Source organism: Brachybacterium tyrofermentans (assembly GCF_014897585.1).
GTDB lineage: Bacteria > Actinomycetota > Actinomycetes > Actinomycetales > Dermabacteraceae > Brachybacterium > Brachybacterium tyrofermentans.
Genome location: NZ_JABUXW010000015.1, coordinates 1 through 113,378, shown reverse-complemented (window position 1 = coordinate 113,378; position 113,378 = coordinate 1). Strand labels below are relative to the sequence as shown.

General features: G+C 70.4%; 96 protein-coding genes and 3 tRNA genes (1 of these 99 running past the window's edge). 43 read left to right on the top strand and 56 right to left on the bottom strand.

The features are described from left to right. Positions 1 to 963 carry the 3' portion of a serine--tRNA ligase gene (serS, locus tag INT49_RS12605; RefSeq protein WP_193118093.1) on the top strand. The gene continues 300 nt to the left of window position 1, outside the view, so the window shows 963 of its 1,263 coding nt (coding positions 301-1,263); its start codon lies off the left edge, out of view; its stop codon occupies positions 961 to 963. Positions 964 to 1,066: 103 nt separating this feature from the next. Beyond that, positions 1,067 to 1,933: an HAD family hydrolase gene (locus tag INT49_RS12600; protein ID WP_226850434.1), complete on the top strand. Its 867-nt coding sequence runs from the start codon at positions 1,067 to 1,069 to the stop codon at positions 1,931 to 1,933. Between the two features lie 52 nt (positions 1,934 to 1,985). Here INT49_RS12600 and INT49_RS12595 read toward each other — a convergent pair whose 3' ends face one another. Together INT49_RS12595 and INT49_RS12590 are read right to left on the bottom strand one after the other, a co-directional pair. Then, positions 1,986 to 2,933, bottom strand: a complete 948-nt coding sequence (locus INT49_RS12595; RefSeq protein ID WP_193118091.1) for an NAD(P)H-quinone oxidoreductase — start codon at positions 2,931 to 2,933, stop codon at positions 1,986 to 1,988. A gap of 2 nt (positions 2,934 to 2,935) precedes the next feature. Then, the gene (locus tag INT49_RS12590) at positions 2,936 to 3,913 is read right to left on the bottom strand and encodes an MDR family oxidoreductase (protein ID WP_193118090.1); all 978 of its coding nucleotides are present in this window, start codon (positions 3,911 to 3,913) and stop codon (positions 2,936 to 2,938) included. A 77-nt stretch (positions 3,914 to 3,990) separates the two neighbouring features. On the opposite strand from INT49_RS12590, the gene INT49_RS12585 reads away from it, so the two are divergent. Then, positions 3,991 to 4,078: transfer RNA gene (locus tag INT49_RS12585), tRNA-Ser, on the top strand. Positions 4,079 to 4,188: 110 nt separating this feature from the next. On the opposite strand, the gene INT49_RS12580 is transcribed toward INT49_RS12585, so the two are convergent. After that, a complete protein-coding gene (locus tag INT49_RS12580) occupies positions 4,189 to 5,142 on the bottom strand; it encodes an SDR family NAD(P)-dependent oxidoreductase (RefSeq protein ID WP_193118089.1) in 954 nt (317 codons plus the stop codon). Positions 5,143 to 5,285: 143 nt separating this feature from the next. Between INT49_RS12580 and ptsP the strand changes: the two genes are divergently transcribed. Then, a complete protein-coding gene (gene ptsP, locus INT49_RS12575; protein ID WP_193118088.1) occupies positions 5,286 to 7,004 on the top strand; it encodes a phosphoenolpyruvate--protein phosphotransferase in 1,719 nt (572 codons plus the stop codon). A 334-nt stretch (positions 7,005 to 7,338) separates the two neighbouring features. Here ptsP and INT49_RS12570 read toward each other — a convergent pair whose 3' ends face one another. From INT49_RS12570 to INT49_RS12515, 12 genes are all read right to left on the bottom strand, one after another. After that, a complete protein-coding gene (locus INT49_RS12570) occupies positions 7,339 to 7,611 on the bottom strand; it encodes an HPr family phosphocarrier protein (protein WP_193118087.1) in 273 nt (90 codons plus the stop codon). Positions 7,612 to 7,896: 285 nt separating this feature from the next. Further along, a complete protein-coding gene (locus INT49_RS12565; protein WP_193118086.1) occupies positions 7,897 to 9,042 on the bottom strand; it encodes a mannitol-1-phosphate 5-dehydrogenase in 1,146 nt (381 codons plus the stop codon). Positions 9,043 to 9,046: 4 nt separating this feature from the next. Next, positions 9,047 to 11,305, bottom strand: a complete 2,259-nt coding sequence (locus INT49_RS12560; protein WP_193118085.1) for a PTS sugar transporter subunit IIA — start codon at positions 11,303 to 11,305, stop codon at positions 9,047 to 9,049. A 256-nt stretch (positions 11,306 to 11,561) separates the two neighbouring features. Continuing rightward, a complete protein-coding gene (locus INT49_RS12555) occupies positions 11,562 to 12,374 on the bottom strand; it encodes a TVP38/TMEM64 family protein (protein ID WP_226850432.1) in 813 nt (270 codons plus the stop codon). A 54-nt stretch (positions 12,375 to 12,428) separates the two neighbouring features. After that, positions 12,429 to 13,241, bottom strand: coding sequence for a DUF1684 domain-containing protein (locus tag INT49_RS12550; RefSeq protein WP_193118084.1), 813 nt, complete (start codon positions 13,239 to 13,241; stop codon positions 12,429 to 12,431). A gap of 123 nt (positions 13,242 to 13,364) precedes the next feature. After that, complete coding sequence (locus INT49_RS12545) at positions 13,365 to 13,712, bottom strand: GntR family transcriptional regulator (RefSeq protein WP_193118083.1); 348 nt, start codon at positions 13,710 to 13,712, stop codon at positions 13,365 to 13,367. Next, positions 13,709 to 14,605 (bottom strand): hypothetical protein, encoded by an 897-nt coding sequence (locus tag INT49_RS12540; protein ID WP_193118082.1) that lies wholly within the window; start codon positions 14,603 to 14,605, stop codon positions 13,709 to 13,711. Before INT49_RS12540 ends, INT49_RS12545 begins: the two co-directional genes overlap by 4 nt. 262 nt (positions 14,606 to 14,867) lie before the next feature. Then, positions 14,868 to 15,182: a putative quinol monooxygenase gene (locus INT49_RS12535; protein WP_193118081.1), complete on the bottom strand. Its 315-nt coding sequence runs from the start codon at positions 15,180 to 15,182 to the stop codon at positions 14,868 to 14,870. Positions 15,183 to 15,321: 139 nt separating this feature from the next. Further along, the gene (locus tag INT49_RS12530; protein WP_193118080.1) at positions 15,322 to 17,112 is read right to left on the bottom strand and encodes an ABC transporter ATP-binding protein; all 1,791 of its coding nucleotides are present in this window, start codon (positions 17,110 to 17,112) and stop codon (positions 15,322 to 15,324) included. After that, positions 17,109 to 18,836, bottom strand: coding sequence for an ABC transporter transmembrane domain-containing protein (locus tag INT49_RS12525; protein WP_226850429.1), 1,728 nt, complete (start codon positions 18,834 to 18,836; stop codon positions 17,109 to 17,111). The genes INT49_RS12530 and INT49_RS12525 overlap by 4 nt, the downstream gene beginning before the upstream one ends. Before the next feature lie 139 nt (positions 18,837 to 18,975). After that, a complete protein-coding gene (locus INT49_RS12520) occupies positions 18,976 to 19,878 on the bottom strand; it encodes an SDR family NAD(P)-dependent oxidoreductase (RefSeq protein WP_193118079.1) in 903 nt (300 codons plus the stop codon). Between the two features lie 4 nt (positions 19,879 to 19,882). After that, positions 19,883 to 20,401 (bottom strand): MarR family winged helix-turn-helix transcriptional regulator, encoded by a 519-nt coding sequence (locus INT49_RS12515; RefSeq protein ID WP_193118078.1) that lies wholly within the window; start codon positions 20,399 to 20,401, stop codon positions 19,883 to 19,885. Positions 20,402 to 20,471: 70 nt separating this feature from the next. Between INT49_RS12515 and INT49_RS12510 the strand changes: the two genes are divergently transcribed. From INT49_RS12510 to INT49_RS12490, 5 genes are all read left to right on the top strand, one after another. Continuing rightward, entirely contained in the window at positions 20,472 to 21,419 is a 948-nt protein-coding gene (locus INT49_RS12510; RefSeq protein WP_193118077.1) for an EamA family transporter, read from the top strand. Next, entirely contained in the window at positions 21,416 to 22,060 is a 645-nt protein-coding gene (locus tag INT49_RS12505) for an NAD(P)-dependent oxidoreductase (RefSeq protein ID WP_193118076.1), read from the top strand. The genes INT49_RS12510 and INT49_RS12505 overlap by 4 nt, the downstream gene beginning before the upstream one ends. Positions 22,061 to 22,144: 84 nt before the next feature. Further along, entirely contained in the window at positions 22,145 to 23,359 is a 1,215-nt protein-coding gene (locus tag INT49_RS12500; RefSeq protein ID WP_193118075.1) for a M20 metallopeptidase family protein, read from the top strand. Positions 23,360 to 23,471: 112 nt separating this feature from the next. Then, entirely contained in the window at positions 23,472 to 23,975 is a 504-nt protein-coding gene (locus INT49_RS12495) for a DUF2975 domain-containing protein (RefSeq protein WP_193118074.1), read from the top strand. Next, complete coding sequence (locus tag INT49_RS12490; protein ID WP_193118073.1) at positions 23,975 to 24,232, top strand: helix-turn-helix domain-containing protein; 258 nt, start codon at positions 23,975 to 23,977, stop codon at positions 24,230 to 24,232. Before INT49_RS12495 ends, INT49_RS12490 begins: the two co-directional genes overlap by 1 nt. Before the next feature lie 18 nt (positions 24,233 to 24,250). Here INT49_RS12490 and INT49_RS12485 read toward each other — a convergent pair whose 3' ends face one another. Together INT49_RS12485 and ku are read right to left on the bottom strand one after the other, a co-directional pair. Further along, the gene (locus INT49_RS12485) at positions 24,251 to 26,773 is read right to left on the bottom strand and encodes an excinuclease ABC subunit UvrA (protein ID WP_319021607.1); all 2,523 of its coding nucleotides are present in this window, start codon (positions 26,771 to 26,773) and stop codon (positions 24,251 to 24,253) included. Between the two features lie 42 nt (positions 26,774 to 26,815). Further along, on the bottom strand, positions 26,816 to 27,814 hold the full coding sequence (gene ku, locus INT49_RS12480; RefSeq protein ID WP_193118072.1) for a non-homologous end joining protein Ku: 999 nt from the start codon (positions 27,812 to 27,814) through the stop codon (positions 26,816 to 26,818). Positions 27,815 to 27,918: 104 nt separating this feature from the next. On the opposite strand from ku, the gene INT49_RS12475 reads away from it, so the two are divergent. Together INT49_RS12475 and INT49_RS12470 are read left to right on the top strand one after the other, a co-directional pair. Continuing rightward, positions 27,919 to 30,441: an ATP-dependent DNA ligase gene (locus INT49_RS12475; protein WP_193118071.1), complete on the top strand. Its 2,523-nt coding sequence runs from the start codon at positions 27,919 to 27,921 to the stop codon at positions 30,439 to 30,441. A gap of 787 nt (positions 30,442 to 31,228) precedes the next feature. Then, positions 31,229 to 31,432 carry a cold-shock protein gene (locus tag INT49_RS12470; protein ID WP_193118110.1) on the top strand — a complete coding sequence of 68 codons (204 nt, stop codon included), beginning with the start codon at positions 31,229 to 31,231 and terminating at the stop codon, positions 31,430 to 31,432. A 130-nt stretch (positions 31,433 to 31,562) separates the two neighbouring features. On the opposite strand, the gene INT49_RS12465 is transcribed toward INT49_RS12470, so the two are convergent. Then, positions 31,563 to 33,866 (bottom strand): family 78 glycoside hydrolase catalytic domain, encoded by a 2,304-nt coding sequence (locus INT49_RS12465; protein ID WP_193118070.1) that lies wholly within the window; start codon positions 33,864 to 33,866, stop codon positions 31,563 to 31,565. Between the two features lie 203 nt (positions 33,867 to 34,069). Between INT49_RS12465 and INT49_RS12460 the strand changes: the two genes are divergently transcribed. Both INT49_RS12460 and INT49_RS12455 read left to right on the top strand, forming a co-directional pair. Continuing rightward, positions 34,070 to 34,789, top strand: a complete 720-nt coding sequence (locus INT49_RS12460; protein WP_193118069.1) for a M50 family metallopeptidase — start codon at positions 34,070 to 34,072, stop codon at positions 34,787 to 34,789. 95 nt (positions 34,790 to 34,884) lie between these two features. Continuing rightward, positions 34,885 to 35,502 carry a biotin transporter BioY gene (locus INT49_RS12455; protein ID WP_193118068.1) on the top strand — a complete coding sequence of 206 codons (618 nt, stop codon included), beginning with the start codon at positions 34,885 to 34,887 and terminating at the stop codon, positions 35,500 to 35,502. Between the two features lie 56 nt (positions 35,503 to 35,558). On the opposite strand, the gene INT49_RS12450 is transcribed toward INT49_RS12455, so the two are convergent. From INT49_RS12450 to INT49_RS12440, 3 genes are all read right to left on the bottom strand, one after another. Further along, positions 35,559 to 36,581: a YdcF family protein gene (locus INT49_RS12450; protein ID WP_193118067.1), complete on the bottom strand. Its 1,023-nt coding sequence runs from the start codon at positions 36,579 to 36,581 to the stop codon at positions 35,559 to 35,561. 254 nt (positions 36,582 to 36,835) lie between these two features. Next, positions 36,836 to 38,272 (bottom strand): tagaturonate epimerase family protein, encoded by a 1,437-nt coding sequence (locus INT49_RS12445; RefSeq protein WP_193118066.1) that lies wholly within the window; start codon positions 38,270 to 38,272, stop codon positions 36,836 to 36,838. A 130-nt stretch (positions 38,273 to 38,402) separates the two neighbouring features. Beyond that, positions 38,403 to 39,434, bottom strand: a complete 1,032-nt coding sequence (locus INT49_RS12440) for a zinc-binding alcohol dehydrogenase family protein (protein ID WP_193118065.1) — start codon at positions 39,432 to 39,434, stop codon at positions 38,403 to 38,405. A gap of 311 nt (positions 39,435 to 39,745) precedes the next feature. Here INT49_RS12440 and INT49_RS12435 point away from each other — a divergent pair, with 311 nt between their 5' ends. The 5 genes from INT49_RS12435 (at position 39,746) to INT49_RS12415 (ending at position 44,342) form a co-directional block, all read left to right on the top strand. Beyond that, positions 39,746 to 40,795, top strand: coding sequence for a LacI family DNA-binding transcriptional regulator (locus tag INT49_RS12435; RefSeq protein WP_193118064.1), 1,050 nt, complete (start codon positions 39,746 to 39,748; stop codon positions 40,793 to 40,795). A 9-nt stretch (positions 40,796 to 40,804) separates the two neighbouring features. Next, complete coding sequence (locus INT49_RS12430) at positions 40,805 to 41,476, top strand: DUF1801 domain-containing protein (RefSeq protein ID WP_193118063.1); 672 nt, start codon at positions 40,805 to 40,807, stop codon at positions 41,474 to 41,476. A gap of 234 nt (positions 41,477 to 41,710) precedes the next feature. After that, a complete protein-coding gene (locus INT49_RS12425) occupies positions 41,711 to 43,459 on the top strand; it encodes a potassium channel family protein (RefSeq protein WP_193118062.1) in 1,749 nt (582 codons plus the stop codon). 135 nt (positions 43,460 to 43,594) lie between these two features. Further along, positions 43,595 to 44,071 carry a peroxiredoxin gene (locus INT49_RS12420; protein WP_193118061.1) on the top strand — a complete coding sequence of 159 codons (477 nt, stop codon included), beginning with the start codon at positions 43,595 to 43,597 and terminating at the stop codon, positions 44,069 to 44,071. Between the two features lie 182 nt (positions 44,072 to 44,253). Further along, positions 44,254 to 44,342, top strand: a tRNA-Ser gene (locus INT49_RS12415). A 117-nt stretch (positions 44,343 to 44,459) separates the two neighbouring features. On the opposite strand, the gene INT49_RS12410 is transcribed toward INT49_RS12415, so the two are convergent. After that, positions 44,460 to 45,260 (bottom strand): GntR family transcriptional regulator, encoded by an 801-nt coding sequence (locus INT49_RS12410; RefSeq protein WP_193118060.1) that lies wholly within the window; start codon positions 45,258 to 45,260, stop codon positions 44,460 to 44,462. A gap of 364 nt (positions 45,261 to 45,624) precedes the next feature. On the opposite strand from INT49_RS12410, the gene INT49_RS12405 reads away from it, so the two are divergent. The 5 genes from INT49_RS12405 (at position 45,625) to ppc (ending at position 51,898) form a co-directional block, all read left to right on the top strand. Beyond that, on the top strand, positions 45,625 to 46,545 hold the full coding sequence (locus tag INT49_RS12405; RefSeq protein WP_193118059.1) for a transporter substrate-binding domain-containing protein: 921 nt from the start codon (positions 45,625 to 45,627) through the stop codon (positions 46,543 to 46,545). An 85-nt stretch (positions 46,546 to 46,630) separates the two neighbouring features. Then, entirely contained in the window at positions 46,631 to 47,410 is a 780-nt protein-coding gene (locus tag INT49_RS12400) for an amino acid ABC transporter permease (RefSeq protein ID WP_193118058.1), read from the top strand. Next, the gene (gene ehuD, locus INT49_RS12395) at positions 47,407 to 48,060 is read left to right on the top strand and encodes an ectoine/hydroxyectoine ABC transporter permease subunit EhuD (protein ID WP_193118057.1); all 654 of its coding nucleotides are present in this window, start codon (positions 47,407 to 47,409) and stop codon (positions 48,058 to 48,060) included. The genes INT49_RS12400 and ehuD overlap by 4 nt, the downstream gene beginning before the upstream one ends. Continuing rightward, positions 48,053 to 48,856 (top strand): ectoine/hydroxyectoine ABC transporter ATP-binding protein EhuA, encoded by an 804-nt coding sequence (gene ehuA, locus INT49_RS12390; protein ID WP_193118056.1) that lies wholly within the window; start codon positions 48,053 to 48,055, stop codon positions 48,854 to 48,856. The genes ehuD and ehuA overlap by 8 nt, the downstream gene beginning before the upstream one ends. 213 nt (positions 48,857 to 49,069) lie before the next feature. After that, a complete protein-coding gene (ppc, locus tag INT49_RS12385; protein WP_193118055.1) occupies positions 49,070 to 51,898 on the top strand; it encodes a phosphoenolpyruvate carboxylase in 2,829 nt (942 codons plus the stop codon). A 78-nt stretch (positions 51,899 to 51,976) separates the two neighbouring features. Here the strand turns inward: ppc and INT49_RS12380 are convergent, their stop codons facing one another. From INT49_RS12380 to INT49_RS12365, 4 genes are all read right to left on the bottom strand, one after another. Beyond that, the gene (locus INT49_RS12380) at positions 51,977 to 52,993 is read right to left on the bottom strand and encodes an aldo/keto reductase (RefSeq protein ID WP_193118054.1); all 1,017 of its coding nucleotides are present in this window, start codon (positions 52,991 to 52,993) and stop codon (positions 51,977 to 51,979) included. A gap of 48 nt (positions 52,994 to 53,041) precedes the next feature. Next, positions 53,042 to 53,782 (bottom strand): GNAT family N-acetyltransferase, encoded by a 741-nt coding sequence (locus INT49_RS12375; protein WP_226850427.1) that lies wholly within the window; start codon positions 53,780 to 53,782, stop codon positions 53,042 to 53,044. Beyond that, a complete protein-coding gene (locus tag INT49_RS12370) occupies positions 53,779 to 54,765 on the bottom strand; it encodes an App1 family protein (protein ID WP_319021606.1) in 987 nt (328 codons plus the stop codon). Before INT49_RS12370 ends, INT49_RS12375 begins: the two co-directional genes overlap by 4 nt. A 135-nt stretch (positions 54,766 to 54,900) precedes the next feature. Beyond that, positions 54,901 to 55,386 carry a GNAT family N-acetyltransferase gene (locus INT49_RS12365; RefSeq protein ID WP_193118053.1) on the bottom strand — a complete coding sequence of 162 codons (486 nt, stop codon included), beginning with the start codon at positions 55,384 to 55,386 and terminating at the stop codon, positions 54,901 to 54,903. Positions 55,387 to 55,557: 171 nt separating this feature from the next. Between INT49_RS12365 and INT49_RS12360 the strand changes: the two genes are divergently transcribed. Beyond that, a complete protein-coding gene (locus tag INT49_RS12360; RefSeq protein ID WP_193118052.1) occupies positions 55,558 to 56,076 on the top strand; it encodes an arsenate reductase/protein-tyrosine-phosphatase family protein in 519 nt (172 codons plus the stop codon). A 96-nt stretch (positions 56,077 to 56,172) separates the two neighbouring features. Here INT49_RS12360 and INT49_RS12355 read toward each other — a convergent pair whose 3' ends face one another. From INT49_RS12355 to INT49_RS12330, 6 genes are all read right to left on the bottom strand, one after another. Continuing rightward, on the bottom strand, positions 56,173 to 57,693 hold the full coding sequence (locus INT49_RS12355) for a midas domain-containing protein (RefSeq protein WP_193118051.1): 1,521 nt from the start codon (positions 57,691 to 57,693) through the stop codon (positions 56,173 to 56,175). A gap of 952 nt (positions 57,694 to 58,645) precedes the next feature. After that, on the bottom strand, positions 58,646 to 60,283 hold the full coding sequence (pgm, locus tag INT49_RS12350) for a phosphoglucomutase (alpha-D-glucose-1,6-bisphosphate-dependent) (RefSeq protein ID WP_193118107.1): 1,638 nt from the start codon (positions 60,281 to 60,283) through the stop codon (positions 58,646 to 58,648). Between the two features lie 193 nt (positions 60,284 to 60,476). Beyond that, entirely contained in the window at positions 60,477 to 61,274 is a 798-nt protein-coding gene (locus tag INT49_RS12345) for a hypothetical protein (protein WP_193118050.1), read from the bottom strand. 126 nt (positions 61,275 to 61,400) lie between these two features. Next, positions 61,401 to 62,411, bottom strand: coding sequence for an inorganic phosphate transporter (locus INT49_RS12340; RefSeq protein ID WP_193118049.1), 1,011 nt, complete (start codon positions 62,409 to 62,411; stop codon positions 61,401 to 61,403). Next, complete coding sequence (locus tag INT49_RS12335) at positions 62,412 to 63,035, bottom strand: DUF47 domain-containing protein (protein ID WP_193118048.1); 624 nt, start codon at positions 63,033 to 63,035, stop codon at positions 62,412 to 62,414. 276 nt (positions 63,036 to 63,311) lie between these two features. Continuing rightward, positions 63,312 to 63,938 (bottom strand): hypothetical protein, encoded by a 627-nt coding sequence (locus INT49_RS12330; protein ID WP_193118047.1) that lies wholly within the window; start codon positions 63,936 to 63,938, stop codon positions 63,312 to 63,314. A gap of 142 nt (positions 63,939 to 64,080) precedes the next feature. On the opposite strand from INT49_RS12330, the gene INT49_RS12325 reads away from it, so the two are divergent. Both INT49_RS12325 and INT49_RS12320 read left to right on the top strand, forming a co-directional pair. After that, on the top strand, positions 64,081 to 64,740 hold the full coding sequence (locus INT49_RS12325; RefSeq protein WP_193118046.1) for a PH domain-containing protein: 660 nt from the start codon (positions 64,081 to 64,083) through the stop codon (positions 64,738 to 64,740). A 31-nt stretch (positions 64,741 to 64,771) separates the two neighbouring features. Then, a complete protein-coding gene (locus INT49_RS12320; RefSeq protein ID WP_193118045.1) occupies positions 64,772 to 65,377 on the top strand; it encodes a DUF4126 domain-containing protein in 606 nt (201 codons plus the stop codon). Positions 65,378 to 65,470: 93 nt separating this feature from the next. Here INT49_RS12320 and INT49_RS12315 read toward each other — a convergent pair whose 3' ends face one another. After that, on the bottom strand, positions 65,471 to 66,163 hold the full coding sequence (locus tag INT49_RS12315) for a hypothetical protein (protein WP_193118044.1): 693 nt from the start codon (positions 66,161 to 66,163) through the stop codon (positions 65,471 to 65,473). A gap of 167 nt (positions 66,164 to 66,330) precedes the next feature. On the opposite strand from INT49_RS12315, the gene INT49_RS12310 reads away from it, so the two are divergent. Beyond that, complete coding sequence (locus tag INT49_RS12310) at positions 66,331 to 67,494, top strand: ROK family transcriptional regulator (protein ID WP_193118043.1); 1,164 nt, start codon at positions 66,331 to 66,333, stop codon at positions 67,492 to 67,494. Positions 67,495 to 67,669: 175 nt separating this feature from the next. On the opposite strand, the gene INT49_RS12305 is transcribed toward INT49_RS12310, so the two are convergent. The 4 genes from INT49_RS12305 to INT49_RS12290 form a co-directional block, all read right to left on the bottom strand. Then, the gene (locus tag INT49_RS12305; RefSeq protein ID WP_193118042.1) at positions 67,670 to 69,130 is read right to left on the bottom strand and encodes an ABC transporter substrate-binding protein; all 1,461 of its coding nucleotides are present in this window, start codon (positions 69,128 to 69,130) and stop codon (positions 67,670 to 67,672) included. Positions 69,131 to 69,140: 10 nt separating this feature from the next. Then, complete coding sequence (locus INT49_RS12300) at positions 69,141 to 70,112, bottom strand: carbohydrate ABC transporter permease (protein ID WP_193118041.1); 972 nt, start codon at positions 70,110 to 70,112, stop codon at positions 69,141 to 69,143. A 14-nt stretch (positions 70,113 to 70,126) separates the two neighbouring features. Further along, a complete protein-coding gene (locus tag INT49_RS12295) occupies positions 70,127 to 71,038 on the bottom strand; it encodes a carbohydrate ABC transporter permease (protein ID WP_193118040.1) in 912 nt (303 codons plus the stop codon). A gap of 62 nt (positions 71,039 to 71,100) precedes the next feature. Continuing rightward, on the bottom strand, positions 71,101 to 73,344 hold the full coding sequence (locus tag INT49_RS12290; RefSeq protein ID WP_193118039.1) for an alpha-galactosidase: 2,244 nt from the start codon (positions 73,342 to 73,344) through the stop codon (positions 71,101 to 71,103). A 348-nt stretch (positions 73,345 to 73,692) separates the two neighbouring features. On the opposite strand from INT49_RS12290, the gene INT49_RS12285 reads away from it, so the two are divergent. Continuing rightward, entirely contained in the window at positions 73,693 to 74,904 is a 1,212-nt protein-coding gene (locus INT49_RS12285) for a pyridoxal phosphate-dependent aminotransferase (protein ID WP_193118038.1), read from the top strand. 516 nt (positions 74,905 to 75,420) lie between these two features. Beyond that, on the top strand, positions 75,421 to 76,377 hold the full coding sequence (locus tag INT49_RS12280) for a DUF559 domain-containing protein (protein ID WP_193118037.1): 957 nt from the start codon (positions 75,421 to 75,423) through the stop codon (positions 76,375 to 76,377). 314 nt (positions 76,378 to 76,691) lie between these two features. On the opposite strand, the gene INT49_RS12275 is transcribed toward INT49_RS12280, so the two are convergent. From INT49_RS12275 to INT49_RS12255, 5 genes are all read right to left on the bottom strand, one after another. Continuing rightward, positions 76,692 to 77,081: a DUF1304 domain-containing protein gene (locus INT49_RS12275; RefSeq protein WP_193118036.1), complete on the bottom strand. Its 390-nt coding sequence runs from the start codon at positions 77,079 to 77,081 to the stop codon at positions 76,692 to 76,694. 165 nt (positions 77,082 to 77,246) lie between these two features. After that, positions 77,247 to 78,713, bottom strand: a complete 1,467-nt coding sequence (locus INT49_RS12270; RefSeq protein ID WP_193118035.1) for an FAD-dependent oxidoreductase — start codon at positions 78,711 to 78,713, stop codon at positions 77,247 to 77,249. 250 nt (positions 78,714 to 78,963) lie between these two features. Further along, positions 78,964 to 79,953, bottom strand: a complete 990-nt coding sequence (locus INT49_RS12265; RefSeq protein WP_193118034.1) for a transglutaminase family protein — start codon at positions 79,951 to 79,953, stop codon at positions 78,964 to 78,966. Then, entirely contained in the window at positions 79,943 to 82,363 is a 2,421-nt protein-coding gene (locus INT49_RS12260; protein ID WP_319021605.1) for a circularly permuted type 2 ATP-grasp protein, read from the bottom strand. The genes INT49_RS12265 and INT49_RS12260 overlap by 11 nt, the downstream gene beginning before the upstream one ends. Before the next feature lie 46 nt (positions 82,364 to 82,409). Further along, entirely contained in the window at positions 82,410 to 83,087 is a 678-nt protein-coding gene (locus INT49_RS12255; protein WP_193118033.1) for an AIM24 family protein, read from the bottom strand. A gap of 220 nt (positions 83,088 to 83,307) precedes the next feature. Between INT49_RS12255 and INT49_RS12250 the strand changes: the two genes are divergently transcribed. The 3 genes from INT49_RS12250 (at position 83,308) to INT49_RS12240 (ending at position 86,696) form a co-directional block, all read left to right on the top strand. Further along, positions 83,308 to 85,545 (top strand): serine/threonine-protein kinase, encoded by a 2,238-nt coding sequence (locus INT49_RS12250; protein ID WP_193118032.1) that lies wholly within the window; start codon positions 83,308 to 83,310, stop codon positions 85,543 to 85,545. A 172-nt stretch (positions 85,546 to 85,717) separates the two neighbouring features. After that, positions 85,718 to 86,551, top strand: a complete 834-nt coding sequence (locus INT49_RS12245) for a DsbA family protein (protein WP_193118031.1) — start codon at positions 85,718 to 85,720, stop codon at positions 86,549 to 86,551. Between the two features lie 73 nt (positions 86,552 to 86,624). Then, a tRNA-Thr gene (locus INT49_RS12240) sits at positions 86,625 to 86,696 on the top strand. Positions 86,697 to 86,831: 135 nt separating this feature from the next. Here the strand turns inward: INT49_RS12240 and INT49_RS12235 are convergent. Together INT49_RS12235 and treS are read right to left on the bottom strand one after the other, a co-directional pair. Continuing rightward, positions 86,832 to 88,469: a variant leucine-rich repeat-containing protein gene (locus INT49_RS12235; RefSeq protein ID WP_193118030.1), complete on the bottom strand. Its 1,638-nt coding sequence runs from the start codon at positions 88,467 to 88,469 to the stop codon at positions 86,832 to 86,834. Positions 88,470 to 88,789: 320 nt separating this feature from the next. Then, the gene (gene treS, locus INT49_RS12230; protein ID WP_193118029.1) at positions 88,790 to 90,589 is read right to left on the bottom strand and encodes a maltose alpha-D-glucosyltransferase; all 1,800 of its coding nucleotides are present in this window, start codon (positions 90,587 to 90,589) and stop codon (positions 88,790 to 88,792) included. Positions 90,590 to 90,792: 203 nt separating this feature from the next. Between treS and INT49_RS12225 the strand changes: the two genes are divergently transcribed. After that, entirely contained in the window at positions 90,793 to 91,482 is a 690-nt protein-coding gene (locus INT49_RS12225) for a hypothetical protein (protein WP_193118028.1), read from the top strand. 73 nt (positions 91,483 to 91,555) lie between these two features. After that, positions 91,556 to 92,173, top strand: a complete 618-nt coding sequence (locus INT49_RS12220) for a hypothetical protein (protein WP_193118027.1) — start codon at positions 91,556 to 91,558, stop codon at positions 92,171 to 92,173. A gap of 4 nt (positions 92,174 to 92,177) precedes the next feature. Here the strand turns inward: INT49_RS12220 and INT49_RS12215 are convergent, their stop codons facing one another. Then, the gene (locus tag INT49_RS12215) at positions 92,178 to 92,846 is read right to left on the bottom strand and encodes a hypothetical protein (protein ID WP_193118026.1); all 669 of its coding nucleotides are present in this window, start codon (positions 92,844 to 92,846) and stop codon (positions 92,178 to 92,180) included. Continuing rightward, on the bottom strand, positions 92,843 to 93,520 hold the full coding sequence (locus INT49_RS12210; RefSeq protein WP_193118025.1) for a uracil-DNA glycosylase: 678 nt from the start codon (positions 93,518 to 93,520) through the stop codon (positions 92,843 to 92,845). Before INT49_RS12210 ends, INT49_RS12215 begins: the two co-directional genes overlap by 4 nt. A 77-nt stretch (positions 93,521 to 93,597) precedes the next feature. On the opposite strand from INT49_RS12210, the gene INT49_RS12205 reads away from it, so the two are divergent. From INT49_RS12205 to INT49_RS12190, 4 genes are all read left to right on the top strand, one after another. After that, a complete protein-coding gene (locus INT49_RS12205; RefSeq protein ID WP_226850424.1) occupies positions 93,598 to 94,062 on the top strand; it encodes a DUF3263 domain-containing protein in 465 nt (154 codons plus the stop codon). 83 nt (positions 94,063 to 94,145) lie between these two features. After that, a complete protein-coding gene (locus INT49_RS12200; protein ID WP_193118024.1) occupies positions 94,146 to 94,739 on the top strand; it encodes a LytR C-terminal domain-containing protein in 594 nt (197 codons plus the stop codon). Positions 94,740 to 95,111: 372 nt separating this feature from the next. After that, positions 95,112 to 96,749, top strand: coding sequence for a chaperonin GroEL (gene groL / locus INT49_RS12195; protein ID WP_193118023.1), 1,638 nt, complete (start codon positions 95,112 to 95,114; stop codon positions 96,747 to 96,749). A gap of 569 nt (positions 96,750 to 97,318) precedes the next feature. Next, the gene (locus INT49_RS12190) at positions 97,319 to 97,780 is read left to right on the top strand and encodes an SRPBCC family protein (RefSeq protein ID WP_193118022.1); all 462 of its coding nucleotides are present in this window, start codon (positions 97,319 to 97,321) and stop codon (positions 97,778 to 97,780) included. An 89-nt stretch (positions 97,781 to 97,869) separates the two neighbouring features. Here INT49_RS12190 and INT49_RS12185 read toward each other — a convergent pair whose 3' ends face one another. After that, complete coding sequence (locus tag INT49_RS12185; protein ID WP_193118021.1) at positions 97,870 to 98,700, bottom strand: CPBP family intramembrane glutamic endopeptidase; 831 nt, start codon at positions 98,698 to 98,700, stop codon at positions 97,870 to 97,872. A 483-nt stretch (positions 98,701 to 99,183) separates the two neighbouring features. Here INT49_RS12185 and INT49_RS12180 point away from each other — a divergent pair, with 483 nt between their 5' ends. Genes INT49_RS12180 through INT49_RS12170 form a run of 3 tightly spaced genes read left to right on the top strand, consistent with a single transcriptional unit; the run spans position 99,184 to position 102,094 of the window. Further along, positions 99,184 to 100,122, top strand: a complete 939-nt coding sequence (locus INT49_RS12180) for a TRAP transporter substrate-binding protein (protein ID WP_319021604.1) — start codon at positions 99,184 to 99,186, stop codon at positions 100,120 to 100,122. Beyond that, positions 100,122 to 100,763 carry a TRAP transporter small permease gene (locus INT49_RS12175; RefSeq protein ID WP_193118019.1) on the top strand — a complete coding sequence of 214 codons (642 nt, stop codon included), beginning with the start codon at positions 100,122 to 100,124 and terminating at the stop codon, positions 100,761 to 100,763. Before INT49_RS12180 ends, INT49_RS12175 begins: the two co-directional genes overlap by 1 nt. Before the next feature lie 2 nt (positions 100,764 to 100,765). Then, positions 100,766 to 102,094: a TRAP transporter large permease gene (locus INT49_RS12170; RefSeq protein WP_193118018.1), complete on the top strand. Its 1,329-nt coding sequence runs from the start codon at positions 100,766 to 100,768 to the stop codon at positions 102,092 to 102,094. Positions 102,095 to 102,211: 117 nt separating this feature from the next. Here the strand turns inward: INT49_RS12170 and INT49_RS12165 are convergent, their stop codons facing one another. The 4 genes from INT49_RS12165 to INT49_RS12150 are packed head-to-tail and all read right to left on the bottom strand — an operon-like array spanning position 102,212 to position 106,225. After that, positions 102,212 to 103,042, bottom strand: coding sequence for an energy-coupling factor transporter transmembrane component T family protein (locus tag INT49_RS12165; protein ID WP_193118017.1), 831 nt, complete (start codon positions 103,040 to 103,042; stop codon positions 102,212 to 102,214). Next, on the bottom strand, positions 103,039 to 104,808 hold the full coding sequence (locus tag INT49_RS12160; RefSeq protein ID WP_193118016.1) for an ABC transporter ATP-binding protein: 1,770 nt from the start codon (positions 104,806 to 104,808) through the stop codon (positions 103,039 to 103,041). The genes INT49_RS12165 and INT49_RS12160 overlap by 4 nt, the downstream gene beginning before the upstream one ends. Continuing rightward, complete coding sequence (locus INT49_RS12155; protein ID WP_193118015.1) at positions 104,805 to 105,359, bottom strand: ECF-type riboflavin transporter substrate-binding protein; 555 nt, start codon at positions 105,357 to 105,359, stop codon at positions 104,805 to 104,807. Before INT49_RS12155 ends, INT49_RS12160 begins: the two co-directional genes overlap by 4 nt. Before the next feature lie 26 nt (positions 105,360 to 105,385). After that, positions 105,386 to 106,225: an SAM hydrolase/SAM-dependent halogenase family protein gene (locus INT49_RS12150; RefSeq protein ID WP_193118014.1), complete on the bottom strand. Its 840-nt coding sequence runs from the start codon at positions 106,223 to 106,225 to the stop codon at positions 105,386 to 105,388. A 120-nt stretch (positions 106,226 to 106,345) separates the two neighbouring features. On the opposite strand from INT49_RS12150, the gene INT49_RS12145 reads away from it, so the two are divergent. Next, complete coding sequence (locus tag INT49_RS12145) at positions 106,346 to 107,164, top strand: endonuclease/exonuclease/phosphatase family protein (RefSeq protein WP_193118013.1); 819 nt, start codon at positions 106,346 to 106,348, stop codon at positions 107,162 to 107,164. 16 nt (positions 107,165 to 107,180) lie between these two features. Here the strand turns inward: INT49_RS12145 and INT49_RS12140 are convergent, their stop codons facing one another. Further along, complete coding sequence (locus tag INT49_RS12140) at positions 107,181 to 107,822, bottom strand: hypothetical protein (protein ID WP_193118012.1); 642 nt, start codon at positions 107,820 to 107,822, stop codon at positions 107,181 to 107,183. Positions 107,823 to 107,922: 100 nt separating this feature from the next. Then, positions 107,923 to 108,954, bottom strand: a complete 1,032-nt coding sequence (locus tag INT49_RS12135) for an LLM class flavin-dependent oxidoreductase (RefSeq protein WP_193118011.1) — start codon at positions 108,952 to 108,954, stop codon at positions 107,923 to 107,925. A 105-nt stretch (positions 108,955 to 109,059) separates the two neighbouring features. Here INT49_RS12135 and INT49_RS12130 point away from each other — a divergent pair, with 105 nt between their 5' ends. Further along, complete coding sequence (locus tag INT49_RS12130) at positions 109,060 to 110,031, top strand: MsnO8 family LLM class oxidoreductase (RefSeq protein ID WP_193118010.1); 972 nt, start codon at positions 109,060 to 109,062, stop codon at positions 110,029 to 110,031. A gap of 127 nt (positions 110,032 to 110,158) precedes the next feature. On the opposite strand, the gene INT49_RS12125 is transcribed toward INT49_RS12130, so the two are convergent. The 3 genes from INT49_RS12125 to INT49_RS12115 form a co-directional block, all read right to left on the bottom strand. Then, positions 110,159 to 110,983 carry a hypothetical protein gene (locus tag INT49_RS12125; RefSeq protein WP_193118009.1) on the bottom strand — a complete coding sequence of 275 codons (825 nt, stop codon included), beginning with the start codon at positions 110,981 to 110,983 and terminating at the stop codon, positions 110,159 to 110,161. Positions 110,984 to 111,156: 173 nt separating this feature from the next. Next, on the bottom strand, positions 111,157 to 112,557 hold the full coding sequence (locus INT49_RS12120; protein ID WP_319021603.1) for an FAD-binding oxidoreductase: 1,401 nt from the start codon (positions 112,555 to 112,557) through the stop codon (positions 111,157 to 111,159). An 88-nt stretch (positions 112,558 to 112,645) separates the two neighbouring features. Next, on the bottom strand, positions 112,646 to 113,233 hold the full coding sequence (locus tag INT49_RS12115; protein WP_193118116.1) for a hypothetical protein: 588 nt from the start codon (positions 113,231 to 113,233) through the stop codon (positions 112,646 to 112,648). Between the last annotated feature and the right edge of the window lie 145 nt (positions 113,234 to 113,378).

Genomic DNA, 113,378 nt, shown 5'->3' with positions numbered 1-113,378 from the left:
GCCATCCCCAACCTCGCCGAGGGCGCCCCCGAGGGCCTCGAGGAGGACTTCGCCCTCCGCGAGACCGTCGGCGAGAACCCCCGTTTCGACCACCCGGTCAAGGATCACCTGGAGATCGCCGAGGGTCTGCGGGCGATCGACATGGCCCGCGGCGCGAAGGTCTCCGGCTCACGCTTCTACTTCCTGCGCGGCGTCGGCGCCCAGCTCGAGCTCGCGATCCTGAACTCCGCGATCGACCAGGCCACGAACGCCGGCTTCACCCCGATGATCACCCCCACCCTGGTGCTCCCGGAGTCGATGGAGGGCACGGGCTTCCTCGGCGAGCACGCCGACGAGGTCTACCACCTCGACAAGGACGACGACCTCTACCTCGTCGGCACCAGCGAGGTGGCCCTGGCCAGCTATCACAAGGACGAGATCCTCGACCTGTCCGGCGGCCCGATCCGCTACGCCGGCTGGAGCGCCTGCTACCGCCGCGAGGCCGGCAGCTACGGCAAGGACACCCGCGGCATCATCCGCGTCCACCAGTTCCACAAGGTCGAGATGTTCAGCTACTGCCGCATCGAGGACTCCTACGCGGAGCACGAGCGCCTGCTGGACCTCGAGCGGGAGATGATGGCGCGCATCGACGTGCCCTACCGCATCATCGACACCGCCGCCGGTGACCTGGGCACCTCCGCCGCCCGCAAGTTCGACTGCGAGGCGTGGATGCCCAGCCAGAACACCTACCGCGAGCTCACCTCCACCTCGAACACCACCCAGTTCCAGGCTCGGCGGCTGAACATCCGTGAGCGCACCGACGACGGGCTGCGCCCGGTCGCGACGCTCAACGGAACCCTCGGCACCACGCGCTTCATCGCCGCGATCCTCGAGAACCACCAGCAGCCCGACGGTTCTGTCGTGGTCCCCGAGGGCCTGCGCCCCTACCTCGGCGGGCGCGAGACCTTCGAGGTCGTGGCCTGACATGCCCAGCCTGTCCGGACGCGGAGCCCTGCGACGCCTGCGTGATGCTGTCCGTCACCGCCGGTTCACCCGGGTGTCAGACGGCGCTGAGACACTCGGGGGCATGGATGCTGCCACGGCGATCACCGACCGCGATGCCACCCGGACCCGTCTGAAGGAGCATCTCGGTGCCCTGCCCGGCGAGCGACTGCTGATCGGGCTCGACGTCGACGGCACGCTCGTCGACCACGACGGCGTCATGTCCCCGCCGATGCGCCGCGTGCTGCAGCGTGCCGCCACGGAGCACACCGTCGTCATCTCGACCGGTCGTTCCCTCGGAGCGACCCTCCCGATCGTCGAGGCCGCGGGTATCACCCGCGGGTACGCGGTCTGCTCCAACGGGGCGGTCACCCTGGAGCTGGATCCGTCGGCCGACGGCGGGTACCGCATCATCGACACCCGTGCCTTCCGGCCCGGCCACGCCCTGCGCACCCTGCGCGAGGTCGCGCCCGACGCGCACTACGCGGTCGAGATGGTCGACGGCTCCTTCCAGGCCACCACCGGCTTCCAGGACGCCAGCTTCGGCGTGCAGGCCCAGGAGAAGCCGCTGGAGGACCTCCTCGAGCTCGAGGCGGTGCGCGTGGTGGTGCACGTGCCGGACCTCAGCCCGCAGGAGTTCAGCAAGGTCATCGCCGAATCCGGCGTGCACGGCGTGGAGTACTCGATCGGCTGGACGGCCTGGCTCGACATGGCCGCCCCCGGCGTCTCCAAGGCCACCGCCCTGGAGACGGTGCGCGCGGATCTGGGCATCGAGCCGGCGCACACCGTGGCCGTCGGGGACGGCTTCAACGACACCGAGATGCTCCAGTGGGCCGGCGTCGGGGTGGCCATGGGGCAGGCGCCCCAGGGCGTGAAGGACGTGGCGGACACCGTCACGGACTCCGTCTACGAGGACGGCACCGTGCTGGTGCTGGAGACCCTGCTGGGCTGAGCGGGCTGCAGGGCTGATCAGACTGCTGGGTCGAGCCCTCAGCCCTCAGCCCTCAGTCTTCGGGCGAAGCGATCTCGAGGACGACCTTGCCGAGATGGCCGCCCTCGCGGAGCACCGTGTGGGCGTCGGCGGCCCGCTCGAAGGGGAAGCGGGCGTGGATCGGGATCCGCAGGGAGCCGTCCGTGAGCAGCGGCCAGGCCAGGGCCTGGGTGGCCTCGAGGATCTCGCGCTTGGCCTCGGTGCGGCGGGAGCGCAGCGTGGTGCCGATGACGCGGCCGCGCTTGCCCATGAGCAGGCCGATCGGCAGCTCGCCGCTCGCCCCGCCGAGGGTGCCGATGATGACCAGGCGCCCGTGCTCGTGGAGCATCCCGACGTTGTCCGCGAGCGTGGGCCCGCCCACGACATCGAGGATGACGTCGGCCCCGCCGGTCTCGCGCACCGCCTCGAGCAGATCGGTGGTGTGGCGGTTCCAGGACATGTCGGCGCCCAGACCGCGGGTGGTGGCGATCGCCTCGTCGGAGCCGACGGTGGTGAGCACGCGGGCACCGAGGTGCCGTGCCAGCTGGATCGCGACGGTGCCGATGCCTCCGGTGCCGCCGTGGATCAGCACGGTCTCGCCCTCGACGAGTCCGGCCTCGAGCACGAGGTTTGAGACCACGGTCGCGCACACCTCGACCACGCCGGCGGCGTCGACCAGGTCCATCCCCTCGGGGACGGGGAGCAGCTGCCCCTCGGGCACGGCGACGACCTCGGCGTAGCCACCGCCGGCCAGCAGCGCCACCACGGCCTCACCGGTGTCACGGCGGTGGCCGGAGACCTCGAGCCCCGGCAGCTCCGACGCATCCGGCGGCGGGGGATACATGCCGGCGACCTGGGCGAGGTCCGCACGGTTCACCCCGGCGGCGATGACGTCGACCAGCACCTCGCCGGGCGCCGTGACGGGTTCGGGGAGATCGACCAGCTCGAGCTGGTGATCCTCGGTGATGGAGAGCGCGCGCATGGTCACTGGGTCACATCCACGATCGTGCGGCCACGGGTCTCGCCGGCCAGGATCAGCGGGGCGAACGCGATCGCCTCCGACAGGCCGATGCCGGTGGTCAGCGAATCGAGCAGGTCGAGGTCCAGCTCCCGGGTGAGGGCCTCCCAGGCGCGCTCGCGCAGCGTGAGCGGGGCCTCCACCGAGTTCACGCCCGCCAGGGTCACGCCGCGCAGGATGAACGGCAGCACGGTGGTCGGGAGGTCCGTGCCCTGGGCGAGCCCGTAGGCCGCGACCGTGCCGCCCCAGGCGGTCTGGGCGAGGACGTTCGCGAGCGTGGTGCTGCCCAGGCCGTCGATCGCTCCTGCCCAGCGCTGCGACTGCATCGGCTTGCCGGGCTCCTCGGAGAGCTCGGAGCGGTGGATGACATCGGCCGCGCCGAGATCACGCAGGTACTCCCCGTTCTCCTCATCCCGTCCGGAGGACGCCACCACGCGGTGGCCGCGACCGGCGAGCAGCGCGACCGCGATCGAGCCGACTCCGCCGGAGGCGCCGGTGACAAGCACATCGCCGCTGCCGGGCTCGATCCCGGTGTCCTCGAGCCGCAGCACCGAGAGCATCGCGGTGAACCCGGCGGTGCCGATCGCCGCGGCGCGGTCGGGGGAGATCTCCGCCGGGAGGCGCACCAGCGCGTCGGGCCGCACCCGGGCTCGGGTCGCGAAGCCGCCGTGGAGGGACTCGCCGATGCCGTCGCCGTTGAGGATCACGAGGTCGCCGGCCGAGTACTGCTCGGCCTCCGAGGCCGTCACCCGCCCCACCAGGTCGATGCCGGGGACCAGCGGGAAGGAGCGGGCGATACCCGTGCCCGCGATCGCCATCGCGTCCTTGTAGTTGTAGCTCGAGAAGAGCACGTCCAGCTCCACGGGCCCGGTGAGCAGGGACTCACCGGCATCCTCCACGAAGCGGGCGTCGGAGTCCTTCGAGTCGATCAGTACGGCGCGCATGCGGGGTGAACCTCTCCCTCGGGTGCAGATCCCGCCACCCTAGTCCCGGTACACTTCTCGAGGGCCTCCGGGCCCGGGGAGGGTTGTCAGAGCGGCCGAATGAGTTGGTCTTGAAAACCAATGTGCGGTCACCCCGTACCGCGGGTTCGAATCCCGCACCCTCCGCTGATCGACGACCGGCCCCGGGCATCTCGTGCAGATGCTCCGGGGCCGGTCGTGGTCCGAGGGCCGCCGGCGGCAGGTCGCGGTCAGAGGGATGCCGACAGCAGGCCGGCTCACGGCCGGGTGTCGGCGCCCCGCGGTGTGCTGGGCAGGCCCACCTCGGACCGCGCCCAGCCCGCGACCTCGCGGGCCAGGTCGCGGTCCTGGGCCGCAGCCGAACGCCGCAGGAACGTCGGCCGGCCCCGCAGCGCTCCCCGCCCGTCCGGACCGATGTAGGAACCCGGCGGCAGCGGCTGGGTGGCGGCGAACAGGACTGAGGCGGCGCCGCGCTGCGCCGACATCGCGATCGGCCGGGTGACCTCGGTGACCAGTCGGTCCAGCCGTGCGGACCCGGTCGCGTTCTGCAGGTTGGTGAGCACCCAGCCCGGATGCACGAGCTGCAGGTCCACGCCTGAGCCATCCGTTCCTGAGCCCTCCGCCCGGAGCCGGTCGGAGAGCTCACGGGCCCACAGCATCGTCGTGAGCTTCGAGCGTCCGTAGCCGGCGCGCAGCGACCAGCCGCCGCGTCGGAAGTGCGGATCATCCAGGTCGATCGACCCGAAGGTGTGCGCATCGGAGGCGACCACCACCACCCGCTCCCGCACCAGCGGCAGCAGCGTCTCGGTCAGGAGCAGGGGAGCGAGGGCGTTCACCCCCAGCATCCGCTCGGAGCCGTCAGCGGTCTCCTCGCGACGCCGGGTGACGGCCCCGGCGACATGGATCAGCAGGCCGATCCCGCTCGGGCCGACGAGACGCTCGATCTCCTCGGCACCCGTGCGCACCGCCGACAGATCGGCGAGATCCAGAGACGTCAGGCGCACGGCTCCTCGTCGGCCGGTCTCCCGAATGATCCGCTGCGCGACCACCTCGCCCTTGGCGCGCGTGCGCACCGGCAGCACGAGGTCAGCGCCCCAGTGGGCCAGCTGCAGCGCCGCCTCCCGGCCCAGTCCGTCGCTGGCGCCCGTCATGACGACGGTGCGACCGGTGAGATCGGGCTCGGGCAGGTGCTCCCATTCCATGACGTTCATCGCGTCATCGTAGGGACGCCGGCTGGACGGGCGCCGGGCCCCGCACTCCGGAGGGCACGACACTCCGCGTAGCATGGAGGGGTCGCCTGGCAGGCCGTCCGGCTCCTGCGGCGCAGCCCCCGGATCCGCAAGGAGAATCAGCGATGGCCCAGTACACAGGTGTTGCAGTCAGCCCCGGCCGCGTAGTCGGCACGATCCGCACCATGGCGCCGCCGGTCGCCGAGCCGCCCGTGACCGAGAAGCTGCCCGAGGGTGCCGATCCCGCCGTCGAGGCCGAGCGCATCCCGGCCGCGGCCGCCGCCGTGCAGGCCGCGCTGGTCCGCCTGGCCGAGCGCGCCAGCGGGGACGGGAAGAAGATCCTCGAGGCCACCGCGCAGATGGCCGCAGACCCCTCGCTCACGCAGACCGCGCAGGGCTTCGTGCTCTCCGGCGGCAAGTCTCCGGCCCGCGCCGTGTGGGAGGCTGGAGACCAGGTCGCCACGATGCTCGAGGGCCTCGGCGGCTACATGGCCGAGCGAGCCACCGACGTGCGTGACGTGCGCGCCCGCATCGCCGCCGAGCTGCGCGGTGAGCAGGCCCCCGGGATCCCCGGCCTCGAGGAGCCCTTCATCCTCACCGCTATCGACCTCGCCCCGGCGGATACCGCCACTCTCGACCCGCAGCGCGTGATCGCCCTGGTCACGTCAGACGGCGGCCCCCAGTCGCACACCGCGATCCTGGCCCGTCAGCTGGGCCTGCCCGCGATCGTCGCCGCCAAGAGCATCCATGAGTTCGCCGACGGCACCGAGGTGTTCGTCGACGCCGGCCTGGGCACCATCACCGACGAGGTCACCGAGGAGCATCACCGTTTCGCCGAAGCCTGGACCGAGCTGCAGAAGAATCCCCTGACCTATGAGGGCGGCGGCGGTGTGCTGGAGGATGGCACCCGCGTGCAGCTGCTGGCCAACATCGGCAACGCGGCCGACGCCGAGAAGGCCGCCGCTGCGAACGCCGACGGCGTGGGCCTGTTCCGCACCGAGTTCCTGTTCCTGGACCGCGAGGACGAGCCGTCCGTCGAGGAGCAGACGGCCGCCTACTCCGCCGCCTTCGCGCACATGGCCGGCAAGAAGGTCGTGGTGCGCACGATCGACGCCGGAGCCGACAAGCCGCTGCCCTTCCTCACCGATGCCGACGAGCCCAACCCGGCGCTCGGCGTGCGCGCCTACCGCACCTCCTGGGAGAAGCGCTCGGTGCTGACCAACCAGCTCGACGCGATCGCAGCCGCCGCGAAGCAGTCCGAGGCCACGCCCTGGGTGATGGCCCCGATGATCTCGACGGTCACCGAGACCGAGGACTTCGCAGCGCTGTGCCGCGAGCGGGGCCTGGAGCCCGCCGGGATCATGGTCGAGACGCCCTCGGCCGCGATCACCGCGGACCGTCAGCTGGCCGCCTGCGACTTCGCGTCCATCGGCACCAACGACCTCACCCAGTACACGATGGCCGCGGACCGCCAGCTGGGCTCCCTCGCTCACCTGAACAACCCGTGGCAGCCGGCCGTGCTCGCGCTGGTGGGGGCCACCTGCGCCGGCGCCCGCGTCGCCGGGGGAGACCCCGAGGCGTTCGGCGAGAAGGCCAACAAGCCCGTCGGCGTGTGCGGCGAGGCCGCCGGCGACCCGGGCCTCGCGGTCGTGCTCGTGGGCCTCGGCGTGAACAGCCTGTCGATGACCCCGCGCTCGCTGCCGGCCGTCGCCAAGGTGCTCTCGACCGTGACGCTCGAGCAGGCCAAGGAGCTCGCCGCGAAGGCCGTCGCCGCCCGCACCGCGGAGGACGCCAACCACGTCGTGCGCGCCGGCCTGCCGATCCTCGGCCAGCTGGGCCTCTGAGCGCCTGACCCCGGAGACGCGCGGGTGCCTCTCGCGCGTGCTCGCCGAATCCCCGAGAGCATGTCCGTAGCGGCACGGTCTCGGGGATTCGGTGCTTCCATAGTGGCCCGACTCGCGTCGACACGGCCCCGGAGCGCCGAAACCCTCGATATACACCATCCACGGTGCATATCGAGGGTTTCGACGAGCCAGACCGGTGTGGCGGCCGCGGTGCGGGCGTCATCGGGCGGACTGTGGCCGGGGCAGAGCCCTGAGGCCTGCAGAATCCTGTCGCCGAGGAAGAACCCGGGACCAGGGCACAACCCCGGGACCGGGTCGGTGCCCGGGGGAGGGCTCAGTCCTCGGCGTCGAGGTCCTTCTCGAGGAGATCGGCCAGGGCGTTGACCGACTCGTCGGCCCCATCACCCTCGGCACGCAGTGTGACCTCGTCGCCGTGACCGGCGCCCAGGGTCATGAGCATGAGCATGCTGGAGGCCTGCACGGCATTGCCGCCGGACTTCTCGATGGTGACGGTCGCGCTCTGCTCGGCGGCGGCCTGCGCGAAGATGCCCGCGGGGCGCGCGTGGAGCCCGGAGGCGCTGGCGATCTTGACGGTGCGCTCTGCCATGGTGTGTGCCTTTCGACGGGCCGCCGCGCGGTTCGCGACGGTGGGGCGGCGCGGTCTCCGCGCCGAGTTCTTACAGTGTCCTCTGGAAATATACCGGTCTGTCCCGTGAGCCTGGGGCCCAGCGGGCAGACCATCGCTCGGGAGTGGGAAGAGTCCCCACTGTGCGTCGATCGCGCCCTCGCGGGACGGCGCGCTGCACCCCTCGCCGCACTCCGAGCCGGGACGGCCTGAGGGCGGTGTGGGGAGGGTCGACGCGAGCCGAGTGCGGCGCCCGTCGACCCACTTTCACAGGGTCGACTGCCTCGCGGCGACGGCGTCGCGCACGGCGGCGAACAGCGGGTGCGAAGGCTCCAGGCCAGTGATCTCGGCCGTGGCGGCGTCGGCGTCCTGCGAGCGTAGGATCTCCTGCAGCCGGTCCACCTCGTCGTCACCCTCTGGGGTGAAGGCGAGCGCCGCCGAGAAGGAGGCGAGCAGGCCCTGATATCCCAGCCCGTGCTCGGCGAGCTCGGCGGCCGGGCTGATGATCCGCTCGTTCCGGGAGAGCTTGCGCAGGGGCGCGCGCCCCACCCGCTCGACCGGGTCCGGCAGGGCGGTGTTCGCGAAGCGGCCCAGCACCTTCGTGCGGTACGAGGCCATGTCCTCCTCGGAGAAGCCGTGCTTGGCGACCAGCAGCGCGGAGGTCTCCGTGAGCACCGAGGTGACTCGGCCGTGCACCGCGGCATCGGAGATCGCGTCGGCGATCGTCGTATGGCCGGCGGCCCAGCCGTGCCAGGCGGTGGTGGCGTGGCCGGTGTTCACCGTGAACAGCTTGCGCTCGATGTACGGGCCGAGGTCGTCCACCCAGGTGATGCCCGGGACGTCGAGCTCCTGGCCGGCGAAGGGCGTGCGGTCCACGGCCCACTCGTAGAAGTCCTCCACGGTGACGTCCAGGCCTGCGCCCTCGGCCTGCACCGGCACGATGCGGTCTACCGCGGTGTTGGAGAACAGCGCCTTGTCGTCGAGATCTTCGCCCTGGTAGTTGGCGCGGATCTCCTGCTCCAGCAGATCGGTCGCATTGATCGCGTTCTCGCAGGCCATGACGGCCAGGCGAGGGGCCCCGGCAGGGCGGGCCGCGATGCCGGCGGCGATGTTCGGTGCGACGAAGCGCAGGATGTGCGCGCCGACGGCGGTGGTGACGACGTCGGCCGACGCGATCTGCTCGGTCAGGCCCTCGGGGTCCTTCGTTGAGTTGATCGCGCTGAACCCGTCGACGACAGTCCGGGTCGGGTTCTGGCCGACGGTGCGGACCTCGTAGGAGTCCGCCTCCTGCAGCTGGGTGATCAGGGCGTCGGCGACGTCCGCGAACACCAGCTCGTAGCCGGCCTCGTGGAGCAGCAGTCCCACGAAGCCGCGGCCGATGTTCCCTGCGCCGAAATGCACTGCCTTGGTCATACGATCACTCCTTCTCGTCGCCGAAGATCGCCAGGATCTCCTCGGCGCTGGTGGCCTGCTCGAGGCGCTCGACCTGGGCGGGATCGGAGAAGGTCATGGCGACCTTCTGGAGCAGCTCGAGGTGTTCGTTGCCGACCCCGGCGATCCCGATCACGAACTTCGTGGGGTTGCCGTTCCACTCGATGCCGTCGGGGAAGCGCACGAACGACATCGCCGAACGCTTGATGGTGGACTTCGCATCGTTGGTGCCGTGGGGGATGGCCAGGCCGTTGCCCATGAACGTCGAGACCGTGGCCTCGCGGGCGTGCATCGCGTCGACGTACCCCTGGTCCACGGCGCCGGCGCCCACCAGCAGGGCCCCGGCCTCGTCGATGCCGGAGGCGGAATCGGTCGCGGTGCCGGTCAGGACGATGCTCTCGGGGGAGAGGATCTCCGGAGAGGCATTCGTGGCATCGGGCGTGCCGGTTGCGGCGCTTCCGTCGGACGAAGCGCCGGCGGCTCCTGCCTGCTCCTCCCGCGACTGCTCCGCCGCTCGACGGCCGTGGCCCTCGGTGGCTGCAGCTCCGGCGGCTCCCGCCCCGGCACCGACTGCTCCTGCCCCCGCAGCCGCAGCCGTGGCTCCGGCTCCGGTTCCCGCTCCGGCCGTGCCGGCGCCAGCGGCGTCGGCGGTGGTCTCTGCGGGGGCCGACTCGGCGGCATCGTCGGCCTTCGGATCGTTGCGCTCGTGCACGAGCTCCACGACCTCGTCATAGCGCGGGGAGTTCATGAACTGGTCCACGCTGACGTGCACGGCGGAGCCGGTGCGCTGGCGGGCCCGGTCGGTGAGCTCCTTCTGGGTGACGACGACGTCCCACTCGTCGTTCAGCGAGGAGATCGCCTTGTTGGTGACCTCGACGTCGTCGAAGCCGGCCGCGCGCACCTTCTTGCGCAGCACGGTCGCGCCCATGGCGGAGGAGCCCATGCCGGCGTCGCAGGCGAAGACGATCTTGTCGATGCGCCCGGTGTGGCCGGAGCCGTCGGCGGCGGCCGCCGCTCCGGCCCCGGCACCCGCGCCGGTGAGGGCGCCGGCGACGGAGGACTTCTTGCCCTTCATCTCCTCCATCTTGGCGGTGGCGGCGGCGATGTCGCCGTCGTCCTGCTTGCCGATCTTCAGGAACAGCGTGGAGAGCAGGAAGCTCACCCCGGCCGCGGCGAGCACGGCGAGGGTGATGCCCAGGTAGGAGTCGCGGGCGGCGACCCCGTAGATCGCGAGGATGGATCCCGGGGAGGCGGGTGCCTTGAGCCCCGTGTTGAAGAGGACGTTCACGAACACGCCGGACATGCCGCCGCCGACCGCGGCGAGGATGAGGATCGGCTTCATGAGCACGTAGGGGAAGTATATCTCGTGGATGCCGCCGAAGAACTGGATGATCGCGGCGCCCGGTGCGGAGGCGCGTGCCGCGCCGCGACCGAAGATCGTGTAGGCGAGCAGGATGCCGACCCCCGGTCCAGGGTTCGACTCGAGCAGGAACAGCACCGACTTGCCGTTGGTGGCGGCGTCGGCGATGCCCAGCGGGGTCAGCACACCGTGGTTGATGGCGTTGTTGAGGAAGAAGACCTTCGCGGGCTCGATGAGGATCGAGACCAGCGGCAGGAGGTGCGCATTGATCAGCGCGGCGACCCCGTTGGCCAGCAGAGTCATCAGGGCGTTCACCAACGGGGCGAGACCGAAGAAGCCCGCCGCCAGCATGATGAAGCCGAAGATCCCGGCGGAGAACATGTTCACGAGCATCTCGAAACCGGCGGGGATGTGGTCCTGCCACAGGCGATCGAGCTTCTTCATGATCCAGGCCGCGAGCGGCGCCATGATCATCGCGCCGATGAACATGTGCACCTCGGGCAGCGCCGCGAAGTCGGCTTCGGCCTTTCCGCTGGCGAGCCATTCCTCGAGAGCTGCGGCGTTGTCCTGGGCGATCAGCCAGTCGGAACCGGCGATCACACCCATGGTCGCGATCACGCCGACCACGGCGCCCCGCGCCTCGTAGATCATGCGGCCGCCGGTGTTCGCGATCAGCAGCGGCAGCAGGTAATGGATCATCGGGCCGACGGCGCTCTCGAGTGGAGCGTTCGGCGTCCAGCCGTCCTCGATGAAGAAGGCGGTGAGGATGCCCCAGGCGATCAGGGCCGGGATGTTCGGCATCACCATGTTCGACAGCGAGGTGCCGACCTTCTGCAGGGCCACGCGCGGGCTGAACCCGCGCTTGGCCTCGGTCTTTGTAGTCATGACACGTCCTCAGGGATGGCCGGGGACCACGGGCCGGGGTCTCCGGAGGGCGACGGCGTGCGCCGACTGGCGCACTGCGGCCGGGCGGGGCGATCTCCGAGCATGGATCTGAGGAGGGGCTCCGGCGGCGTGAGAGCAGTCTAGTCCTGGCGACGGCCCGGAACAGGCACCCCGGGACTCGGCATCCGTCGAGGTGGCGCCGAGGAGTCCGTGCCGAGGAATCGGAGTGGGGGATCGGCCGACGGGGACGGGGCGCTCAGGCGTCGGCGGTGCGGGTGGCCCGCCAGCGGCGGTAGGACATCAGGGTCAGGATGATCACGATGATCCAGGAGATCACCACGGCGATGCCGTGGCCGATGCCGGGATTGGCGAGGAAGGAGCCGATCGCGATGAGGGAGATCTGGCCGGGCAGGGCGGACAGGGCGGTGGCGATGAGGAAGTCGCGGCTCGTGATGCCCAGTGCGCCGCTGCCGTAGTTCACCGGCCAGTACGGGATGCCGGGCATGAGGCGCAGCGTGCACACGGCGTAGAAGCCGCCGTTCTCCAGCTGGTCCTCGACCATGTCCGCATGCGAGCCGAGACCCTTCATCACCGTCTCGCGCCCCAGGCCGCGGGCGATCCAGTAGCCGCCCCAGCAGCCCAGCACCACGCCGATCATCGACAGGACTGTGCCCAGCGGCAGCCCGAAGAGCATCCCGCCGGCCACGGCCATGATCGTCACCGGGATCGGGGTGAGCGCGACGACGGCGTAGAGGCCGATGAACGCGAGCGGACCCCAGGCGCCGAGCTCGGCGAACTCGGCGCGCAGCTCGTCGAGCGATGGCAGGCGCACGTTCAGCGCGAGCCAGATCATGGCCAGCACGGCGACGACGAGGGCCACGTTGCGCAGCACGGACCCCCACGGCACGCCGCCCCGTCGGCCCCGGCCCGACGAACGGTCATCGGCGGATCCGGTTGCTGCAGTTCCAGTCGGAGCGGCCTCTGCCGCAGCAGTTCCGGTCGCATCGGCTCCGGGCTCAGCGGGGCCGGATGCGGGCTGCGCGGGTCGCGCGGAGGAGTTCTCGAGCATCCCGCGATCCTAAGGTGCTGGCGCTGTTCGTGCAGTTCCCGCCGTTTCCGCCGTTCAGCGCTCCGTGGGCTCCACCCGGGACTCCCCGGCCCGCACCGCGAGCGGCAGGTGATTGCCCACCGGCGGCCGGGGGCAGGTGCCCCAGGCACTGAAGGCCGAGGGGAAGTTCAGGGAATAGTTGAGATCCACCCGCACCTTGTCGTCGTCGAGCTGTGCGCTCACCTGGCGCCAGTCGGCGGTGTCTGTCCCGGAGGTCTCGTCGGTGAACAGGATGCTCGACTCCCCGGTCAGCACGAGGTCCACGGCCGTGCCGTCGATCTCGAGGGTGGCCACACCGGGGGAGGGCAGTTCCTGCTGCAGCCACGGCATCGCGGAGTCGACCGTCACGGTGGTGGTCTCGCGCCGCCAGGTGCCGGTCAGCACGAGGGCCGGGTCGTAGTCGAAGGTGGGCACGCCGTCGAAGGCGGTCAGGCGCGGGGCCGACGGGTCGAGCAGACGCAGGCCGATCCGGCCACCGCGACGGATCACGTCGATCCTCACGTCCTCGCCGTAGCTCGCCAGGCGCACATCGCCGGTGCCGGTCACGGTCACGGTGGTGCGGTCGGCGTCCTCGTGGACCTCGACGTCAGGGGCCTCGGCGAGCACCGTCAGATCCGTGCCGTCGAGGTGGACGACAGCGCGATCGTCCACGATCTCCCAGCTGCCGGGCACGCCCTCGAGGCGCTGAGGACCGGCCGAAGGATCGATCCACCGGATCCCCACCTGGGCGAGGATGCCGTGGGGAGCGGCCAGGGACTCGTCGCGACGGCGGCGGAAGCCCTGCCAGGTGGTCGTGGCGCTGTCAGGGGTCTGGGCGGTGGTGCTCATGGGCGTCTCCTCGCTCGGTGCGTGTGCCTCGAGTCTGCCTCTGGAGGGGGCTGCCGTGCACGGGGCGCGTGATCTGCGGACACAAAGCAGTCGGCAGGGAGCTCGCGGTGTCACCACGCGGTGTCACCACACGGCGCGGAGCACCCGGATGGCGGCGTCCAGGTCGAGACCGTCCTCGCGCGAGCTCGAGGCGAGGCGTCGCGCGGCGCGGGCGACGGCGGGGGAGACGGGGGAGGCCTGGTCGCTCACCCGGGACCCGGAGCCGGCGCGGGAGACGATCAGCCCGCTGGCCTCCAGCGCCCGGTAGGCCTTCGCCACGGTGCCCGGGGCGACCTGCAGATCGGTGGCGAGCTGCCGGACGGAGGGCAGGCGGTCCCCACGGGCGAGGGCGCCGGTCGTGATCAGCCCGGCGATCTGGTCGTGGATCTGCTCGGCCGGGCTCCCACCGGCCGGGGTGATCTCGATGATCATGCCGACTCCCGAGAGGTCCTCGCGGACCGAGGGAGAGCCGTCAGCGCGGTGTAGACCCAGAGCCCCAGGCCGATCGCCGCGAGGAGCGGGGCACCGTATTCCAGGAAGGGTGCCAGGTCGGAGAACGCCGAACCCGTGGAGAAGTGCTCTCCCGATTCGGCACCGACGGTGAGACTCATCGTGGACGTCGACTTCAGGAGACGGAGGACCGACGCGAGGTGGAGCAGCAGCGCTCCGGTCGTGATGCGGGCGACGTTCGTGCTCCGCAGGCGGCGCTGCGCGATGTCCTGCTCGACGTCCTCCGGATGCGGCGGCCGGGCGATGCCCGCCCATGCCATCACTGTGGCCGCGAGCAGGATGACCAGGGTGATCATCGGCGCCAGGGAGTAGTGCCAACCGTAGAAGTCGGTCTCTGCGCCCCCGCTGCCCAGCTCGATGACATAACGCGTGAAGTGGCCGGCCTCATCACGCTCCGAGACCAGGCCGGTGGCCACGGTGATGGTGACGACGAGCGCGAGCACGATCCCGAGGGTCACCATCCATGGCCCGCTCAGGAACGAGGTCCAGGTGCGCCGCGTCAGCTGGGCCCCGTTGGAGCGACGGTCGCGCGCAGGGAGTCCGAGCAGGAGCACCGTGAGGACCCCGAGCGCCAGCGGCAGCACGAAGCGCACGGCGGCGTACACGTCCCAGGGGAAGGACTGGAGGTCGGTGACATACATCGGGATCAACGGGGACGTCGAGAACACGATCATGATCAGCGACGAGGCGCCGGCAGCCAGAGCGGTCACGAGGCCGACCGGCCGAGCGAGGCGGGGGAGCCTCCTCCGCAGGACGAGTCTCAGCAGCGCCGCGCCGAGCACGCCCACGACGAGGGGGATGTACAGGAACCACATCGGAAGAAACCTCGATCCGTATCAGTCAGGTGACACAAACCGTATCAGCTGATTAGTACGTTATCGAGGGTGAGCAAGTCAGCGCCACCGGCCCGCGGCGGTCTCGATGGTGGCCTCGATGGGGTGCCGGCGTGGTGGCTGTGCTGGCTGTAGCGGCACCGATGGTCACCCTGGTGGCGGCCGCTGAAAAACAGAAGCGGCCGACGGGATGGTCCCGTCGGCCGCCGCGCTGTCGAGCTGGTCGTGCAGCAGCTCTGTCCGCTCAGAGCAGGCCCTGGGCCTCCGTGCCGGCGGGGATGGGGGTCATGCGGGTGACCAGGCCCGGCTTCTCGACGAGGTCGGCGACGTCGGCGCGGAAGATCTTCACCTGGTCGCTGTTACCGTGGGCGTCGAGCGCCTCGACGGAGGACCACTTCTCGATCATGGTGATCGTGCCGTCCTCGGCGTCGTGGATGGAGTAGAGCTCGCAGCCCTCCTCGGTGTGCACGGCGGCGATGCCGCGCTGCATGGCGTCCGCGAGCTTCTGCTTCTTGCCGGGCTTGGGGTAGAAGATGGCGGTGACGACGACAGCGGTCATGGGGGCTCCTGGTGCTGATCGGGGTGGGGTCCTGAGCATCCATCCTGCCTGGTCGAGCCGCTCGACTCCACCCCGTCCCAGCAAGGCGACCTCCGCGACGGCGACGGTTGTGGGGCCGACGCCTCGCGGCGGATCGCCCTCACCGTGCGGTCCAGGCCTCCCAGAGCGTCGCGTAGAGGCCGTCGCCGTGGCTGAGCTCCTCGTGGGTTCCTGATTCGACGATCCTGCCGCCCTTCATCACCAGCACGCGGTCGGCGGTGACGGCCTGGGACAGGCGATGGGCGACCACGAGCCCGCCCCGGCCCGTGAGCACCCCGCGTGCCGCGGTCTCGAGATCTCGGGCGCCGGAGGAGCCGGCCTCCGCCGTCGCCTCGTCGAGGACCACGAACTCCGGATCCGCCAGGACGATGCGGGCGAGAGCCAGCATCTGCTCCTGCATGGCGGTCAGCGGCTGCCCGCCGTCGCCCACCACGGTGTCGGTGCCGTCGGGCAGACTGCTCACCCAGCGGTGCGCCCCGACGGTGCTCAGGGCGGCGAGGACGGCACCGTCGTCGGCCTCCGGGGCGGGCACGCGCACGTTCTCCGCGATGGTGCCGGCGAAGACGTGCACCTCCTGGCTGACCATCGAGATCCGTCGTCGCAGTGCAGGGGCGGAGAGGTCGCGAACGGCGTCGGCTCCCAGACGGACGGTCCCGGTCGTGGGCGGCACGGTGCCGGCGGCGATCTGGGCGAGCGTCGATTTGCCGGCGCCGGTGGCACCTACGACGGCGACCACCTCGCCCGGCGCGATCCGCAGATCGACCGCGGCGAGCACGGGGTGGTCGACCTCGTAGGAGTGCCCGACGTCGTCCAGCAGCAGCGAGCCGTCCTCCGGCGGCAGCGTCTCGAGGGCCGGGGCGCCCGCCGTCGCCGCGATGCCGACTGGTTCTGCCGCACGTGCTGATCGTGTCGACGACGACGGCAGGTCGATCACGCCGACCATCCGTGCGAGCGAGGCGCCGGCGGACTGGATCTCGTCGAACATGCCGACCAGTGCGCCGATCGGATTGAACAGGCGGTGGAACAGCAGCGCTGCGGTCGCGACGCCGCCGGCCGTCAGCCCACCGGACTCGACCAGGAGGAACCCGGCCACCAGGAGGGCGGCGAGGACCACCGCCTCGGCCCGGTTGTTGCGCGAGAAGGCGCGGGTGAGGAAGCGGAACACGTCGATCGACAGGGTGCGCGCATGGGCCGACGCGGCGTCGATGCGCTCGAGCTCGACCCGTTCGGCCTCGTACGCCCGCAGGGTGGTGGCGCCGCCGATGCCGCCGAGCATGCGCTGCGAGCGCACACCGAACGCGATCCGCTCCTGGGCGTAGATCGGCCCGGAGCGGGGCAGGTACCAGCGCAGCGTCAACGCGTACATGGGGACGGCGACGAGGCCGACGAGACCCAGCCTCCAATCCACCACCGTCATGCCCGCGGCGGAGACCACCACCACGAAGAGCGACTGCAGGAACATCGGCAGGATGGCCGAGGCGGCCTCGGTGACCACGCGGGAATCCTCCGCGACACGGGAGACGAGATCTCCGCGCCCTCCGCTCTCGACCACGGAGGAGTCGACGGCGAGGGCTGCGTCCAGGACGTCCTCCCGGAGCGATGCGACGGCCGGCTCCGCGAGCGCGCCCATCCACCAGCGGCTCAACCAGGTGCCCAGACCGCCCACGATGCCGGCGACAAGGATCCAGACGGCGCCCTGGACCACCGGGCGCATCGAGGTCTCGACGCGCAGCGCGTCCACGAGCCCGCCCACGACCCAGGGGCCGACGAGGCCGGCCAGCGCGGTCACGAACCCGGCGACGGCGATCAGGAGCAGCAGGAGGAGGCGGCCGGACAGGAGGGGGCGAAGAGCCGCGAGGACTCGCCGCCGGGAGGCGGTGGGCAGGATCATCGCTCACCCCCGGCGGTCTCGTGGTCCTGCTCGCCGGCCTGCTCGCGGTCAGGGCCCGTCAGGGTCGGGACGCGAGTCACGGCCGAGGCCGCCGCCGCTGGATCCGGGTCCGGATCGGCGGATCCCTCGGCGTGGATCTCGTGGATCTCGTCGGCCAGAGCACGGAAGGCCGGGGAGGAGGTGAGCACGAGGGTGGTGCGGCCGGCGCGCTCCCGCTGCACGCCCCGCGCGATCTGCCACTCGGTCACCGAGTCGACGGCACTGGTGGGGTCCTCGAGCACCAGCACCTCCGGGTCCGCGTACAGGGCACGGGCCAGGGCGATCCGCTGGCGCTGGCCGCCGGAGAGGTTGCTGCCCGCCTCACGCACCTCGTGGTCCAGGCCGCCGGAGACCACCCCGAGCACCTCCGCTGTACCTGAGGCAGCGAGCACCGACCCGGGCACCGGGGTGCCCGGGTCGTGGAGCATCGTGATGTTCGAACGGATCGTGCCGGCGAAGAGATCCGCCGCATGCGGCGCGCTGATCATCGCCCCGGCCAAGGGGCGGGCGATCTCGTCGCGGCGGGAGTCGCCCACGAGGATTCGATCCGCGCCCGCACCGCCCGAGAGGGCCCGGGCGAGCCGGAGGGCCACCGCGGGCTCCGAGACGTCCAGGACGCACAGCGCCCCGTCGCTGATCCGCAGGTCCACCATGTGGTGGATCCCGAGGTCCAGGGAGTCGACGGCGACCGCGGAGCCGGTGGGCAGCGGCCCCGTCGGCTCGACGGATCGACCGCCGCCCAGAAAGTCCGCGATCTTCCCGGCCGCGCCATGGGAGCGGGCGAACACGGTCATCGTCATGGTGAGGGTCTGGATCGGCTCGGAGAAGAACACGGCCACGCCGATCACCGAGACCAGCTGGCCCACGCTGAGGTCGCCCGTGGTCACGCGCCAGCCCGCCATGAGCACCACCCCTGCGAGGATCACGCCGACGCCGAGGGCGCCGAGGCCGGAGACCCGACCGGAGACATCGGCCGTGCGGACCCCGGCGGCGGCCGCGTCGGCGGAAGCGCGATGGTAGCGCTGGGAGGCCCAGCGCTCACCACCGATGGCCTTGAGGATCCGCAGGCCGCCCATGGTGTCGCTCGCGACCGCGCCGGCCTCGGCGACCGCCGCCTGCTGATCACCGCTGCGCCGGGAGATCGCCCGGGAGGGGCCGGCGACGACCAGGAGCGCGAGGGGGACCCCGAGGATCACGACCAGGCCCACCGGCAGATCGACCCACAGCAGGTATGCGGAAGCGCCGGCGATACCGATGAGCGCGGAGCCGCCGGAGGCGAGCTGTCGGAAGATCATCGCGGCGACGTCGGCGTCCGCCGAGGAGAGCGACAGGACCGCGCCCGGCCGGCGCCCATCGAGCGCGCCGCGGCTCAGCAGTGCGTGGCGTGCCACCTCGACCCGCAGGTCGTGGGCCTCCAGCTGCAGTGCCGTGTTCATCCGTCGAGCCCCGAAGCGATAGGCGAAGGAGAGCACCGTGAACAGCAGCAGGAGGCCGGCGATCGAGAGCAGCAGGGCGGCGCGGTCCCGGGGCACGATCGCGTGGTCCACGATCAGCCCGATGGAGATCGGCACGAGAGCCTCGCAGAGCTGCCAGGTGGCCATCAGCAGCAGGCCCGGGACGACGAATCGCAGGCGGCGGCAGATGGCCCGCCGGAGCAGGGAGCCGCTGGTGGGTGAGGTGGGCATGGGGCCTTCGAGAGGAAGAGTCGTCGCAGCCGGGTCCGGCGCTATGAAGGCAACCCTAACCTGAGGTGGAGGGGGGGGGGCGAGGGCGGTCACCGGCGCCGAGAGGGGCGCGGCACTGGGTGCCGTGCGCGGCTCGCGCTCAGGCGGTGTGCGGCAGCCCCACCAGCTCGGCGCTGCGCTGCCACAGCGCCTCGGCGAGCTCGAGATCGTCGGCCTGTGGGTTCACGGCCATGGTGGGCCGGTCCTGGTCGTAGTAGCGCCCCGAGGTCCAGGTCGAGCCCGGAGTGCCGGTGAGGAACCAGGCCAGGGTCGCTCCGCCCCGCTCGGGGCTGATCATCGGCGCGAGGCGTGCCAGCGGTGACTGGTAGAGCCAGCGCATCGGGCTGCGAGAACCTGCGGAGAAGCTCGTGCGCACCAGCCCGGGGTGGAACGCCGCGGAGGAGATCCCCTGGTCGTGGAACTTCGCATGCAGGCTGCGGGTGAACAGCACGTTCGCGAGCTTCGCGTCCCCGTAGGCCTTGCGCGGGCTGTAGCGCTTCATGTTGTCGAGGTCCTCGACGTCGAGGTGCCCGAAGAGCCGGTTCGCCACGCTCGAGGTGTTCACGACCGCGGCGCTCCCGGCCAGCAGGCGCGGCAGCAGGAGGTTGGTGAGCAGGAACGGGGCGAGATGGTTGACCTGCATGGTCTTCTCGAAGCCGTCGACGGTGGGGGTGCGGTCACCGAAGATCCCGCCTGCATTGTTGGCGAGCGCGTCGATGCCGTGCCCGGCCGTCGCCTCCGAGAGCTCCTCCGCGAGGCGGCGCACGTCGTCGAGGCGGGCGAAATCGGCGACGAAGTGCTCGGCGCTGACGTCTCGCGCGACGGCCGCGGTCTTCTCCGGCGAGCGGCCCACGAGGAGCAGTCGGATGCCCGGGCCTGCGAGCTGACGGGCCGCGGCGGCGCCGATACCGTCGGACGCACCGGTGAGGACGATGGTCCTGAGGCTCGGGCTCGGGCTCGGGCTCGGGGTGGGGGCGGGGGAGTTCGTCGTGCTCTGCTCCATGGGGTCAGTCCTTGCTCGTGTCGTGGGCGGAGACGTCGCCCGAGTTCTCCAGGAACCGCTCCAGCAGCTCCGCCAGCGCAGTCTGCTCCTCGCGGCTGAGGCGGGCGTCCAGCAGCTCCTGTTCGCCGTGCGCGTGCGGGACCACGACCTCGTCCACCAGCTCCCGGCCGGCGTCGGTCAGGCGCACGAGCACGCGACGGCGGTTGGAGGGGTCCATCGTGCGTTCGAGCAGGCCCTTGTCCTCCAGGCGCTGCAGGCGGTTGGTCATCGCAGCGCCGGTGACCATGCTCGATGCGGCCAGCTCGCCGGGCGTGAGCGTGAACGGCGTCCCGGAGCGGCGCAGGGTGGCGAGGGTGTCGAACTCCCCGCGATGCAGGCCGTATTCCTGGAACGTCGCCTGCAGGGTGCGGCTGACGATCTCCCCGACGCGGGAGAGGCGGCCGATCACCCCCATCGGGGTCGCGTCGATGTCCGGGCGCTCCCAGGCCCACTGGGCGAGGAAGTCGCTCACGCGGTCGGCCATGTCATCGCCTCCAGAATATTCGATGCCTAACTGTTTGACGCAAGCCTACCGGGCGTCTAGATTCTCAACCATGAAACAGTTAGAGGTCGAAGGATTCAAGGTCGACGGTTCGCCTCCGCGCGGTCACGGGGTCCCGCCGGTTCCGTTGCCCGGCTCGCCTGCGGCACTCACCGTCGCCCTGACCGCGATCGCCCCGATCACGTGGGGCACCACCTATGTCGTCACCACCGAGCTGCTGCCCCCGGACCATCCCCTGTGGTCCGGGGTCCTGCGGGCGCTGCCCGCCGGGCTGCTCGCCCTCGCCCTCGGCCGCGCTCTCCCGCACGGTCACTGGTGGTGGCGCTCCCTGCTCCTGGGGACGCTCAACATCGGCGCCTTCTTCCCGCTGCTGTTCCTCGCCGCCTACCTGCTGCCCGGGGGAGTGGCGGGAGTGTTCGGTGCCACCGGGCCGCTGCTGGTCGCGGTGCTCGCCGCCGTCCTGCTCCGGGAACGACCGACCGCACGACGGCTGACCTGGGGAATCATGGCCGTCCTCGGGGTCGCAGCCATGGTGCTCGGGCCCGACGCCGCGCTCGATCCGCTCGGGGTCCTCGCCGGCCTGGGCGGCGTGACGTCCATGGCGGTGGGCACCGTGCTGTCCAAGAAGTGGCGCCCACCCGTCGGCCCGATCGCCTTCGCGGGCTGGCAGCTCACGGCCGGTGGTCTGGTGATCCTCCCGCTCGCCGTGGCCGTCGAAGGTGCGCCGCCGGCGCTCGACGCGCAGGCCGTGGCGGGTTACGCCTGGCTGACGCTCGTGGGCGGGCTGCTCGCCTATGCGCTGTGGTTCCGGGGGCTGGGTCGGATGCCGGCCGGGAGCGCCGCCTTCCTGCCGGTGCTCTCGCCCCTGGTCGCCGCCGTGCTCGGATACCTCGTGCTCGGCGAGCAGCTCACCGCCGTCCAGCTGGGTGGCTTCGCCCTCGCGCTGATCGCGGTGGTCGCCGCCCAGAGGACGTCGCGCCGACGGGAGGGGTCGGCATGAGGATCCTGATCATCGGGGGGACCGGCGCGGCAGGCTCGCGCATCGCGGCCGAGGCGCAACGGCGGGGCCACGCGATCACCATCGCGTCTCGGACGACGGGGATGAGGGTGGATGCCTCCGACACCGAAGCGGTGGCCGCGGCCGCGGCGCGCATGGACGTCGTCATCGCGGCGACACGGCCGGCGCTTGGGCGAGAGGCCGACGTGGTCGCGGTGACCGCGGGTCTCACCACCGGAACGGCCCGGGCAGGCGCGCGCCTGCTGGTCGTGGGCGGCGCCTCGCCGCTGCGCGTGCCCGGCACCGGACGGACGGCGATCGAGGACCCGCGCTGGGTGCCCCCGACGATCCGGCCGATCGCCGCCGCGAGCACCCGCCAGCTCGAGATCCTGCAGTCGGCCGGTCGGGAGAGTGCCTGGACCTACCTGGCGCCAGCGGCGGACTTCGCGCCTGCCGCGGACCGCACGCCGGGCCTCGGCCAGGGCTCCTATCGCCTCCACCTCGGGCGTGACGGGTCCGTCCCCGACCTCGTGATCGCTGCGGACGGCACCTCCCGCATCTCGATGGAGGACTTCGCGCTCGCCGTGCTCGACGAGGTCGAGGAGCCGCGCATGCTCCGCGGGGTCATCGCCGTCGGCACCTGAGGTGCGGCGCGCGGGACGCGGTGGCGGCAGGTCCGTGAGCGGGCCAGGATGGGGCAACCCCTGATCACGTGGAAGGACCCTCGCATGGCAGACCTCGCCCCCGGTGACGACCGCTTCCTCGAGCAGCTGATCGATCTGCGACGTCGGCTGCACACCACCCCCGAGATCGGGCTGCAGCTGCCCGTGACCCAGCAGCTCGTGCTCGACGCGCTCGCCGATCTCGACCTCGAGATCACGCTGGGAACCGAGACCACCTCGGTGATCGCAGTGCTCCGCGGCGGCCGTCCCGGACCGGTGGTGCTGCTGCGGGGCGATATGGATGGCCTGCCCCTCGTGGAGGACACCGGCCTCCCGTTCGGCTCGACCAACGGGGCGATGCACGCCTGCGGCCACGACCTGCACGTCGCCGGGCTGGTGGGCGCGGCGCGACTGCTCGCCGCTCGGCGCGCGGAGCTCCCCGGGACCGTCCTGTTCATGTTCCAGCCGGGGGAGGAGGGGTACGACGGGGCGAGCGTCATGCTGCGCGAAGGCGTGCTCGAGGCGGCGGGGGAGCGGCCGATCGCCGCCTACGGGATCCATGTCGCCGCGGACGTCGCCAGCGGCATGATCGCCAGCCGGCCCGGCACGCTGATGGCCGCCTACTCCGTGCTCGATGTGCGCGTGGTGGGGCGCGGAGGCCACGGCTCCCGCCCTCACGAGGCGCTGGACCCGGTGCCGGCCACCGCCGAGATGATCTCCGCGCTGTACACGCACATCACCCGCCGGTACAGCGCCTTCGACCCCGTGGTGCTCACCGTCGGCGAGATCCACGCCGGAAGCGCGCCGAACATCATCCCCGATCAGACCCATTTCCGAGTGGGTGTGCGCTCGTTCAGCAACGCCACTACCGAGTCGCTGGTCGCCGAGCTTCCCCGCTTCGTCACCGACATCGGCCGCGCCCACGGCCTCACGGTGCACGCGACCATGCGCACGGTCCTCCCCGCCACGATCAACGACGACGTCGAGGCGGCGACCTTCGGGGAGACCGCCCGCGCCCTGTTCGGTGCGGAGCGCTACCAGGAGCTGGCGAACCCGCGCACGGGGTCCGAGGACTTCTCCCGGGTGCTCGCGGAGATCCCCGGGGCGTACGGATACGTGGGAGCGGCGAAGGATCTCGACCCCGAGCATCTGCCCGCCTCGAACCATTCCCCGCAGGCCCGTTTCGACGACTCCGTGCTCGCGGACCAGGCGCTGCTGCTGGCAACCCTGGCCTGGAACCGACTGCAGGCAGAGGTGGGGGAGGGTGACCCCGTGATCTGAGCACACACCCACGGCGCACATCGATAATCGATGAATTATTGCTGTTGAACGATGTCCTCCCCGTGAGCTCCGTCGACCGGGCGGATCACGACGGACCTGAGGGAGCGATGCCATGAGCGCGGTGGGTGTGACGATTCTTCGGGTGATCATCTGGATCTCGTTGCTGGGCGCCCTCGTGCTGCAGGGCGTGATCGTGATGGCGGGGCTGCTCGACCAGGCCGGGATACCCACGTTCGCCATCGTGATCCTCTCGCTCGGCGTCCTCGGGATCCTGGCCCTGCAGGTGATCGGAGTCTGCATCCTGCGTCTGCTCGGCCTTGTGCGGCACGGTCGGGTGTTCTCGCAGCGCTCCTTCCGCTATGTCGACGTGATCATCGGAGCGATCGGAGCCTGCTCCGTGCTGGTCCTGGCGTTCGCGCTGGTCGGCGTCTGGGCGAATCGCACCACCCCCGGGGACGAGATGGCGCCGGGGATGGTCGGCGCGCTGTGCGGATGCGCCCTGGTCATCGCCGGTGTCGCCCTCGTCGTGTACGTGCAGCGCCAGCTGCTGGTCCAGGCCACGCTCACCGCAGAGCAGGCCCGCTCCCTCCGAGCAGAGCTCGACGAGGTGATCTGATGGCGGTCGTCGTCGACCTCGACGTGATGCTCGCCCGGCGGAAGATGCCGGTGGGCGTGCTCGCCGAGCGGGTCGGCATCACCGCGGCGAACCTCTCCGTGCTCAAGAACGGCCGTGCCAGGGCGGTGCGCTTCTCGACGCTCGCTGCACTGTGCGAGGTGCTGGACTGCCAGCCCGGCGATCTGCTCCGCTGGGAGCCCGACGTCGCCGACTCTGCCGGCTCCGCCGACGCTGGCGGGTCAGAGCTCGCTTCGTGACCTGGTCCCGGGTTCTCCTCAGCGCGCCCTGTCGGTGAGGAGGTGCTCGCGCAGGTAGCGACCCGTCACCGACGCGTCGATCGCGGCGACGTCCGACGGGCTGCCCGTCGCGACGATCCGGCCGCCGGCCTCGCCGCCGCCCGGCCCCATGTCGATCACGTGGTCGGCGTTGGCGACCATGTCCAGATCATGCTCGATGACCACGACGGTCGCGCCGCGGGTGACGAGGCGATCCAGCACGGACAGCAGGGTGCGCACGTCCCGCGGGTGCAGGCCCACGCTCGGCTCGTCGAACACGAACAGGGCGTCGTCCTGGCGGCGATCGATCTGCCCGGCGAGCTTGAGCCGCTGCGCCTCCCCGCCGGACAGCGCCGGGGTGTCCTCGCCGAGCGTGAGATAGCCCAGCCCCAGATCGACCAGGGCCTGCAGCTTCTTGCGCACCGCCGGCAGATCACCGACCGCGTCGAGCGCCTCGCGCGCCGTGAGCGACATCAGATGGGGCAGAGACACACCGACGGGTGAATCCGGGCGCGGTCGCAGGATCTCGTCGGCCTCCGGGGCGTAGCGGTGCCCGCCGCATTCAGGGCAGTCGATATCGATGTCCGGGAGGAACTGGACGTCCAGCGAGACCCGCCCGGTGCCCTCGCAGCGCGGGCAGCGCAGCGAGCCGGTGTTGTAGGAGAAGTCCCCGAGCGTGAGCCCCTGCTCGCGGGCCGCGTCGGTGCGGGCGAAAGCACGGCGCAGATCGTCCTGCACCCCGCTGTAGGTCGCGACGGTGGAGCGCACGTTCACCCCGATCGGCGTGGCATCGATCTGGTGGACCCGCAGGATCCCCTCGTCCTCGAGCTCCGTCACATGCGCCGGGAGCCGACGGTTCTCGAGCCGTGCCCGCAGCGCCGGCACCAAGGACTCGAGCACCATCGTCGTCTTGCCGGAGCCCGAGACGCCGGTGACCGCGGTGAAACGGCCGCGAGGGATCTCCACCTCGAGCGCATGGACCGTGTGCACGGGATCGGTGCGCAGGCTCAGGCAACCGTCGGCGAAGACGTCGCCTCCTGCCTGCTCGCGCACGACGACCGGCTTCCGACCGGTCAGGAACCCGCTCAACAGGGAATCCGCGGAGTCCTCGATATCGGCCACGGAGCCCGCGGCGACGACGGTGCCGCCGTCCTTGCCCGACCCGGGACCGATCTCGATCAGGTGGTCCACCGCCCGCAGCACCTGCACGTCGTGGTCCACGAGCACCACGGAGTTCCCGTCGGCCAGCAGGTCGCCGACCAGGGTGAGGAGCCCGTCGATGTTCGAGGGATGCAGGCCGATGCTGGGTTCGTCGAGCACGTAGAGCACGCCGGTGGTGCGGTTGCGCACCGCGCGGGCGAGCTGGACCCGCTGCAGCTCCCCGGTCGAGAGCGAGGACCCTGCCCGATCCAGGGCCAGGTAGCCCAGTCCGAGCTGGACCAGACGATCGGCCATGGACAGCAGCGTCTCCACGAGCGCCCGGGCCATCTGGCGCATCTCGCCCGGCAGCGGATCCACGACCGTCGGTGCCCAGGCGATCAGCTCGTCGAGCGTCTTCGCCGAGGCCTCGGCCAGGTCGATCCCGTCGAGCCGGGGGAGGAGCGCAGCGGGGCTCAGACGGGTGCCGTCACAGTCGGGGCAGGTGCTCACGGCGAGGAACCGGGAGACCCTCGACAGGCGCTTCTCGGTATCGGCCCGGGCCAGCTCGGCGGTGACGGTCAGGCGGGCGTTGCGGAACGTGAAGTCGAGGTCGTGGATGCCCTTCTTGCTGGTGACCGTGATGTGCTTCTTCTCCTCGGGCCCGTCGAGGACGATCTCGCGCTCCCAGTCCTCGAGGTCCTGCCAGGGCACATCCGTGCGCACCCCGAACTCCCGGGCGATGTCCGGCTGCACGTTGAAGCCGAACATCGACCAGGGCACCACAGCGCCCCCGTCGAGGGTCTTCGACGGATCCGGGACGAGAGTCGCATCGTCGACCGTGCGCACTACCCCGATGCCCTCGCAGCGCGGGCAGGCCCCCTCGGCGTTGAAGGCGAGTGCTTCCGCGCCGGGAGCGACGACCTGCTCGCCGCACTCGGGGCAGGCGATCGGCACCTCGGCGGCGACGTCGATTGTGGGGCCGATGCGATGGCCGTTGGGACACACGTGCGAGGCCAGGCGCGAGACCATCAGCCTCAGCACGTTCAGCAGCTCGGTCGAGGTGCCGAAGGTGGAGCGCACCCCGGGCACTCCGGGCCGCTGGCGCAGGGCGAGCGAGGCGGGCACGTGGGTGACCTCGTCGACGTCCGCCCGCGGGGCCTGGGACATGCGGCGGCGCGTGTAGGTGGACAGCGCCTCGAGATATCGGCGCGAGCCCTCGGCGTAGAGCACGCCCATCGCGAGCGAGGACTTCCCGGAGCCGGAGACCCCGGCGATGCCCACCACGCGGTGCAGCGGCACGTCCACGTCCAGATCGCGGAGGTTGTGGACGCGGGCGCCCCGGACCTCGATGGCTGTGGGCTGGGGGCCTGCGTGATCGATCACGAGCGCCAGGCTACTCGCGGGGGCCGACGCACGGGCCGACGACTATGCGGACTTCTTCGTGCTGCCGGACTTCGTCGAAGCACCGGACTTCTTGGAGCCACCGGACTTCTTCGCTCCGCTGGCTTGCTTCGAACCGCTGGACTTCTTCGCTCCGTCGGCTTTCTTCGAGCTGTTCGAGCTCTTCGAGGCCTTCGAACCCTTCGTCGCCTGCGCTGCCTTCGCATCCCCGGAGGACGATCCCGATCCGCGGCGCTTCTGCACGCTGCGCTCGAGCGCGTCCATCAGGCTGATGACCTTCCCGCCCCCATCGCCGTCGTCTCCGTCATCGGCCGACCCGTCCTTGCCGAACGTCGCCTCCGTATCGACCGAGTCGCCCTCGTCGAGCTTGGCCTCGACCAGCTCGCGCAGCTGCTCCTGGTACTCATCGGTGAACTGCTCGGGATCGAAGTCGCCGCTGAACTGCTCGACCAGCGAGGCCGACATCGTCAGCTCCTTGGCGCTGATCGTCGTCTTCGACGGGCCGAAGTCGACGTCCTTCAGGTCGGTCGGCCAGCGCAGGGTCTGCAGGGCGAGGAGGTCCTCATGGACCCGCAGCACGCCGAGGCGGGTCTTGGTGCGCAGCGTGAAGGTGACGATGGCTGTGCGCTCGGTGTCCTCGAGCGTCCGGCGCAGCAGCACATAGGCCTTGGAGGACCGGCCGACCGGTTCGAGGAAGTAGGACGTGCCCAGCAGGATCGGATCCACCTGCTCGTCGGGCACGAACTGCACGACGTCGATCTCGTCGTTGTCCTCGGCGGGCAGCTCCTCGAGCTCCTCGTCGGTGAGGACGACCGTCTTGTCGCCGTCGTCGTACGCCTTGTCGATGTGCTCGTAGTCGATCTCGCGGCCGCACACCTCGCAGGTGCGCTGGTACCGGATGCGTCCCTGGTCCTCGTCGTGGACCTGGTGGAAGGAGAGGTCGTGCGACCTGGTGGCCCCGTAGAGCTTCACCGGGACGTTGACGAGCCCGAACGTGATCTCACCGCTCCATATCGCGCGCATGCCCCCATGACACCACGCGCGGTCGGCGCACGCCAGGAACGATCGGTAGGCCGATTTCCTGCTCGGGCCGTGACGATCCCCGTGACGCAGGGCACAGTGTGGTCATGGCTACCGGAGAGCAGAAGGTCAGGATCGACGACCGCACGCTGAAGGTCTCGAACCTCGAGAAGATCTACTACCCCTCGACGGGGACCACGAAGGGAGAGGTGCTGGACTACTACCGGCGCATCGCTCCGGTGATGATCCCGCAGGCCACGCGGCGACCTGCGACCCGCAAGCGCTGGGTCGACGGGGTGGGCACGGCCGAGCATCCCGGCTCGGTGTTCTTCCGCAAGGACCTCGAGGATCACGCACCGGACTGGGTGCCGCGCGCGGACATCGAGCACAAGGACGGCACCTCGACCTACCCCCTAGTCGACGAGACCGCCGTGCTGGTGTGGCTCGCGCAGCTGGCCACCCTCGAGATCCACACCCCGCAATGGCGCTTCGACGAGGACCTCGCACCGTCGAACCCCGATCGGCTGGTCCTGGATCTCGATCCTGGGGAGGGAGCGGGCCTTCCTGACTGCGCCCGCGTCGCCCAGTGGTGCCGCGAGATCCTGGAGGGGATGGGGATGGAGTCCTACCCCGTCACCTCGGGATCCACAGGCATCCACCTCTACGCGCCCCTGGACGGCGACGCCACAGCCGAGGAGATCGCCCAGGTCGCCCATGAGCTGGCGAAGGCCCTCGAGGACGACCACCCCGATCACGTCGTCAGCGACATGAAGAAGTCGTTGCGAGCGGGCAAGGTGCTCGTGGACTGGTCGCAGAACAACGGGCATAAGACCACCGTGTGCCCGTACTCCCTGCGAGGCCGGCTGCGCCCCACGGTGGCGGCGCCTCGCACCTGGGAGGAGATCGAGGATCCCGAGCTCGACCAGCTCGAGTTCGAGGAGGTCCTGCAACGGATCGAGGACGGCACGGACCCGATCGCGGCCCTGGGCATGAACGGCAGCGCGGGGAGCGGGTCGGCCGGCTCGTCGCGTGACCGGCTGGAGGCCTACCGCTCCAAGCGTGATGCCACGAAGACCCCCGAACCGGTTCCGACAGCAGGCTCCGACTCCGATTCCGACGCCGCGCAGGAAGCGCTCGAGGCCCTGCGCTCCGAGGCGCCGATGTTCGTGATCCAGGAGCATCACGCCTCCAGTCTGCACTGGGACTTCCGCCTCGAGCACGACGGCGTGCTGGTCTCCTGGGCCGTGCCCAAGGGGCCCCCGCTCGACGTCGACGTGAACCGGCTCGCCGTGCAGACGGAGGACCATCCGCTCGAGTACGGCACCTTCGAGGGGACGATCCCGACGGGCGAGTACGGCGGCGGCGACGTCACCCTCTGGGACTCCGGCACGATCGAGATCGAGAAGTGGCGCGAGGGCAAGGAGGCCATCGTCGTCTGTCACGGTCGCGGGGACGGCGGACTCGGCGGGGCACCGCGCCGTTTCGCCTTCCTCCACACCGGAGGCATGGGCGGGACGACGAAGTCCGCGGCGGCAGAGAAGAAGGCCGACGCGAACTGGCTGCTGCATCTCATGAAGGACCAGCCGACGGCAGGGGACGGGGCGCCCTCTGCGTCATCCTCCTCCGGAGCCCGATCCGCGCCGGCCGGGATGAGCGACCCGATCTCCCCGATGCTCGCCACCCTCGGCCGCCACGAGGACATCCGGGACCAGGACGACTGGGCCTTCGAGATGAAATGGGACGGGGTGCGCGTCATCGCCACCGTCACCGCCGACGCCGTGCGCCTGACCAGCCGTGGCGGCAAGGACCTCACCGCCACCTTCCCCGAGCTCGCCGAGCTCCAGGACGCTCTCGATCCGGAGATCCTCGCGGCGGGCGAGAGCGTCCTGGACGGGGAGATCGTCGCGCTCGACGCCCACGACCGTCCCTCCTTCTCCCGGCTCCAGCAACGCCTGGGCCTCACCCGCGAGCGCGACGTCCAGCGGGCGCGGGAGGAGGTCGAGGTGCACGTGATGCTCTTCGATCTTCTGGTGCGCGGCGGCGACTCCCTGTTGCGCACCCCGTACCGGGCACGACGCGACGCCCTGTTCGCCGCGGTGGAGGCAGCCGAGCACGTCCATCTGCCGCACGCCGATCACGGCGACGTCGACCATGCGATCGAGCTCTCGCAGGAGCTCCAGCTCGAAGGGGTCATGGCGAAGACGGAAACCGGCATCTACCGGCCCGGCAAGCGCGGCCGCACCTGGATCAAGCTCAAGAACGCCCGCCATCAGGAGGTGGTCGTCATCGGCTGGAGGCACGGCAAGGGCGGGCGCTCCGGGAGCATCGGATCCCTGCTCGTCGCCGTGCCCGACGCCCAGGGACGCTTGAGCTATGCCGGTCGCGTCGGCACCGGATTCAGCGACCGCGACCTCGAGCAGATCGCGAGCACGCTCGGATCCCGCACCCGGAAGACCCCGCCGGTGGACGACGTGCCCGCGGCGGACCGTCGGGACGCGGACTGGGTGCGCGCGGACCTCGTCGGCGAGGTCCAGCACACCGAGCGCACCGAGGACGGCCGGCTGCGCCACCCCGTCTGGCGCGGGTGGCGACCCGACAAGGAGGCGGCGGAGGTCCGATGGGAGGAGTGAGCCCGCTGCCTGCTCCCGGAGGGGGTCGGCGTCGGCTGCTGACCACGTGGTCGTCCGGTCCGATGGCGCTGCACCGCGTCCGTCGCCACGCTCCCCACAGGATCATCGTGCAGGTCATCACCGATATCGATGGCCCGGCTGCCACGCGGATCCACGGTTGCCGCGTCCGGTGGATCACATGTGGTCACACGCGGTCCCGCGGATGCCGTAGTCTCCTCGGAGTCGTTCGAACGATCTCGCCTCGGCGGGACAGCACGCACCACCTCCTCCGGGTCGTGGATCCGGGTGCTGAGAGCGGATGGCCGCACGGCGCTGGATGCCTCTTTCGGAGGCGACCGACGACGGTCGCGCAGAACACCTACGAAATTGAGTATTCATCACCTCCTCCGCACTTCTCAGTACGTACGACGACGTCTCGACGTCACCCCTCTCGTCCGCGCCGATGGCCGCCTCCCTGGTCGTTGCAGCGCACCCCACCCTCTCCTGGCTCCGAGCCGATGACGACGTCCACGTCGCCACGCTCGCCGGAGAGTTCGCCGGCCACGTCGTCAGCCCTGCCGCTGACGCGCCGGTCCACACGGCCTTCGGGCCCCAGTTCGGCCGCATCGGCGACTTCATGTCGCTGGCCGCGGCTCAGGCGGCCCTCGAGGCCGCACACGCACCCCGTCCTGGCAGCACCGACCGCATCGGTCGGCGCAACGCCTGGGGTGCACCACATCCGCGGCGGCGCCGTCGCCACGGATACCCGGGCCACGAACGTGGTTCACGACAACGAAGGAATATCGCCATGGCTACTGGCATCGTCACCTGGTTCAACTCCGACAAGGGCTACGGCTTCATCGCCCCCGAGGACGGCTCCGCCGATGTGTTCGCGCACTTCAGCGCGATCGCCGGCACCGGCCGTCGCGATCTCGAGGAGAACCAGCGCGTGGAGTTCGAGACCGAGCAGGGCCCCAAGGGCATGCAGGCAGTGAACATCCGCGCCATCTGAGCGCCCCGGTCGATCACTGATCGGCCCTGAAGACCGGTGGGTCCGCCTCGCGGATCCCGGTCAAGACCACGACGCCCGTCGGGTCCGGCATCACGCCGGAACCGGCGGGCGCCGTTCTATGTCCCGGGTGTCACCAGGACACGGAGTGGAGCCCCGGCTCCAGATGCTGCTCGAGGCCGGGAAGCATCACGCGGGCGCGGGTGCCCTCGGGCACCTCGAGCGTCACGATCCGGGCGTCGCGGTCCACGTCGACCACGATCTCGCCGTGGATCGTGCGGCGCGACAGCTCGATCCGGCCGACGGGGACGTCCGGGTCCGGGACGACGTCGAACTCCCGCCACCCGTCCGGGCCACGGCGCAGCCCGGCGACGTTCTCGTGGATCCACGTCGCGGGGGTCCCCATGAAGTAGTGGGAGCAGGAGCGGGGCTCGTGCCACATCTCCATGAACGTGGAGTTCCCGGCGTCCAGCCACCCCTTCCACCCCGGCGCCGTCGGGTTCGACAGCACGCGGAGTGCGAGCTCACCGTGCCCGTGGGCCGAGAGCACGGGCAGCAGGAAGCGCACCCCGATGTGCCCGCAGTCGTGGTGGGCGTCGCGCTCCTCGAGGTCCGCGACCAGGTGTGAGACCACCGTGGCGACCCGGCTCGGGGGAACGACCCCGAAGGCCAGGGGCACCAGGTTGCTGGTCTGGCGGTACTCAGTGGAGCCCGGGTCGCGGTACACCCCGCGCCGAGGGTCGAGGAAGACGGTGTTCACGGCGGCCTCGAGGGTGGTGGCGTCGTCGAGCAGCTGCGCCGGGGTGGGAACTCCCGTGATCTGGTCGCCGCGGGAGGTCCAGGGGTTGCCGTCCGTCGGGCTGCCCTCGATGCTCGCGAGCTCGACCGCATGGGCGAGGGCGCGCAGGCCGTGTGCGAGGAACAGCGTCGCCGTGAGGCGCTTGTCCTCCGGGGCAGGGCCGGGGCTGCCGGGTGTCAGGTAGTCGCCGAGGACTCCCGAGACGAGGCCGTCCTCGTCGCGGCGGCCGAGCTCGTAGGACAGGTAGGCCGCGGCGGCGGGGCCCAGTTCGTGCACGATGTCCACCTCGCCGTATTCGGTGGCGAGTTCGTCGAGCAGCTCGGGAAGCAGCGAGGTCCACTCCGGGGCGGGGGAGAGCTCCTCATATCCCCAACCGGGATTCGGGGCGATCACGGAGAGGGAGCCGTCCGGGCGCTGGCCGTCGGCCTGATCGAGCGCCCACTTCCGCAGCATCCGGCGCATGTCGAAGCTCGCCACCATCGCGCTCAACCCCGTCAGGGCATCCCCGGTCCACCCGTTCTTCTCGTGCATCGGGGTGTCGGTGGGGACATGGTGCATGTTGTTCGCGAGCGACGCCCTCATCGCGGCATCGAAGCGCACGAGGTACTCGTCCGAGCTGGACAGGGCACTGGCGACGGAGAGATCTGCATGGGCGAGAAGTCCCGTGACCTCGAGGTCCTCGAGGGTTCCCAGCCGGGCCTGGAGCTCCACATACCGGAAGCCCTTATAGCTGAACTGCGGTTCGAAGGTGGGGGAGTCCCGTCCGAGCCGCACCAGATCCTCCTGGAAGCGGTCGGCGTGGATGTGCTCGTTGTCCGCGTCGACGCTGCCGTCGGCCCGGAGCTTCTCGCCGTGGACGGCGGAGAACTCCAGCGGCTCCTGCCCGCGGAGCGTGTACCGGCACCAGCCGGCGATCACGCGACCCATGTCGAGCACCACGCGCGCATCCCCGGAGTTCGTGGGGCCCGGTCCGGCGACCTCCACCGGGACGATCTCCTCCTGGACGATGACGGGCTCCTGGACCTGCAGCTGCATCCGTGGGGCGGCGATCGGTGCCGCGCGGCGGGATCCCGATCCCGGGCGGTCCACGAGCACACCCTCCCAGTCAGAGTCGTCGAAGCCGGCCTGCAGCCAGGCGTCGGGGTTCTGGCCACCCTCGAAGACCTCACCCTCGTACATCGAATCCGCGGAGATCGGCCCGGGCGCCGTGCGCCACCCCTCGCCGGTGGCGATCGCCCGGGAGGTGCCGTCGGCCAGCTCGACGCGGAGGTGCGCCCAGGCGCGCACCGGACCGCGCCAGGGCGCCTGCTCCCACCGCCATACGTTCGGGGTGGACATGTCGTGGAACCCGCGCCCCAGCGAGATGCCCAGCACGTTCGTGCCCCGCGTGAGCAGCTCGGAGACGTCCGCCTCGCACACCTGCACCCGATGTCGCGGGTCGGTCAGGCCCGGGTCCAGCCGCGAGGGCCGGTAGGGGGAGCCGTTGACGAAGGCTCGGAAGGCGCCCAGGCCGGTCACGAGCAGCCGGGCGGACGTCGGCGGGGCGCTGAGCTCGAACGTCGTGCGGAGCAGGGGGTTCTGCGGATCCGTGCCCGGGGCGGCGATCCACCGGGCAAGGGAGGGGTTGACGTCCGCCATCGGCAGTTTCCACCTGGTTCTTCGTATCCGCGTCGACAAGTGCCGACAGTCTGGCATGCGGCCGGTCGCCGTTCCCGCAGGAGCGGGTGGACAGGCGGTCGCGGACGGATGGGACGGCCGCGGATGCGTGGGGCGTGTGTGGGTCGTGCGTGGGCCTGGCTCTGCCTCCGTGGTTCCCGGGGGAGCACTGCGACGATGGGGGGATGGATCTGCAGACTGTCGGCCGCGCGGTGTGGGAGCGCATCGTGCCCGCGCCCGTCCCCGAGGCGGGATGGTGGGTGCTGCTGGCCCTCGCCGTGGCGCTCGTGGTCGTCGCCCTCGCACCGCTGTGGCGCCTTGCGCGGCCCGCCGTGACGATCGTGCATGAGCTCGGCCACGCGATCATCGGCATGCTCTGCGGCCGGCGTTTCACCGGCTTCGTGGTCAGCGCCGACATGTCAGGCCACGCGGTGACCGTCGGCCCTCGGCGCGGCGCCGGACGCATCATCTCGACCTGGGCCGGCTATCCCGCCCCTGCCGTCCTGGGAGCCGTGCTGATCCAGATAGCGCTGCAGGGCTGGTCCCGCACGGCGCTGTTCGCAGCGCTCGTGATCCTCCTGCTCTCGCTGGTGTTCACCCGCTCCGCGCACACCCTGCTGGTGGTGCTCGCGAGCATCGTCGGGATCGGCGCCGTGTGGTGGTGGGGGAGTCCCGGTGTCAGTGCCCTGCTCACCCTCGCGGCCGGGGTGTTCCTCCTGCTCGGCGCCTGGCGGCACCTCGGGGCCGTCATGCGCGGGGGCGGGAGGTCCGACGACCCGGGCCAGCTCGCACAGCTCACACCGCTGCCCGCATGGACCTGGAACCTCGGCTATGTCGTCGTGCTCGCCGCCTGCACGTGGTGGGCCGGGACGGCGCTCGTCCCGCAGGGGCTCGGCGGGGGCTGAGCGCGTGGGGTGCTCACCGTGTGACGCCGACGGACCGAGGATGCGTAGTCTGGCCTACGCTGATCCCTTCCCCGCCCGACCCTCCGAGGAGCTCCATGTCCGCGATCGCCGTTCCGGCCCGCCGTCCCGTCCTGGCCGATGCCCTGGCCCCGCACCGTTCCCGCCTGCAGGATGCCGGACTGGTCCTCGCCGGGACCGCCGTGGTCGCGCTGCTCGCCCAGATCACGATCCCGCTGCCGCTCGTGCCGATCACCGGCCAGACCCTCGGCGTGATCCTGGTCGGCGCCGCACTCGGCTCCCGCCGCGGCGCGATGGCGATGCTCACCTACCTGCTCGTCGGCCTCGCCGGCGCCCCGATCTTCGCCGAGTTCACCGGCGGGCCCGCCGCGGCCCTGTCCCCGAGCTTCGGCTTCATCCTCGGCTTCATCCCCGCAGCCTTCGTGGCCGGCTGGTTCGCCGAGCGCGCCTGGGATCGCAAGCCCGTCCTGGCCATGGTCGGCTTCGTCGCCGCGAGCGTGGTGCCCTTCCTGGTCGGCGTGCCCTACCTCGCCATGATCCTCAACGCCGTGATGGGCGCCGAGATGGGCATCGGGGGGATCCTCGCCGCCGGCGTGTGGCCCTTCCTCGCCGGTGGCCTGGTCAAGGCCGCGATCGCTGCCGTGCTGATCCCTGCCGCCTGGAAGGGTGTGCGCGCGCTCGACGAGCGCCGCTGAGCCCACGCGTCCGCTGCTGAGCCCACGCGCTCGCTGCGTGGTCCGGGCGCCCGCCCTTACGCAGGGGCGAGCAGGCGGACCAGCAGGATCGTGAGCGCAACGGTCACGGGGAGTGCCGCGAGCACCCAGCGCACGCGGTAGGCCATCGTGATGACGAACTCCCGCAGCGTCGCAGTGGGCAGGTAGGACAGGGCGGTCCGAGCGCCGATCACCTCGTCGTCGAGCCCGAGCCCACGGGCCAGCAGCGCGGCACGGAAGGCGTGGTACCTGCTCGTGGAGACGATGTAGGGGCCCTGGAGCCCGGCCTCGTCGAGGATCCGGTGGGAGAGGATCAGGTTCTCCTCGGTGGTCCGTGCCTCGGTCTCCGCGTGCACCCGGTCCGCCGGCACCCCGGCGACCTCGATCAGGTAGGCGGCCATCGCCTCGCTCTCGGCCGGCGTGAACCCATCGCCCTTGCCGCCGGAGGGCACCAGCAGCGGATCGACCCCGAGGCTGAGGAGCCGCTCCCGTTCGGTGACCGCCCGGTCCAGCCGGCGCCGCAGCAGGGGCGGGACGCGGCCGTCGTACAGGACGGAGCCGAGGATGATGATCCCCGTGCTCTCGCGGTGCGGCGGGAACAGCTGGTACGGGACGGTCGCCCCGAGGAACACCAGGTAGGCGACGCCCATGTGGCCGGCGACGACGCAGGCGGCGATCGCGATGCCGAGGCCCGGCGGCGTCCCCGTCGCCACCAGCATCACAGCGGCACCGGGCGCGACCAGCAGCGCGATCCCCCCGAGAGCGGAGGAGAGGCGTCCGAGAAGGCCGCTCTCCCAGCGGGACACCGCGACCGAACCCACGACGACGGTGAGACCCAGGGCGAGCGCACCGATCAGGCCGAGGGCGCCGGCGACGAGGAGGAGCAGCTCGCCCAGCGGATGCCCCCGGAAGACCAGCACGGCGAGCAAGGTGCTGCTCGCGTGGACTGCCATCAGCAGGGCGAACCCGCTGCGCACCCGACGGCGGTCGTGCCGGACCAGCAGCAGGTGGGCGAACCACCAGAGGGCGACGACGGTCAGCGCGCCCAGCACATCCAGCACTGCTGTCCCCTTTCGTCGCTCGTCAGGGACATCCTGGCATCCGCAGTGCAGGTCACGAGCCGGGCAGTGGCGCGCCCGACATTCCGGCATCGCCCTGCCCGTCAGCGCGCGGAGGCAGAGCCCGTCGGCCCCCGCACAGATCGGCGGACGCAGCCGTGCACGGGCCTGCCCGCCGGTTCGCCCGCGCTGGACTGCGGACCGGCCGACGGGCAGGCGATGGGGGAGTCGTGCCCCGAAGCTGGATCAGCGCCCGGTCAGCGTCCCGTCGGGGCCGCCGCGAAGGGTGCGAGGTGCTGGCCGATGTGGGCGGCGAGGACGTCGGTGTGCTGTGCCTGGTTCTCGGCGACCACGGCGAGGAAGCGGTCGTGGATCGAGGCGCCCGAGGCGTCGGTCCCGTTGAGCGAGTCGCCGTAGCCCACGTGCAGGATCTGGCGGGCGTCGGCCGACCTGATCAGCTCGGGCAGGTCCACGCCGGTCAGCGAGGTCGGGGTGCGGTCCTCGTGGGCGGAGACCTGGTAGCTCGCGCGGGCCTTCACGTAGGAGGCGCGGGAGATGTCCCAGATCGCGGCGAACAGCTCCGGATCGTGGGCGGCCACGACCTCGACGCCGCACAGGTAGCTGGTGCCCGAGGTCTTCAGGTGCACCAGGCCCTGGGTGGCCTCGACGCACAGCGGGTAGATCGAGAACTTGTCCGACCCGGAGTGCAGGGAGATCTTGTAGCCGCCGAACTGCTGCGAGATCGCGTGGTGCGCCTCGAGGTTCAGGCGCAGCTCCTCCGTATCGCCGAGGAAGTCCAGACCCTTCTCGAAGCCGTCCACGTAGCGCGGGGCGAAGCTGAACCAGGAGGCGCCCAGGCGCGTGAGCTCGGTGGCCATGTAGAAGTGCTCGAAGAAGGTGGTCAGCCACGTCGTCTCGTCGACGGCGAACTCGACCTCGACCTCCTGCTGCGCGTTCTCCGTGACGTGGCGGTACAGCCGCATCGACTCCACGACCGCGCGGCCGTACTTCACGACGGCGGTGAGCACGTCCTGCTCGGTGACCTCGATCTGCGAGTGGCCGACGTCCAGCGTCATCCCCACGTAGCGCTTCTTCGTGTCCTCGAGGGTGTCCTGGAGCTGGTCCCAGGGCAGCGCCGCGGCGTCGGCCTCGTTGACCCCGCCGGTGACGTCGGCGACCAGATCGCCCGGATCCAGGGTGAACATGACGAAGCCGGCCTCGAGGCCGCGGTCGATGCCCTCGGTGGTCTTGATGTGGTCGCAGTCGGCGCCGAAGCCGCTGTCCCAGCCGGCCTCGACGAGCCCGAAGACCGCGTCGTCCATGACGGACTGGGCGCTGCGGCCCAGGCGGTCCATCTCGCGGATCGACTGCTGCGCGAGGACCGGCATGACGTTCCCGCCCTGCGCGCCGAAGGCACGGGCCTGGCCGGGGGTCGCGAGGCCGGTGCGGTCGCCGGTGCCGACGGAGGTGCGGTGGCCGCCGATCAGCTGGGGACGCAGGGCCGGGAAGGCGGCCTGCAGGGCCTTCGCGTTCGCCGTGGTCAGGGAACCGGTCAGCACGTGGCCGTCGCCGGCCGCAGAGGCCTCGCCCTCGAAGGCGGTCAGGGCCTCGGCGGTGGAGGCCTCCAGCTGGAGTGAGCGGACGGAGCCGTCGTAGCGGATGCTCGCCGAGAGGGAGTCGGTGCGCAGAGTCATGGGGTTCTCCGATCAGAGAGGTGGGTGGGGGCGCAGTCGTGGTGGTCGAGAGATCTCGGGTCAGCAGGGGAGCCGCGCGGGGTCACGGGCCGGGGAACGGGCGAGATCGCGGGCCGGGTCATGGGCAGGATCACGGGTTCGCCGCGACGTCGAGGAGCACCTTGACCTCGTGCGTGGAGCCGGCTGCGGCGGCCTCGAGAGCGCCGCGCGCCTCGGCGAACGGGACGATGAGGGTGCGGATCGGCGAGACGTCCACCGCGCCGGACCGCAGCAGCTCGATGAGGGTGGGGAAGACGCCGCGGCTGTTGCGCGAGCCGAGCACGGTCAGCTCCTTCTTGATCAGCAGGGACTGGTTGAAAGTGACCTCGGCGGTGCCGTTGCCGATCAGCACCAGGCGGGCGCCGATGGCCGCGGCCTCGATCGCACCCAGGAAGGAGACCGGCAGTCCGGTCGCCTCGCAGACCACGTCGAAGCCGTCGCCGTCGGTCGCCAAGTCGACGACATCTGTCAGCGCCGTCCTGCGGAGGTCGATGGTGCCGGCGGCGCCGAGCTGCTCCGCGAGCTCCAGGCGCGAGGGGACCACGTCCGCGATCCACACCTGCGCGCCGCGGGTGAGGGCGGAGAGCATCGTGAGCAGGCCGATCGCCCCGGCCCCGAGCACGAGCACACGGTCCGACGGGCCGACGTCCGCCCGCAGCACCGCGTGGTAGCCGATGGAGAAGGGCTCGACGAGGGCGAGATCGCGGGGGTCCACCCCGTCGGCCCGATGCAGACGGTCCAGGGGCATCACGAGCAGCTCCTGGAAGGCGCCGTCGCGGTGCACGCCCATGGTCTCGTTGTGCTCGCAGGCGTTGATCAGCCCGCGGCGGCAGGAATAGCAGGTGCCGTCCTGGAAGTACGGGACGCCGGTGACCACATCGCCCATCTGAAATCCGGCGCTGTCCCCGCCCGCCGCGTGGATCTCGATGATCTCGGCCGAGAACTCGTGGCCCGGGACGCGGGGGTAGGTGGTGAAGGGCTGGGTGCCGCGGAAGGTCTGGATGTCCGAGCCGCAGATCCCGGCGTAGCGCACGCGCAGCAGCGCCTCGCCGGGCGCGGGGACGGGATCGTCGATCTCGGCGACCACCGCGGTGCCGGGGGTCGTCACCTGCAGTGCTCTCATGGCGCTCCTGTCCGGGGTGGGCGTGGTGCTCAGCCGTGGTGTCCAGCGATGCACGCGCCGACCCATCAGGGTTCCGGCGCCGGGTTGCTCACCTGATCACGGAGAACCATCGTAAACGATTGCACACCAGGGGCCAGCAGGGAAGGGCAGTTCATGACGTAGGATTCTCTTCCACTGCAAAAGTTGCAGTCGATGATCCGCCGTCGCACGGCGCACCGGCCGGGTGCGGCACCGGGCGCACCAGGCGCGCGCACCAGCCGGGCGCGGCACACCAGGCGGACACGACACGGAACACGACACGGAGGCGGCGCATGGCCACGACCCTCAAGGACGTCGCGGCGCTCGCGGGCGTCTCCGTCGCGACCGCCTCTCGCGCCTTCCAGCGGCCGGAGCTCGTGGGGGCGACCTCGCGGGAGAAGGTCCTCGCCGCAGCCGCCGATCTCGGCTACAGCCCCAATCGCAGCGCCCGCGCGCTCATCACCGGCCGCTCGGGGGTCTACGGCGTGATCGTGCCGGACCTCGAGAACCCCTTCTTCCCGGCAGTGCTCAAGGGGGCGCAGGCTCGTGCCCACCAGCTCGGCTCCCAGCTGCTGATCACGGATGCGGGGGAGGCCCCGGAGGGCGAACTGCCGCTCGTGCGCACGCTCGCCGCCCAGGTCGACGGCATCGTGCTGTGCTCGAGCCGGATGACCGAGGACTCCCTGCGCGAGGCCGCGGACATCACCCCGCTCAGCCTCGTCAACCGGGTGTCCCCGGTGCTGCCCGGCGTCTTCGCCGATCCGGTTCCCGGGATCCCCTCGGCCGTGCGCCATCTGCACCGCATGGGGCACCGCCGCGTCGGCTACGTCGGCGGGCCCAGTGTGAGCCGATCCGATGCCGTGCGCCGCACCGTGATCGAGCGGATCTGCACCGAGGCCGGCATGGAGTGGACGGACATCGGCTCCTTCCCGCCCACCGTCGACGGCGGCCGCAGCGGCGCTGAGGCGGTGCTGCTCACCGACGTCACCGCGGTGCTCGTCTACAACGACTTCATGGCGCTCGCCCTCATGGAGCGGCTGCGCAGCTTCGGTGTCGACGTGCCGGAGGAGATCAGCGTGGTGGGCTGGGACGACATCGAGTTCTCCTCTCTCGTGACGCCGGGGCTCAGCACGGTGCGGGTGCCGCGCTACGACATGGGCGTCACCGCGATCGACCTGCTCCACGACGGCGGCCGACGACGGAACGGAGAGAGCCATCTCGAGTGCCTGGGCAGCAGCGGTGACGAGGATGCTCAGGGCCGGAGCCCGAGACATGCCCGGATCGGCCTGCCCTCCCAGTTCGTCCCCCGCGGATCGACCGCGAAGGTCACCGCTCGCGAGTAGCCTGCGGCCATGAGCGACCTGAGCACATCGATCGATGCGGTTCCCGGTGTCGGCGGCCCGGCCGCCCGCGCCCTGGCCGAGCAGGGCCTGGCCACCGTCGGCGATCTCGTCGGCGCGGACTGGACGCAGCTCGCGCAGCTGCACGGCGTCGGCCCCGCAGCCGGGCGCCGCCTCCAGCAGATCCTCGAAGAGCACGGCGAGTCCCTGACGGACCCGCCCGCTCCGCGAAGCGGCGGGACGACGGTGACCCGCGGCAGCACCGGGCGGAGTGCGAAGGACATCACGACCCATGCGACGACGGTCGACCCGGCCGAGTACGTCGCGGGCCTGAGTGCCCGGCGCAGCCATGAGGGTCAGCAGCTCCTGGAGCTGTTCGGGGAGGCGACTGGGGAGCGGGCAGTCATGTGGGGCCCGAGCATGATCGGGTACGGGGAGAGCCACTACGTGTACGCCTCCGGCCGGGAGGGGGACACCTTCCATCTCGGCTTCAGCCCGCGCACGGCGGACATCGCCCTCTACGGGCTCTCGAGCGCCCCGCGCTCCGAGGAGCTGCTCGACCGGCTCGGAAAGCACCGCCGCGGCGCCGCCTGCGTGTGGATCAGGAAGCTCGAGGACGTGGACCGTGACGTCCTGCGCGAACTCGTCGAGCACGCCTGGGCGTCGGACCCCACTGCCTGCTGAACCTGCAGAACCTGCAGAACCTGCAGGGCCGTGCGCGGAGAGTCGGCCGACGAGATGGTCCTCACCGCTGTGATCCGCCGTCGAATCTGCAGTCCGATCTGCCGGCGATGGTGCCCTGGGCCGCACCTGGTGGTCGATCGTTAGGCATGTGCCGGGCAACAGGCCTACGCTTCCGCGAGGTGCCTGGAAAGATCTGCGTCCGGGCACCCCGGACCGACGTCGAGAGGATCACCCATGGAGCTGCCGGGACGCATGCCCCGACGCGCTGATCGGGTGCCGATGGCGCGACGGAAGTCGCGTGCCGGGATCCTGATCGTGGCGATCGGTGCCGTCATGGTGATCGTCTATGCCGCGGTGTTCAAGACCCTGATGGGCGTGGACGCCCAGGATCATTCCTGGATCGGGGCGATCTACTGGACGATCACCACGATGTCGACCCTCGGGTACGGCGACATCACCTTCACCTCGGGCGCAGGCCGGCTGTTCTCCCTGCTCGTGCTCCTCAGCGGCGTGGTCTACATGCTGGTGCTGCTCCCGTTCTTCGTCATCCAGTACGTCGTCACCCCCTGGCTGGACCGCAGGCGCACGGCCCGGACGCCCCGCAAGGTGCCGGCCCAGATGCGTGACCATGTCCTGCTGGTCGGCTCGGACGCGGTCACCCAGGCGTTCGCCGCGCGGGCGGAGCGCTGCCAGGTCCCCGCGGTGCTCGTCGTGGAGGACCCGGTCGAAGCAGGGCTGCTGCATGACCAGGGACGCCAGGTCGTCGTCGGCCCCCTGGACTCCGCGCAGACCTATCGCAGCGCGGGCGCGGATCGGGCGCGCATGGTCGCCTCGATGCTCTCCGACACGGCGAACACGAACGTCGCCTTCACAGTCCGTCAGGTCTGCGGGGATGTCCCGGTCGCGGTCACCGCGAGCAAGCCGGTCTCGGTGGACGTGCTCTCCCTCGCCGGGTCGGACCACGTGCTGGAGCTGGGCGCGGTGCTGGGCCGGGAGATGGCCGGTCGCGTGCTGGGCACCACGGGCAGGGTCCACCGCATCGGCAGCTTCGGGGACACGCTCATCGCGGAGGCCGCCGTGCGCGGCACCTCGCTCGTGGGGAAGTCGTTGGGTGAGGCCACCATGGGTCTGCGCTCCTGCGTGCGGATCCTGGCCATCATGCGCAAGGGGCGTCTGCGCCCGCTGAAGCCCGAGCTGCCGATCACCGAGCAGACCGTGCTGATCCTCGCGGGGGAGGCCGCCGAGCTCGCCGCCTACGACGAGCAGTTCCAGGTCCTGGAGCAGTCCGAGGATCCGGTGATCATCCTCGGTGGCGGCCGCGTGGGGCGTTCCGCCTCCCGCGAGCTCACCGCCCAGGGCGTGCCCAACACGATCGTCGAGCTGCTGTCGGACCGGGTCGAGAACTCGTACTCCGCGCTCGAGGGGACCGCCAGCTACACGGTGGTCGCCGGTGACGCGGCGGACCAGCGGATCCTGCGCCGGGCCGGGCTCGAGAACGCGTCCGCCGTGCTGGTCACGCCGCGCGACGACGATCTGAACGTGTACCTCACCCTGTTCTGCCGGCGCCTGCGCCCCGAGCTCCAGGTGGTCTCGCGCGCGACCTACGAGCGCAATGTCGCCACGCTGTACCGCGCCGGGGCCGACGGGGTCCTCTCGTACGCGACCATCGGCGCCACCGATCTGTGGAACCACGCCGGCCTCAGCCATCGCGTGCTGGTGGCCGAGGGCAATGAGCTGTTCCTGGTGCCGCGGCCCAACTCCCTGGTGCGGCGCTCCGTGCGGGACACCGAGGTGCATCGCCGCACCGGCTGCCACATCGTCGCCGTGGCGGGGGACGACGGCACGCTCAGCTATGACACCGAATCGATCCCCTCGGCGCCGGGCAAGCTGCTGCTGCTCGGTGATCGCCACGCCGAACGACGTTTCCGCGAGACCTATCTGCGGCGCAGGCGCCGAGGCCGACGGGTCACCACCTCCCGCTAGCCTGGGAGGACGGCGTCGGCCACCGCCTGCGGACAGGTCCGTCGCCGTCCCCACCACCGCCTGACCTGCATCACCTCCATCCCGGATCACCACCGCCCCGCACCACCTCCACCCCGCACCACCTCCAGGAGAGACATGCCTGCCGCACCCGTGAAGCTCGCCGTCGGCGACATCGCCCCTGATCTCGATCTGCCCACCGCCGGCGGAGGCCGGATCAGCCTGTCCGAGCTGCGCGGCGCCCCGGCGCTGCTGTGGTTCTACCCGGCCGCGAACACCTCGTTGTGCACCAAGCAGGCCTGCGATCTGCGCGACAACCACCAGATGTTCCTCGATGCGGGATACCGGATCGTGGGGATCTCGCCGGACCCGGTGGCGGAGCTCGATCGTTTCGTGGCGGAGCAGGAGCTGCCCTACACCCTCGCCGGCGACGAAACGCACCAGGTGATGGAGACCTACGGCGCCTGGGGCGAGAAGAACATGTACGGCAAGAAGGTCCAGGGCACGATCCGCTCCACCTTCGCGATCGACGCCGAGGGCGTGCTGACCTTCGTGAAGTACCGCGTGGGCACCCCGAAGCACATCGCTCTGCTGCAGGAGAAGCTCGGGCTCTGACCGGAGCTTCCGAGCACGCCGCCGGGGGAGAGATCCTGATGCGGGACCGTGCGGGACCGTGCGAGATCGTCCGCCAGACGGTGGCAGTCCGCACATGTGACGTGATCTGTGCACTCCCGCTTTGGCGCACCCCGCGCGCTCCCGTATGCTGTTCCGGCATGCCCTGCTCGTTCAGGGCATCAGGAGACGTGGCAGAGCGGCCGAATGCGCTCCCCTGCTAAGGGAGTAGGCGACAAAAATCGCCTCGGAGGTTCAAATCCTCTCGTCTCCGCCGACGACAAGGCCCCTGGCCTGCGAGAACATCGCAGACCAGGGGCCTTGTCCATGCCCGGGTGTTCGGGCCGACGAGCCGATGCGGTGATGCGGTGATCGGTCGACGGGCCGACGCTCAGACGCTCTCGCCGGTGTCCTCGCCGATCGTCGTCCACTCGGGGCCGGAGGTCTCCAGCAGATCGGGATCGCGCACCACGTCGGACTCGACTCCGGCGCGCAGGCGACCCGCGAGCTCCTGCAGCGACTCCCGCAGCAGAGCGCGCGCCCGGGAGCCGTCGCCCTCCGCGAGCGCCGCGATCAGGGCTTCATGGGTGGTGGTGATGTCGGCACGCACGCCGAAGCCGAGCGGGTCGGAGAAGCTGCCCATCCTCGTGAGGATCACGATGGTGTTCATCGCGGTGCTGAGGAAGCGGTTCGTGGTGATCTCCGCGAGCTGCTGGTGCAGGTCGAGGTCGGCGTTGCCGGCTTCGATGAGCTGCTCAGCTGCGAGAGCGGCGCGGCTGCGCTCGAGCGAGGCACGCAACGGGGCCAGCAGAGCGTCGATCTTCGCCGTCTCACCACGGCGGTGCAGGGTGCTGATCGTGTCCGCCACGATCGTGGCGGACTGCATCTCGATCCCGAGGCGGTAGTCGATGAAGTCCGACATCGTCCCGGCATCCATACGGGTGACGTACAGGCCACGACCGGGGATCTGGGTGAGCAGGCCGTCGCGCACCAGGCGCTGGCAGGCCTCGCGCAGGGAAGAGCGCGAGATCCCCATCTGTCGGGACACCTGCACCTCGGGGATCCCGTCGCTGGGGCGGAGGTCGCCGTAGTAGATGGCGTTACGCAGCTCGAGCTCGGCCTGATCGATGATCGAGGGCCGACGCAGCGGCTGCATCATGGGCAGCTGCACTCGTTCCGGACGAGAGGTCATCGCCGTTCTCCTTGCTCCTGCGCGGTCCACTCCGCGTCGCGTCATCGTAGAACGCGGGAGACCTCCCGTCAGCACGCGAGGGCCGGTGCAGTCGCTCGGCTCACTCGTGGGCCCGCTCATCGGCTCACCCATGGGCCCGCTCAAGGGCTCGGCCGAACCTGACTCCGGGAGTCGACGAGATGAGCTCCGGACGGCGACGAGAACGGCTCCGAGCGGGTCACGACCCCATCACGAAACGTGGACCGGGCGCGGCCCACACCGCCAACACCGATACCGTGGTTCGGAATCCGATATCCAGAGATCAGATTGTCCGACAGTGCAACGACCGTCGGCCCGTCGATCGCTCAGCGAGAGGGAACACCCCATGCACAACCGCCGTACATTCTTCCGAGGGACCGGCCTCGTGCTGTCCGCCGCGGCCCTGGGCGGCAGCCTGGCCGCCTGCAGCCAGACGAGCACCGGCGGAGGTGGCGGCGATTCCAGCGACGGCGGCGGGGGCGATCTCCTGTCCAAGCTCCAGGAGGCCGGGAAGATCACCGTCGGCTTCGCCGGTGAGGCGCCCTACAGCTTCGATGACAACGGCGACCTGACCGGAGCCACCGTCGCCATGCACCGCGAGATCTTCGGCGAGCTCGGGATCGACACGGTCGAAGGCAAGGTCACCGACTGGAACTCGCTGATCCCCGGGCTGAACGCCGGACAGTTCGACGCGGTCAGCGCCGGCATGTCGATCCTGCCCGAGCGCTGCGCCGAGGCCGCCTTCAGCGAGCCGGAGTTCCAGTACACGACGGCTCTCATGGTGCCCAAGGGCAACCCCGAGAAGCTCGAGAACATGGACTCCTTCGTCGACTCGGGCCTCAAGGTCGCCACCATGAGCGGCGCGATCGAGAGCACCTACGCGAAGGACCTCGGTCTCGAGAGCATCGAGGTCGGCGGCCCGCAGGACGGGGTCGATGCGGTCACCAGCGGCAACGCCGATGCCTTCGCGCTCACCGCGATCTCGCTGAACTGGCTGGCGGACAACTCCAACACCGACCTCGAGGTGACTCCGAGCTTCGTCGCGGAGATCGACGGGGTGAAGCAGGTCGGCGCCGGCGGCACCGTCTTCCGCAAGGAGGACACCTCCGTGCTCGACGCCTACAACGAGAAGCTCGCCGAGATCATCTCGGACCCGGAGCGGTACCTCTCGATCGTCGGCGAGTTCGGCTTCTCCGAGGAGGAGCTCCCCCCCGAGGACATGACCGCTGAGATCCTGTGCTCCGGCGATCTGTCGTCCCTGCAGTGACCTCTGACCTTCTTGTCCGTCCCGCTCCGGCGCGTCCCCTTCCGGGACGCGCCGGAGCGGCGCGAGCCGAGGTGGTGAGCCCCCGATGGACGGTGTGATCGGTTTCTTCGAGCAGCTCGGTCCCAATATCGAGATCCTCGGCGCGCGGATGCCGCAGATCCTCGAAGGCGTCCAGGTAACCGTGCTGGCCGCCGCGTTCGGCGGACTGCTGGCCCTGGTGATCTCCTTCGTCTTCGGCATCGCCCAGACGGTGAAGCTCGGCGCCGTGCGCATCATCGCGCGCATCTTCGTGGAGTTCTTCCGGGGCACCTCGCTCGTGGTCCAGCTGTTCTGGCTGGCCTTCGTGCTGCCGCAGCTGCCGTACCCGTTCGGCTGGCAGCTCGCGCCGCTCGCGATCGGCGTGCTGGCCCTGGGGCTGAACTACGGGGCCTACGGCGCCGAGGTGGTGCGCGGCTCGATCGGCTCGGTCCCCAAGGGCCAGTACGAGGCTCTCAGCGCGCTGAGCCTCTCCCCGGTGCGCGGCATGTTCCGCGTGATCATCCCGCAGGCCTGGGCCCTGATGATCCCCTCGCTGTCGAACCTGTGGATCCAGCTGCTCAAGGGCAGCGCGATCGTCAGCACTGTGCTGCTGTACGACCTCTACTTCCGGGTGGAGCAGGTTCGTGACCAGACGGGCACGTGGTTCGCGTTCCTGTTCGCCCTGGTCGCGTACTACCTCGTCGCCTGGGTGATCGTGATCATCATGAACGCGCTCGAGGTGCGGGCCAAGCACAAGATCGGCCGCGGTCCGGCCCTGTCGGACTCCCTGGGGACGCTGCTGCGGCCCCCGGGTGGCAAGAACGTGGCGAGGGGGGCAATGGTATGAACGAGTCCTGGTGGTCCTGGGACCACGCCGCCGCCGTCCTGCCCATGCTGCTGGAGGGCTTCTTCAAGTACACCCTGGTGGCGACCGTGCTCGGCACGCTCATCGCCGTGGTGCTGGGCCTGATCGTGGCGATGACCCGGCGCGTCGCGCCGGGCTTCATCAGCACTCCGGTGACCTGGGTCGTGGAGTTCATCCGGATGACGCCCCTCGTGGTGCAGCTGGTGTTCGCGAACCTGGTGCTGTCGCCGTACATCGACTCGACGCTCGCGATCGGCATCTGGGTGCTCGGCATCCACTACACGACCTATATGGCCGAGGTGTACCGCGCGGGGATCGACTCCGTGCCCAAGGGGCAATGGGAGGCGGCCACCGCGCTCTCGCTCCCGTTGCTGCGCACCTGGCGGGCGGTCGTCATCCCGCAGGCGATCCGCAGCACGCTGCCGGCGCTGGGCAACTACGCGATCTCGATGTTCAAGGAGACGCCGTTCCTCGTGGTCATCTACATCCCGGAGATGGTCCGAGTCGCTCAGACCTACGGTGGCGACACCTTCCGATACACCGAGTCGATCACGCTGGCCGGCCTGATCTTCCTGGTCGCGAGCTATCCGACGTCCGTTCTGATCCGACGACTGGAGAAGAGACTTGCCTGAGAACACCGCCCCCGACGGGGCCACCAGCATCGGTGCTCCGCACATCGAGTTCCGTGACGTGGTCAAGAGGTTCGGCGACAACACCGTGCTGAACGACCTCAACTTCACCGTCGCGAAGGGAGAACGCGTCACCCTGATCGGGCCCTCGGGCTCCGGCAAGACGACGATCCTGCGCCTGGTGATGACCCTCGAGGAGCTCACCGGCGGGTACATCCACGTCGGCGGGGCTCCGCTGCAGTACGAGGACCAGGGCGGCAAGCGCGTTCGCGTCTCGGACAAGACGCGACGGCGCACCACCACCCAGATCGGGATGGTGTTCCAGCACTTCAACCTGTTCCCGAACATGACGGTGCTGGAGAACATCACCGAGGCGCCCATCCACGTCATGGGCCTGTCCAAGGCCGAGGCGATCTCGAAGGCCGAGGGCCTGCTGGAGAAGGTCGGCATGAGCGACAAGCGGGACTTCAACCCCTCGCAGCTCTCCGGCGGTCAGCAGCAGCGCGTGGCGATCGCCCGCGCCCTCGCGATGGACCCCGAGATCCTGCTGCTGGACGAGGTCACCTCGGCGCTGGATCCCGAGCTGGTGGGAGAGGTGCTCGCGGTGCTGAAGGACATCGCCGCCGAGACGGACATCTCCATGCTGATCGTGACCCACGAGATGCAGTTCGCGCGGGATGTCTCGGACCGGGTGATGATGTTCGATCAGGGATCGATCGTCGAGGAAGGGTCGCCGGAGAAGATCTTCAGTGACCCCGGCCACCAGCGCACCAGGGACTTCCTGCACGCCGTCCTCTGAGCTCGAGCGACGGGGTCGCGAGGTCGGGCGGCAGTGGTGCATACCAGATGATCCCGATGTCGCGACCCGGTCGCGTCCCGTTCCGTCCGCAGGCCGGTCCACGGCCGGGCCTCCAGGCCTGTCGCGGTAGTCTGTGCCCGTTCGTTCCGCGCCGAGGCGGTCGCCCCAGCTGTCGGCGGCCGCTGTGTGGCGCCGCCGACCCCAGGAGGCCCCGTGCCAGAATCTGACGCCATCGCTGTCCCGACCTTGACGAGCGAGTTCCCCGTCGTCGGCGATGATCCCCATATCGATGCACCGCTGCGAGCGACAGTCCGTCGCCTCTCGACGCTGCTCGGTCGCACCCTCGCTGACCAGCACGGTCAGGAGATGCTGGATCTCGTCGAGCAAGTCCGCAAGCTGACCAAGGACGCGAAGTCCTCGGACTCCGAGGCTGAGGCCCGTGACGTCCAGGAACGACTCGCCGAGCTCCCGCTCGAGCAGGCGACGGCACTGACCCGTGCCTTCGCCCAGTACTTCCTGCTGGCCAATGCGGCCGAGCAGGTCTACCGGGTCCGCTCCCTGCAGGAGCGCCCCGCCTCGGAGTCGTGGGTCCCGCGCACCGTCGCGGCCGTGCACGAGTCCGTGGGGCCCGAGGGCCTGCAGGAGGCCGTCGACTCGCTCGACGTGCGACTGATCTTCACCGCGCACCCCACCGAGGCCTCCCGTCGGGCGGTGCTGACCAAGCTCCGCAAGATCTCGGACATCCTCGAGAACGACACCGAGGACGGCACGACGGAGCGGCGCCGGCAGGATCACCTGCTCTCCGAGCTCATCGAGTCCCTGTGGCAGACGGATGAGCTGCGCCGCCAGCGTCCCACCCCTCAGGACGAGTCGCGCAACGTGCTCTACTACCTGACCCAGCTGTACCGCCAGACCATGCCGGGCTTCCTCGACGATCTGCGCGAGGAGCTGCGCGCCCACGGCGCCGATCTGCGCGAGCGTCAGGTGCCGCTGCGCTTCGGCTCCTGGATCGGCGGCGACCGCGACGGCAACCCCTACGTCACCGCGGAGGTCACCCGAGAGGTGCTCCAGCTCCAGGCCGAGACCGCAGTCGAGCTCGCGATCGACGTGATCTCCGAGCTCATCGGCGACCTGTCGATCTCCAGCGAGATGACCGGCGATGACGAGGAGCTGCGCGCGAGCATCGAGGCGGACCTCGCCTTCGAGTCCGAGGTCGACGAGGTGCAGCAGCGGATGTTCGAGCAGGAGCCCTACCGGCTCAAGCTCGGCACGATGCGCGGCAAGCTCAAGGCCACCGGCGAGCGGATCCGCACCGGCGAGCCGCATGTGCACGGCAAGGACTACTACGACTCCGAGGAGCTGCAGGACGACTTCGCCGTCCTGCGCGGCGCCCTGGCCCGCCACGGCGGCCGTCGGGCGGCCGACGGGGCGATCGCGGTCGCCCAGCAGGTCCTCGCCGGCTCCGGCCTGAACCTCGCCATCCTCGACGTGCGCGAGCACTCCGAGAAGCACCACGAGGTGCTGGCCCGTCTCTTCGACCGCGTCGGCGAGCTGGACCGCCCCTACGCGGAGCTCAGCCGCGCCGAGCGCACCAAGGTGCTGGCCGCGGAGCTCGCGAGCCGTCGTCCGCTGGTCGGCACGGCGCTCGCCGAGGACGAGACGATCCTCGATGACGCCACCCGCACCACCTACAAGGTGTTCGGCGAGATCCGGGACGCCCACCGGCAGTACGGCCAGTCCTCGATCGAGACCTACATCGTCTCGATGACGCATGGCGCCGACGACATCCTCGCGGTCGCCCTGCTGGCCCGCGAGGCCGGCCTGGTCACCCTTCCCGGTGGCGATCAGAACCGTTCGGACATCAGCTTCGCGCCGCTGCTCGAGGAGGTCGCCGAGCTGCGTCACGCCGGGGAGATCCTCGACGAGATGCTCAGCGATCCGTCCTACCGGGAGATCGTGCGCCTGCGCGGCGACCTCCAGGAGGTCATGCTCGGCTACTCCGACGGCAACAAGGACTCCGGCGTCATCACGAGCCAGTGGGAGATCCACCAGGCCCAGCGTCTGCTGCGCGATGTCGCCGCCCGCCACGGGGTGACGCTGCGTCTGTTCCATGGCCGCGGCGGGTCCGTCGGCCGTGGTGGCGGCCCGACGTACGATGCGATCCTGGCCCAGCCGTACGGCGTGCTCGAGGGCGAGATCAAGTTCACCGAGCAGGGCGAGGTCATCTCCGACAAGTACACGCTGCCCACGCTGGCCCGGGAGAACCTGGACCTGTCGCTGGCCGCGGTGCTCGAGGGCTCCGCGCTGCACACCTCTCCGCGCTCGACGCCCGAGCAGCTGGACCGCTTCGGCGAGGTCATGCAGCAGGTCTCCGACGCCTCCTATGCGCGCTATCGCACGCTGGCGGACGATCCGGACCTGCCGGAGTACTTCGTGACCTCGACCCCGGTCGAGCAGCTCGGCGACCTGAACATCGGCTCGCGACCCTCCAAGCGCGCGACCTCGGAGAAGGGCCTGGACGGCCTGCGAGCCATCCCGTGGGTGTTCGGCTGGACCCAGTCGCGGCAGATCGTGCCGGGCTGGTTCGGTGCAGGCTCCGGTCTGAAGGCGGCGCGTGAGGCCGGCCTCGAGCCGGACCTCCACGACATGCTGCGCAACTGGCACTTCTTCCGCACCGTGATCAGCAACGTCGAGATGACGCTGGCGAAGACGGACATGGCGATCGCCGCGCACTACGTGCACTCGCTGGTGCCCGAGCGGCTGTGGCCGCTGTTCGACCGCATCAAGGCGGAGTACGAGCTCTCGGTCGCCGAGATCGAGCGCCTCACCGGGGTCCTGGGCCTGCTGGACAACCAGCCGGTGCTCAAGCGCACGCTCGCCGTGCGCGACCGCTACCTGGATCCGATCTCGTACATGCAGGTCGCGATGCTGCAGCGTGCACGGGCCGCCACGGACCGCGGCGAGGAGCTCTCCCCGGAGCTGCAGCGTGCGCTGCTGACCACCATCAACGGTGTGGCCGCCGGTCTGAAGAACACCGGCTGAGCCGTCCCGCGCCATAGGGAAGGGCCCCGACGATCCTCAGGATCATCGGGGCCCTTCCCTATGGCCACGTGCTGCTGGTCAGCGGCCGGTGCCGTCGACCGCGAACTCATCGAGGGCGGCGAGCTCCGCCGGGGTAAAGGAGAGGTTCTCGGTGGCACCGACGTTCTGCTCGAGCTGACGCACCGAGGAGGCGCCGACCAGCGCGGTCGCCACGGCCTGGTGGCGCAGCACCCAGGACAGGGCCAGCTGGGCGAGGCTCTGGCCGCGCTGGTGGGCGATCTCCGACAGGGCGCGCATACGGGTCTGATACGCGGTGTCGTGGACCTGACGCGAGGTGAGCGAGCCGCCCGTCCCGCTGGCCCGCGATCCGTGGGGAACCTCGGACATGTACTTGTTGGTCAGCAGGCCCTGCTGCAGCGGGGAGAAGACGGCCAGGCCGATCTCCAGATCCTCCACCGTCTCCAGCAGCCCGTTCTCGATGTGCCGGTTGAACATCGAGTAGGAGGGCTGGTGGATGAGCAGCGGGGTGCCGAGGTCGGCGAGGATCTCCGCGGCCTCCCGGGTCTTCTCGGGGGAGTAGTTCGAGATCCCGGCGTACAGGGCTCTGCCGCTGCGCACCGCGTGGTCGAGCGCCCCCATCGTCTCCTCGAGCGGGGTCTCGGGATCTTCGCGGTGGTGGTAGAAGATGTCGACGTGTCCCAGGCTCATCCGTCGCAGGGACTGGTCCAGGGAGTTGAGCAGATACTTCCGCGAGCCGCCGTCGCCGTACGGGCCGTCCCACATCCCGTAGCCGGCCTTGGTGGAGATCACGAGCTCGTCGCGATGGTGGCGGAAGTCCTGCTCGAGGATCCGGCCCACATGGGTCTCGGCACTGCCGGGAGGCGGGCCGTAGTTGTTGGCCAGGTCGAAGTGGGTGACGCCGAGGTCGAAGGCGCGGCGGACGATGTCGCGGAGGACCTGCAGGTCGCGACCCTCACCGAAGTTCTGCCAGAAGCCCAGCGAGACCGGGGGCAGGCGCAGCCCGGACCCACCGACCCGCCGATAGGGGACGTTCTCGTAGCGATGGGGGGACGGGGCGAAGGCGTCGGTGCTCATGCCGGTAGTTTAGTCGCCTCAGTCACATCCTGCGTCGACGAGTGCAGGTCAGAGCGCGTGGAGCGGACGCTCCATGACGTCCATGCCCAGACCCTCGACTTGGAGCCCTGCGGGGTCGCCCGCGAAGGGCACGGCCACGCCCGTGCGCACGAAGCCGTTCCGCTCGTACCAGGCGTGCAGCTCCGGCCGGGACTGCAGGACCCGGATCATCAGCAGGTCGACCCCGGCGCGCTGCAGGTGGTCGCTCTGCGCCGTGAGGAGACGGCGCCCGAGCCCGCGGGACTGGGCCGACGGATGCACGGCGAACAGTCCCAGCTCGGCGCGCGCGAGCCCGTCGGCGTCGGCCGGTTCGCGGCGCGTGTAGCAGCATCCGACGATCGTGCTGTCAGTGCTGTCAGTGCTGTCAGTGCCGTCAGTGCTGTCAGCGCCGTCGTCGCTGGAGTTGCGGTCGTTGCTGTGGTCGTGACTAGCGGTGGCGTCGTCGCCATGGTCGTGACCCACGGTGCCGTCGGCGGGACGCTCGGACTCGGCGTCGTCGCGTGCCGTCTCGGACGGCGTGAGCACGGCGACCAGCAGCGTGACGGCCGGATCGGCGATCATGGCGCGCACTTCGGAGGAGTCGGTCCGGGTTCCGCTGACCAGGTGTGCCTCCGTGGTCCAGCCGCCGGTGCCGCGATAGGCGGCCTGTGCCAGCTCGACGATGCTGTCGACCTCGTCCTCCTGGGCGGGCCGGATCGCGATCGTGGACGCGGTGGTAGCCGTAGTGGGGGCAGGTGCGGGGAGGATCATCGGATCACCTCGGCGTGCTGGAGGGCGGAGAGCAGGGTGTGGCCATCGGGCGCGGTCACGACCAGCGGGGTGAGGTCGCCATGGTTCCGCCGCTCGAGGGGCCGCAGCGTGCCGTGGGCGAGCAGCTGCTCGGATTCTGTCAGCTGACGGATGACGATCGCCTCGACGAGCTCGGGACGCTCGGCGGCGAAGTCGGCGTAGGTCGACGGGTCGTGCTGTCCGTCATCGCCCACCAGGAGCCAGCGATGCTCCGGGAAGGTCTCGGCCAGGTGCCGCAGGGCCCGCTCCTTGTGCTCCCGGCCGGAGCGGAAGAACCCGGTGTTCGTGGGCCCCCAATCGGTCAGGAGCAGCGGGCCGTCGGGGTACCCGTTCTTGTAGAGGAACCGCTTGAGCACCGGGAACACGTTCCAGGCGCCCGTGGACAGGTACAGCACCGGCATCTCGGGAAACTGCCGCGCGAGACGCTGGTAGAGCATCGGCATGCCCGGCACGACCTGGCGGGAGGACTGGTGGACCACGAAGGCGTTCCAGAAGGCGAGCAGCGGCCGCGGCAGCCACGTCACCATCACCGTGTCATCGATATCGCTGACCAGCCCCACGGTGGCGTCGGGGGCGAAGACGGTGATGTCGGCGGACACCTCGTTGCCGGGGACCGTCCACAGCAGCGCCTCGTGCCGACCGGGTTCGAGGTCGACATCGAGCTGGACGTCGACGATCCCTGTGCGGTCCGCGCGCACGCTGAACTGCTGCTCACCGATCCGGATGTGGACGGTGCGGTACGGCGCGACCTGGCTCGCGAAGTTGCGCCAGCCCCGCACGGCCATGGTGCGCATGTCGTGGACCGGCTGGTCATGGAAGTCGGCCGGAGCACCGGGGGAGGCATAGAGGACTTTCGCCAGCACCCTGACCGTCGTCGGAGAGCCGTATCCGTGGAACGGCTGGAGGCGCAGATCCCAGTGCAGTCGTCGCAGCGCGCTGCCCACCGTGGCGTTCTTGACGTCCTCGAAGCGGGCTGACCAATGAGGACGCCTCCGGCCTGAGCCTCCACCGGTCGCGCGGGATGCGGATCGGGAGGAGGTCAGGCCGGAGGCGGCTCGACGGGAGGAGGGCACCTGGCCTCAGAGGCCTCGGGCCATCTTCAGCCAGGCGCCGTCGGGGTCATCCTCGATGATCTCCCAGCGGCTCCCGGTGTCCTCGAATCCGAGGGCCTGGTAGAGCGACTGCGCTGCCTCGTTCTTGGGGCCGACGTACAGCGTGACGGTGTCCGCCTCGTCCTCGCGGCACCAGTCGAAGACCGCGTCGGCGAGCTTGACGGCGATGCCGCCCTTACGTGCGCTCGGCAGCACCCACATCGCCTGGAGCTCGCGCTCGTTGGCGGGGGAGTCGCCCTCGTGGCGAACTGCCACGACAGCCACCGGCTGGCCGGATTCGATCGCAAGGAACCACGCGGCCTCACGGACGCGCTTCTTCCAGATGGAGTCCTCGTAGGTCGACTCCTTCTCCCAGCTCTGCCCGAAGGCCGAGGGGTCGGTGCTGAGAGACCGGAGACGGATCTCGCGCACGAGCGACCAGTCGTCGTCGTGAGCGCGGATGATTTCGGCCATGGCTGTCCTCCTGAGCCGTCGTGGCATGGTCACTTCCATCTTGTGCTCGTGACCATACCCTGGCGAATATGCGCGGACGGCACGGTGGGCACCGCTCGCGCTTCCCTCAGTATTGTACGGGGCGTGGCGATTCTGCGCTCACCGCCTCCGCTTCATTGACACAATGGGGGGATGTCGCCCTTCCGTGTCCTCACCGTCTGCACCGGCAACGTCTGCCGGTCCCCCGCAGCAGCGGTGATGCTGCGCGAGGCGATCCTGGAGGCGGGGCTCGCTGACCGGATCGAAGTCGGTTCGGCCGGCACGAGCTGGGAGGCCGAGGGGATGCCGATGGATGAACGCACCGAGCTCGCGCTCATCCGTGCGGGATACACGCGGCCCTTCGAGCACACTGCCCAGACCATCCATCTCACGGAGCTGCTCACCTGGGACCTCGTGCTGCCGATGACGATCGAGCACGCGCAGCTGCTGCGTCGCATGGCCGAGCAGGCACCCGAGGGGAAGGATGCCCCGGAGATCGCCCTCTGGCGCCGGTTCGATCCGAAGACGTCCGCGGAGACCCCGGAGACCGAGATCGCGGTGGACGACCCCTGGTACGAGGGTCAGGGCGCCTTCAACCGCACCGTCGTGCAGATGCAGCGGAGCCTGCCCGCGATCATCGCCCATGTGCAGGACGCGCTGAGCGCCCGCTGACGACATCTCGCCCCGGCTCGGGACCTCGACTCGGCCCGACACGCTGACTCGACCCTCGAGCTGACTCGGTCTGGCGTATCGACCCGGACGAGGGGCTTACTTCTTCGGCGAGATCGAGCCAGAGGCACGCCGGCTGTGCCAGGTGGCACCGGCGAAGCCTGCTGTGGTGAGGAAGCCGATGCCGAGCGCGACAGCGAGCACCTGCTGCATGCGGCCGAACGCGGAGTCGGGATCCTGCGAGGACAACGCGTTGAGGAGCTGGACGATCGGGCCGTCCTCCTGCGTGCTCGCGACCGGTCGTGGCTGCGGAGCCGGGCTCTGGTCGTCGGGGCTCGGTGCCGGCGCTTCCGACGTGGTCTCCTCGGGCGAGCTGCTCGTCCCGGGCGACGTCCGCTCGGTGTCCCTGCTGGCCTGCTCGGTCTCATCGACCTGGGCGTCCGAGTGCTCGTCGGTGGCAGGTGCTTGCGACGCTTCGTCCCGGGTCTCACGCTCAGGCTCGGCCTCGGGAGCGGTCTCAGGGGTGCTCTCCGGCTTCACCTGCGGCGCGATGGGGCGCGGCGCCTCGGACTGCTCGGGAGTATCGGTCTTCTCCGGTGCCTCGGTCGTTTCCGGAGACTCTGTCTCGTCTGGCGTCTCAGTCGTCTCGGGAGATTCCGTCTTCGCCGGGGTCTCGGTCTTGTCCGGCGTCTCTGTCTTCTCCGGTGTCTCTGACTGGTCGGGTGCCGTCGACGGCGCCTCGGACTCCGGCGTGGTCGGTGCAGGAGACTCCTCCTCCTCGGGGGTGTCGTCCTCGGTCGGCGTCTCCGGGGCGCCAGTCGTCTCGTCATCGTCGGGCGCCGTGGACGGAGTTTCTGTCGGTGTCGGTGTGCCCGTGCCAGTGGCGTCGTCGGTCGGCTTCTCGGCTGACGGCTGCGTTGTCGCTGAGGCCGGGGTCGTGGTCGGCGGCAAGAGAGCCGGATCCGAGTCGTCATTCTGCGACTCGTCCGTGGAGGCGCACTCCTCGCCCTCGACAGGCGCGGACGGCGTAGTGGTGTCGTCACTCTGCGCCGATGATGCGTCGGAATCGGCGTCATCGTCGTCCGAGGCCGACTCAGCGTCGGAGCCGTCCTGCGGGTCGGCATCCTCGGAGTCGTCGAGGCAGGTGTCCTCCGGAGCTTCTGCCTCGTCGTCCTCGCCCGCTGTCTGGTCACCGGTCTCGGTGCCCTCAGAGTCTTCAGTGGTCTCGGTGCCGTCAGCAGACTCTGTGTCCTGGCTGGGCTCGCTGTCGTCGGTGGACTCAGGGTCCTCAGTCTCCTCGGCCCCCTCAGCGAACTCGGTGTCCTCAGGGTCCTCAGCGGACTCGGTGGGCTCGCTGCCGTCGGTGGACTCCGTGCCCTCGGCGGACTCAGTGGAGTCCGCTGGAGTCGGGGACTCCTCGTCCGCGGGATCGTCCTTCTCCTGATCGGCACCGGGGGTGGCAGCAGCGTCGCCATCCGCGGGTTGCTGCGTGTTCGACGAGTCTTCCTGCGGCTTCTCGGTCTCCTCGGCGTCCTGCTGGTCGGCGCCCGAACCGATGGTGATCGTGACGGGGGCCGGGTCCTTCTCGGGGTGATCGTCAGCCGAGTCGGTGGCCGTCACCTCAACGGATGCGGTGGGCCCGGAGGCGGATCCTGCGTCATCGGCGGATTGCGTGGAATCGGGCGCGTCGACGGAATCGGCGGGTGCGCTCGCTCCGGAGGGCTCAGTGGCCTCAGGGGAGGAGGTGGTCTCGGGGGAAGCGGTGGCCTCTTCAGGAGCGTCGGTGTCTGCGGAGTCGGCGGGCTCAGCGCCTGCGCCGTCGCCGGGCTCGGTGGCAGTGTCGTCGGCAGATTCGACGGCCGACTGGTCGGCCTGATCGGGAGGTTCAGGTGGCGTCGCGAGGGCGGGTGCGGCGGCCGCGGGAAGGGAGAGTGTGAGGGCAGCGGAGCAGGCATACAGACGTGTTCGTAGCCGCATAGGCGCTAATCCCCCTCTCCGGGATGTGCTTCCGACGGGTGCGGTCGGCGTCATCATTGGTGGCCCGACGGAGCATATTACCCTACCGACCCTTTACCTTCGGGCTCCATGCTCCTGCGCGGAAGAGGGGTGACGCAAGGGGATGTGGACGGAGACACCCCGGCGTGACGCACGCTATGTTGACCGCTGCTTGGCAATTCCTTGACCATCGACCTGGCGCGTTGTCCAGATTGTCGCAGTGGGGCCGCTGCGCCGAGCTGAGCGCGAGCAATGGGGAGGAAGCGTGAATGCGCAGATGACCCAGGGGTCATATAGCCCTCCGGGCACTGCGGAGGGCACCCTCCCTCACGGGGCGAGCGCCGCCGGGACGACCGATGGCTCGGAGTGTCGACGGCGTCGCTCCCGATCGATCTCGGCCGCTCCAGCGCGACAGGACACCTCGCCCGCAGCGTGACGGGCGGCACGATCCGCGGCGGTTCTGTACGTCGTGCGGGAACTCTGTCGTCGCACGGTGACTCTTCACTGCGCGCAGTGGCTCCGTGCTGCGCCCCGCCCTCCGGAGCCGTGGCAGCCGGAGCGCGGGGCGCAGAGGTGGTCAGTCGGCCAGGGCGCCGTCGACCAGAGACTTCGCGGCCTCCTGGACCTGCGCGAGATGCTCCTCGCCGCGGAACGACTCGGCGTAGATCTTGTAGACGTCCTCGGTGCCTGAGGGGCGTGCGGCGAACCAGGCGGACTCGGTGGAGACTTTCAGGCCGCCGATCGCGCCGCCCGAGGGAGCCTCCGTGATCGCCGAGGTGATCGTCTCTCCGGCCAGCTCGGTGGCGGTCACCTGCGAGGGGTTCAGGGCCTTGAGCTTCGCCTTCTGGGCGCGGTCGGCCGGGGCATCGATGCGGGCATAGGCGCTCGAGCCGAACTCCTCGACCAGCTCCGCATGCAGCGCGCTGGGGGAGCGGCCGGTGACCGCGAGCATCTCGGAGGCCAGGAGCGCCATGATGATGCCGTCCTTGTCCGTGGTCCAGGCAGAACCGTCCTGACGCAGGAACGACGCCCCGGCGCTCTCCTCACCGCCGAAGCCGACGGAGGAGTCGATCAGGCCGGGCACGAACCACTTGAAGCCGACGGGGACCTCGTACAGCTCGCGGCCCAGGGAGCCCACGACCCGGTCGATGAGGCTCGAGGAGACGACGGTCTTGCCGACCTTCGCCCCGGCAGGCCACTCCGGACGGTGCGCGAAGAGGTACTGGATCGCCGTGGCCAGGTAGTGGTTGGGGTTCATCAGCCCGCCATCGGGCGTGACGATGCCGTGGCGGTCGGAGTCCGGATCATTGCCGGTGGCGATGTCGAACTCGTGGCGCTTCTCGAGGAGGGAGGCCATCGCCCACGGGCTCGAGCAGTCCATGCGGATCTTGCCGTCGCGGTCCAGGGTCATGAACGACCACTGCGGGTCCACGTCGGGATTGACCACGGTGAGGTCCAGGTCGTGCATCTCGCCGATCTCGGCCCAATAGTCCACCGCCGCCCCGCCCAGCGGGTCGGCGCCGATCCGGATGCCGGCGCGACGGATCGCGTCGATGTCCACGACATTGGCCAGATCCTTCACGTAGGTGTGGAGGTAGTCGTAGCGGCCGGCATCCTGCAGGGCTTTCTGACGGCCGTGGCGGCGCACGCCGTTCAGGCCCGCGGCCAGCAGCTCGTTGGCGCGGTCCGCGATCCAGGTGGTGGCGTCGGAATCGGCCGGTCCGCCATGGGGCGGGTTGTACTTGAAACCGCCGTCACGTGGCGGATTGTGGCTGGGCGTGACGACGATGCCGTCGGCCCGGCCGGGATCGTTCGTGGCGCGACCGCGGTTGTGCACGAGGATCGCGTGCGAGACCGCCGGGGTCGGCGTGAAGCTGTCCAGGGAGTCGACCTGCGCGGCGACGTCGTTCGCGGCGAGCACCTCGAGGGCGGTGTCGAAGGCGGGCCGGGACAGGGCGTGGGTGTCGCGGCCGATGAACAGCGGGCCGCGGATGCCCTGGCCGGCGCGGTATTCGACGATCGCCTGGGTGGTCGCGGCGATGTGGTCCTCGTTGAAGGCGGTATCCAAGGAGGAGCCGCGATGGCCTGAGGTGCCGAAGGCGACGGCCTGGTCCGGGTCCGACGGGTCTGGATGAAGGTCGTAATAGGCGTCAAGGAGAGCGTCGACGTCGACGAGGTCCTCCGGAAGGGCCTTCTGGCCTGCACGGGGGTGCATGATCATCACTCCATCCTGAGCTGTGGGTATGGCGCCACTCTAGGTCAGGGGTGCCGCGCGCATGTGCGGAAGGGCCGATCCCTGAGACGCAGCGTTCTCGACGGAGGATGCTCGCCGGCGCGTCGGTCCCGAGGGCAGTCCGTACGCAGGGGCGACGTCAGGCGCAAGGACGACGGCAGACACAGGGGCGACGTCAGGCGCGACGGCTCCGCACCAGGCGGACGATGCCGATGATCGTGAGGATCAGACCGATCAGGCCGGCGATGATGCCGATGATCGGGCCGATCAGCATCGGGGCCGCCATCTTCGTCACGCTGTACGGCCCGAGATAGGCAGGGGCCTCCGTGCCCGTGCAGGCGATCGTCACCGTGGTGTCCTCCATCGCGGCGACGCCGAGAGCCTGCTCGTACGACGTCCCGTTGCCGAAGGTGACCGATCCGGAGGTCGGGAACTCGGTGACTGCACCGGAGGACGATCCCTCGGCGGTGCACTGCGCCTCGGCGGCGTCCTCAGCGGGGACATAGAGGATGAGCATCTCGTTCTTGCCGACCTCGAGCTCGCCGGTTCCGCCCTCGAGCACGGTGGGCCCGGTCGAGGCGTCGCCCACCAGGGAGCTGAACGACCACACGAGCCCGCCGATGGTCGCCGCCGGGCCGATGATCAGCAGCAGAGCGAGCCCGATGATGAGCGGCAGCAGCCCGCGACGCTTGGACGGCGCGGACCCGCCCGATGACCGGGGCGGCTGGGCCGGCAGAGGCCCGGTGGCCGGCCCGTCGGGGTACGGCGCCTGAGCGGGCGACCCGTGGGCGAACGGTGCCTCGGCGGAGGGCTCCTGGGCGAACCCTCCCTGCGTGAACTGCCCCTCGGCGTACGGGACCGTCGGGCTCCCGGGAGCCGGCGACCCGGAGGCGGCTCCGGGGGACGTCGGTGCAGGGCGTCCGTAGACGGGACGTCTCCTCGGGGCGGGAGTGGTGGACTCGCCGTCGGACATCGGGTCTCCTTCGCGATCGGGCCTGCACAGGATAGCCGTCGACCCTCCGAGAACCCTCCGGGTCCAGCCCCGTCAATCCAGTCCGGTCTAGTCCGGTGAGGTGAGGTGAGGTGAGGTGAGGGGAGGTCAGCCCAGTTCGAGCAGCACGCCGGCCAGCGCCGCCGCGAGCAGAGCCGTCACGATCGGCGTCAGCAGCCACACCGCGACCATCGTGCGTGCCACGCGCCAGCGCACCTGACGCGGCCCCACCGCGACCCCGGCGCCGACGACGCCCGACGCGAGGCCGTGCGAGGTGGAGACGGGGGACTCCAGTCCGAAGATCGCCACCGACATCGACAGCACCGAGGAGCCCTCCGCGGCCAGGCCCTGGGCGACGGAGAGATCGGTGAGGCGGCGGCCGATGGTGCGGATGATGCGATGCCCGCCCAGGAAGGTGCCGGCCGCGACGGCGACCGCCACGGCCACCATCATCGGCAGGGCGGCGCCGAAGGACAGGTCGGAGACGGAGGCCGCGACGACGATCACGGCGAGGGGGAGACGGGCATCGCTGAGGCCGTGCCCGGTGGCGACCGCGCCGGCGGTGACCGTCTGGGCGAATCGCAGGTGCGCGACGCGAAGGCGCTCGTCGCGCGCCAGGGCGAGGATCCCCTGCATCACCAGATAGGATACGAGCACCGCGGTCAGCGGACCGACGATCGAGCCGATGACGATCACCACCAGTCGATCCCAGGCGGCGGCCGCCCCGATGGCCAGGGACGCCCCGATCACGCTCCCGTAGAAGGCGTGCCAGGTGGAGGAGGGCATCCCGATCCACCAGGTCAGCAGCTCCCAGCACAGGGTGGCGAGCAGGATCGCCACCAGGCCGGCGCCCAGCACGTCGGGCGTTCCGGCGGTCGAGGCGGCGAGCTCGCCCAGCCCCAGAAGGTGCAGCGCCCATGGAGCGGTCACGGCCAGCAGGAGCATCCCCAGCAGCGCTCCGAGCAGGTTCAGGATCGCCGCCATCCCCAGGGCCGTGGACTCTCGCAGGGACCGGGTGGTGATGGCGGTGGAGACCGCGTTGGAGGCGTCATGGAATCCGTTGACGAACGCCATCGCGAGCGCGAGGAGGACCACCAGGGCGAGAAGTGCCGGGGTCACTCAGGCGTCCTTGACGCGCAGCAGATCGGCCAGGCGCCCTGTGTGCTCCTGCAGCTCGATCGTGCGCCCCATGGACGCGGTGATGTCGCGCAGGGGGAGCAGGTCGGTGGACGCTCCGCCGCGCTGGTAGAGCTCGCCCAGGGCCTGGCGGACCAGCCGGTCCCCCTGCCGTTTGAGCTTGCGGATCTGCGGGTAGTAGTCGCCCATGTCCCGCACGCGGTTCAGCGTCCAGGTCGCGACGACCGTGAGCTCGGCCGCCCGTTCGATGCCCTTGGCCGCTTCGAGCAGGGGTGTGGGCAGGGCGCCGACCCGGGAGACGACCAGCAGCTCAGCCGTGTTCTCCATGGCCGCGACGGTGTCGGCCAGGGTGAGGGCGAGGTCGTAGAGCAGCTCCGCCTCGTACGGCGTGATCAGCGACTGCGCCAGGCGCTGCGCGATCCTCAGGCACAGCTCCTCGGCGCGGGACGCCTGGTCGTGCAGCACGGGCGCGATGCGGGTGCGCTCGCGGTATCCGTGGCCGAGCAGCCGGGAATGGGTGTCGGTGGCTTGGACCAGGAGCTCGGCGAGTTCGCTGAACAGGTCCGTCATCGAGCGTTCGACGCGACGCGGGAAGAGCTGCACCACCTCAGGTCTCCTCCTTGCGCCGTGGGGCGCGGTACCCGGTGCCGATCGCCGCTGGCGTAGGGCGTCGGCATGCTCGCGATGCTGGAGCGCCGGACCGGGGTGCGCCTGTCGGCGCGAAGGCCGCTCGAAGCGGCAAATGTTGGAGCCCGGGGCAACCGCGGCCCGACGCCCGTTCATCGTAGGGCACTCACGGGCCGGGCATCCACCCGTCACCCGGGCTGGAATGGCATGTGCCACGTCTGCGGCGATGCACAGCCCGGACGCATGGCTCCGGGTTCAGTCCAGTCGGCCGGCCTCGGCGTGACGGCCGGCCATCGCGAGCTCCTCGCCCGTGCTCAGCAGCCGCTCCGCCTGCCGGGTGCGCTGGGGGCCGGGATCCTCATCGGCCAGCTGGGCGGTGCCATGGGCGACGATCGTGGCGACCGCCCCGGCGCGGGTCAGCGCGAGGGCGAGGTCGCCGGTGAACGCCCCGCGCAGGATGTCGTCCATCGTGCGCTGGACCTGCTGAACGTCCGGCGGCTCGGCGAATCCGGAGAGATAGCGCAACCCCGGGATGGTGCGCGAGCCGGCCCGGTAGCGGTGCACGACATCCTCGCCGCTGTGCTGGACCCAGGTATGCAGCACGTAGAGCCGCCACAGGGCACCGGGCAGGGTGCTCGCGGGCGATCCGGACCAGAGGGCGGCCAGGTCCGAGAGACCATCCTGCGCGGCCAGCCGCAGGACCCGTTCGACGACCTCGGGGTCCGAGCTGTGGAACACCCCGTCCAGGAGGGCCTGCGCCGAGTCATGGGCGAGATCCGTCGAGGTCGAGGGATCCGGGTCGCCGGGGATGGCTTCCGCGGTCGAGGGGAACAGGGAGGCCGGACGACGGAATCGGGGAGAGCTGGATCCAGGGGAGGACATGCTGTGAACTCTACGGCGAGCGACCGGACGCTGGCACCGGACCGGTGGCGCACCGCACGGCTCCGAGGCCCGTTCCGTCCGGTGCATGAGGTGGGGAGTTCAGCCCATCGACCCTGCGCAGAGGCCGGAATAGCCTGCGAGAATGACTATTCCGCGGCACCTCGACCCCGAGCCGGGGGTCCGTACTCTCCTGCCCGACTACTCGCGCAGCGCGGCGACGGTGGAACGGATGGTCGGCACCCTCCAGCAGGAGCCGACAGCACGGGGGAGGACCAGCCGCCGCATCGCCAGGACGGTGCGCCCGGCAGACGCGATGCGGGACACGCTGCTGCGGTCCGTGGTCTCCGCGCTCGCCCTCGGCAGCGCGCTGGTGATGGGGGTGGCGGCCGTGCTCCTGTGGACGACGACGGAGGACGGCCACGCTCCGGGCATCGGCCTGCTGCTGGTGCTGCTCGCGCTCCTCGGAGCGGCGACGCTCAGCGGCCTGCTGGGGATCCGGTTCGGACTGGTCGCCCTCGCGACCGCGAGGTCGCGCCTGCAGATCTCCGAGGAGGGTCTGCGGGTGGTCGGGGCGCTGCGGACCCGGGACGTGCCGTGGAGCAGGATCGTCGCGGTCGAGTCACGGGTGATCCATCCGGTGCACTGGCTGACCGTCGGCCTGCGGCTGCGCGACGGCGCCCGCATCGTCGTTCCCGCCCTGGACCGCCACATCTGGTCCTACACTCGGCCTTCCGGACAGGTCGTCCGTGCACTGCGTGCGGAGCTGCGCCGGCGGGAACGGGCAGCACGGGGCAGGCTCTGAGGGGCTGACACGAAGGGGCGGGGAGACGGCGATGGAAGCACTGCTGATGACGCTGGGATCCGGATGGGTGAGCGGGATCAGGCCCTACTTCATGGCCTTCCTGCTCGGGCTCGCCGGGCGCCTCTTCGACCTCGAGCAGGTCCCTGACGTCCTGCAGCGCACCGACCTGCTGGTCATCACCGCGATCCTGCTGCTGGTCGACTTCGCGGCCGACAAGATCGCCTTCTTCGACTCCTTCTGGGATCAGCTGCATACGGTGATCCGCCCGATCGCCGGTGGCGCGATCGGGTTCCTGCTGGGCGGCGAGACGGACACGACGACAGCGATCGTCATGGCCGTGATCGGTGCGGCGGCCGCCTTCGGTGCGCATGCGGCGAAGTCCACCGCGCGAGCCGCGGTCAACGTGTCCCCGGAGCCGGTCTCCAACGCCGTGGTCTCGACCGGTGAGGACGTCGCGGCGCTGGTCGTCGGAGGCCTGACGATCCTGCTGCCCGCGGTCGCCGCCGTGCTGGCACTCGTCCTGCTCGCCGCGGGGATCTACCTCATCTACCGGGTGCACAAGCTCTACCGGAACCTGCGCGGCAGGCTGCGCACCGCTCGCGCCGAGCGCACGACGGGGCTCGATCCCGCGCCCTGACCCGCGGGTTCAGGGGGAATCAGGCTGGCTCCCCGTCGGGCTCAGGCTGGCTATCAGCCGGGCTCAGCCGGGCTCAGCCGGGCTCAGCCGGGCTCAGGCGGTCGGAGCGGCCGGTGCTGAGCTGGCGCCGTCGGCCCACAGCTGGCGCACGGCGTCGGCGACTGCGTCCCGGGAGATGTCCGAGACGGTGAGGATCCCCTCGTCGTCGAGCGGGAGATGCCCGGACCGCCAGGTGCCGTCGGCCTCGGCGTGGAGCATCATCGGGGTCTCGTCCTCGGGCGTCGCGATGTCCTTGCGGCGCAGCGAGACGGTGCGCTCGCGCCCATCGTCGAGGAAGGCGGTGACGATGTCCGCCACGGAGGTCGGCACATGCTCCGGATCGGGCAGGGCGGAGACCACGAAGGAGTCCAGCTCGTCCTGGGTGAGCATGAGGACGGCGTCATCCGCCTTGATGACGAAGGCCATCCGCATGGCCTCGCCCTCGGCCAGGGCGAGCCCCAGCCAGCGATCGGCGGAGGTCAGCGCACTGGCCACGATCTGGCCCTCCTCACCGAGCAGCCACTGGCCGTCGTCCGAGCGCTCCACCTTCCCGCGAGCCCGCAGCCCGGAGGTGACCGCCGCGGTGACGAACTCCTGGGCGTCCTCGGGAGCGCGGCGCAGCCCCACCTGCTCGCGGGTGATCGCCCCGCTCTGCGTGGGACGCAGGGCCAGCATGAAGTCGATCTCGTAGGCCGTGTAGATCGTGGGCTGATCGTCCGTCGCGGTGTCCGTCGGCATCTCGCTCATGGGGTCCCCTGCTGCAGGTTGTGGAGTCGTCCCGGCGCCTCGGGAGAGGGTCCGGTGGTCTGGGAGGAAGCATGTCAGATGGCGAGGACATGATCCACAGGGTCCCGATCCCCGGGGGACGGCAGGACCGCACGCGGGAAGCGGTCCACGCCGGATAAGCTCGCGCCATGCAGGGCAGTCACGCGGAGCACAGCGCAGGGTCGGACGTCGTCGCCGACCTCGGCAGCGAGAGCATGCGCGCCGTCTACCGCGACCTGCTGCGCTTCGGTCCCCGTTCCCGCAGCGAGCTCACCAAGCGGCTGGGTCTGTCGGCGCCCACCGTCACCCGGGTCACCCGCGACCTGCTGGACCGCGATCGCCTGCACCCGCTCACCGCCGTGGTGCGCCCCAAGGGCCGCCCTCATGAGCCCCTGGACATCGTGGAGAACCGCGGCCCGCGCTTCATCGGGGTCAAGGTCACGGCGCAGGAGGTCCACGCCGTGGTCACCACCGTGCGCGGCAACGTGCTCGAGGAGCTCGTGATCCCGCTCGAGGACAGCTCCCCGGACGAGCTCGTCGAGGCGATCCTCACCCCGGTCGAGGCCCTCCTCGAGGCGCATCCGCACGTCGCCGGGATCGGGGTGAGCCTGGGCGGCCTGGTGGCCGGACGACGCACCGTCGTCTCCGCGCACCTCCTGGGATGGCAGAGCCCGGTCGAGCTCGCCGCCGTGCTCGAAGCCCGGGTGCAGCTGCCCGTCGTGGTCGAGAACGACCTGGTCGCGATGATCAACGGCCTGCACTGGTTCGGCATCGGGCGTGCCTACAGCTCCTTCGTCGTGCTCACGATCGGTGCCGGCGTGGGCTTCGGCACCGTGATCGACGGGCGGGTCGTCGAGGGTCGGAATCACATGGCGGGCCTCACCGGCCGGCTCGCTGTGAGCCATGACGCCCACGGTGAGCCGCTCGCGATCCGCGACGTGGCCAGCACCGAGGCCGTCGTGCGCGCGGCCCGGGCACGAGGCGTGCTCGCCGCCGACGAGGGGATCGACGAGCTGCGCGCCCTGGTCCTCGCCGGGGATCGGGCCGCGCGGGAGATCGCCGAGGACCTGGCCCGCGCCGTCGCGCTCGCCGCGGGCAGCCTGGTCGCCGTGATCGATCCCCAGGCGATCGTGCTCGGCGGCGAGAACGTGGACCTGGTCAGGGCGGTGTTCCCGATCTTCGAGGAGGCCCTGGAGCGGGCCCTCGCCCGCGGGCAGCAGGGCCTCGTGGTGCGCACCCTCAGCGGGGACTTCGACGAGTGGGCCCGGGGCGCGGCCGTGATCGGCATCCAGGAGTTCGTCGGCGTCCCCTGAGCGCCGTCCGACCCGCCGGCTCCGGCGCGACCGCCGGGGACCCGCCGGCGCGCGAGCTGCTGGCACCCGGACCTCGGACGACGGAACGGCCGACGCCCTCGCCGGCGTCGGCCGTTCCGTCACGCGGTCAATGCATCACCAGATCACCAGATCACCAGATCACCAGATCACCCGATCACTCGAACAGGGCGTTGACCCGGTCGTTGTAGGAGGCGAAGTCCGCCCCGTCGAGCTGCCGCATCCAGCACTGGTCGAAGGCCGCCTGCATGGTCTGCATGATCGCGGCGGAGTTCTCCACCAGCGGGTACAGGCCGGTCTCACCATTGGCCACCCGGTCCGTGAACGGGGTGACGTCCAGTCCCTCCTCGGCGAAGGCCTCGATCGCCGCCTCGGTGCCGACATCGGTCGACGGGAAGAACGGGGCGCGCTCGCCGATGACCTGCTGGGCGTCGTCGGAGGCCAGGAAGGCGATCAGGCGGGCGGCCTCCTCCTTGTTGTCGGACTGGGAGGAGATCGAGTCCCCGAGCCCGTTGAACATCGACATCGGCGTGCCGACGGGGCCCGAGGGGAGCGGGGCGATGCCCAGCTCCATGCCCTCCATGTTGTTGAAGGTCGTGATCATCCACGAGCCGGCCAGTGACAGCGCCGCCTTGCCGGTCTGCACCTGGGTCTGCGTGGGGCTGGAGTCGCCGAACACGCCGAAGGGCGGGAAGAGCCCCTTGTCGACGAGACCGAAGTACCAGTCCATGGTGGCCGCGAAGCGCTCGTCGTCGTAGTTGAAATGCGTTCCCCAGGTGTCCGCATCCGTGAACGTCCACCCGGTCGAGTAGGCGAAGGGGGACCAGCTGGTCTGGCCCGTGTAGTCGATCCCGGGGGCGGCCATGCCGTAGCGGGCCACGTTCTTCGGGTCGAAGCCGTCCTCGTCGCCGCGCACGCCGTTCGCGTCCAGGGTGAGCCGGGCCAGCATCTTCTCGAAGCTGCCGCCGTCCTCGGGATTCCAGTCCAGATCCTCGAGGTCCTCCGGGGTGAGCCCCTCCTTTTCGAGCATCGTCCTGTCGTACATGACCGCGATCGTGTCGTAGTCCTTGGGCATCCCGTACCGCTTGCCGTCCTGGCCGGTCCACAGCTCCTGCAGACCGTCCTGGAACTGCGTGGCCGGGATGTCGTCGAGCGGTCCCAGGCCATCCAGCGGAGCGATCACCCCGAGCTTGAGGAACTCCGGGTAGCGGGCGAGGTGATCGGCGAAGGCGTCGGGACCGGCCTCCGCCACGAAGCTCGCCGTTAGCTTCGTCCAGTAGTCGTGCCAGCCCAGCTGGGTGACGCGCACGAAGACGTCGGGATTCTTCTCCATGAAGAGATCGATCGCGGCGGAGTAGGCGGGGAGCTGGTTCGCATCCCACAGCCAGTAGTCGATCTGGGTGGCTCCCGCCGGGGCGGAGGTTCCTCCGCAGGCGGACAGCGCCCCGGCCGCCGTGGTGCCGGCGGCGAGGACGGCTGAGCCCTGCAGCAGGCGCCGACGGGACAGGGATGGCCCGTCGGCCCGGTGCGGTGCTGGTGACGATGTCGGAGCCGTCGGCGAAGTGGCAGGGGACGGAGTGGTGCGAGCAGCGCGTGCTCGGTGGATCGGGGAGTTCATCTGGGGCACCTCACTTGATCCCGCTGAAACCGATGGAGTTGACGATCTTCTTCGCGAAGAGCGCGAAGAGGATCAGCATGGGGGCGGCGGCGACCAGCGTCGCGGCCATCAGGCCCGACCAGTCGGGGCCGGTGCCGGGCGCCTGGGCCCGGAAGACGCCGAGCGCGACGGTGAGCACGCGGGACTGATCGGTGTAGGACACCATCAGCGACCAGAAGTACTCGTTCCACGCGGACATGTAGGTCAGCAGGGCGAGGGTGGCCAGCGGGGCGCTGGACATCGGCAGGATGAGCATGAAGAACACGCGCGCCTTGCTCGCCCCGTCGATCAGGGCGGCCTCCTCGACCTCGCGGGAGATGTTGTTGAAGAACTGGCGCAGGAAGAAGATCGCGAAGCTCGAGATGAACAGCGTGGGCAGCATGATGCCGAGCAGCGTGTCGACCAGGCCGAGGTTCTTGATCAGGATGAAGTTGGGCAGCAGGGTGAAGATCTGCGGGATCATCAGCGAGCCCAGGAAGATCATGAACACCGTCTCGCGGCCGCGCCAGCGCAGTCGCGAGAACGCGTAGGCCGCCATCGCGCAGGAGAAGGTCTGCACGACGGTCACGGCGGTCGCGACGATGACGGAGTTCAGCAGGTAGCGCCAGAAGTTGATCGAGGCGCCGCTGCCGCCCTGGGAGATCGCGGTCTCGACGTCCTGCAGGCCGAAGACGCGCTCGAAGCCGCCGGCGTTCATCCCGACCGGCAGCAGGCTGCCGGGATCGGTGGCCAGGGCGTTGTTGCTGGACAGCGCCGTGCGGAGCATCCAGTAGAAGGGGAACAGGGTGATCAGCAGGAAGATCACCATCACGGCCCAGGCCGCGATCTTCCCCCAGGGGATCGGCTTCTTCGGCCGCTGGATGGTGCGACCGGTGGGGTCGCTGGAGTTCGTGGGGCCGGCGGTGCCGGGGCTGCCCGTGACGGGGTGCGATGTGGTGGTCATGGTGTCCTCTCCCGTCAGTCCAGGTCCGACTGTCCGGCCTTGGTCAGCCAGTACTGCGTGAACGTGATGACCATGAGGATCACCAGGAGCGCGACGGACAGGGCCGAGGCGTAGCCGAACTCGTACTGGGCGAAGGCGTTCTCATAGATGTACATCTGCAGCACCTTCGAGGCGTCGGCCGGACCGCCCTGGGTGGTCACGGAGATCGTGTCGAACACCTGGAACGAGCCGATGATCGTCATGATCAGCACCAGCGCCAGGATCGGGCGCAGCAGCGGCAGGGTGATGCGACGGAACTGGGTGATCTCGCCGGCCCCCTCGGTGCGCGCCGCCTCGTAGAGATGGGTGGGGATGGACTGCAGGCCCGCGAACAGCAGCAGCGCCGTATAGCCCATGTGGCGCCACACGTTGACCAGCGCGACGGTCGGGATCACCCAGGTCTCGCTGGACCAGAAGGAGACCGGGTCGAAGCCGATCCAGGTCAGGAAGATGTTGAAGATGCCCAGCTGGGTGTCGAGGATCCACAGGAACGTGATCGCCGCGACCACGTTGGAGACCAGGTACGGGGTCAGCACGAGGGAGCGCAGGATCGTGGACTGGGTCAGGCGCTGCATGAGCACCGCGATCAGCAGGGCCACGACCGTCTGCACGCCGATGTTGATCAGCACGTACAGCACCGTGACCTTGAGGGACTTCCAGAAGATCGGGTCGGCGATCAGCCGCTGATAGTTCTCGAGCCCGATCCACTGGGGCGGGGTGAGGGTCGTGTACTCCGTGAAGGAGTAGTACAGGCCGGTCAGCAGCGGCCACACGAGGAACACCAGGAGGCCGACGGTCGCTGGCGCGATGAACAGCAGCGCCAGCTTCGTGTCGTCCTTCCGTCGGCGTCTCGGGGCCGACCGCGTCGACGTCGTCGCGGTGGACATGGCTACCTTCTTTCGTCGGACGGAGCCGGACGTCCCGGCTCCGTGCGTACAGCGCGTGGAGGTCAGGAGGCCTCTGCGCGGGTGATGTCGATCAGGAGCGCCTGCTCGGGATCGAGGAGCGGGGTGGCGAGGCCGGAGACCATGAGGGCCGCGCCGGGGAGGAGGAGGCCGCCGTCCTCGGCGGACTCCCGGGCCAGCTGCATCCAGCGCGGCGGGATGAGGCTGCTGGTGCGGGCGTCGGTCGCCAGCGGCAGGACGCGGTAGATGGCCTCGGGGTCGAGCCCGGGGAGGCGGAGCCGGTCGTGCTGCGAACGGTCGGAGCGGCCGACGGCGGCCAGGGTGAACAGGGCGCGGTCGCGCTGCGGGGAGACCACGCCGTGCAGCCACAGCGGGCTGTCGCCGCGATCGGCGCGCACCAGGTCACCGGTGAACAGCAGGTCGCGCCGGTCCTTGTAGAGCGTGATCCAGGAGCGCAGCGCGGCCGTCTCCTCCGTGCTCGCCTGCGTGAGGTCCCATTCGATGCCGAGGTGGCCGAACAGGGCGCTCGCGGCGCGGAAGTCGAGGGTGTGCAGGCGACCCGTGGTGTGCGAGCGGCCCGAGGCGATGTGGCTGCCCATGAGCTCGAGCGGGACGAGCTGCGAGGTCCAGCGGTTCATCTGGTGGCGGTCCAGGGGGTCGATGCAGTCCGAGACCCACACCCTGTCGGTGCGCTCGAGCACCTCGAGGTCCACGCGGGCGCCACCGGAGGAGCAGGACTCGATCTCGAGCCCGGGGTGGGCGGCCTTCAGCTCGTCCATCAGCCGGTAGGTGGCCAGGGTCTGGGCGTGGACGGCGGCGCGGCCGGTGCCGCGGGTGGCGGCTTCGAGCAGATCGCGGTTGTGGTCCCACTTGATGTAGCCGATGTCGTACGCGTCCAGCACCGCGCCCATCTGCTCGCGCACGTGGGCGAAGGCCTCGGGGATCGACAGGTTCAGCACCTGCTGGTGGCGGGACTCCAGCGGGATCCGGTCGGGGGAGGGGGCCATGACCCACTCCGGGTGCGCCCGGGCCACGTCGGAGTCCTCGTTGACCATCTCGGGCTCGAACCAGAGGCCGAACTCCATGCCGCGGCCGGTGACGTGGTCGACCAGCGGGCCCAGTCCGCCCGGCCAGGCCTCGGCCGAGACGGTCCAGTCGCCGAGCCCGGAGGTGTCATCGCGACGGGATCCGAACCAGCCGTCGTCCAGCACGAACCGCTCCACGCCGAGATCGGCGGCGCGGTCGGCGAGGTCGGTGAGGCGGGCGAGGTCGTGGTCGAAGTAGACGGCCTCCCACACGTTCAGGGTGACGGGGCGGTCGGTGTCCACATGGTGCGGTCGCGAGCGCAGGTGCCGGTGGAAGCGGGAGGCGACCGCGTCGAGGCCCTCCCCGTAGGAGGCGTAGAGCCACGGACCCGCGTAGGACCCGCCGGGATCCAGCACCGCCTCACCCGGCAGCAGGAGCTCGCCGCCGCCGAGGATCCGGCTGCCGGTGTTGACCTGCTCCGCGAGATGGCGGTGGTTGCCCGAGAACGCGGTGTGCACGCCCCAGACCTCGCCGTGGCGGAAGCCGAATCCGGGCCGCCCGGCGTGCAGCACATGGGCGGCGTCGGCCCCGGTGCGGCCCCGACGGTTCTCGCGCAGGTGGGTGCCGACGGTGAAGGCGCTGCGCTGCGGGGTGCGCTCCTTGGACCAGCGGCCGGCGAAGTCCAGCAGCTCATCGGCGTCGCCGGGCACGGGGACGGAGACGGTGAGCTCCTCCAGCGCGTACGGAACGTCTGCGGTGTTCGTGCAGGTGGCGCGCTGGCGCAGGAGGCCCGACGGGAGCAGCTCGATCTCGAGGGCGATCTCGAGCCCGAGCTCCTCGTCGGCCAGATCGGCGCGCACGAGCGCTGCACCGGCCTCGGCATGCGGGGTGGTCAGCAGGTCGCCGTCGAGGGAGATCGCGTGCGTGACCAGGCGCGGCGCCCATCCGGAGCCGTCGGGCCGTGAACCGGTCAGTCCCGGCCGGCCGATCCAGCCGTCGCACTGCTGAGGGATGATCGCGATGCGCAGCGGCACGTCGACGGCGTTGTGGGGGACCGGCTCGACGGCCGTCGCGCACACAGCCTCCAGACCCTCCGGACCGAGCGGCCCCAGGGCGGCGCCCCAGTGGGCGATGGCGGGTGAGCGGCCGTCGGTCACGTCCAGCACCACGGACACCCCGGACGCCGTCAGGTGGATCCGCTGCGTGGAGCCCGGGCTGGGTGCGGTGACAGCTGTGCTGACAGGGGTCCTGCGTGGGGACATCGATGACCTCCGGGACGGGACTTGATGGGGGACGGGACGGGACTGGGTGGGAGGCGGGACCGGCGGGGATGGACCGGGACAGGCGGGATCGGACGGGACGAGCGGGGAGCAGACGGGGCGGCGGACGACGGATGGTGCCGCCGATCGGGGCGGATCGACCGGGTGGCGGTTGCTCATGAGTCCGTTCTCGAGCATTCCGTCGGCCTGCGTGCCGCCTTAACTGAAACCATGAAACTAAACCCTTGGGCTGACGTCAAGGGCATCTCGGTGTTGCGGTGCGGTCACGGGATCGGCGGTCGGTCGTGCGGCGATATCCTGTGCCCACCCGACCAGGCCAGGAGTCCCCGAATGATCTTCACCCAGTCCTCCAAGCTGCGCGACGTGTGCTACGAGATCCGCGGACCGGTGCCCGCAGAGGCTGCGCGCATGGAGGCCGAGGGCCACGCGATCCTCAAGCTGAACATCGGCAACCCCGCACCGTTCGGCTTCGAGGCGCCCGACGAGATCCTCGTCGACATGATCAAGAACCTGCCCACTGCGCAGGGCTACTCGGACTCCAAGGGCATCCCCGCGGCCCGTCGTGCCGTCGCGCAGTACTACCAGATGCGTGACATGCCCGGCATCGACCTCGACGACGTCTACCTCGGCAACGGTGTCTCCGAGCTGATCCAGATGGTGTGCCAGGGACTCGTCGACGACGGCGACGAGGTGCTCGTGCCGCAGCCGGACTACCCGCTGTGGACCGCCTCGGTGTCGCTCGCCGGCGGTCGCGCCGTGCACTACCGCTGCGATGAGGAGCAGCAGTGGTGGCCCGACGTCGAGGACATCGCCTCGAAGGTCACCGATCGCACCAAGGCCATCGTGGTCATCAACCCCAACAACCCCACCGGCGCCGTGTACCCCGAGCACGTGCTGCGCGACATCGTCGAGGTGGCCCGGACCCACGGTCTGATGATCCTGGCCGACGAGATCTACGACAAGATCCTCTACGACGACGCGGTCCACACCTCGATCGCCTCGCTCGCCCCGGATCTGCTGTCGATCACCTTCAACGGGCTCTCCAAGGCCTACCGTGTCGCCGGCTTCCGCGCCGGCTGGATGGCGCTGTACGGGCCGAAGGACGACGCGACCAGCTTCATCGAGGGCCTGGACGTGCTCTCGAACATGCGCCTGTGCCCGAACGTCCCGGCCCAGCACGTCGTCGCGACGGCGCTCGGCGGGCACCAGTCGATCAATCAGCTGCTGCTTCCCGGCGGGCGGCTGCGCGAGCAGCGCGACGTCGCCTACGAGGGTCTCAGTGCGATCGACGGTGTCAGCGTGATCAAGGCGCAGGGGGCGCTGTACATGTTCCCCAAGCTGGACCGCGAGATGTACGCCATCGAGGACGACGAGCAGTTCGCCTACGACCTGCTGCGTCAGCAGAAGCTGCTGGTCACCCACGGCACCGGCTTCAACCTCGACACCCCGGACCACTTCCGCCTGGTCACGCTGCCGTCCGCGGAGATGCTCGCGAACGCCGTGGATCGCATCGGCGACTACCTCGCGAGCATCCGCCGCTGAGCGTCGTGCCCCGTGAGTGCTGGGTCGTTGAGCGTCGTGCCCCGTGAGTGCTGGGTCGTTGAGCGTCGTGCCCCGTGAGCGCTGGGTCGCAGAGCTGCTGCCCTGCTGCCCTGCTAACCCGTCCCCAGGGTCCCTTTCCGCCTCGCCCGTTGACCGATTCCCCTGATTCGTGACGCAGGCGGGACGTTCTCGTGGATTCGTTCGGCGCGTCGGCCCTGACCTGGCGCGTGACGGCAGGGTGTCGCGTGTCGCGTGTCCCGTGCGGTGCCCGTGCGGTGCCCGTTCCGGGTGCCCCGTTCCTCGTGCCCCGTTCCGGTCTCCGGGTGCCGATTCCCCTGATTCGTGACACTGGCGGGACGTTCTCGTGGATTCGTTCGGCGCGTCGGCTCAGACCTGACCTGACCTGCCTCTTGGCGACCGGGCGTGCTCGACTCTCGTCTCTCCTCCCCAGCGGACCTTGTCCACTGTGGGGGCCGAAGCCGTCTCTGCGACCCACCGCGCTCCTACTGTCGAGGGATGAGCAGCGGTAAGGGCAGTACTGGAGGAACCATTCCGCCGGGTCGGGTGTTCACGCGCGCGGGGATGCTCAAGATGGGCGTGAGCACCCGACGGTTGTCGAGCCCCGAGTTCTTGCGGGTGCTTCCCGGGTGCTACACCGTGACCGCGCAGCCGGCCGGGGTCGCTGCGGTGGCGCGGATCCTCCAGAGGAGAGTGATCCCGGGCAGTCTCATCTGCCACGTCACGGCGGCAGAGATACTCGGACTCCCGCTGCCGGAGAAGCTCACCTGGGAGGGAGGCGCGGCCATCCACTGCACGGTGCAGCCCGAGCAGAAACGAGGCTCGGCGCGGAAGCTCACGGTCCACGTGCGCAGGGATCGGCCGTCATTCGTCATCGACGGAGTCACGGTGGAGCATCCGTTCTCCGTACTGCTGGACCTTGCGCCCCTGCTCAGCTATGACGAGCTCGTGGCCTGCATCGATTCTCTGGGATCACGAATTCGAGTGTCGGGCGGGCTCACGGTGGACGCGGTGCGGACAGCATGCCGGGGGAGACGCGCGCACGGGATACGTGCCCTGCGGGCAGCTGTCCGTGATGCCCGGGACTGGGTCGACTCTCCCCGCGAGACCGCCACGCGGCTGATGGTGATCCGAGCCGGGTATCCCGAGCCTGAGACGAACCGTCCTCTCCGGGACCCGGTGACCGGCAAGGAGTACTGGATCGATCTCGCGTACCCCGCGTGGAGGATCGCGATCGAATACGACGGCAAGGACCACTTCACTCTGAAGCAGGCGCAGAAGGACCACGCGAAGGACGAGCTGCTGCACCGCGAAGGGTGGGCTGTCCTGCGGATCACCGTGGAGGACCACAAGGACTCCAAGAGCTTCTTCGCCCTGCTGGACGAAGCCATCAGATCTGCCGAACAGCGGATCAGAGCCCACACCGAAGCCGTCGCCCAACGGCCAGCGGCGTGATCCGAGCGGTACCTGAGGCAGTGTGCCTGTGCGTGTGCGTGTGCGTGTGCGTGTGCGTGTGCGTGTGCCTGTGCCTGTGCCTGTGCCCGTGCTCTGCGGTCGTGGGGTGTCGTCCGGTGCGGGTTCGGTTCACCGAGCGGATGCCCCGATTCCCTTGATTCGCTTCATGAGTGGAACGGATCAAGGGAATCGATCAGGCGGGCGGGGCGTGTCGGCTTTTCGGCCAGGGGTGCGGGGGTATGTCTGCTGCTGAGCGAGCGTGCGAGTGGGGTCTGCTGACTCGCCGGTAAACGGGTGGGCCTGCGCGTCTCCGGTCAGAGCGCGAGGGAGATCAGCAGCGTGATCACGGCGAGCAAGGGGAGCGTTCCCTGCTTCACCGCGGCTCCCCGATGCTCGGGAGAGCTGAGCAGCAGCACGGTCGCCGCGGCGAGCATGCACCCGGTGCCGGCGAGCATGAGCGTGATGCCCACCGTGGTCACCCCTGCCAGGGCGAGGACTGCGCCGAGCGCCGCGAGCACCGCGAGGAACAGGTTGTAGAACCCCTGGTTGAACGCCAGGTCGTGAGTCGTGGAGACCTCGGCAGCGCTCTGTTTCCCGAACACCTTCTGGGCGCGGGGCGTGCCCCACAGGAGCGACTCCAGGGCGAAGATGAACCCATGGAGCAGTGCCGCGGCCAGAGCCAAGATCGATCCGAGAACGAGCACAGCAACCTCCGGGAGTATGGGTCAACGAACTGCGACAACGAACTGCGTCCTGCGTCCTGCGACCTGCAAAGTGAGCCCTGAGCCCTGAGCCCTGAGCCCTGAGCCCTGAGCCCTGAGCCCTGAGGAAGCGCTGAGCGCTGCGGAATGCGCCCCGCGCCCAGCGGATCAGGTGTGCGAGGGCTCGGGCATCCCGGCGCGGGAGACGGAGACCATCTCGTCGCGCTCGACGACCTTGACGCGGGCACGGGGCTCGCCGTCGGCATCCACCGCGGCGGCACCGAGGGCCTTCTCGTGCTCGTCCAGCGCCGTCCACCCGTCCCAGGTCGTGTACTGCACGCCCCGGTCCTCGAGCAGGCGCAGGATCGCATCGTTGTCGCGTTCGGGCGCGGCAGTCAGGCGACCGGCGTCGATGTCCTCGAGCAGGCTCGCGATGGTCTCGATCGCGTCGGACTTCGTGGCACCGATCAGGCCCACCGGACCACGCTTGATCCAGCCGTTGGCGTAGACGCCCGGCACGAGCGTGCCATCGGCCTCGGTGACGCGGCCGGCGACGTTGCAGATCACGCCGCGCTTCGCGTCGTAGGGCATGCCAGGGAGCTCGGAGCCGTGGTAGCCGACGGCGCGGTAGACGGCGCCCAGCTCGTAGTCGATGAACTCGCCGGTGCCCGCGACGCGGCCCTCGTCGTCGAGGCGGGTGCGCTCGAAGCGCATGCCGGTGACCTTCCCGTCCTCGCCGATGACCTCGACGGGACGGTGCCAGAAGTGCATGTGCAGGCGACGCTGCACGGGGCCGCCGTTCCTGTCCGTCGGCTCCTCGCCGGCTGCTTCGCGGCGCTGCTGCTCCTCGAGCCAGCCCACGAACGTCTGGGTGACCTGGTCGGTGCGCTTGTCCGCCTTGATGGCCGCCCACTGGGCGTCGGTGATCTGCTCGACGTCACGGGGGTCCATGACGACCTGCAGCCCCTGGGGGTGGGCGAGCTCGCGGGCCTCGAGCGGCGAGAACTTCGTCTGGGCGGGGCCGCGGCGGCCGAAGACGTGCACATCGGTGGTCGCTGCGGACTGCAGGCCCTCGTGGACGTTCGCGGGGATCTCGGTGCGCAGCAGCTCGTCGGCGCTCTTGGAGAGCACGCGCGCCACATCGAGGGCGACGTTGCCGTTGCCGATCACGGCGACGGACTCGGCGTCGAGATTCCAGGTGCGGGCGTAGTCGGGGTTGCCGTCGTACCAGGCCACGAAGTCGGCGGCGCCGTAGGAGCCGTCCAGGTCGATGCCGGGGATGTCGAGATCGGCGTCCTTGAGGGCCCCGGTGGCGACGATGACCGCGTCGTAGTGGGTGCGGAGATCCTCGGCCGTGAGGTCGGTGCCGAATTCGACGTCGCCGAGGAAGCGGATGTCGCCGCGGCCGAGGATCCGGTGCAGGGCGGTGATGATGCCCTTGATGCGCGGATGGTCGGGGGCGACCCCATAGCGGATCAGGCCGAACGGTGCCGGAAGGCGGTCGAAGAGGTCGATCGCGACCTCGAGGTCACCGTTCTTGGCGCGCTCGGTGCGCAGAAGGGTCTCGGCGGCGTACACGCCGGCGGGGCCGGAGCCGATCACGGCCAGACGGAAGGGCTGCTGGGAGAAGGACATCTCACCTCGGTCTCGTGGCGCGGGGCGCCTGGTCCGGTGCGCCGTCGGACGCACGCTGATTTCCGCATAACCATATACGCGAAATTCATCTCGACCGCGGTCCGTGTGAGCGGGCTGACCCCGTCAGCGCCGCCGCCGGCCGCCATCCAGCGCAGCGCCCGTGCTGATCAGGGAGATGCCCGAGCTGATGAGCGCCGAACGCCGAACAGCGAGGGCTGGACGCTGAGCGCTGACCCTCGGCCGAACGTCGTCAGGGAGTCCCTGGCGCCACCGGCACCACGCCGACGGCGACGTCGAGGGTGCTGGTCGCTCCGGGCGGCCCGACGACGATGCCCTTGAGCGGCGGGACGTCCGCGTAGTCGCGCCCCCAGGCGGTGGTGACGAAACGCTGGTCCACGAAGGTGCGGTTGGTGGGATCGATGTCCACCCAGCCGATGCCGGGCACGAGCACGCTGAGCCAGGCGTGGGAGGCGGCTGAGCCGATCATCTCGTCGGCCGGCTCGGTGACCAGGGCGCCCTCGGAGGACGGCGCCGTGCGCAGGTAGCCGGAGACGTACCGGGCGGCGAGGCCCGCCGCCCGCACCGCGGCGACCCCCACGTGCGCGAAGTCCTGGCACACCCCGTGCCGTTCCGCGAGGACCTCCTCCAGGGTCGAGGTCACCGTGGTCGCGCGGGAGTCGTAGGTGAAGTTCGCGTGGATCCACCCGGTGAGATCCGCGAGGCATTCCCCGATGGGGCGCTCCGGCGTGAACACGCGCGCCGAGATCTCGTGGGCCTCGCCCTGGTCGGGGATCCGCGGCGACGGATGCACGAAATCGATGCTCTCCGCGGGCAGGAGCGGACCCCAATGATCCGGTCCGCACTGCTCCCAGGGACGCGACATCGCCTCGGCGGGGTAGCGCCGTTCGGAGACGGTCACCCGGGCATGGGAGTGCACGTCGAGCTGGGAGTGCGGGCCGTCGACCAGCAGATAGGTCGAGGAGTTGCCGTAGAAGTCGGTGTGGGCCGTGAGCCGGGTGGGGACCGGGTCCACGACCACCTCATGGGAGAGCACCCGCTGGTGCGGGGTGGCGCGGGGCTCGACGTGGGCGCGCCCGTAGTTCCGCGAGACCGGCTTCGCATAGCGGTAGCTGGTCAGGTGGTGCACGAGGTAGTCGACGGCGTCGGCCGACGGATCGCCCTCGCTGCGCAGCGGGATCTCGGGCGCCTGCGGGCGGAGGTGCTGGTGATCAGACATCATCGATCCCCCATCGGGAGGTGGACTCCGAGGGCCGGAAGAATCGGTTCTCCAGAGCTGTGGCGAGCTCGCGCAGGGAGCCGATCGCGGCGTCGGCCTCCTCGAGCATCGAGGTCGGGGCGCCACCGCGTGCCGCCGGTGTGGGGGCCGACGCAACGGCCGAGGTGGAGCCCGGCGCCGTTCCCGATGCCGGCCTCAGCAGCTCCTGCGGCTCCCAGGAGCCGATGCGTGAGCGCAGCGCGGTCAGCGGCGCCCGCAGCTCGGGCGAGGGCGTCACCTCCGGCAGCCGGTCCAGGGTGGAGTTCAACCGGTCCAGCTGGAAGGCGATCGAGCGGGGCAGCGTGGTGTCGTGCAGCAGCAGCTCGAGCAGGAGCTCGGGCTGCACCGCGGCATGGAACGTGCGCCGGTAGGAGGCCCCGGATTCTGTGATCAGGGCGACCGCCCCGGCGATGCGGGCCTCCGCGGCACGGGTGCGGCGGTGTCCCAGGGTGGCGCGCAGCAGGGACAGCAGCCCCATGGTCCTCTCGAGCTTCCGGCCCACCTCGGTGAGATCCCAGCCGAGGTTGCGGGGCATCGAGTCGGCGACCGCCCCGGACAGGGTCAGGCAGCCGTCGACGATGTCCGTCAGGCCCTGCTCGAGCGGTCGGTTGTCGCTGCCGGCCAGCAGGTGGAAGCTGCCTCGCATGCGGGCGATGACGGGCCAGACGTCGTCGGAGATGAGGTCACGCAGGGTGCGGGTGGTGTGCGCGAGGGAGGCATAGGACTGGGCGAGCGACCCGGGCCGGCCGCTGTCCGTGAGCAGGCTGGAGATCTCGCTGCGCACCGACTCCGGATCCTGCGGGTCCAGGTCCAGGAATCCCGGGTACGTGGTGGTCACGTCGGTGACCGCGCCGAGCAGGACGGCCTGCGCGGTGCCGGCGGAGGCGCTTCGTTCCGAGCCCAGATCGTTCGACGTGTCCAGCACCGTGCGCAGCAGCCTCGCGGTGGAGTCCACCCGCTCGAGGTAGCGGCCGAACCAGAACAGGTCCGAGCCGATGGACCGGGTCATCGCCGGATACGCGGTGAGCACCCCGAGGTCCACTCCGGCCCCGTTCGCCGGTGCCGCCCCGGAGTCGACGGCGTCTGCCCGCCCGGGTGCGGAGCCCTCGCTGGTCGCTCCCCCGCTCGTCGACCCCGTGCCGGGTGACCGCTCGCCGCCCGGCTCCTCGTCGGCACCCTCGGGCAGGGCGAAGGTCTCCGGGACCGTGACCCAGATGTCCTTGAGCGCCTCGGGGGCCTCGTCATCGGTGTGGGCGACGCCGCCGGGCAGCACCTCGTAGCCGTCCTCGGAGGCGATCACCATCAGGCGCAGCCGCACCGGACGCTCCACCAGGTCGTCGCCACCGGCAGGATCGGACGACAGCCAGCGGGCCGGTTCTGCGCCGGTGGACGCGCCGACGGTCGGGGCTGCGGGACGCAGCTGGAGGTCCTCGTGGAGGATCTGGCGGCAGAGGTCCGGGAGGGCGGCGCGCAGGGCGGGGTTCTCCAGCAGTCCGGCACCGAAGGGATTGAGCATCTCGACGTCACCGCAGCGCGCGGCCTCGACCAGTCCGGTGACCCCGCCGTACGGCGTGGGGCCCAGGTCCAGCGGATCCAGCTGGGCGGAGGGGAGCAGCCGGACCAGCGCATCGACCGTGTCGCCGGGATCGGAATCCACGCCGGGCAGGCGCAGCGTCAACGAACCCGACCCCGTCTGCAGGTCGCCGACCGAGACCACGGGGGAGCCCAGGAGGTTGGCGAGCCAGCTCTGATCGAACGCACGCAGGGGATCGTCCGGGTCGCCGGCGGTGAGCACGACGGTTCTCCCGGCGCGACCGTCGGTGCGGGTGCGCCGGTGCAGCGCCGTGCGCACCGTGTCGAAGAAGGGATGCAGCCGGCGAAGCTCCGTGGACCGGTACAGCGACGGCGCGCACCGCGAGAGGACCCGCCGCAGCTCGAGGGCGAAGCCCGCCCCGTCGGGGACGTCCACGCTGTCCTCGAGCACGACCCAGCTGCCGTCGGCCTGGCGGGCGACGGTGCTGGTCACGGCGAACAGGTGGGTGGCGCCGCGGGAGGGGATGCCGATCGCGGAGCGCAGATAGGCGGGATCCTGGAGCAGTTCGGCGGCCGGGGCGACGTCCGTGCCGAGCACGGTGCGGGGGCCGTAGAGGTCCGCGTAGAGGGCGTCGAGCAGTCGCACCCTCTGGATCAGGCCCGCGGAGAGCGTGTCCCAGTCCTCGGCGTCCAGGACCACCGGGACGGGGTCGATCACGGGCGTCGGCGCGGAGACGTCGGCGGCGAACATGCTCGCCGCCGACGTCGCGGCCAGGCGCCGGCCTCGAGGGCCGAGCGCGGCCAGCTCGTCGACCGGTGCTCCAGGTGCTGCGATTCTCACCGGACCATCGTAGGCATCCGGGGCGGATCGATGCTGGATGCTGCGGTCAGGAACTGCTGGGGATCTGGATGCCCTCGGAAGGCTGGACCACGACGAAGCCCGGGCCGTGGAAGCCCAGCTGGAAGGACTCCCCGGAGCCGCGCCCGATCAGCGAGCCCATCTTGAAGTCGTTCTTGATCTGGGGCTGGAGGTTCGCGGACCAGCACACTGCCGCCTGCGGGTCCACGAAGGTGGGCTGCTGGGAGCAGTCCAGGAGCATCGGCGGGCCGTCCGAGGTCACGGCGACCATGCCCTGCCCCTGCAGGAACAGGTTGAACAGACCACCGGCCATGAAGCCCGCCCCGCCCAGGGACTTGATGTCCCACTGGATGGAGCTGTCGAAGGCGAGCATGTTCTTCGTATTCAGGGTGAGGGCCTCGCCCTCGAGCTGGATCAGGAAGATCTCGTCGGCCTGGCGGGCATAGAAGATCTCGCCCTGACCGCGGGTGCGCATCATGTTGCCGCCCTCGCCGGTGGCCATCTTCTTGAGCAGCTTCATGCCGCCGCCGGAGCCCTGGTACGAGAAGTCCATCTGCCCCTGGTAGGCGACCATCGCGCCGGAGGCCGAGATGATCTCGGGGGCGTCGGGGGTCAGCGAGCAGCGGAGCATCTTGTTGGACTGCAGTGCCCATCGGTCGGTCGTCTGTCGTTCCTGATTTGCTGCGTCGAACAGATTTGAGCGCATTGGGAGCCCTTCCTCTCGGATGCCGGGCCGTGGCCGCGGTCACCGCGGTGCCCACCGCACCGCTCGGGGATCGTCTCACGAGGGGGACCCGTTACGGGAGCGCATGAGCACATCCGGGACGGTGCGCAGCGGGCTCGGCGTGCGCATCTGCGGTGGGGGCCGTGTGGGGGAGCGGTGAAGTCGGCGCGATCGGAGTCCTGCGCCTCGTAGCATGGCGGTCATGGTCGAGCATCCGTCTGCCGGTTCCCCCGGGCTCTCTGGGCTCTCCGGGGCGCCGGGATCGTCGAGGACGTCGCGCAGCGCGCGGCAGGATCCGCGCCTGACCGCGCTCGCCGAGGACTCCGGCTACGAGATCCTGGGTCGGATCGGCGCGGGCGGCATGGGGATCGTCTACCGCGGCCAGGACGCGGACGGCCACGACGTGGCGATCAAGCTGCTGCGCCACGAGATCTCCGACGACCCCCGGGCGCGCGAGCGCCTGGCTCGGGAGGTCGCCGCGCAGAAGCTCGTGCGCAATGACAACATCGTGCGGATCCTCGATGCCGAGCTCGAGTCCTCCGACGCCTTCGTCGTCACCGAGTTCGTCCCGGGCCCCACGCTCGAGGACGCGGTGCGGGTCAACGGCGGGCTACATCCGGAGGCGGTGCGGGAGATCGGCCTGGTCATGGGCGACACCCTGCAGGCCATCCACCGCTCCGGCGTGATCCATCGTGATCTCAAACCCAGCAACATCATGCTGCGGGGGACCTCCGAGGAGGATCTCGCGGTCTTCGATCCCGACGGCGACCGGCTCGATCCGGTGATCATCGACTTCGGGATCGCGATCGCCGCCGAGGAATCCCGCCTGACCTCGACCGGGCTGGTGATGGGGACGGCCGCCTACCTGGACCCCGAGGTGATCCGCACCGACCACACCGGCGAGGCCGGCGACTGGTGGTCCTGGGCCGCGCTGCTGTCCTTCGCGGCGACCGGCCGCGATCCCTTCGGCAGCGGGCGCGCCGATCTGGTGTTCCTGCGCGCGGAACGCGGTGAGCTCGACGTCGACGGGCTCCCCGTGGAGCTCGCCGACTGGCTGCGCTCGGCCCTGCAGTCCGAGCCGGAGCGACGACCCGCCCCGCAGGATCTGCTCGCTCGTCTCGCAGAGCTCGATCTCACGCGCTTCGAGGACGCCGGGCCGACGGAGGCGCTCCGGGCCGATGGATCCACTGCTGCGCTGCCGGCGGCTGCGGGTGCGGCTGCCGGGGCGGCCGCTGTATCTGGTGCGACGGCATCCGGTGCGACGACATCCTCCGCTGCGCCCTCCGGTGCAACGGCCGGGACCGAGGCGTTGGACAGCCGCTCGGCGACGGGGGCCGGCGACCCGCCCACGGAGATGCTTCCGGTGACCGGCACGCCGAGCGAGCAGCCCGCCGACGGCACGTCCGACAGCTACGCCGAGCAGCGCACCGAGGCGCTGCCGCGCGTGAACTCCCCGCAGGACGCTCCGACGGACGCGGCGACGGAGGCGCTGCCGCGGCAGAGCACACCGGTCGAGGCGCCCACGGAGGCGCTCCCGGTGTTCGCCGCTCCGACGCAGCAGCTGCCCGTCATTCCTTCGGCACCGGCGGAGCAGCAGAGCTCCGGCTTCCCCGGGCCTTCGCCGCATCCGGTGCAGCGCGGCCCCCACCCGCCCTCCGCGGCGCCGGTGCAGAGGGCGATGCCTCCCCAGCACGCTCCGCAGCAGCACCCGCACCCGGTGGACCAGCAGCAGATTCCTCAGCAGCTCGCGCCGCAGCAGGTTGTGCCGCAGCAGTTCGGGCCGCAGCAGGGCGTCCCGGGCGCGGACGGAAGCCAGCGGATGCTGGGCGCCTGGGCCTCCCCGCTGCCACCCCGACGGCCGTTCCTGGTGTGGATCGGCCACCTGCTGATCGTCGCGCTCGCGGCGGTCGCCCCGTATCCGGCGCTCGCGGTGTTCCTCCTGCTCGGTGCGCTCGCCCGCACCTGGGAGCGGTCGCACAACGCGGTCGCCGGCAGGCGCCTGCGCGGCTCGACGGGATCCGGTCCGACCTGGGCGGCCGGGTTCGCGAGCCCCTTCCGCTTCCTGCTCGGTCTGCTCGAGATCGCGCTGCAGGCGCTGTTCCCGCTCATCCTCGGCGTGCTCGTCGGAATCGCCCTGGACGCCGCCTGGACGCTGCTCCAGGGGACCGCCCCGCCGGACGGGGCCGCGTTCGGGACCGCGATGGCGGTGACGCTGCTGATCACCTGGGTCGGGATCGGCAGCCGGACCACCCGCAACGGGGCGCACCGGATGCTCGATTCTGCCGCCCCGGATCGGGTGTGGACCGCCGTGGTGCTCGTGCTGCTCATCCTGCTGCTCGGTGCCGTGGTCTTCACGGTGCTCGCCCGCGAGGGCGTGGTCGACTACTTCCCCTTCCCCGACGGTCCCACGCTGGAGGACATCGCCATCTGGCGCCGCTGAGATGCCGTGCGAGCCGCGCCCGAATCGGGCCGTCGGGAGCAGCATCGCCCCAGTCCGCGGGGCCGACCGGCGTGAAGTGGCCCATCCATCCCGTTCGCACCCAGGGATCGACGGTTAAACTCTCATCGACCTGTTACCCACCGCAGCCCCGGATCGGGGGCTAGGAGCATTCATGGCCGCGTCCGGTTCGTCGAAGTCAACGCCATCGAAGTCGGCGCAGGAGCGTCGCGAGGCGCAGCGCGAGGCCCTGCGCCAGCAGCGCCAGGCCGAGCAGCGCCGCCAGCGCACCGTGCGCACCGTCGTGATCGCGGCGATCGTCGTGGTCGCGCTCGCCATCGCCAGCGGTATCGGTGTCCTCATCTACCGGTCCGTGCAGCCGGAGGGGCCCGTCGCGGTGCCTCAGGGCATGAGCGAGGACCAGCCGTACCTGACGTTCGGCGCCCCGGAGGGGTCCGGGAAGCCCGTCGTCGAGCTGCACCTGGACTTCATGTGCCCCATCTGCGGTCAGTTCGAGGAGATCAACGGCGAGGACGTCCAGAAGATGGTCGCCGACGAGGAGGTCACCCTTCACCTCGTCCCGCGACGCCTGCTCGATCCTGCATCGACCACCGGTGACTACTCCACCCGTACCGCGGCTGCGATGGTCTCCGTGTACGAGGAGGACCCCGCAGTGGCGATGACCTTCATGCAGCTCCTCTTCGCCAACCAGCCCGCGGAGAACACGGCCGGTCTCACCGATGACGAGATCTGGGCGTATGCGGAGGAGGCCGGGGCATCCGCCGCTGCCAAGGAGACGATCGACGCCAAGACCTACCGTCCGTGGGTCCGCGAGATCGCCGAGCCGTACGCCAAGGGCAAGACCGAAGGCACGCCGTACGTCGAGATCGACGGCACCCAGTTCCAGGACTGGACCACTCCGGGCGCTCTGCGGGAAGCCGCTCTGGCCGCCGGCGGCGAGTCCGCGGCCTCAGATGCCGGTGGTGCCTCGGACGCCGGCCAGGGCTGATCAGCCTGTCTGCGGGGCCCTCTGAGGTCCTCTAGACTTCCGGGTGCGGTCGAGGCATCGGCCGCGCCCACCCGCTGGAGTGGCGCAACGGTAGCGCACCTGTCTTGTAAACAGGTGGTTGCGGGTTCGATTCCCGTCTCCAGCTCGTGAGAGGACCCCTTCGGATCATCGATCCGAGGGGGTCCTCGTCGTTCCGCGTTCGTCGTTCGTCGTTCGTCGTTCGTCGTCCGTTGTGCGAGGTGCGGCGGGCCCGGGCGGGCCGACGCGTGAGACCAGCGGATCAGAACGTCTCGTACGACGCCCGGTTGACCGAGAATCCGTGCCCGGTGTCGGTGTTCCAGCAGGTCATTCCCTCGGAACGGCTGGTGCAGGCCGTGCTGCCGTGCTTGGCGCTCTCCTCGTAGTCGAGGGTCTCGGCAGTGTCGCTGAGGTACGAGGACCCGCAGGCGCGAACGGCTGTGCCCTTGCTGACCTTCATCGAGAAGGGGCCGTCCGAGCAGTCCTCGAGCCCAGCCCCGGTGAAGCCGCGCTCCACGATCGAGCAGGCCACGGTGTCCTTCTCGAGCTGGCAGGTGATGTTCCCGGAAGGGGACTGGAGCTCGGTCATCTCGTGCGCACCATCGGGGGCGGGGGAGACCGGGTCCTTCGAGGGGGTCTCCTCCGTCGTGGTCGGCTTCTCCTCGGGAGCGGACGAGGGCGCCTCCTCGGCGGTGGTTGTGCTGTCGCGCTGGTACTCGTCGTCGTTGCCCGCCAGCAGGGCGCGGGCCCCGAAGCCGCCGGCGATCAGCAGCACGATCGCCAGCAGGAGGCAGCAGCCGCCGGCGAACCACAAGCGGCGCCGCGACGGATCGGTGCCCTCGGGGGTGCCGGAACCCGCGGGAGGCGGCGGAGAGCCGGCGCCGTACTGCGCTGAGGCGGGGCCGGAGAACGCCGGCAGCCCGTAGGCGGCTGTCGGAGTCGGCTCCACCGGGTGCTGGGGCGATGGGGCAGAACCCTGCCAGGCGGCCGCCCCGAGCGCCGGTGCGGCCGCATCAGGCCCGGCCGACGGCGGGGCCGATGCGGTGGACGGCGACGGGGCCGGGGGAGATGCCGGACCGGGCTGCGCGTGTCCGGTCGGCGCCGCGCCGGACAGTGCAGGACCGGCCGACGCAGATCCGGACGTCGGCGCTGCCGCCGCAGGAGAGGCCTGAGCGGTGGGCGGCGAGGCAGGCGCTGCGGGCGAGCCCGTTGCGCCGCCTGCTCCGGCGGCAGTAGCTCCTGCCGCCGCGGCACCGGCACCGGCCCCGGCGAGGCCGGCGGCCGACGGCGACGGGGTCGATGGTGAGGCGCTCGACGGCGAGGCAGACGACGGCGAGACGGTCGACGGTGAGGCGGAGGGGTTCACAGGGCCCAGCGGGACCACGCCGCGATCCTCCGCGACCCGCACCCGCACCGGTCCGGAGGCGCCGGCGGATGTCGTTCCGTCGGCCCGGTGCGTCGCGTGGCTGCCTGCTCCGACGGCGGGTTGGGACGCATCGCCCCAGAGACCGTCCTCGGAGAAGTTGCCCCAGACGGAGACCTCGTGGGGTTCATCGCTCTCGTCGGACTCATCGGGGTCGCTGGACTCGTCGGAGTCGCCGCGCTCGTCAGGCTCGCCGGCACCCTCGTCCTCGCGGGACGTGGCGGGAGTCTTGTCCTCGCGGGCCTCGGCGTGATCCTCGGCCTGTGGTGTCTCGCCCGCGCCGCTCGTGGACTCCTCGAAGGCCGCTCTGGCCCAGGGGTTCGTGGCCAGGATCCACTGCCGTGCCACGTCGGGGCAGGACGGGTTCAGCACGATCAGCTTCTGCAGCTGGGGATGCTTCTCGGTGAGCTCGAGAAGGCGCTCCGGCGTCGTGCTCGGATCGCGTGCTTCCTCTGCGGCTGATCGTGTCTCTGCCACATCCCACTCCCTCTGCGTCGACGCGGGCTCACGGGGGCGCCCAGGACCGGTTCGAGCGCGAACGGTCGCGCCGAGAACCCCCGAGAGTCTGACACCACGCACGACGACGGTCCACCTCGACCGTTTCTAGCCCATGCCCCGCGCGGTCGCCGCGACGCGGTCGTGCGCGGGATGACCAGCGCTCCTATCGAGAGCGTCCAGGGCGGGTCGGTGCGGGCCGAGCGTCCGGGCAAGGGGTGACGCACCGCATGGCCACGCCCCGACGAGGGGCCGCAGGATCATCCGGCGCGACGACGGATCGCCGGGCCGGACGGCGAGCCTCAGCCCGACGCGGCCTGACCATCCTCCGCGGCGACCACCGGCATGGCGGTGGTGACAGTCATCGGCTCCCCGTCGGGGTGCAGAGCGCGCACCTTCAGCCAGTAGTAGCCGTGTGCCCCGAGCATCACGGTAAGCGAACCGTCCTCCGTGACGGGCGGGAACTCATGGCCGCCGAACAGGTCACGCACGGTGCGCCGCGCGAGCCCGCTCAGCTCGAGGTTCGCGGTGACCGGCTGGCCGGACAGGTTGAACACGCACAGCAGCGTCTCCGCATGGAAGGACGCCTCCTCGCCGTGCTCGGCGCCATCGTAGGTGCGGGTGAAGGCCAGCACCCGGTCGGAGTCCGCCGGGACGTTGCGGTAGGCGCCCATCCCGAACGCCTCGTGCTCCTTGCGCACCGCGAGCATCCAGCGCACGAAGTGCAGCAGAGAGCTCGAATGGGCCATCTGCGCCTCGACGTTGGCGGTGGCGTAGTGGTAGACGAGGGACTGGATCACCGGCAGGTACAGCTTGCCGGGGTCGGTGATCTCGCTGAACCCGGCGTTGCGGTCCGGGGTCCACTGCATCGGGGTGCGCACCGCGTCGCGGTCGGTGAGCCAGATGTTGTCGCCCATCGCGATCTCGTCGCCGTAGTAGAGGAACGGTGAGCCGGGCAGCGACAGCAGCAGCGCGTGGATCAGCTCGAGCTCGCCGCGGGAGTTGTCCAGCAGCGGGGCGAGCCGCCGACGGATGCCGACGTTCGCCCGCATCCGGGAGTCCGGTGCATACCAGCCGAGCATCGCGGAGCGCTCCTCGCCGGTGACCATCTCCAGCGTCAGCTCGTCATGGTTGCGCAGGAAGGTCCCCCACTGAGCGCCCGTGGGGATCTCCGGGGTGTCCTCGAGGATGTCGATGATCTGCCGTGCGCTGCCCTCGCGCAGCGCGAAGAACAGACGCGGCATCACCGGGAAGTGGAAGCACATATGGCACTCGGGCTTCTCGTCGGTCCCGAAGTAGTCCACGACGTCGCTGGGCCACTGGTTGGCCTCGGCGACGATCACCCGGCCCGGCCAGTGCTCGTCGACGAAGGTGCGCAGCTCGGCGAGGAAGTCGTGGGTGGCCGGCAGGTTCTCCCCGTCGGATCCCTCCTCTTCGAAGAGATAGGGGATCGCATCGGCCCGGAAGCCGTCGATGCCCTTGTCCATCCAGAACCTCACCACGTCGAACATGGCCTCGCGGACCCTCGGGTTCTCGAAGTTGAGATCCGGCTGATGGGAGAAGAAGCGGTGCCAGAAGAACTGTCGGCGCACCGGGTCGAAGGCCCAGTTCGACTCCTCCGTGTCCACGAAGATGATGCGGGCCTCGGAGTACTTCTCGTCGGTGTCCGACCAGACGTAGAAGTCGCCGTACGGGCCCTCGGGATCCGAGCGGGACTCCAGGAACCAGGGGTGCTTGTCCGAGGTGTGGTTCATCGGCAGATCGATGATCACGCGGATGCCGCGCTGGTGGGCCTCGGAGACCAGACGCTCGAAGTCGGTGATCGACCCGAACTCCGGCAGCACCGCCTCGTAGTCGGCGATGTCGTAGCCGCCGTCGCGCAGCGGGGAGGCCATGAACGGCGGCAGCCAGAGGCAGTCGATCCCCAGCCATTGCAGATAGTCCAGGCGCTCGATGAGGCCGGTGAAGTCACCGGTGCCATCGCCGTTGCCGTCCGCGAACGCGCGCACGAGCACCTCGTAGAAGACGGCTTTGCGGTACCAGTGGGGGTCGTAGTCGACCCCGGGACCCTGGGGCGAGAACTGGCTGGGGTTCAGGGGCATCGGATCCTCCGCGGCAGTGAGGGTGGGCCGGTCACCCGGCGTGCCCCCACAGTAGTGCGCTTCCGAGTCGCACAGGCATCTGTTCCGGGGCGTGTGACCGAGGAGCGGCCACCCACCGCACGGCACGGCGGACAGTAGACTTCCTGCGCCGACAGGGCCGATCTCCGGTACGGCTGAACCCGGCACAGCGGGAGGAGAAGCGAGTGACGATGAGCCCTCAGGAGGCGCCGACGGACGCTCAGGAAGCTCCTCAGGAGACTCAGGAGACTCACGTCGCTGAGGCGCCGACGAGCGCAGGCAGCTCCCGTGGGCTCAGGACCCCGCTGCTCGTGGCCATCGGTTGCCTCACCGCTTCAGTGCTGCTGGTTCTGGCCAGCACGGCCGGAGGTATCACCTACCTCGTGCTGGAGAAGCGCGCCGCCGAGGCGACGACCACCTTCCACGGGGCGACCTACGACTTCGAGTACCCCGTCGACTGGACGGAGACCATCACCGGCGCCGAGCTGCCCGATCCTGACCAGGTGCTCGAGCTGCGCAGCTCCGACGAGACGAAATACGTGACCGTGCTCGACAGGACCGGGCCGATCATGCCGAAGGACGCCTGCAACGAGGTCGGCGACATCGCCGCAGAGCAAGGACTGGGCACCGAGCAGAACGAGGTGATCGCCACCCGGGACGTCGCTGGCCGCGAAGCGCTCCACCATCGTGCCGTCACCTCGGATCTCGAGGGCGACTTCGCCTCCAGCGTGGTGGATACCTGGTGCATCACGAAGCCCGACGGGGTGGTCCTCTTCGTCGCCCAGACGTTCAGCGACGACGCGAACCCCGTCCCGATGTCCGAAGCGAAGGACGTCCTGGACAGCTGGCAGTGGACTCTCGGGGAGGGTCCGTGAACCTCCGGCCTCATGCCCGCCCGCCCGCCCCTCGTGAGCCGTCCCTTCGGCCCTTTCACCTGCCGGAGACCCCATGACGACACAGCAGTCGACCGGACCTCGAGGCCGTCCCCCGGTGATCCTCCTGATCATCGCCCTCCTGATCAGTGCCCTGCTCCTCACCCTCCTGGCCGTCGGCACGGTCACCTACCTGGTGCTGAGCCGCCAGGAGGAGCCGGCCGCGGCCCCGACCTTCGCGACCTATGAGGCCCCGAGCCCGATGACACAGGTCGAGACCGACTATTACCGCTTCTCCTACCCGCAGAGCTGGCAGCCCCAGGCTCCTGGAGAGGACATCTCGTCCTTCGAGTACGTGCTCAAGACGCTCGATGCGGCGGAGAACTCGAAGATGGCCGTCATGGACTACGTGGTCGAGGACGGCATCGAGGAGGAGTGCGCGTCCCAGGCAGAGAGCCTCCGCTATCAGGAGATGCCCGAGGTCGAGGTCGATGGCCGCGTCGGTCTGCATTACCAGCGCATCAGCGAGGACCCGGAATCCGGCGAGACGGTGGTGGAGGACCTCTGGTGCGCCCCCCGACATCTCCACATCGTCGTCATCCTGGGCCGGACCAGCGGCCCGGAGGCCGAGACGGCGGGGGTCTCCGAGGCGCAGAAGGTCATCGACAGCTGGAGGTGGACCTCGGCGGAGTGAGCACTCACCCCTGAGAGGTCGTGGCCTCCTCGGGGCGCCAGGTCCAGTTCTGGAGCATGACCTCGGCCGCCGGGCTCTCCGTGGCCTCTTCGTCGGAGGAGTTCTCGGCGAGGACGAGGAGCGAGCTCGTCCCATCGGCCATGCAGTACATGTCGCCCTGGTGCCACTGGCCGTCCGCGAAGGAGACCCACCGCTCGTGGATCGCGTCGACGCCGTCGACGATGACGGGGTCCAGGACCTCGGCGGACACCGTCGCCAGACCCTTCGCCTTCGCGAGGTCGAGCATGAGTGAGCAGACATCGTCGGGCTCGAGGACATCGTCCGTCGCGCGAGCGATGGCGAGGGTCTGCTGCGAGTCCGGGGACACCAGGGCGGCGAGCAGCCTCGTCGAGGGGATCCGGGGATCCTCACCGTCGGCCCATCCCGTCGGGACCACGGTGCTGAACCCGTCCAGCTCGAGAGGAGCCGTCTCCATCTGATCCGGCGCAGTGCGCTGGACTATGAGATACGCCGCTCCGCCGCCGATCACGAGGACCAGCACGAGGCACAGGACTCCCACGCAGGCCAGCGCCGTGATCTGGGGCCGGCGGTTCGTGGGCGGCCGGTTCCCCGGCACCGTCGTCGGCTCCGACGCGAGCGCGATGTGCGTCGTGTCCCCGGATCCGGTGGTCACCCGGGGATCCGCCAGTCGATCGGGGCGGCGCCCTGTGCCTCGAGGAGCTCGTTGGCCTGGGAGAACGGACGAGACCCGAAGAACCCGCGGGAGGCGGACAGCGGGCTGGGATGCGGGCTCGCGACGTAGGGCACCTCGCCGAGCGCCGGGATCAGCGACTGGGCATCACGACCCCACAGGATCGCCACGAGCGGCCCGCCTCGAGCGACCAGTGCCTGGATCGCGGCGTCGGTGACCTGCTCCCAGCCCTGCTTGCGATGCGAGGCAGGAGCTCCCGGAGTCACGGTCAGGACCCGGTTCAGCAGCAGCACGCCCTGGTCCTGCCAGGCGGTGAGGTCCCCGTGCGCGGCCCGCGGGATCCCGAGGTCGCTCTCCAGCTCGGTATAGATGTTCGCGAGGGACCGGGGCAGCGGCCGCACGTCGCGGTGCACGGCGAAGGAGAGCCCGAGGGGATGACCCGGGGTCGGGTAGGGATCCTGGCCCACGATGAGCACGCGCACCTCCGACATCGGCCGGGTGAAGGCCCGCAGCACCGCATCGCCCTCAGGGAGGTATCCGCGGCCGGAGTCGATCTCGGCGCGCAGGAACTCGCCCAGAGCATGGATCCGGCCCTCGACGGGGGAGAGCGCGCGGGCCCAATCGGTGCTGATGGTCTCGGTGAGCGGGGTCGGCATGTGAGCAGTCTTCCACCGCCCGGGGCGGTGCGGCGAGCCGGATTCGGGAGGGGCCCGCTCCCGCGTAGCCTCGACCCATGCCCGTCGACCCTGCCCAGGATCCCGACCGCGCCCAGCGCGGGACGGGCCGCGAGCCGGGCCGTGAACCGGATCACGACATGGGTGCCGCGAGGGGCGGTGGCGTGGGGGACGTCGGCCTGCTGGGGGACCCTGCGGAGGGCTCCGAGCCCGGCGCCGGCCGCGGTGACGCGCCGGACGACGTGAGCGACCAATCACTTCCGGGTCCGCAGGGCGGATTGGTCGAGCGCGACCGGATGATCCTCGCGCTGGAATCCCGCACCTTCCGCTACGTCGGCGCCAAGGAGCGCGCGATCCGCGAGGAGATCGGGATCTCGAAAGTGGCCTATTACGTGCGCCTGAACTCGCTGCTCGATGATCCGGCGGCGCTGCGGGCGGCACCGGCCGTGGTCAACCGGCTGCGCGGCCGACGCACCTCCGAGGACGGTGCCGCGCCGAGCCGCGGCACCGGTCGCGTCGCCTGAGGGGCCGTCCTCGCCGCCCGACGGAACGGCCGACGGGGCGTGTGCTCCACACCCTCACCGCGCGAAGCAGGTTTAATGGGGCCGTGGCTGATTCCCAGTATCCCTTCCCGCCGGACCGATTCGATGACGAGGCCGACGCCGTGTCCTTCCACGGCGCGCATCGCGCCGAGGAGCCGTTCTGGCGCCAGAACCTGCTCTACATCATCATCATCGGAGCCGCGCTCGTGATGCTGATCGTGCTGCTCTTCCTCATCGGCGGCCGAGGCGGCGACGGCGACGAGCGCGCTCAGGATCCGACGACGCCGGCCGCGAGCGAGTCCAGCGAAGCACCTGCTGAGGAGACCACGGAGGAGGAGACTCCCGCCCCCGAGGCGGACAAGTCCATCCCGATCCAGGTCATCAACGCCGGAGGGATCAACGGTCTGGCCGGCAGGTGGCAGTCCACGCTCGAGGACTCGGACTGGGCCGAGGTCGGCGTGGGCACCGCGGACAACGTCCAGCAGGAGCCGGTGGTCTTCTACCACGACCAGGAGGACGCCGAGACGGCTCAGGCCCTCGCGGACGAGGTCGGTGCCGGGGAGGCCCGGCAGAGCGACGAGTACGAGGCCCGCATCACCTACGTGGCCGTCGACGATCCGGAGTCCGGCAACGACGAGGAGGGCGGCGACGAGGGCTGATCGCCGCCGCACTCAGCACTTCGGACGCGCGCCGCTCTTCCCACCGGAACGGGCGGCGCGCGTTCTGCTGTCTGCTGTGATTCCGGTCGGCCCAGAGCGGAATGGTGGGATCCGGGCCTCTGGAGTTAGCACTCTCCGGCTCCGAGTGCTTATGATGTTCTGGCACTCGATGATCGAGAGTGACAGCACCTCCGGGTGTCGCCGCGCTCGGGAGTCGTGAGCCTGATCGGACAGCAGAACACTGCTGACCGGCCACGAACATTCCGGCCCCGTGAGGGGCTCTGCGCCGTGGGACATGAACACGGTGCGGGGTCTCGTCCGTCGCGGGCACAGGGTCGGGTGGACACCACACCACACGGGAGAGATTCCACAATGGCCAAGCTCATCTCTTATGACGAAGAGGCCCGGCGCGGTCTCGAGCGCGGAATGAACCAGCTCGCCGACGCCGTCAAGGTCACCCTCGGTCCCAAGGGCCGCAACGTCGTGCTCGAGAAGTCCTGGGGCGCGCCCACCATCACCAACGACGGCGTGTCGATCGCCAAGGAGATCGAACTCGACGATCCCTACGAGCGCATCGGCGCCGAGCTCGTCAAGGAGGTCGCCAAGAAGACTGACGACATCGCTGGCGACGGCACCACCACCGCCACCGTCCTCGCCCAGGCCCTCGTCAAGGAAGGCCTGCGCAACGTCGCAGCCGGCGCCAATCCGATCGCGCTCAAGCGCGGCATCGACCAGGCCGTCGCCGCGGTCTCCGAGACCCTGCTCAAGCAGGCCAAGGAGATCGAGACGAAGGACCAGATCGCTCACACCGCGGGCATCTCCGCTGCTGACCCGGCCATCGGCGAGCTCATCGCCGAGGCGCTGGACAAGGTCGGCAAGGAAGGCGTCATCACGGTCGAGGAGTCCAACACCATGGGCCTCGAGCTGGAGCTGACCGAGGGCATGCGGTTCGACAAGGGCTACATCTCGCCCTACTTCGTCACCGACGCCGAGCGCCAGGAGACCGTGCTGGAGGATCCCTACATCCTCCTGCTGTCCTCCAAGGTCTCCTCGGTCAAGGACCTGCTGCCGCTGCTGGAGAAGGTCATCCAGGCCGGCAAGCCCCTCGCGATCATCGCCGAGGACATCGAGGGCGAGGCCCTCGCGGTCCTCGTCGTCAACAAGCTCAAGGGATCCTTCAAGTCCGTGGCAGTCAAGGCCCCGGGCTTCGGCGATCGCCGCAAGGCGATGCTGGAGGACATGGCCATCCTCACCGGTGGCCAGGTCATCGCCGAGGAGGTCGGCCTCAAGCTGGAGACCGCCGGTCTCGAGCAGCTCGGCCAGGCGCGCAAGATCGTCGTCACCAAGGACGAGACCACCATCGTCGAGGGCACCGGCGACGCCGATCGCATCGCCGGTCGCGTGTCCCAGATCCGTGCCGAGATCGAGAACTCGGACTCGGACTACGACCGTGAGAAGCTCCAGGAGCGCCTCGCGAAGCTGGCCGGCGGCGTGGCCGTCATCAAGGCCGGTGCGGCGACCGAGGTCGAGCTCAAGGAGCGCAAGCACCGCATCGAGGATGCCGTGCGCAACGCCAAGGCCGCTGTGGACGAGGGCGTCGTCGCCGGTGGCGGCGTCGCGCTGCTGCAGGCCGGCAAGGACACCTTCGACAAGCTCTCGCTCGTCGGCGACGAGGCGACCGGTGCGAACATCGTCAAGGTCGCCATCCAGGCCCCGCTCAAGCAGATCGCGGTCAACGCCGGTCTCGAGGGCGGCGTCGTGGCCGAGAAGGTCATCCACCTCCCCGTGGGCGAGGGTCTGAACGCTGCCACCGGTGAGTACGAGAACCTGCTCGCCGCCGGCATCATCGACCCCGTCAAGGTCACCCGCTCCGCGCTGCAGAACGCAGCGTCCATCGCGGGCCTGTTCCTGACCACCGAGGCCGTCGTGGCCGACAAGCCGGAGCCCAAGGCCCCGGCCGGTGGCGGCGACGACATGGGCGGCATGGGCGGAATGGGCGGCATGATGTGATCCCCTGCTGGTCGACCTGTCGCGGGCTTCCCCGCGGCAGGGGACCGGCACGGCGGGAACAGTCCCAGGGCTGATCACGCACCGCTCTCCTGAGCGTCAAGGGCCCCGATCCTCTCCGGAGGATCGGGGCCCTTCACTGTGCCTCGGGGTGCATTCCCGCTGTGCTGCCGGAGCGTTCCCTGGGTGCCTGGCCGTTGTGCCGCCCGAGCGGTCCCTGAGACATCCTCCGTGTCTCGTACGAACTGTCGTCACCGGGCGAGGGCTCGCGGCTCAGGGGAGCGTGAGCCCTCGCCGGGAGACGAAAGCTCGTATCCCGCTGTGCAGCAGGGACGAGCTGAGGGCGGCTGAGGGGCGGTGCCGGGTCGGGGTGAGCGGCGCACCATCCGCTGACGACATTCGACGCCGTTGCCCCCATCCGAGATCAGATCGGCAGCTGACCGACCCGCCCCCGAGACCGGATCGGCCGTCCCTGCGGCGTCCGGATCCGGGATCCGCCCGCGGGCGCCTGGTCGAGATCCCGGACTGCTCACCCGGTCCGCAGTGCCGCCGGTCACGGGGACAATGGCGCCATGACCTATGAGATGAAGGATTCGATCGTCGTTCCGGCCGCGCCGGACGAGGTGTACGCGCTGCTCAGCGATGTCACGCGGACGGGGGAGTGGAGCCAGCAGTGCCTCAGGTGCGAGTGGGAGGACGAGCAGAGAGGGGTGGGCGCCCGCTTCACCGGGTTCAACCGCACCCCGGAGCGCACCTGGGAGACCACCTCGGAGGTCATCGTGGCCACCCCGGGCGAGCACTTCGCCTGGTCGGTGGGACCCGGCCGCGCGGAGTGGGGATACCGGATGCGACCGTCCGCAGCCGGCGGGACGGAGCTCACCGAGTACACGCGCACCACGCCGTACTTCGAAGAGGTCTTCGCCGAGCGCTACGGCGACCGCGCCGAAGAGGAGATCGCTCTGCGTCAGCAGGCCGCGCGCACCGGGATCCCGGCAACGCTCGCGGCGATCCGCGACGTGCTCGCCGGCCGCTGAGCCGGCTCGGTCCAGCCGACGCAGCCGACTCGGCCAAGCCCAGCCCGGCCCGGCCTAACCCGGCCCAGCCCGGCTCGGCTGGGCCCGGCTCAGACGAGGAAGATCGGGATCGCGCCGGGATTGTGTGCATGGACGATGGCGAGGAAGACCATCACGTCGAACAGCAGGTGCACGATCAGCACGTACAGCAGCGAGCCGGTGCGGGAGAACAGCCACCCCTGCAGCAGTGCGAAGGGGGCGGTGAGCAGCGGCCCCCATTCCTGGTAGCCGAGCTCCCACAGGAACGAGACGAAGATGACCGCCTGCAGGATGTTCGCCGTCCAGAGCGGGAAATGGCGGTACAGCAGGGCGAAGCAGGTGCAGATGAAGAACAGCTCGTCCCAGGTGCCCACGAAGTTCACGCCGACGAAGAATCGTGCCAGCGCGCCGCCATCGGTGATGTGGGGCCAGTTCTCGTAGGCGCCCGAGGTGATGAAGTAGTAGGGCAGGATCAGCCAGCCCAGCACGGGGACGGCGACGATATATCCCAGCTGCCATCGGTTCCATGACCCCCCGGAGAGCCAGGGGAAGCGGATCGCTCGGCGACGCAGCACCAGGCGGTCCACCAGCAGCGGTGCGGAGACGGCGAGGATCAGCACGGTGCCGATGGTGAAGAACCGGTCCCAGTCCACATCCGCCTTCACCGAGGTGGTCGAGACGATGGCGATCCCGAGGCCGATCAGGGACAGGTCCTTGCCGAGCTCCCGGGACACGAGGAAGGCGCCCAGCAGGCTCAGGAGGAGCAGCCCGTGCCCCCACCCGGCGAGCTGGAGACCGAACAGCAGGAAGGCCGAGGCGGAGACGCCCGCCGCCGGCAGCACACCGATCCGGGGTGTGCTCCGCGCGGGAGCGTGAGCGGCAGTGCTGGGTGGCGTCGCCATGCGCCCCAGCATGCCAGGCGATGTGCGCCGGCGGGATTCATCTCACCACCTCCTGGTGATGGCAATGCTCGGCAACGCGTGAGACCGGTTTCTCGGCGACTGGCACCCTGACCGAGGTCGACCACGCGATGCGACCGGGCATTGTCGCCTTCGGGCTCGACAACGAGCCGGTGAGGGCTCCTGCATAGGACCCGCACGACGCATCGCAGCTCGGCCCTGGAGCGCTCGTGGACCGCCGCCACACTCGGCATCGCGGCTGCGAGCGCGCGCCCGCGCCGTGGCAGCACCGCGGTCCGGCGACGTCATTCGAGGAGGAATGCAGTGCGAACACCACCGTCCCGCCGTCGAGGAGCTCCCCGCTCGCTCGCCGGTCCCCGTCACGGAGCCCGGGAAGGAGTGGGGCGTCGGAGATTCCTGAGGTCCCTCCCGGTCCTCGGCGCCGGCACCGCGCTGCTCGGAGGCTGCGCCACCCAGGAGGGCGCCGTGACCGATGTGGACAGGGTCCTGTCCATCTCGCTGGGACAGGCGGAGTCGCACCCCAGCTACGGCTCGCTGATCTCCTTCGGCGAGCGCATCGCCGAGGCCACCGACGGCCGCTACGGTGCCCGCGTCTACGCGAACAACTCGCTGGGCGACCAGCAGGAGACGGTGCAGCTGGTCTCCGACGGCGCGATCGACATGGCTGTCATCTCCGGCACCCAGATCGAGAACTCCTCGCCCCGCTTCCTCCCGATGAACGTGGCGGGGGTGTTCGACGACATCGACCACCAGAACCGCGTCATGCTCGACGACTCGATCGTCGGTGAGCTGTTCGCCTCGCTCGAGCCGCAGAAGCGGCTCTCCGTGCTCGGCGGATACACGCAGGGAGGTCGGCACCTCTACACCGCGACGGGTCCGATCGAGACTCCGGAGGACCTGGCCGGGATGAAGATCCGCGTGCAGGAGTCCGAGATCTTCCTGCGCCTGATCACCAGCATGGGCGGGGTGCCCACCCCGATGGCGTACAGCGAGGTGTACACGGGCCTGCAGGCCGGCGTGCTCGACGGCGCGGAGAACAACGAGATCTCCTATGTCACCCAGCGCCACTACGAGGTCGCCAAGCACTTCACGATGACCAACCATCTCGTGGGCTTCGACTTCCTGCTCGCCAACACGGACCTCCTCGAGGAGATGGACGAGGCGGACAGCGACGCCGTGCGCGAGGCCTGGGCTCTCACCCAGAGCGAGTTCGTCGAGATCTGGAAGCAGCAGACCTCCGACGCCGTCCAGGAGATGCTCGACCGCGGCGTCGTCATCACCGAGCCCGATCCCGGGGTGTTCCTGCCGATCATCGAGGAGACCGGGCTGTCGATCCTCGAGGACCCCGCGGACATCGCCCTCTACGACGCGATCCGCGCCGTGAGCGAGAAGGAAGGTGCCTGATGCTGACCATCCGTGAAGGACTGCTCTCCGTCCTCAAGGTGCTGTGCATCGTGCTGTTCTCGGTGCTCGTGCTGGTCGTGGTCTGGCAGGTGTTCACCCGCCAGGTCCTCGGCGCACCGAGCCCCTGGACCACCGTCACCGCCCAGTACATGTTCGTGTGGCTGAGCCTCTTCGCCGCCACGCTGGTCTTCGGGGAGCGCGGCCACATCGCCGTCGACTTCCTGGCTCTGCGCGCCCCGGGCGTCGCCCGCCACGTGCTCATCGTCCTCGTGCAGGGATGCACCCTCGCCTTCGCCGTGCTCGTCATGGTGTGGGGAGGCATCCGCGGGATGTCGATGTCCTGGGACCAGGTGATCCCCGGCTTCCCGTTCACCGTGGGGCTGATGTACCTCGCCCTGCCCGTCACGGGCCTGATGATCGCCTTCCTGGCCCTCGAGGACCTCGTGCTCGCCGTGCGCGGCGATGACCTCGCCCCGCTCGAGGAGACCGACGACGAGGCGGCCGAGAGCTCAGGCGCCGCGGCTGCCGCCGCCGTCGTCCAGGATCAGGGCCAGGGCCACGGCCAGAACTATGACCAGGGCGGCGGGGTCGATCCTGCCGCAGGTCCCGGTTCCCGCCCCGACACCGAGAAGGAGCACTGATCATGGATCCCGCCATGCTCGCCGGGATCATCCTGATCATCGGCATCCTCGTCCTCATCGCCATCGGCGCCCCCATCGCCATCGCGATCGGCCTGCCCTCCGTGGTGGCGCTCATCGCCGTCATCGGCGTCGAGCCGGCTGTGTTCGTCTCCGCCCAGCAGATGTTCACCGGCGCGAACTCGTTCTCCCTGCTCGCGATCCCGTTCTTCGTGCTGGCCGGTCAGCTCATGAACACCGGCGGGGTCGCCGCCCGGCTGATCGACGCCGCGAAGGTGCTGGTGGGCCGGATGCCCGGCTCCCTCGCCCAGACCAACGTGGTCGCCAACGCCCTGTTCGGGTCCGTCTCCGGCGCGGCCGTGGCCTCGGCCGCGGCGGTGGGCGGCATCCTCGGGCCCCGGCAGCGCAAGGAGGGCTACGACCCGGCCTTCGCCGCGGCGGCGAACGTCGCCTCTGCCCCGTCGGGCATGCTGATCGCGCCGTCGAACACGCTGATCGTGTACTCGCTGGTCTCCTCGACCTCGGTGGCGACGCTGTTCGCCGCCGGCTACGGCCCGGGCCTGGTGTGGATGCTCGCCTGCGTCGTCATGGTCTGGCTGGCCGCCAGGCGCAACCCTGCGCTGGTGGGGTCCGACGACGGCGCCGCACGCGGCGAGCTCACCCTCGCCACCGCACTGCGCACGTTGCTCGCCGCCGTGCCCGCCGTCTTCATGATGGTGATCGTCATCGGCGGTCTGGTGGCCGGGTTCTTCACGGCGACGGAGTCCGCGGTGATCGCGGTGGTCTACTCGCTGGTGCTGGGCTTCCTCTACCGCGAGCTGACCGTGAAGAAGCTGCCGGCGGTGATCCTCTCGGCCACGCGCACCACCGCCGTGGTGCTGCTGCTGATCGCGGTCTCCGGGGTGCTGGGCTGGGTGCTCGCCTACGCGACCATCCCGCAGTTCATCGCCACGGCGCTGCTGGGGGTCTCGAGCTCCCCGATCATCGTGCTGCTGCTGATGATGCTGGCGCTGCTGGTCGTGGGCATGGTCATGGATCCGACGCCGGCGATCCTGATCTTCACGCCGATCTTCCTTCCGGTCGCGCTGGAGCTCGGCGTGGATCCGATCCACTTCGGCCTCATGCTCACCTTCAACCTGTGCCTGGGCACGATCACCCCGCCGGTCGGCGTGATCCTGTTCGTCGGGGCCCGGGTGGGGCGGATGAAGGTCGAACCGGTGATCATGCGTCTGCTGCCGTTCTACGTGCCGCTCGTGATCGGTCTGCTGCTGATCGTGTTCGTCCCGCAGATCTCGATGCTCATCCCGAACCTGTTGGGGATGTCCAGCGAATGACGCCGGCCGCCCGCTGAGCAGGAGGCCCGCCCGCTGAGCGGGAGCTCGACAGCATGACGGAGCCGACCACGGCAAGACGGGGAGGGCCACGGCGATCACGCCGTGGCCCTCCCCGCATCAGACGAACGGGTTCCAGTACCGCCCGCCGTTGACGACGAGCAGCGCGACCGGCACCGCCAGGAGCATCACCGCGATGAGCATGACCAGCACATCGCGGCCGCGCACGGGGGTGCTGACCAGCCAGGTGCGACGCCTCCCGCGCCCGAATCCGCGCAGCTCCATGGCGGCGGAGACCGACTCGATGCGGTCGAAGGTGCCCAGCAGCAGCGGCATCAGCACGGAGCTGAGGTTCCGCACCCGGGTGCGCAGACCGGCGCCGCGGGATGTGTCGAGCCCGCGCGCCTGCTGGGCCTGGGAGATGGTGCGGAACTCCCGCTGCACGTCGGGGATGTAGCGCAGGGCGAGGGAGACGGCATAGGCGAACCGGTAGGGCACCCCGAGCCGGGCGAGCGACGAGGCGAACTCGGGCGGCCGGGTGGTGGCGACGAACAGCAGCACGGCCGGCAGCACCGCGAAGTACTTGAGCGTGACGGCGAGCTGGTAGAACAGCTGCTCGGAGGTCACGTCCCAGTGCCAGGGCCCATCCAGCAGCAGGTGCCGCGTGCCGAACAGCTCCGTGCCGTAACCCGGTGCGAACAGGAAGATCCCGATGTTGTTGAGGACCATGAAGATCGTGATCAGCCAGAGCACCACGGAGAGGTCCCGCAGCCGCACCCCGGAGACCGCCCACAGCACGAGGGAACCGGCCGCGACTGCGGCGAGATAGCGCACGTCGAAGCCGATCATCGCGCCGAGCACGACGCCGAGGGCGAGGGCGAGCTTCGAGACCCCGGACAGGGCATGGAGGGGCCCCTCGCGGTCGACGTATCCCAGCAGCGGACTGCTCATCCGGCATCCCCCTGGGCGGCCCGGACCTCACGGTCCTCGGCGACGAAGCGGTGCACGAGACGGTGGGGGTCCTCGATGCCGCAGCGACGGGCGAGGTCGTACAGCCCGGTGGTCACGAGGTCGGCGCGGGCGCTGAGCGCCGGATCGGTGAGCACCACGGCGGGGTCCTCGTCGGCCAGCAGGTGGCCCTGCGAGAGCACGAGCACCCTGTCGGCGTACTCGAGCGCGAGGTGCATGTCGTGGGTGATGAGCAGGACCGTGGTCCCGGCGGCGTGGAGCGTGCGCAGGAAGTCCATGAACTCGGTGTAGTGCGCGAAGTCCTGCCCGGCGGTGGGCTCGTCGAGGATCAGCACCTCGGGCTCGAGCGCGAGCACGCAGGCGATGGTCACGCGCTTCTTCTGGCCGTGGCTGAGCGCCGAGACCGGCCAGGAGCGGAACGGGGCGAGCCCGCAGGCCTCGAGCACCATGGTGGTGCGTCGGGCGATCTCGTCCTCCCCGATGCCTCGGGCCCGCAGTCCCAGCGCGATCTCCTCGGTGACCAGCGGCCGGGAGAGCATCTGGCCGGGCTCCTGCAGCACGAAGCCGATGTGCTCGCCGCGCTCGGCGAGGCTCCAGCCGCGGGCGTCGGCGGCGCCGATGCGCAGCTCCCCGCCGCTGAGGCTCTCGAAGCCGCAGATCACGCGGGCGAGGGTCGACTTGCCGGCGCCGTTGGACCCGAGCACTCCGAGCATCTCTCCACGGCGCACCTGCGCGGTGATGCCCTCGAGCACCACGGAGCTCCGGTCGGGGCCGACGGGGATCTCGCAGCGCACGTCCCGCAGGTCCAGCGCGATGCCGGCATCCCCGGATCGCTCGTCCCGGGAGCGCTGCGCGTCGGCGGAGCCGTCGTCGGGCGACCCCTCTTCCACCCAGGCGCGCACCGCCTCGACCTGCTGGGTGGTCAGGGCGATGTCGGTGCTGCGCGAGGGTCGCTGCGCGGCCGTGACCGGCGCCCCGGCGTAGCGCAGGGCGGTGACGTGCAGCGGGGGCCGGATGCCATGCTCCTCGAGCAGGCCGGAGGCGAGGACCTGGTCGGGCGCGGCATCGGCGATGATGCGCCCGTCGCTCATGAGCACAACCCGGTCGACGTCGCGATGCAGGACGTCCTCGAGGCGATGCTCGACCATCACGATGGTGCGGCCGTGATCGCGGTGCAGATCGTCCAGGAGCTCCACGGCGGCGCGCCCGGAGGCGGGGTCGAGGTTCGCCAGCGGCTCGTCCAGCAGCAGCACCTCGACGTCGTCGACGAGCACGCCGGCGATCGCCACGCGCTGCTTCTGACCGCCGGAGAGCGCCTGCGGGGCGTCCTCCAGGCGGTCGCCGATCCCGGCGAGCTCGGCGGCGCGCCTGATCCGCGAGGGCATCTCCGCGCGCGGGACCTGCTGGTTCTCGAGGCTGAAGGCGATGTCCTCGGCCACGGTGAGCCCCACGAACTGGCTGTTGCTGTCCTGCAGCACCGTCCCGATCACGGTGGCCGTCTCCACGAGCGGCACCTGGGCAGGATCGTTCCCGGCCACGCGCACGGTCCCGCTCGCGGTGCCGCGGAAGTGGTGCGGGATCAGCCCGTCGAGCGCATGGAGCAGCGTCGACTTCCCCGATCCCGAGGCACCGACGATCGCGATCTTCTCGCCGCGCCGCACCGTGAGGTCGATGTCGTGCAGGGTCGGCTCGGCCTGCGCGCGGTACTGGAAGGTGTACCCGCGCAGCTCGAGCAGCGGGGCCGTCACTGGTCGCGGCTCAGCGACCCGCTCCGGGTGCGGGTGCGGGCGTACACCGACAGGATGATCGTGGCCAGGATGCAGGCGGTCACCGAGTTGGCGACGAAGGCGAGCGCGCCCTGCGCCCAGACCTTGTTCGCCGGTTCGGAGTAGATCAGCACGTCGCCGAGGGGTGCGATGAGCAGCCAGGCCACACCGTTGGCGAGCAGGATCGAGAGGTTCAGGCGGATCGCCAGGGACGTCCCGAACTCCCCGTCAGCGATCGCATTCTTGAGCAGCAGGGCGCCCACGACCAGGCCGAACACGCCGGAGGCGAGCTCCCAGCTGATCCAGATGCCGTACCCGGTGACGTCGATGAGGAGGTGACCGATGAAGCCGGCGAGGGCACCCACGAACGGGCCGTAGAGCACGGCGAACACGGCCAGGATCGCGTACTGGATGTTGATCGAGGTGTTGGGGATCGGGGTCGGGATCGCCGCGAAGCGGCCCAGCACGAAGAACAGTGCGGCGCCGATGCCGATGGCGACCACCTGGGTCACGGGGGAGTGGGAGCGGGTCATGGTGAGGTCCTTCGGGGTCGAGGCGTTCAGCGCACCGGCACGAGGGTGACGTGCCAGGAGGCGCCGGTGCCGAGGGAGAAGGCGCGGGCGTAGTGACCGCGGTTGATGGCGATCGCCATCCGGTCCAGGGAGTTCACGTAGAGCAGCGATTCGCCGACCTCGACGGCCGCGAAGCTGCGGGCGTAGGTGACCTGGGTGGCGTGCACGACCGTGTCGTGATGGTGGACCCGCACGGTGACCCGGTCTCCGGGGGCGACGTCGAGCTCGCGGAAGAGAGTGTGGGGGATGGAGGTCCACAGCGAGCCGTAGCGCACGTCGAGGGTGTCGATGATGCCGACCACGCCGCCCTCGCGCAGCTCGGGCTCGGTGACGGGCAGGCGCACCATCTGCTCGAGGTCGACGACGGGGCCGACCTCCTCGAAGGTGGTCGCCCCGGCGGCGAGGCGGGCCCCGGTGAAGGCATAGATGTCGCGGCCGTGGAAGGTGTAGGACTCCTCCGATCCGGGCCGACGGTTCCTGGTCTCGTCGATCTCCCGCAGCTCGGTGATGCCGAAGATGTTCTCGAGGTGGGTCAGGGTGCCATTGTCCGGGGTCACGACGTAATGGCCGGTCCCGGTGCGGGCCACGACCGAGAGGCGGTCCGAGCCCACTCCGGGGTCGACGACGGAGACGAACACAGTCCCCTCGGGCCAGTAGGTGAGCACCTGGGCGAGCCGGTAGGAGCCCTCCCAGATGTCGTACGGCGGGATGTTGTGGGTGACGTCGTGGATCCGCAGCGCGGGGTCGACGCCCACGGCGACGCCGTACATCGCGCTGACCGCGCCGTCGTCGAGGCCGAAATCGGATTGCAGGACCAGAGCTCGCATGGAGCAAGTATGCGACGAGGACGTGCCCGTCGGCCCGCATCGCCGTCTTACGGCGCGATCTGGCGGGCCGGGTTCACGAACGGCCTGTCGGATGCCCCACGGATCACAGAGGATGGAGGGATGATCCTCCCTGATGCCCAACCGCCGGCCCTGACGATCCTCACCCAGAACATCCGCTATCACGATGGCGGGACGCGACCGGGGGAACCGGACCACTGGGGCGACCGGGCACCCGTGCTCTCGGACCTGCTGGCTGCGGCCGACGCCGACGTGGTGGGCGTCCAGGAGGTGCTCGCCTCCCAGATCCCGGTGCTCGACGCAGCGCTGGCGCGGACCCACCAGCGCCTGGGCGTCGGCCGCGAGGGCGGCGGGCGCGGCGAGCACAACCTGCTCTACCTGCGTCGGGACCGGCTCGAGCTGCTGGACTGGGACCAGTTCTGGCTCTCCGAGCAGCCCGCGCTGATCGGTTCCGTGGGCTGGGACGGGCACTGCCCCCGCATCGCCGTCTGGGCCCGGGTTCGTGACCGGGAGACGAACCAGGAGCTGGTGCTGGCCGTGACCCATCTCGACCATGCCGGTGAGCGCGCCCGGGAGCAGGGTGCCGAGCTGCTGGCCGGGCGCCTGCAGGAGGCGGCCGACGGGGCGCCCGCCGTGCTGATGGGGGACTTCAACGCCGCCGGCGGCCGCAGTGCGCCGTGGGATGTGCTGCAGGGGGCGGGTTTCGCGGACGCGCACGACGTCGCGGCCACCTTCGAGGGCGAGGACATCGGCTCCTTCCCCGACTACGGGGACCCGGTGGTGGGGGAGATCAGGATCGATTGGATCCTCACCCTCGGGATGGACGTGGACTGGTCGACCACGCATCTGCATCTGCTCGAGGGCCGCGCCCCGAGCGACCACGCCGCGGTCGCCGCGATCGTGCGCCCCGCGGTCACCTGAGCAGGTCGAGAGCGGCTCACATGTCGCGGGCAGAGGTCACCAGCTGGGTCCCGCCCTCGCACACGACGACGATCTCGAGGAGGTCCCCGCCGTGGGAGATGTTCGCCCCCTGGGTGAGGGCCTCGACGCCCGCCAGCGGGATCCACCCGCCGGGGCAGGGCGTGAGCTCCGGCTCGAGCGTGGGGACGATGACGTCGAGCAGCTCGTCGTCGCTCACGGTGTCGGGCTCGTCCTGGCCGCCGCCGTCGGACGCCTCCAGCTGCCGGGCCTCCTCCACGAGCGAGTCGACCTGCTCAGCAGGGAGCTCGACGACGCCCTGCCACCAGTAGTCGTCCGGAGCCGGGAGCAGCTCACGCCCGTCGGGGTCTGTGAACTGCCCGTCCGTGATCGTCACGCGCTGCACGTCGTCCAGGCCCGGGAAGTGCGTGGAGACCAGGTCCGTGGACTGCGTGACCAGCTCCGGCCGGTAGTAGCGCGCCGAGTCCTCGTCGTAGGCCCACGACGAGGAGTCTCTGCCACCCCTGTCGCCCTTGTCATCGTCCTCACCACGGTCCCCGCCCAGCAGCCCGCAGCTCGCGAGCGGGAACAGGCAGAGGCCGGCGACCACGGCGCACGCTGCGGTGCGGCCTGCTGTGCGAGTGCGGTGAGGACTGGTCACGGCGATGCTCCCTGGACGAAGTGGGTTGGGCCGAGGCGGGGAGGTCGGAAGCCTGAGGGACAGAGGCGGGGAGGGCGGCGGCAGGTCAGCCGGCGGCAGGTCAGCCAGCGACGGGGGCCGAGGCGTCCAGCCCCCAGGCCTCGGCGAGGAGCTCGAGGCCCTTCAGCCGGTCGGCGGGGTCGAAGGAGTAGGCGGTGAGGATGAGCTCGTCGGCCTTCGTGGTCGCGACGATCTCCTCGAGCTGGCGCACCACGGTCGCCGGCGAGCCGACGGCGCGGATCGAGAGGGTCTGGTCGACCTGCTGCACCAGGTGGGGCGCGGCGACCTCGTCGATCGGACGCGGCGGCTGGATCTTCTGGCGCTGGCCCGTGACCACGCCGAGGAACATCTGCTGCAGCGTCGTGAACTGCCGCTGGGCCTCCTCGTCGGTCTCGGCGACGACCAGGTTCACGCCGACCATGGTGTGCGGCGCGTCGATCTGAGCGGCCTCCGCCCGGGGGTCGAAGTTCTCCCGGTAGGTCTCCAGCGCCTTGAGGTACTGGAACGGCGCGAAGTGGGACGCGACGGAGAAGGGCAGGCCGAGCTGGGCCGCCAGGCGCGCGCCGTTGGCGGTGGAGCCGAGGATCCACATGGGCACCTCGGTGCCGCGGGCGACGTCCGCCGAGATCGGCAGACCGCCGGAGGTCGCCTCCTCGCGGGACCAGTCCCGCATCTGCTCGACGGCGGCGATGAACGCCTGAGGCTCCGCGGACGTGCGGGCCAGCAGCTGTGCGGTGAGCTGATCGGTGCCCGGCGCGCGGCCCAGCCCCAGATCGATGCGGTCCCCGTGGAACTGCACCAGGGTGCCGAACTGCTCGATGACCGCGAGCGGGGAGTGGTTGGGCAGCATGATGCCGCCGGAGCCGACGCGGATGCGCTGCGTCAGCGAGGCGGCACGGTCGATCAGCAGCGAGGTCGCGCTCGAGGCGAGGGAGTTGGTGTTGTGGTGCTCGGCGAACCAGTAGCGCTCATAGCCCAGGCGGTCGGCGGCCTGCGCACCGGCCATGGAGGCCTCGATGCCCTCCCGGGTGGACATGCCCTCCGAGATGGGCACGAGATCGAGCAGCGACAGCGGCACATGGGGAGCATTCATGACTCGAGCCTAGCCACGTCGCAGCGAGCGTGGCAGGGGAGGAGATGAGACCTTCTCGACGGCAGAATCGGGAAGAACTCGGCCGGGCCTCACGTTGATCACGGCATGAGGCTCTCCCTGCTCGACCGCTCCCGCACGCGCCATGGCCAGCCGGAATCGGCCGCGCTGGGTCATTCAGTCGAGCGGGCGATCGCGGCCGAGAGCGCCGGGTACGAGCGGTTCTGGGTGGCCGAGCACCACACCGTGCCCGGCATCGCGAGCGGCTCGCCGGCCGTGCTCCTCGCAGCGATCGGTGCCCGCACCTCCCGGATCCGGCTCGGCTCCGGGGGCGTGATGCTTCCCAACCATCGCCCGCTCGTGGTCGCCGAGCAGTTCCGCATGCTGGCCGCGCTGTATCCGGGGCGCATCGATCTCGGCGTGGGCAGGTCGCTGGGATTCACCGAGCCCGTCCGCTATGCCCTGGGCCGGCTCGAGGCGAGCCCGGACTCCTTCGCGCAGGAGATCGCCGGGGTGCGCGACCACCTCGAGGGCGCCGCGCCGCTCACCGCACGCCCCGACGCCGTGGGCGACGTGCCCCTGTTCGTGCTCGCGACCGGCAGCGGGATGGACACCGCCGCAGACCTCGGCCTGCCCGTGGTGATCGGCGGCCCGATCCTGGACTTCCCGGAGCTGCCGGCCCGGCTCGACTCCTACCGCGGCGCGTTCCGCTCCCATCGCGGCAGCGCCCCGGAGATCGTGGTCTCCCTCGACCCCCTGATCGCCGACACCGACGACGAGGCCCTGGAGCTCGCGCTGCCCGAGATCTGGGCGATGGCCCGGTCCCGGTCGACGGGTGTGTTCGACTCGCTCGAGCCCGTGGCGCGGATCCGCGCGACGACCTGGAGCTCCTCGGAATCACGGCGCGTGGAGAAGGGCCTCGCCACCACGGTCGCCGGCTCGGCGAGCACGGTGCGCCGACGCATCGAGCAGATCCTCGAGCGAACCGGCGCGCAGGAGGTCCTCGCGACCGGATCGACCTACGACCGGGACGCGCTGAGCGCCTCGGACCGCGACCTGGCACGGGTGCTGATCGGCTGAGCAGCTTCAGGGCCAGGGCCAGGGCCAGGGCCAGGGTCAGGGTCGGGGGCAGCGTGGGTGGTGGTGCCGGCGTCAGCGCCTGCGTCCGGCACACAGCGCCTGCGTCCGACAGGTCGCGCCTCCGCGCTCACCCCACCTGCAGCCCGAAGCTCAGCAGGATGTTGCCGAGCACGAGAGCGGCCAGGATCGCGAGTCCGACGACGGGCACCGCCCGCAGCCGCAGCGGCTCGACCGGGACCTCGGTGACGGCACGGGAGAAGATGTGCGCCATCGGCGCGAACACCAGGATCGCGGTCCCGGCGGCGAGGATCGCGATCTGGTTGCCGGCGGGGACGTCGGCCGGACTGATCGCGAGGTACACGATGCTCAGCAGCACCGAGATGATCATCCCGTACAGCCATGGGAAGAGCGTCATCGCGTTGCGCCGGTACGGGTCCGGGCCGGCATGGCGGGCCATGTGCGTGGCGAAGGCCCGGGCGTTGAGGAACATGCCGCCCACTCCGGCCAGCAGGGCGAGCAGCTGGAGAGGCAGCGGCAGGCCCAGCAGCTGCGCCGCCATCCCGGTGTCCCCGGCTCCCATCGGGGTCAGGCACAGATAGGAGATGCCCTCCTGCACCGAGGTGAAGGCGAACCACAGCCACACCAGGTGTCCGAAGCCCGCACGGCGCCGCAGCGGGGTCCAGATCTGCAGCAGCACGCCCGTGACGAGGCTGAACGCCGGGCCGGCCAGGAGCATCACCACCTGATCCGCCTCCGACGGGGACCCGAGATGGTTGACGCCGAAGGAGTACACGGTCGACGGATGCCCCAGGGCGAGCCCCGCCACCAGGTGCGCCTGCTCGTGCAGGAAGATCATGAGCGCGCTCGCGATCAGGGCCGCGACCAGGTTGTTGAGGAGGAGCGTGCGGGTGGAGGGCAGCGATGGCGTGGTAAGTGTGTCCTGGGTCACCATGGCCTGATCCTGCCATCGTCCACGCCGCTTCGCACCGGAATGCCGGGATTGAAGGGAGCGCCGGGGTGACCGGCGCGCACGGCTGGTTGCCTGACGCCCGCGAGCGGCGCGGGCCCCGCGGATCAGTGCCTCAGTGACTTAGCGGCACGTGCGATCTTGACGATGTCTCACTCTCACAGTGCTTTGCCGGGATTCAGCAGGTGCTGCGGGTCGAAGGCGTCCTTCAATCGGCGCTGCAGCGCCCGAGAGTCGGGGGAGAGCTCGAGATCCAGCCAGTGCTGCTTCGCGGAGCCGATGCCGTGCTCGCCGCTGATCGTGCCGCCGAGGTCCAGAGCCATCCTGACCAGGTCGTCGGCCGCGTCGAGGATCGCCGCCGGCAGCTCGGCGGCGGGGTCCTCGGGCACGCCCGGCATCGAGAAACCGGGGTGGAGGTTGCCGTCGCCCGCATGGGCGACCACCGAGGTGCGCACCCCATGGCGGCGGCCGATCACCTCGAGCTCGGCCAGGACTTCTGCCAGCCGGGACTTCGGCACCGCCACGTCCTCGCCCAGGCGGGCCCGGCCGCCTCCCGCGGCACGACTGGAGCGGCGCAGCTCCCAGAGCTTCTCCGCCTCCGTCTCGTCCTCGATCACGCGCACGGCCGCCCCGGCACCGGTAAGAGTCCGGACGAGGTCAGCCGCCTGCTCCTCGATGCCGTAGCCGTCGAGCTCGATCAGCAGCATCGCGTTGTCGCCGTCGGCGATCCGTGCTCCGGTGTACGCGTCGATGTCGGCGAGGGTTCCGGCGTCCAGCAGCTCGGTCGCCGCCGGCCGCACGGGGCTGCGGGAGATCGCCCCGACCCCCGCAGCTGCCTGTGCGGCCGAGGGGAAGCGGGCCAGCACGGTGCGGCGGGCCACCGGGAGCGGATGGATCCGCACGGTGGCCGCCACCACCACGGCGAGGGTTCCCTCGGAGCCGATCAGCAGCTGGGTGAGGTCGAGGCCGGTGACTCCTTTGATCGACCGATGCCCGGTGCGCAGCAAGTTGCCGTCGGCGAGCACGACCTCGAGAGCGAGCACGGATTCACGGGTCACCCCGTACTTCGCGCAGTGCAGCCCTCCGGCATTCGTGGCGATGTTGCCGCCGATCGTGGAGATCGCGACGCTCGCCGGATCCGGGGCGTAGAAGACGCCGTGCGGGGCGAGGGCCGTGGAGAGATCCGCCGTGATCACGCCCGCCTCGACGACGGCGATCTCGTCCAGAAGGTCGATCTCGCGGATCGTCGTCAGCCGTTCCAGCCCCAGCACGATCACGCCGTCGCGGGCAGCGGCCCCGCCGGAGAGCCCGGAGCCCGCGCCCCGGGGCACCACCGGTGTGCCTGTGCTGCTCGCGAGGCGCATCGTGGTCTGGACCCCGTCGACATCCCGGGGGAGGACCAGCACGAACCGTGCGCCGGCCTCGGGACGCACCGCGCGGTCCGCACCGTAGCCCGCGTCGGGAACCCAGGGCACCGCGTCCTCGCCGAGCTGCTCACGCAGCTGGGCGGCGAGCTCGTCGAGCGAGGTCGTGGGGCCGGAGGGTTCGGTGCTGGTCACGGTGCTCCTTGTGCGAGGTGCGCGGTCCGCGGAGGGCAGGTCAGCACTCGGGACAGTGCCCAGGCCTGTGCTCGGATCAGTGCGCAGGTCAGTACCCGGGAGGGCGATACCCGCCCGGCGCCTGCTGCCCGCCGGACGCATACTGGGCGCCGGCGGCGAACTGCATGCCGATCTGGGCGTGCACGAGCTCGTTGTGCTTCGAGGCGGCGACGCAACCCCAGATTATGCTCCCGATCCACACCGGGATGCCGACCAGCGGCGCAAGGATTACGAGGACGGAGCCCAGGCCGAGGGTGATCAGCGAGATGACGAAGACGACGATGCCGGTGAGCACAGCCAGGGCCAGGCCGATCCCGAGCATGATCAGGGCGCCGGCGACGGTCGAGTAGAACATCCCGAACGGACCGAAGAAGAAGGTGAGCACGAAGGCCACGCCCACGCTCTTCTGCGTCGGCACATATATCGGCGGCACACCCATGCCGGGCTGGCCGGGCGGCGGACCGTATGGCTGCAGGGGAGCGTAGGTCAGGTGCTGCGATCCGGCGAGCGGGTCGTAGCTGCGAGCGCCGGCGGCGGCGCGTCCAGGGTCGACGTACCCCGACGGGACCAGCTCGCCGGACAGCGTGGGCGGAGTGCGGCCCTGCGGCGCCTGCGCGTCGTACGGGTTCTGGCTCATGCGTCCTCCTGGTCGGGCGGCTCGTGGGCACATCGTAGGCCCGAGGGCGGACGATCCACACACGTCATCCACGTCGGGCGCCGACCGTCGGCCCAGAGCCCAGAGCCCAGAGCCCAGAGCCCAGAGCCCAGAGCCCAGAGCCCAG

What these genes read in the sequence shown, in the direction of transcription:
- INT49_RS12600 (WP_226850434.1), top strand. Translation starts at nt 1,067, where the DNA reads ATGGATGCTGCCACGGCGATCACCGACCGCGATGCCACCCGGACCCGT.
- INT49_RS12595 (WP_193118091.1), bottom strand. Translation starts at nt 2,933, where the DNA reads ATGCGCGCGCTCTCCATCACCGAGGATCACCAGCTCGAGCTGGTCGAT.
- INT49_RS12590 (WP_193118090.1), bottom strand. Translation starts at nt 3,913, where the DNA reads ATGCGCGCCGTACTGATCGACTCGAAGGACTCCGACGCCCGCTTCGTG.
- INT49_RS12580 (WP_193118089.1), bottom strand. Translation starts at nt 5,142, where the DNA reads ATGAACGTCATGGAATGGGAGCACCTGCCCGAGCCCGATCTCACCGGT.
- ptsP (WP_193118088.1), top strand. Translation starts at nt 5,286, where the DNA reads ATGGCCCAGTACACAGGTGTTGCAGTCAGCCCCGGCCGCGTAGTCGGC.
- INT49_RS12570 (WP_193118087.1), bottom strand. Translation starts at nt 7,611, where the DNA reads ATGGCAGAGCGCACCGTCAAGATCGCCAGCGCCTCCGGGCTCCACGCG.
- INT49_RS12565 (WP_193118086.1), bottom strand. Translation starts at nt 9,042, where the DNA reads ATGACCAAGGCAGTGCATTTCGGCGCAGGGAACATCGGCCGCGGCTTC.
- INT49_RS12560 (WP_193118085.1), bottom strand. Translation starts at nt 11,305, where the DNA reads ATGACTACAAAGACCGAGGCCAAGCGCGGGTTCAGCCCGCGCGTGGCC.
- INT49_RS12555 (WP_226850432.1), bottom strand. Translation starts at nt 12,374, where the DNA reads ATGCTCGAGAACTCCTCCGCGCGACCCGCGCAGCCCGCATCCGGCCCC.
- INT49_RS12550 (WP_193118084.1), bottom strand. Translation starts at nt 13,241, where the DNA reads ATGAGCACCACCGCCCAGACCCCTGACAGCGCCACGACCACCTGGCAG.
- INT49_RS12545 (WP_193118083.1), bottom strand. Translation starts at nt 13,712, where the DNA reads ATGATCATCGAGATCACCCCGGCCGGTGGGAGCCCGGCCGAGCAGATC.
- INT49_RS12540 (WP_193118082.1), bottom strand. Translation starts at nt 14,605, where the DNA reads ATGTGGTTCCTGTACATCCCCCTCGTCGTGGGCGTGCTCGGCGCGGCG.
- INT49_RS12535 (WP_193118081.1), bottom strand. Translation starts at nt 15,182, where the DNA reads ATGACCGCTGTCGTCGTCACCGCCATCTTCTACCCCAAGCCCGGCAAG.
- INT49_RS12530 (WP_193118080.1), bottom strand. Translation starts at nt 17,112, where the DNA reads ATGATCCTGCCCACCGCCTCCCGGCGGCGAGTCCTCGCGGCTCTTCGC.
- INT49_RS12525 (WP_226850429.1), bottom strand. Translation starts at nt 18,836, where the DNA reads ATGCCCACCTCACCCACCAGCGGCTCCCTGCTCCGGCGGGCCATCTGC.
- INT49_RS12520 (WP_193118079.1), bottom strand. Translation starts at nt 19,878, where the DNA reads ATGGAGCAGAGCACGACGAACTCCCCCGCCCCCACCCCGAGCCCGAGC.
- INT49_RS12515 (WP_193118078.1), bottom strand. Translation starts at nt 20,401, where the DNA reads ATGGCCGACCGCGTGAGCGACTTCCTCGCCCAGTGGGCCTGGGAGCGC.
- INT49_RS12510 (WP_193118077.1), top strand. Translation starts at nt 20,472, where the DNA reads ATGAAACAGTTAGAGGTCGAAGGATTCAAGGTCGACGGTTCGCCTCCG.
- INT49_RS12505 (WP_193118076.1), top strand. Translation starts at nt 21,416, where the DNA reads ATGAGGATCCTGATCATCGGGGGGACCGGCGCGGCAGGCTCGCGCATC.
- INT49_RS12500 (WP_193118075.1), top strand. Translation starts at nt 22,145, where the DNA reads ATGGCAGACCTCGCCCCCGGTGACGACCGCTTCCTCGAGCAGCTGATC.
- INT49_RS12495 (WP_193118074.1), top strand. Translation starts at nt 23,472, where the DNA reads ATGAGCGCGGTGGGTGTGACGATTCTTCGGGTGATCATCTGGATCTCG.
- INT49_RS12490 (WP_193118073.1), top strand. Translation starts at nt 23,975, where the DNA reads ATGGCGGTCGTCGTCGACCTCGACGTGATGCTCGCCCGGCGGAAGATG.
- ku (WP_193118072.1), bottom strand. Translation starts at nt 27,814, where the DNA reads ATGCGCGCGATATGGAGCGGTGAGATCACGTTCGGGCTCGTCAACGTC.
- INT49_RS12475 (WP_193118071.1), top strand. Translation starts at nt 27,919, where the DNA reads ATGGCTACCGGAGAGCAGAAGGTCAGGATCGACGACCGCACGCTGAAG.
- INT49_RS12470 (WP_193118110.1), top strand. Translation starts at nt 31,229, where the DNA reads ATGGCTACTGGCATCGTCACCTGGTTCAACTCCGACAAGGGCTACGGC.
- INT49_RS12465 (WP_193118070.1), bottom strand. Translation starts at nt 33,866, where the DNA reads ATGGCGGACGTCAACCCCTCCCTTGCCCGGTGGATCGCCGCCCCGGGC.
- INT49_RS12460 (WP_193118069.1), top strand. Translation starts at nt 34,070, where the DNA reads ATGGATCTGCAGACTGTCGGCCGCGCGGTGTGGGAGCGCATCGTGCCC.
- INT49_RS12455 (WP_193118068.1), top strand. Translation starts at nt 34,885, where the DNA reads ATGTCCGCGATCGCCGTTCCGGCCCGCCGTCCCGTCCTGGCCGATGCC.
- INT49_RS12445 (WP_193118066.1), bottom strand. Translation starts at nt 38,272, where the DNA reads ATGACTCTGCGCACCGACTCCCTCTCGGCGAGCATCCGCTACGACGGC.
- INT49_RS12440 (WP_193118065.1), bottom strand. Translation starts at nt 39,434, where the DNA reads ATGAGAGCACTGCAGGTGACGACCCCCGGCACCGCGGTGGTCGCCGAG.
- INT49_RS12435 (WP_193118064.1), top strand. Translation starts at nt 39,746, where the DNA reads ATGGCCACGACCCTCAAGGACGTCGCGGCGCTCGCGGGCGTCTCCGTC.
- INT49_RS12430 (WP_193118063.1), top strand. Translation starts at nt 40,805, where the DNA reads ATGAGCGACCTGAGCACATCGATCGATGCGGTTCCCGGTGTCGGCGGC.
- INT49_RS12425 (WP_193118062.1), top strand. Translation starts at nt 41,711, where the DNA reads ATGGAGCTGCCGGGACGCATGCCCCGACGCGCTGATCGGGTGCCGATG.
- INT49_RS12420 (WP_193118061.1), top strand. Translation starts at nt 43,595, where the DNA reads ATGCCTGCCGCACCCGTGAAGCTCGCCGTCGGCGACATCGCCCCTGAT.
- INT49_RS12410 (WP_193118060.1), bottom strand. Translation starts at nt 45,260, where the DNA reads ATGACCTCTCGTCCGGAACGAGTGCAGCTGCCCATGATGCAGCCGCTG.
- INT49_RS12405 (WP_193118059.1), top strand. Translation starts at nt 45,625, where the DNA reads ATGCACAACCGCCGTACATTCTTCCGAGGGACCGGCCTCGTGCTGTCC.
- INT49_RS12400 (WP_193118058.1), top strand. Translation starts at nt 46,631, where the DNA reads ATGGACGGTGTGATCGGTTTCTTCGAGCAGCTCGGTCCCAATATCGAG.
- ehuD (WP_193118057.1), top strand. Translation starts at nt 47,407, where the DNA reads ATGAACGAGTCCTGGTGGTCCTGGGACCACGCCGCCGCCGTCCTGCCC.
- INT49_RS12380 (WP_193118054.1), bottom strand. Translation starts at nt 52,993, where the DNA reads ATGAGCACCGACGCCTTCGCCCCGTCCCCCCATCGCTACGAGAACGTC.
- INT49_RS12375 (WP_226850427.1), bottom strand. Translation starts at nt 53,782, where the DNA reads ATGATCCTCCCCGCACCTGCCCCCACTACGGCTACCACCGCGTCCACG.
- INT49_RS12365 (WP_193118053.1), bottom strand. Translation starts at nt 55,386, where the DNA reads ATGGCCGAAATCATCCGCGCTCACGACGACGACTGGTCGCTCGTGCGC.
- INT49_RS12360 (WP_193118052.1), top strand. Translation starts at nt 55,558, where the DNA reads ATGTCGCCCTTCCGTGTCCTCACCGTCTGCACCGGCAACGTCTGCCGG.
- pgm (WP_193118107.1), bottom strand. Translation starts at nt 60,283, where the DNA reads ATGCACCCCCGTGCAGGCCAGAAGGCCCTTCCGGAGGACCTCGTCGAC.
- INT49_RS12345 (WP_193118050.1), bottom strand. Translation starts at nt 61,274, where the DNA reads ATGTCCGACGGCGAGTCCACCACTCCCGCCCCGAGGAGACGTCCCGTC.
- INT49_RS12330 (WP_193118047.1), bottom strand. Translation starts at nt 63,938, where the DNA reads ATGTCCTCCCCTGGATCCAGCTCTCCCCGATTCCGTCGTCCGGCCTCC.
- INT49_RS12325 (WP_193118046.1), top strand. Translation starts at nt 64,081, where the DNA reads ATGACTATTCCGCGGCACCTCGACCCCGAGCCGGGGGTCCGTACTCTC.
- INT49_RS12320 (WP_193118045.1), top strand. Translation starts at nt 64,772, where the DNA reads ATGGAAGCACTGCTGATGACGCTGGGATCCGGATGGGTGAGCGGGATC.
- INT49_RS12315 (WP_193118044.1), bottom strand. Translation starts at nt 66,163, where the DNA reads ATGAGCGAGATGCCGACGGACACCGCGACGGACGATCAGCCCACGATC.
- INT49_RS12310 (WP_193118043.1), top strand. Translation starts at nt 66,331, where the DNA reads ATGCAGGGCAGTCACGCGGAGCACAGCGCAGGGTCGGACGTCGTCGCC.
- INT49_RS12305 (WP_193118042.1), bottom strand. Translation starts at nt 69,130, where the DNA reads ATGAACTCCCCGATCCACCGAGCACGCGCTGCTCGCACCACTCCGTCC.
- INT49_RS12300 (WP_193118041.1), bottom strand. Translation starts at nt 70,112, where the DNA reads ATGACCACCACATCGCACCCCGTCACGGGCAGCCCCGGCACCGCCGGC.
- INT49_RS12295 (WP_193118040.1), bottom strand. Translation starts at nt 71,038, where the DNA reads ATGTCCACCGCGACGACGTCGACGCGGTCGGCCCCGAGACGCCGACGG.
- INT49_RS12290 (WP_193118039.1), bottom strand. Translation starts at nt 73,344, where the DNA reads ATGTCCCCACGCAGGACCCCTGTCAGCACAGCTGTCACCGCACCCAGC.
- INT49_RS12285 (WP_193118038.1), top strand. Translation starts at nt 73,693, where the DNA reads ATGATCTTCACCCAGTCCTCCAAGCTGCGCGACGTGTGCTACGAGATC.
- INT49_RS12280 (WP_193118037.1), top strand. Translation starts at nt 75,421, where the DNA reads ATGAGCAGCGGTAAGGGCAGTACTGGAGGAACCATTCCGCCGGGTCGG.
- INT49_RS12270 (WP_193118035.1), bottom strand. Translation starts at nt 78,713, where the DNA reads ATGTCCTTCTCCCAGCAGCCCTTCCGTCTGGCCGTGATCGGCTCCGGC.
- INT49_RS12265 (WP_193118034.1), bottom strand. Translation starts at nt 79,953, where the DNA reads ATGATGTCTGATCACCAGCACCTCCGCCCGCAGGCGCCCGAGATCCCG.
- INT49_RS12255 (WP_193118033.1), bottom strand. Translation starts at nt 83,087, where the DNA reads ATGCGCTCAAATCTGTTCGACGCAGCAAATCAGGAACGACAGACGACC.
- INT49_RS12250 (WP_193118032.1), top strand. Translation starts at nt 83,308, where the DNA reads ATGGTCGAGCATCCGTCTGCCGGTTCCCCCGGGCTCTCTGGGCTCTCC.
- INT49_RS12245 (WP_193118031.1), top strand. Translation starts at nt 85,718, where the DNA reads ATGGCCGCGTCCGGTTCGTCGAAGTCAACGCCATCGAAGTCGGCGCAG.
- treS (WP_193118029.1), bottom strand. Translation starts at nt 90,589, where the DNA reads ATGCCCCTGAACCCCAGCCAGTTCTCGCCCCAGGGTCCCGGGGTCGAC.
- INT49_RS12220 (WP_193118027.1), top strand. Translation starts at nt 91,556, where the DNA reads ATGACGACACAGCAGTCGACCGGACCTCGAGGCCGTCCCCCGGTGATC.
- INT49_RS12210 (WP_193118025.1), bottom strand. Translation starts at nt 93,520, where the DNA reads ATGCCGACCCCGCTCACCGAGACCATCAGCACCGATTGGGCCCGCGCG.
- INT49_RS12205 (WP_226850424.1), top strand. Translation starts at nt 93,598, where the DNA reads ATGCCCGTCGACCCTGCCCAGGATCCCGACCGCGCCCAGCGCGGGACG.
- groL (WP_193118023.1), top strand. Translation starts at nt 95,112, where the DNA reads ATGGCCAAGCTCATCTCTTATGACGAAGAGGCCCGGCGCGGTCTCGAG.
- INT49_RS12190 (WP_193118022.1), top strand. Translation starts at nt 97,319, where the DNA reads ATGACCTATGAGATGAAGGATTCGATCGTCGTTCCGGCCGCGCCGGAC.
- INT49_RS12185 (WP_193118021.1), bottom strand. Translation starts at nt 98,700, where the DNA reads ATGGCGACGCCACCCAGCACTGCCGCTCACGCTCCCGCGCGGAGCACA.
- INT49_RS12175 (WP_193118019.1), top strand. Translation starts at nt 100,122, where the DNA reads ATGCTGACCATCCGTGAAGGACTGCTCTCCGTCCTCAAGGTGCTGTGC.
- INT49_RS12170 (WP_193118018.1), top strand. Translation starts at nt 100,766, where the DNA reads ATGGATCCCGCCATGCTCGCCGGGATCATCCTGATCATCGGCATCCTC.
- INT49_RS12165 (WP_193118017.1), bottom strand. Translation starts at nt 103,042, where the DNA reads ATGAGCAGTCCGCTGCTGGGATACGTCGACCGCGAGGGGCCCCTCCAT.
- INT49_RS12155 (WP_193118015.1), bottom strand. Translation starts at nt 105,359, where the DNA reads ATGACCCGCTCCCACTCCCCCGTGACCCAGGTGGTCGCCATCGGCATC.
- INT49_RS12150 (WP_193118014.1), bottom strand. Translation starts at nt 106,225, where the DNA reads ATGCGAGCTCTGGTCCTGCAATCCGATTTCGGCCTCGACGACGGCGCG.
- INT49_RS12145 (WP_193118013.1), top strand. Translation starts at nt 106,346, where the DNA reads ATGATCCTCCCTGATGCCCAACCGCCGGCCCTGACGATCCTCACCCAG.
- INT49_RS12135 (WP_193118011.1), bottom strand. Translation starts at nt 108,954, where the DNA reads ATGAATGCTCCCCATGTGCCGCTGTCGCTGCTCGATCTCGTGCCCATC.
- INT49_RS12130 (WP_193118010.1), top strand. Translation starts at nt 109,060, where the DNA reads ATGAGGCTCTCCCTGCTCGACCGCTCCCGCACGCGCCATGGCCAGCCG.
- INT49_RS12125 (WP_193118009.1), bottom strand. Translation starts at nt 110,983, where the DNA reads ATGGTGACCCAGGACACACTTACCACGCCATCGCTGCCCTCCACCCGC.
- INT49_RS12115 (WP_193118116.1), bottom strand. Translation starts at nt 113,233, where the DNA reads ATGAGCCAGAACCCGTACGACGCGCAGGCGCCGCAGGGCCGCACTCCG.